The organism is Streptomyces sp. NPDC028907, from assembly GCF_055564995.1.
This window is the reverse complement of record NZ_JBVHVE010000010.1, coordinates 168,864-280,479: the sequence shown is the minus strand read 5'-3', so window position 1 is coordinate 280,479 and position 111,616 is coordinate 168,864. Positions and strand designations below refer to the sequence as shown.

General features: G+C 71.7%; 104 protein-coding genes and 6 pseudogenes (2 of these 110 only partly in view). 54 read left to right on the top strand and 56 right to left on the bottom strand.

Going from position 1 to position 111,616, the window contains the following annotated elements:
• The 4 genes from ACZ4UU_RS29600 to ACZ4UU_RS29585 all read right to left on the bottom strand — a co-directional run.
• Positions 1-264 carry the beginning of an SDR family oxidoreductase gene (locus tag ACZ4UU_RS29600; protein ID WP_471906421.1) on the bottom strand. Its footprint begins 618 nt before the window's first position, so 264 of the gene's 882 nt are visible here — the first part of the coding sequence; it begins with the start codon at positions 262-264; its stop codon lies beyond the left edge, outside the window.
• Positions 265-343: 79 nt separating this feature from the next.
• Complete coding sequence (locus ACZ4UU_RS29595) at positions 344-1,963, bottom strand: phytoene desaturase family protein (protein ID WP_471906420.1); 1,620 nt, start codon at positions 1,961-1,963, stop codon at positions 344-346.
• Positions 1,956-2,465, bottom strand: a complete 510-nt coding sequence (locus tag ACZ4UU_RS29590; RefSeq protein WP_471906419.1) for an SRPBCC family protein — start codon at positions 2,463-2,465, stop codon at positions 1,956-1,958. Before ACZ4UU_RS29590 ends, ACZ4UU_RS29595 begins: the two co-directional genes overlap by 8 nt.
• Positions 2,466-2,614: 149 nt before the next feature.
• The gene (locus ACZ4UU_RS29585; protein ID WP_471906516.1) at positions 2,615-3,322 is read right to left on the bottom strand and encodes an FAD binding domain-containing protein; all 708 of its coding nucleotides are present in this window, start codon (positions 3,320-3,322) and stop codon (positions 2,615-2,617) included.
• Positions 3,323-3,541: 219 nt separating this feature from the next.
• On the opposite strand from ACZ4UU_RS29585, the gene ACZ4UU_RS29580 reads away from it, so the two are divergent.
• Together ACZ4UU_RS29580 and ACZ4UU_RS29575 are read left to right on the top strand one after the other, a co-directional pair.
• Positions 3,542-3,898, top strand: a complete 357-nt coding sequence (locus tag ACZ4UU_RS29580) for an ArsR/SmtB family transcription factor (protein ID WP_471906418.1) — start codon at positions 3,542-3,544, stop codon at positions 3,896-3,898.
• A complete protein-coding gene (locus ACZ4UU_RS29575; protein WP_471906417.1) occupies positions 3,895-4,287 on the top strand; it encodes a VOC family protein in 393 nt (130 codons plus the stop codon). Before ACZ4UU_RS29580 ends, ACZ4UU_RS29575 begins: the two co-directional genes overlap by 4 nt.
• Positions 4,288-4,337: 50 nt before the next feature.
• Here the strand turns inward: ACZ4UU_RS29575 and ACZ4UU_RS29570 are convergent, their stop codons facing one another.
• The 5 genes from ACZ4UU_RS29570 to ACZ4UU_RS29550 form a co-directional block, all read right to left on the bottom strand.
• The gene (locus ACZ4UU_RS29570) at positions 4,338-5,438 is read right to left on the bottom strand and encodes an AI-2E family transporter (protein WP_471906416.1); all 1,101 of its coding nucleotides are present in this window, start codon (positions 5,436-5,438) and stop codon (positions 4,338-4,340) included.
• A gap of 103 nt (positions 5,439-5,541) precedes the next feature.
• Positions 5,542-6,636, bottom strand: a complete 1,095-nt coding sequence (locus ACZ4UU_RS29565; RefSeq protein WP_471906415.1) for a carboxylate-amine ligase — start codon at positions 6,634-6,636, stop codon at positions 5,542-5,544.
• Between the two features lie 108 nt (positions 6,637-6,744).
• Positions 6,745-7,539, bottom strand: coding sequence for an SDR family NAD(P)-dependent oxidoreductase (locus tag ACZ4UU_RS29560; protein WP_471906414.1), 795 nt, complete (start codon positions 7,537-7,539; stop codon positions 6,745-6,747).
• Between the two features lie 123 nt (positions 7,540-7,662).
• Entirely contained in the window at positions 7,663-8,331 is a 669-nt protein-coding gene (locus tag ACZ4UU_RS29555) for a hypothetical protein (RefSeq protein WP_471906413.1), read from the bottom strand.
• Between the two features lie 177 nt (positions 8,332-8,508).
• On the bottom strand, positions 8,509-8,673 hold the full coding sequence (locus tag ACZ4UU_RS29550) for a hypothetical protein (RefSeq protein WP_471906412.1): 165 nt from the start codon (positions 8,671-8,673) through the stop codon (positions 8,509-8,511).
• A gap of 111 nt (positions 8,674-8,784) precedes the next feature.
• Between ACZ4UU_RS29550 and ACZ4UU_RS29545 the strand changes: the two genes are divergently transcribed.
• The 3 genes from ACZ4UU_RS29545 (at position 8,785) to ACZ4UU_RS29535 (ending at position 12,153) form a co-directional block, all read left to right on the top strand.
• Positions 8,785-9,402 carry a TOPRIM nucleotidyl transferase/hydrolase domain-containing protein gene (locus ACZ4UU_RS29545; RefSeq protein ID WP_471906411.1) on the top strand — a complete coding sequence of 206 codons (618 nt, stop codon included), beginning with the start codon at positions 8,785-8,787 and terminating at the stop codon, positions 9,400-9,402.
• A 188-nt stretch (positions 9,403-9,590) separates the two neighbouring features.
• Positions 9,591-11,585, top strand: coding sequence for a spermidine synthase (locus ACZ4UU_RS29540; RefSeq protein WP_471906410.1), 1,995 nt, complete (start codon positions 9,591-9,593; stop codon positions 11,583-11,585).
• Between the two features lie 118 nt (positions 11,586-11,703).
• Positions 11,704-12,153: a hypothetical protein gene (locus ACZ4UU_RS29535; RefSeq protein WP_471906409.1), complete on the top strand. Its 450-nt coding sequence runs from the start codon at positions 11,704-11,706 to the stop codon at positions 12,151-12,153.
• A gap of 49 nt (positions 12,154-12,202) precedes the next feature.
• Here ACZ4UU_RS29535 and ACZ4UU_RS29530 read toward each other — a convergent pair whose 3' ends face one another.
• Positions 12,203-13,525: a DUF418 domain-containing protein gene (locus tag ACZ4UU_RS29530; protein WP_471906408.1), complete on the bottom strand. Its 1,323-nt coding sequence runs from the start codon at positions 13,523-13,525 to the stop codon at positions 12,203-12,205.
• 144 nt (positions 13,526-13,669) lie between these two features.
• On the opposite strand from ACZ4UU_RS29530, the gene ACZ4UU_RS29525 reads away from it, so the two are divergent.
• Both ACZ4UU_RS29525 and ACZ4UU_RS29520 read left to right on the top strand, forming a co-directional pair.
• Entirely contained in the window at positions 13,670-14,497 is an 828-nt protein-coding gene (locus ACZ4UU_RS29525; protein ID WP_471906407.1) for a helix-turn-helix domain-containing protein, read from the top strand.
• A gap of 49 nt (positions 14,498-14,546) precedes the next feature.
• Positions 14,547-15,614, top strand: coding sequence for a methyltransferase (locus tag ACZ4UU_RS29520; protein WP_471906406.1), 1,068 nt, complete (start codon positions 14,547-14,549; stop codon positions 15,612-15,614).
• 38 nt (positions 15,615-15,652) lie between these two features.
• Here the strand turns inward: ACZ4UU_RS29520 and ACZ4UU_RS29515 are convergent, their stop codons facing one another.
• Positions 15,653-16,033, bottom strand: a complete 381-nt coding sequence (locus ACZ4UU_RS29515; RefSeq protein ID WP_471906405.1) for a SpoIIE family protein phosphatase — start codon at positions 16,031-16,033, stop codon at positions 15,653-15,655.
• A gap of 107 nt (positions 16,034-16,140) precedes the next feature.
• On the opposite strand from ACZ4UU_RS29515, the gene ACZ4UU_RS29510 reads away from it, so the two are divergent.
• On the top strand, positions 16,141-16,734 hold the full coding sequence (locus tag ACZ4UU_RS29510; RefSeq protein WP_471906404.1) for a DUF4291 domain-containing protein: 594 nt from the start codon (positions 16,141-16,143) through the stop codon (positions 16,732-16,734).
• 136 nt (positions 16,735-16,870) lie between these two features.
• Positions 16,871-17,329: a nuclear transport factor 2 family protein gene (locus tag ACZ4UU_RS29505; protein WP_471906403.1), complete on the top strand. Its 459-nt coding sequence runs from the start codon at positions 16,871-16,873 to the stop codon at positions 17,327-17,329.
• A gap of 82 nt (positions 17,330-17,411) precedes the next feature.
• Here the strand turns inward: ACZ4UU_RS29505 and ACZ4UU_RS29500 are convergent, their stop codons facing one another.
• On the bottom strand, positions 17,412-18,101 hold the full coding sequence (locus tag ACZ4UU_RS29500; RefSeq protein WP_471906402.1) for an FUSC family protein: 690 nt from the start codon (positions 18,099-18,101) through the stop codon (positions 17,412-17,414).
• A gap of 143 nt (positions 18,102-18,244) precedes the next feature.
• On the opposite strand from ACZ4UU_RS29500, the gene ACZ4UU_RS29495 reads away from it, so the two are divergent.
• The 4 genes from ACZ4UU_RS29495 to ACZ4UU_RS29480 all read left to right on the top strand — a co-directional run bounded on the left by ACZ4UU_RS29495 (position 18,245) and on the right by ACZ4UU_RS29480 (position 23,873).
• Positions 18,245-19,132, top strand: coding sequence for a DMT family transporter (locus tag ACZ4UU_RS29495; RefSeq protein ID WP_471906515.1), 888 nt, complete (start codon positions 18,245-18,247; stop codon positions 19,130-19,132).
• Positions 19,133-19,296: 164 nt separating this feature from the next.
• On the top strand, positions 19,297-20,763 hold the full coding sequence (locus ACZ4UU_RS29490; RefSeq protein WP_471906401.1) for an aldehyde dehydrogenase family protein: 1,467 nt from the start codon (positions 19,297-19,299) through the stop codon (positions 20,761-20,763).
• A 75-nt stretch (positions 20,764-20,838) separates the two neighbouring features.
• Positions 20,839-22,410 carry a GMC family oxidoreductase gene (locus tag ACZ4UU_RS29485; RefSeq protein ID WP_471906400.1) on the top strand — a complete coding sequence of 524 codons (1,572 nt, stop codon included), beginning with the start codon at positions 20,839-20,841 and terminating at the stop codon, positions 22,408-22,410.
• Positions 22,407-23,873 (top strand): APC family permease, encoded by a 1,467-nt coding sequence (locus tag ACZ4UU_RS29480; protein ID WP_471906399.1) that lies wholly within the window; start codon positions 22,407-22,409, stop codon positions 23,871-23,873. The genes ACZ4UU_RS29485 and ACZ4UU_RS29480 overlap by 4 nt, the downstream gene beginning before the upstream one ends.
• 12 nt (positions 23,874-23,885) lie before the next feature.
• Here the strand turns inward: ACZ4UU_RS29480 and ACZ4UU_RS29475 are convergent, their stop codons facing one another.
• Positions 23,886-25,382: a HEAT repeat domain-containing protein gene (locus ACZ4UU_RS29475; RefSeq protein WP_471906398.1), complete on the bottom strand. Its 1,497-nt coding sequence runs from the start codon at positions 25,380-25,382 to the stop codon at positions 23,886-23,888.
• 231 nt (positions 25,383-25,613) lie between these two features.
• Between ACZ4UU_RS29475 and ACZ4UU_RS29470 the strand changes: the two genes are divergently transcribed.
• A complete protein-coding gene (locus tag ACZ4UU_RS29470; protein ID WP_471906397.1) occupies positions 25,614-26,300 on the top strand; it encodes an HAD family hydrolase in 687 nt (228 codons plus the stop codon).
• Between the two features lie 50 nt (positions 26,301-26,350).
• Positions 26,351-27,040 carry a GAF and ANTAR domain-containing protein gene (locus tag ACZ4UU_RS29465; protein ID WP_471906396.1) on the top strand — a complete coding sequence of 230 codons (690 nt, stop codon included), beginning with the start codon at positions 26,351-26,353 and terminating at the stop codon, positions 27,038-27,040.
• 177 nt (positions 27,041-27,217) lie between these two features.
• On the opposite strand, the gene ACZ4UU_RS29460 is transcribed toward ACZ4UU_RS29465, so the two are convergent.
• Positions 27,218-27,781: a P-loop nucleotide/nucleoside kinase family protein gene (locus ACZ4UU_RS29460; RefSeq protein WP_471906395.1), complete on the bottom strand. Its 564-nt coding sequence runs from the start codon at positions 27,779-27,781 to the stop codon at positions 27,218-27,220.
• A 121-nt stretch (positions 27,782-27,902) separates the two neighbouring features.
• On the opposite strand from ACZ4UU_RS29460, the gene ACZ4UU_RS29455 reads away from it, so the two are divergent.
• From ACZ4UU_RS29455 to ACZ4UU_RS29445, 3 genes are all read left to right on the top strand, one after another.
• Positions 27,903-28,361: a VOC family protein gene (locus ACZ4UU_RS29455; RefSeq protein ID WP_471906394.1), complete on the top strand. Its 459-nt coding sequence runs from the start codon at positions 27,903-27,905 to the stop codon at positions 28,359-28,361.
• A gap of 135 nt (positions 28,362-28,496) precedes the next feature.
• Complete coding sequence (locus ACZ4UU_RS29450; RefSeq protein WP_471906393.1) at positions 28,497-29,486, top strand: esterase/lipase family protein; 990 nt, start codon at positions 28,497-28,499, stop codon at positions 29,484-29,486.
• Between the two features lie 82 nt (positions 29,487-29,568).
• On the top strand, positions 29,569-30,063 hold the full coding sequence (locus tag ACZ4UU_RS29445) for a peptidylprolyl isomerase (RefSeq protein WP_471906392.1): 495 nt from the start codon (positions 29,569-29,571) through the stop codon (positions 30,061-30,063).
• Positions 30,064-30,166: 103 nt separating this feature from the next.
• Here the strand turns inward: ACZ4UU_RS29445 and ACZ4UU_RS29440 are convergent, their stop codons facing one another.
• On the bottom strand, positions 30,167-31,882 hold the full coding sequence (locus ACZ4UU_RS29440) for an IlvD/Edd family dehydratase (protein WP_471906391.1): 1,716 nt from the start codon (positions 31,880-31,882) through the stop codon (positions 30,167-30,169).
• A gap of 47 nt (positions 31,883-31,929) precedes the next feature.
• Here ACZ4UU_RS29440 and ACZ4UU_RS29435 point away from each other — a divergent pair.
• The 5 genes and pseudogenes from ACZ4UU_RS29435 (at position 31,930) to ACZ4UU_RS29415 (ending at position 37,904) form a co-directional block, all read left to right on the top strand.
• Positions 31,930-32,507 (top strand): annotated as a pseudogene (locus ACZ4UU_RS29435) (IclR family transcriptional regulator domain-containing protein).
• Positions 32,508-32,560: 53 nt separating this feature from the next.
• Positions 32,561-33,586: a zinc-dependent alcohol dehydrogenase gene (locus ACZ4UU_RS29430; RefSeq protein ID WP_471906390.1), complete on the top strand. Its 1,026-nt coding sequence runs from the start codon at positions 32,561-32,563 to the stop codon at positions 33,584-33,586.
• Between the two features lie 226 nt (positions 33,587-33,812).
• On the top strand, positions 33,813-35,786 hold the full coding sequence (locus ACZ4UU_RS29425; protein WP_471906389.1) for a glycoside hydrolase family 97 protein: 1,974 nt from the start codon (positions 33,813-33,815) through the stop codon (positions 35,784-35,786).
• A gap of 146 nt (positions 35,787-35,932) precedes the next feature.
• Positions 35,933-36,898 carry an alpha/beta fold hydrolase gene (locus ACZ4UU_RS29420; RefSeq protein ID WP_471906388.1) on the top strand — a complete coding sequence of 322 codons (966 nt, stop codon included), beginning with the start codon at positions 35,933-35,935 and terminating at the stop codon, positions 36,896-36,898.
• A 235-nt stretch (positions 36,899-37,133) separates the two neighbouring features.
• Positions 37,134-37,904: a DUF4328 domain-containing protein gene (locus ACZ4UU_RS29415; RefSeq protein ID WP_471906387.1), complete on the top strand. Its 771-nt coding sequence runs from the start codon at positions 37,134-37,136 to the stop codon at positions 37,902-37,904.
• 195 nt (positions 37,905-38,099) lie between these two features.
• On the opposite strand, the gene ACZ4UU_RS29410 is transcribed toward ACZ4UU_RS29415, so the two are convergent.
• The 5 genes from ACZ4UU_RS29410 to ACZ4UU_RS29390 form a co-directional block, all read right to left on the bottom strand.
• Positions 38,100-38,237: a hypothetical protein gene (locus tag ACZ4UU_RS29410; protein ID WP_471906386.1), complete on the bottom strand. Its 138-nt coding sequence runs from the start codon at positions 38,235-38,237 to the stop codon at positions 38,100-38,102.
• Between the two features lie 9 nt (positions 38,238-38,246).
• On the bottom strand, positions 38,247-38,885 hold the full coding sequence (locus ACZ4UU_RS29405; RefSeq protein WP_471906385.1) for a hypothetical protein: 639 nt from the start codon (positions 38,883-38,885) through the stop codon (positions 38,247-38,249).
• A gap of 357 nt (positions 38,886-39,242) precedes the next feature.
• Entirely contained in the window at positions 39,243-39,653 is a 411-nt protein-coding gene (locus ACZ4UU_RS29400) for a hypothetical protein (protein ID WP_471906384.1), read from the bottom strand.
• 69 nt (positions 39,654-39,722) lie between these two features.
• Positions 39,723-40,841, bottom strand: coding sequence for a sensor histidine kinase (locus ACZ4UU_RS29395; RefSeq protein WP_471906383.1), 1,119 nt, complete (start codon positions 40,839-40,841; stop codon positions 39,723-39,725).
• 10 nt (positions 40,842-40,851) lie between these two features.
• Positions 40,852-41,547 (bottom strand): response regulator transcription factor, encoded by a 696-nt coding sequence (locus ACZ4UU_RS29390; RefSeq protein WP_471906382.1) that lies wholly within the window; start codon positions 41,545-41,547, stop codon positions 40,852-40,854.
• A gap of 420 nt (positions 41,548-41,967) precedes the next feature.
• On the opposite strand from ACZ4UU_RS29390, the gene ACZ4UU_RS29385 reads away from it, so the two are divergent.
• Entirely contained in the window at positions 41,968-43,047 is a 1,080-nt protein-coding gene (locus tag ACZ4UU_RS29385) for an endonuclease/exonuclease/phosphatase family protein (protein WP_471906381.1), read from the top strand.
• A 153-nt stretch (positions 43,048-43,200) separates the two neighbouring features.
• Positions 43,201-43,776 carry a dihydrofolate reductase family protein gene (locus ACZ4UU_RS29380; RefSeq protein WP_471906380.1) on the top strand — a complete coding sequence of 192 codons (576 nt, stop codon included), beginning with the start codon at positions 43,201-43,203 and terminating at the stop codon, positions 43,774-43,776.
• Between the two features lie 58 nt (positions 43,777-43,834).
• Here ACZ4UU_RS29380 and ACZ4UU_RS29375 read toward each other — a convergent pair whose 3' ends face one another.
• Positions 43,835-44,170: a glycosyltransferase gene (locus ACZ4UU_RS29375; RefSeq protein WP_471906379.1), complete on the bottom strand. Its 336-nt coding sequence runs from the start codon at positions 44,168-44,170 to the stop codon at positions 43,835-43,837.
• A gap of 34 nt (positions 44,171-44,204) precedes the next feature.
• Here ACZ4UU_RS29375 and ACZ4UU_RS29370 point away from each other — a divergent pair, with 34 nt between their 5' ends.
• Positions 44,205-45,017, top strand: coding sequence for a CHAT domain-containing protein (locus ACZ4UU_RS29370; protein WP_471906378.1), 813 nt, complete (start codon positions 44,205-44,207; stop codon positions 45,015-45,017).
• A gap of 7 nt (positions 45,018-45,024) precedes the next feature.
• Here ACZ4UU_RS29370 and ACZ4UU_RS29365 read toward each other — a convergent pair whose 3' ends face one another.
• Positions 45,025-45,726, bottom strand: a complete 702-nt coding sequence (locus tag ACZ4UU_RS29365) for a hypothetical protein (protein WP_471906377.1) — start codon at positions 45,724-45,726, stop codon at positions 45,025-45,027.
• Between the two features lie 297 nt (positions 45,727-46,023).
• Between ACZ4UU_RS29365 and ACZ4UU_RS29360 the strand changes: the two genes are divergently transcribed.
• Entirely contained in the window at positions 46,024-46,746 is a 723-nt protein-coding gene (locus ACZ4UU_RS29360) for a dienelactone hydrolase family protein (protein WP_471906376.1), read from the top strand.
• Between the two features lie 108 nt (positions 46,747-46,854).
• Here the strand turns inward: ACZ4UU_RS29360 and ACZ4UU_RS29355 are convergent, their stop codons facing one another.
• The 3 genes from ACZ4UU_RS29355 to ACZ4UU_RS29345 all read right to left on the bottom strand — a co-directional run bounded on the left by ACZ4UU_RS29355 (position 46,855) and on the right by ACZ4UU_RS29345 (position 49,381).
• Positions 46,855-47,859, bottom strand: coding sequence for a MerR family transcriptional regulator (locus tag ACZ4UU_RS29355; RefSeq protein ID WP_471906375.1), 1,005 nt, complete (start codon positions 47,857-47,859; stop codon positions 46,855-46,857).
• 3 nt (positions 47,860-47,862) lie between these two features.
• On the bottom strand, positions 47,863-48,561 hold the full coding sequence (locus ACZ4UU_RS29350) for a HEAT repeat domain-containing protein (protein ID WP_471906374.1): 699 nt from the start codon (positions 48,559-48,561) through the stop codon (positions 47,863-47,865).
• Between the two features lie 88 nt (positions 48,562-48,649).
• Complete coding sequence (locus ACZ4UU_RS29345; RefSeq protein WP_471906373.1) at positions 48,650-49,381, bottom strand: flavodoxin family protein; 732 nt, start codon at positions 49,379-49,381, stop codon at positions 48,650-48,652.
• 124 nt (positions 49,382-49,505) lie between these two features.
• Here ACZ4UU_RS29345 and ACZ4UU_RS29340 point away from each other — a divergent pair, with 124 nt between their 5' ends.
• On the top strand, positions 49,506-50,507 hold the full coding sequence (locus tag ACZ4UU_RS29340; RefSeq protein ID WP_471906372.1) for an NAD-dependent epimerase/dehydratase family protein: 1,002 nt from the start codon (positions 49,506-49,508) through the stop codon (positions 50,505-50,507).
• 31 nt (positions 50,508-50,538) lie between these two features.
• Here ACZ4UU_RS29340 and ACZ4UU_RS29335 read toward each other — a convergent pair whose 3' ends face one another.
• A complete protein-coding gene (locus ACZ4UU_RS29335; protein WP_471906371.1) occupies positions 50,539-51,651 on the bottom strand; it encodes a sensor histidine kinase in 1,113 nt (370 codons plus the stop codon).
• Positions 51,644-52,390: a response regulator transcription factor gene (locus tag ACZ4UU_RS29330; RefSeq protein ID WP_471906370.1), complete on the bottom strand. Its 747-nt coding sequence runs from the start codon at positions 52,388-52,390 to the stop codon at positions 51,644-51,646. The genes ACZ4UU_RS29335 and ACZ4UU_RS29330 overlap by 8 nt, the downstream gene beginning before the upstream one ends.
• 123 nt (positions 52,391-52,513) lie before the next feature.
• Between ACZ4UU_RS29330 and ACZ4UU_RS29325 the strand changes: the two genes are divergently transcribed.
• From ACZ4UU_RS29325 to ACZ4UU_RS29315, 3 genes are read left to right on the top strand one after another with little or no spacing between them, the layout of a single operon-like run.
• Positions 52,514-53,209, top strand: coding sequence for a glycosyltransferase family 2 protein (locus tag ACZ4UU_RS29325; RefSeq protein WP_471906369.1), 696 nt, complete (start codon positions 52,514-52,516; stop codon positions 53,207-53,209).
• A complete protein-coding gene (locus ACZ4UU_RS29320) occupies positions 53,206-53,892 on the top strand; it encodes a TIGR04282 family arsenosugar biosynthesis glycosyltransferase (protein WP_471906368.1) in 687 nt (228 codons plus the stop codon). Before ACZ4UU_RS29325 ends, ACZ4UU_RS29320 begins: the two co-directional genes overlap by 4 nt.
• Positions 53,889-54,653, top strand: coding sequence for a class I SAM-dependent methyltransferase (locus ACZ4UU_RS29315; RefSeq protein ID WP_471906367.1), 765 nt, complete (start codon positions 53,889-53,891; stop codon positions 54,651-54,653). The genes ACZ4UU_RS29320 and ACZ4UU_RS29315 overlap by 4 nt, the downstream gene beginning before the upstream one ends.
• 316 nt (positions 54,654-54,969) lie before the next feature.
• On the opposite strand, the gene ACZ4UU_RS29310 is transcribed toward ACZ4UU_RS29315, so the two are convergent.
• Positions 54,970-56,208, bottom strand: coding sequence for a molybdopterin-dependent oxidoreductase (locus tag ACZ4UU_RS29310; protein WP_471906366.1), 1,239 nt, complete (start codon positions 56,206-56,208; stop codon positions 54,970-54,972).
• Between the two features lie 114 nt (positions 56,209-56,322).
• On the opposite strand from ACZ4UU_RS29310, the gene ACZ4UU_RS29305 reads away from it, so the two are divergent.
• Positions 56,323-57,663 (top strand): hypothetical protein, encoded by a 1,341-nt coding sequence (locus ACZ4UU_RS29305; protein WP_471906365.1) that lies wholly within the window; start codon positions 56,323-56,325, stop codon positions 57,661-57,663.
• Between the two features lie 18 nt (positions 57,664-57,681).
• Here ACZ4UU_RS29305 and ACZ4UU_RS29300 read toward each other — a convergent pair.
• Positions 57,682-57,912, bottom strand: a pseudogene (locus ACZ4UU_RS29300) (universal stress protein); the annotation flags it as partial.
• A 99-nt stretch (positions 57,913-58,011) separates the two neighbouring features.
• Positions 58,012-59,739: a sensor histidine kinase gene (locus ACZ4UU_RS29295; RefSeq protein WP_471906364.1), complete on the bottom strand. Its 1,728-nt coding sequence runs from the start codon at positions 59,737-59,739 to the stop codon at positions 58,012-58,014.
• Between the two features lie 290 nt (positions 59,740-60,029).
• Here ACZ4UU_RS29295 and ACZ4UU_RS29290 point away from each other — a divergent pair, with 290 nt between their 5' ends.
• The gene (locus ACZ4UU_RS29290) at positions 60,030-60,476 is read left to right on the top strand and encodes a pyridoxamine 5'-phosphate oxidase family protein (protein WP_471906363.1); all 447 of its coding nucleotides are present in this window, start codon (positions 60,030-60,032) and stop codon (positions 60,474-60,476) included.
• Between the two features lie 112 nt (positions 60,477-60,588).
• Here the strand turns inward: ACZ4UU_RS29290 and ACZ4UU_RS29285 are convergent, their stop codons facing one another.
• The 4 genes from ACZ4UU_RS29285 to ACZ4UU_RS29270 all read right to left on the bottom strand — a co-directional run bounded on the left by ACZ4UU_RS29285 (position 60,589) and on the right by ACZ4UU_RS29270 (position 65,768).
• Positions 60,589-61,659 (bottom strand): zinc-dependent alcohol dehydrogenase family protein, encoded by a 1,071-nt coding sequence (locus ACZ4UU_RS29285; protein WP_471906362.1) that lies wholly within the window; start codon positions 61,657-61,659, stop codon positions 60,589-60,591.
• A gap of 154 nt (positions 61,660-61,813) precedes the next feature.
• Positions 61,814-64,195 (bottom strand): phosphoketolase family protein, encoded by a 2,382-nt coding sequence (locus ACZ4UU_RS29280; protein ID WP_471906361.1) that lies wholly within the window; start codon positions 64,193-64,195, stop codon positions 61,814-61,816.
• Positions 64,196-64,651: 456 nt separating this feature from the next.
• Positions 64,652-64,786 (bottom strand): hypothetical protein, encoded by a 135-nt coding sequence (locus tag ACZ4UU_RS29275; protein WP_471906360.1) that lies wholly within the window; start codon positions 64,784-64,786, stop codon positions 64,652-64,654.
• 25 nt (positions 64,787-64,811) lie between these two features.
• On the bottom strand, positions 64,812-65,768 hold the full coding sequence (locus ACZ4UU_RS29270) for a universal stress protein (protein WP_471906359.1): 957 nt from the start codon (positions 65,766-65,768) through the stop codon (positions 64,812-64,814).
• A 458-nt stretch (positions 65,769-66,226) separates the two neighbouring features.
• On the opposite strand from ACZ4UU_RS29270, the gene ACZ4UU_RS29265 reads away from it, so the two are divergent.
• The 4 genes and pseudogenes from ACZ4UU_RS29265 (at position 66,227) to ACZ4UU_RS29250 (ending at position 68,587) form a co-directional block, all read left to right on the top strand.
• Positions 66,227-66,691, top strand: a complete 465-nt coding sequence (locus tag ACZ4UU_RS29265) for a cyclic nucleotide-binding domain-containing protein (RefSeq protein WP_471906358.1) — start codon at positions 66,227-66,229, stop codon at positions 66,689-66,691.
• A 71-nt stretch (positions 66,692-66,762) separates the two neighbouring features.
• Positions 66,763-66,989, top strand: a pseudogene (locus ACZ4UU_RS29260) (CBS domain-containing protein); the annotation flags it as partial.
• A 226-nt stretch (positions 66,990-67,215) separates the two neighbouring features.
• Entirely contained in the window at positions 67,216-67,917 is a 702-nt protein-coding gene (locus ACZ4UU_RS29255; protein WP_471906357.1) for a response regulator, read from the top strand.
• Positions 67,918-67,921: 4 nt separating this feature from the next.
• Positions 67,922-68,587: a class I SAM-dependent methyltransferase gene (locus ACZ4UU_RS29250; protein ID WP_471906356.1), complete on the top strand. Its 666-nt coding sequence runs from the start codon at positions 67,922-67,924 to the stop codon at positions 68,585-68,587.
• Positions 68,588-68,602: 15 nt separating this feature from the next.
• Here ACZ4UU_RS29250 and ACZ4UU_RS29245 read toward each other — a convergent pair whose 3' ends face one another.
• The gene (locus ACZ4UU_RS29245; protein ID WP_471906355.1) at positions 68,603-69,730 is read right to left on the bottom strand and encodes a PP2C family protein-serine/threonine phosphatase; all 1,128 of its coding nucleotides are present in this window, start codon (positions 69,728-69,730) and stop codon (positions 68,603-68,605) included.
• A 128-nt stretch (positions 69,731-69,858) separates the two neighbouring features.
• Here ACZ4UU_RS29245 and ACZ4UU_RS29240 point away from each other — a divergent pair, with 128 nt between their 5' ends.
• The 4 genes and pseudogenes from ACZ4UU_RS29240 (at position 69,859) to ACZ4UU_RS29225 (ending at position 74,926) form a co-directional block, all read left to right on the top strand.
• Entirely contained in the window at positions 69,859-72,591 is a 2,733-nt protein-coding gene (locus ACZ4UU_RS29240; RefSeq protein ID WP_471906354.1) for a SpoIIE family protein phosphatase, read from the top strand.
• A 107-nt stretch (positions 72,592-72,698) separates the two neighbouring features.
• On the top strand, positions 72,699-73,550 hold the full coding sequence (locus tag ACZ4UU_RS29235; protein ID WP_471906353.1) for a phosphotransferase enzyme family protein: 852 nt from the start codon (positions 72,699-72,701) through the stop codon (positions 73,548-73,550).
• Between the two features lie 60 nt (positions 73,551-73,610).
• Positions 73,611-74,147 carry a VOC family protein gene (locus ACZ4UU_RS29230; protein ID WP_471906352.1) on the top strand — a complete coding sequence of 179 codons (537 nt, stop codon included), beginning with the start codon at positions 73,611-73,613 and terminating at the stop codon, positions 74,145-74,147.
• Positions 74,140-74,926: pseudogene (locus tag ACZ4UU_RS29225) on the top strand (MerR family transcriptional regulator). The gene ACZ4UU_RS29230 and the pseudogene ACZ4UU_RS29225 overlap by 8 nt, the downstream one beginning before the upstream one ends.
• 18 nt (positions 74,927-74,944) lie before the next feature.
• On the opposite strand, the gene ACZ4UU_RS29220 reads toward ACZ4UU_RS29225, so the two are convergent.
• The 8 genes from ACZ4UU_RS29220 to ACZ4UU_RS29185 all read right to left on the bottom strand — a co-directional run bounded on the left by ACZ4UU_RS29220 (position 74,945) and on the right by ACZ4UU_RS29185 (position 84,310).
• A complete protein-coding gene (locus ACZ4UU_RS29220) occupies positions 74,945-75,751 on the bottom strand; it encodes an endo alpha-1,4 polygalactosaminidase (protein WP_471906351.1) in 807 nt (268 codons plus the stop codon).
• Complete coding sequence (locus ACZ4UU_RS29215; protein ID WP_471906350.1) at positions 75,748-76,410, bottom strand: spherulation-specific family 4 protein; 663 nt, start codon at positions 76,408-76,410, stop codon at positions 75,748-75,750. Before ACZ4UU_RS29215 ends, ACZ4UU_RS29220 begins: the two co-directional genes overlap by 4 nt.
• Positions 76,407-77,345 (bottom strand): NAD-dependent epimerase/dehydratase family protein, encoded by a 939-nt coding sequence (locus ACZ4UU_RS29210; RefSeq protein WP_471906349.1) that lies wholly within the window; start codon positions 77,343-77,345, stop codon positions 76,407-76,409. Before ACZ4UU_RS29210 ends, ACZ4UU_RS29215 begins: the two co-directional genes overlap by 4 nt.
• A gap of 6 nt (positions 77,346-77,351) precedes the next feature.
• Positions 77,352-78,065, bottom strand: coding sequence for a nucleotidyltransferase family protein (locus ACZ4UU_RS29205; RefSeq protein ID WP_471906348.1), 714 nt, complete (start codon positions 78,063-78,065; stop codon positions 77,352-77,354).
• A 31-nt stretch (positions 78,066-78,096) separates the two neighbouring features.
• The gene (locus ACZ4UU_RS29200) at positions 78,097-79,098 is read right to left on the bottom strand and encodes a GDP-mannose 4,6-dehydratase (RefSeq protein WP_471906347.1); all 1,002 of its coding nucleotides are present in this window, start codon (positions 79,096-79,098) and stop codon (positions 78,097-78,099) included.
• 101 nt (positions 79,099-79,199) lie between these two features.
• Positions 79,200-80,615, bottom strand: a complete 1,416-nt coding sequence (locus tag ACZ4UU_RS29195) for a hypothetical protein (protein WP_471906346.1) — start codon at positions 80,613-80,615, stop codon at positions 79,200-79,202.
• On the bottom strand, positions 80,612-82,138 hold the full coding sequence (pelF, locus tag ACZ4UU_RS29190) for a GT4 family glycosyltransferase PelF (RefSeq protein WP_471906345.1): 1,527 nt from the start codon (positions 82,136-82,138) through the stop codon (positions 80,612-80,614). The genes ACZ4UU_RS29195 and pelF overlap by 4 nt, the downstream gene beginning before the upstream one ends.
• 48 nt (positions 82,139-82,186) lie before the next feature.
• Positions 82,187-84,310: a hypothetical protein gene (locus ACZ4UU_RS29185; RefSeq protein WP_471906344.1), complete on the bottom strand. Its 2,124-nt coding sequence runs from the start codon at positions 84,308-84,310 to the stop codon at positions 82,187-82,189.
• Between the two features lie 448 nt (positions 84,311-84,758).
• Here ACZ4UU_RS29185 and ACZ4UU_RS29180 point away from each other — a divergent pair, with 448 nt between their 5' ends.
• Positions 84,759-86,123, top strand: coding sequence for an APC family permease (locus ACZ4UU_RS29180; protein ID WP_471906343.1), 1,365 nt, complete (start codon positions 84,759-84,761; stop codon positions 86,121-86,123).
• A gap of 22 nt (positions 86,124-86,145) precedes the next feature.
• On the opposite strand, the gene sigJ is transcribed toward ACZ4UU_RS29180, so the two are convergent.
• Positions 86,146-87,087, bottom strand: a complete 942-nt coding sequence (sigJ, locus tag ACZ4UU_RS29175) for an RNA polymerase sigma factor SigJ (protein ID WP_471906342.1) — start codon at positions 87,085-87,087, stop codon at positions 86,146-86,148.
• 170 nt (positions 87,088-87,257) lie between these two features.
• Here sigJ and ACZ4UU_RS29170 point away from each other — a divergent pair, with 170 nt between their 5' ends.
• On the top strand, positions 87,258-87,797 hold the full coding sequence (locus ACZ4UU_RS29170; RefSeq protein ID WP_471906341.1) for a YceI family protein: 540 nt from the start codon (positions 87,258-87,260) through the stop codon (positions 87,795-87,797).
• 36 nt (positions 87,798-87,833) lie between these two features.
• Here the strand turns inward: ACZ4UU_RS29170 and ACZ4UU_RS29165 are convergent, their stop codons facing one another.
• The 3 genes from ACZ4UU_RS29165 to ACZ4UU_RS29155 all read right to left on the bottom strand — a co-directional run bounded on the left by ACZ4UU_RS29165 (position 87,834) and on the right by ACZ4UU_RS29155 (position 90,971).
• On the bottom strand, positions 87,834-88,247 hold the full coding sequence (locus tag ACZ4UU_RS29165) for a cytidine/deoxycytidylate deaminase family protein (RefSeq protein ID WP_471906340.1): 414 nt from the start codon (positions 88,245-88,247) through the stop codon (positions 87,834-87,836).
• An 85-nt stretch (positions 88,248-88,332) separates the two neighbouring features.
• Complete coding sequence (locus tag ACZ4UU_RS29160; protein WP_471906339.1) at positions 88,333-89,580, bottom strand: FAD-dependent monooxygenase; 1,248 nt, start codon at positions 89,578-89,580, stop codon at positions 88,333-88,335.
• Positions 89,577-90,971, bottom strand: coding sequence for an MFS transporter (locus ACZ4UU_RS29155; RefSeq protein ID WP_471906338.1), 1,395 nt, complete (start codon positions 90,969-90,971; stop codon positions 89,577-89,579). Before ACZ4UU_RS29155 ends, ACZ4UU_RS29160 begins: the two co-directional genes overlap by 4 nt.
• A gap of 124 nt (positions 90,972-91,095) precedes the next feature.
• On the opposite strand from ACZ4UU_RS29155, the gene ACZ4UU_RS29150 reads away from it, so the two are divergent.
• On the top strand, positions 91,096-91,734 hold the full coding sequence (locus ACZ4UU_RS29150) for a TetR/AcrR family transcriptional regulator (protein WP_471906337.1): 639 nt from the start codon (positions 91,096-91,098) through the stop codon (positions 91,732-91,734).
• A 12-nt stretch (positions 91,735-91,746) separates the two neighbouring features.
• Here ACZ4UU_RS29150 and ACZ4UU_RS29145 read toward each other — a convergent pair whose 3' ends face one another.
• On the bottom strand, positions 91,747-92,973 hold the full coding sequence (locus ACZ4UU_RS29145; protein ID WP_471906336.1) for an NlpC/P60 family protein: 1,227 nt from the start codon (positions 92,971-92,973) through the stop codon (positions 91,747-91,749).
• 289 nt (positions 92,974-93,262) lie between these two features.
• Between ACZ4UU_RS29145 and ACZ4UU_RS29140 the strand changes: the two genes are divergently transcribed.
• The 3 genes from ACZ4UU_RS29140 (at position 93,263) to ACZ4UU_RS29130 (ending at position 97,999) form a co-directional block, all read left to right on the top strand.
• Entirely contained in the window at positions 93,263-94,177 is a 915-nt protein-coding gene (locus ACZ4UU_RS29140) for an amidohydrolase family protein (RefSeq protein ID WP_471906335.1), read from the top strand.
• A 121-nt stretch (positions 94,178-94,298) separates the two neighbouring features.
• Complete coding sequence (locus ACZ4UU_RS29135; protein WP_471906334.1) at positions 94,299-97,250, top strand: type 1 periplasmic-binding domain-containing protein; 2,952 nt, start codon at positions 94,299-94,301, stop codon at positions 97,248-97,250.
• A gap of 242 nt (positions 97,251-97,492) precedes the next feature.
• A complete protein-coding gene (locus ACZ4UU_RS29130; RefSeq protein WP_471906333.1) occupies positions 97,493-97,999 on the top strand; it encodes a GNAT family N-acetyltransferase in 507 nt (168 codons plus the stop codon).
• A gap of 43 nt (positions 98,000-98,042) precedes the next feature.
• Here the strand turns inward: ACZ4UU_RS29130 and ACZ4UU_RS29125 are convergent, their stop codons facing one another.
• Genes ACZ4UU_RS29125 through ACZ4UU_RS29110 form a run of 4 tightly spaced genes read right to left on the bottom strand, consistent with a single transcriptional unit; the run spans position 98,043 to position 101,975 of the window.
• On the bottom strand, positions 98,043-99,257 hold the full coding sequence (locus tag ACZ4UU_RS29125) for a beta-ketoacyl-[acyl-carrier-protein] synthase family protein (RefSeq protein ID WP_471906332.1): 1,215 nt from the start codon (positions 99,255-99,257) through the stop codon (positions 98,043-98,045).
• Positions 99,254-99,544, bottom strand: coding sequence for an acyl carrier protein (locus tag ACZ4UU_RS29120; protein WP_471906331.1), 291 nt, complete (start codon positions 99,542-99,544; stop codon positions 99,254-99,256). Before ACZ4UU_RS29120 ends, ACZ4UU_RS29125 begins: the two co-directional genes overlap by 4 nt.
• Positions 99,545-99,585: 41 nt before the next feature.
• Entirely contained in the window at positions 99,586-101,175 is a 1,590-nt protein-coding gene (locus ACZ4UU_RS29115) for an MFS transporter (protein WP_471906330.1), read from the bottom strand.
• The gene (locus ACZ4UU_RS29110) at positions 101,172-101,975 is read right to left on the bottom strand and encodes a thioesterase II family protein (protein ID WP_471906329.1); all 804 of its coding nucleotides are present in this window, start codon (positions 101,973-101,975) and stop codon (positions 101,172-101,174) included. Before ACZ4UU_RS29110 ends, ACZ4UU_RS29115 begins: the two co-directional genes overlap by 4 nt.
• Before the next feature lie 335 nt (positions 101,976-102,310).
• On the opposite strand from ACZ4UU_RS29110, the gene ACZ4UU_RS29105 reads away from it, so the two are divergent.
• The 4 genes from ACZ4UU_RS29105 (at position 102,311) to ACZ4UU_RS29090 (ending at position 105,952) form a co-directional block, all read left to right on the top strand.
• Positions 102,311-103,735, top strand: a complete 1,425-nt coding sequence (locus ACZ4UU_RS29105; protein WP_471906328.1) for a Gfo/Idh/MocA family protein — start codon at positions 102,311-102,313, stop codon at positions 103,733-103,735.
• 73 nt (positions 103,736-103,808) lie between these two features.
• Complete coding sequence (locus ACZ4UU_RS29100; RefSeq protein ID WP_471906327.1) at positions 103,809-104,648, top strand: DUF1206 domain-containing protein; 840 nt, start codon at positions 103,809-103,811, stop codon at positions 104,646-104,648.
• Between the two features lie 28 nt (positions 104,649-104,676).
• Positions 104,677-105,129: a hypothetical protein gene (locus ACZ4UU_RS29095; protein ID WP_471906326.1), complete on the top strand. Its 453-nt coding sequence runs from the start codon at positions 104,677-104,679 to the stop codon at positions 105,127-105,129.
• A 379-nt stretch (positions 105,130-105,508) separates the two neighbouring features.
• On the top strand, positions 105,509-105,952 hold the full coding sequence (locus tag ACZ4UU_RS29090; protein ID WP_471906325.1) for a subtilase-type protease inhibitor: 444 nt from the start codon (positions 105,509-105,511) through the stop codon (positions 105,950-105,952).
• A gap of 50 nt (positions 105,953-106,002) precedes the next feature.
• Here the strand turns inward: ACZ4UU_RS29090 and ACZ4UU_RS29085 are convergent.
• Both ACZ4UU_RS29085 and ACZ4UU_RS29080 read right to left on the bottom strand, forming a co-directional pair.
• Positions 106,003-106,212 (bottom strand): annotated as a pseudogene (locus ACZ4UU_RS29085) (response regulator transcription factor); the annotation flags it as partial.
• Positions 106,139-106,642: pseudogene (locus ACZ4UU_RS29080) on the bottom strand (sensor histidine kinase); the annotation flags it as partial. The pseudogenes ACZ4UU_RS29085 and ACZ4UU_RS29080, both read right to left, overlap by 74 nt.
• A 227-nt stretch (positions 106,643-106,869) precedes the next feature.
• Here ACZ4UU_RS29080 and ACZ4UU_RS29075 point away from each other — a divergent pair.
• Positions 106,870-107,439 carry a GlcG/HbpS family heme-binding protein gene (locus tag ACZ4UU_RS29075; RefSeq protein WP_471906324.1) on the top strand — a complete coding sequence of 190 codons (570 nt, stop codon included), beginning with the start codon at positions 106,870-106,872 and terminating at the stop codon, positions 107,437-107,439.
• A gap of 10 nt (positions 107,440-107,449) precedes the next feature.
• Here the strand turns inward: ACZ4UU_RS29075 and ACZ4UU_RS29070 are convergent, their stop codons facing one another.
• Positions 107,450-108,046: a TetR/AcrR family transcriptional regulator gene (locus ACZ4UU_RS29070; protein ID WP_471906323.1), complete on the bottom strand. Its 597-nt coding sequence runs from the start codon at positions 108,044-108,046 to the stop codon at positions 107,450-107,452.
• Positions 108,047-108,143: 97 nt separating this feature from the next.
• Here ACZ4UU_RS29070 and ACZ4UU_RS29065 point away from each other — a divergent pair, with 97 nt between their 5' ends.
• Both ACZ4UU_RS29065 and ACZ4UU_RS29060 read left to right on the top strand, forming a co-directional pair.
• Positions 108,144-109,733 carry an FAD-binding oxidoreductase gene (locus ACZ4UU_RS29065; protein ID WP_471906322.1) on the top strand — a complete coding sequence of 530 codons (1,590 nt, stop codon included), beginning with the start codon at positions 108,144-108,146 and terminating at the stop codon, positions 109,731-109,733.
• A 140-nt stretch (positions 109,734-109,873) separates the two neighbouring features.
• On the top strand, positions 109,874-110,395 hold the full coding sequence (locus ACZ4UU_RS29060) for a hypothetical protein (RefSeq protein ID WP_471906321.1): 522 nt from the start codon (positions 109,874-109,876) through the stop codon (positions 110,393-110,395).
• Between the two features lie 34 nt (positions 110,396-110,429).
• On the opposite strand, the gene ACZ4UU_RS29055 is transcribed toward ACZ4UU_RS29060, so the two are convergent.
• A protein-coding gene (locus ACZ4UU_RS29055) for a phospholipase D family protein (protein ID WP_471906320.1) crosses the window boundary here: on the bottom strand, positions 110,430-111,616 show its 3' portion. Its footprint extends 430 nt past the window's final position; 1,187 of the gene's 1,617 nt are visible here — the last part of the coding sequence; the start codon falls outside the window, past its right edge — the gene reads right to left on this strand; the stop codon is at positions 110,430-110,432.

The window sequence follows — 111,616 nt, the reverse complement described above, 5'->3', positions numbered from 1 at the left end:
CGCCACCACGGCCGAAGGGCGGCCGAGGACGGAGCGTACGGTGTGGGCCGCGGCGGTCAGCGCCGGGAGGTCGGTGACGTCGGCCTCGACGGCCAGGGCCGGGCCCGGCAGGGATGCGGCGACCGCCTCCAGGGAGGTCTTCTCGTGGCCGAGGACGGCCACCCGGGCGCCGCGCCGGGCGAGTTCGTGGGCCAGTGCCGCGCCCACGCCGCGGGCGGCTCCGGTGACGACGACCGTACGGTCGGCGAGCGGGCTGCTGCGCACGGGCTGCCCCTCCTCTCCGGTGGAGGCGGTGCTCGGACGACGGATGCGGGTCCCGTCTGTCAGCTCGGTGTCTGCGGGGTCAGTGCCTGGCTCCCGTTCGGTCCCGCCGGGCCAGGAGCCGTTGGGCGCGGGCGAGACCGGGCGGCCGGTGGCGGTGCAGTGCGGCGCGGGCGGCGTTGGCTCCCGGTGCGCCGTGTACGCCGCCGCCCGGGTGCGCCCCCGCGGAGGCGAGGAAGAGGCCGGGGAGCGGGGTCTCCGGGCGGCCGGTGCCGGGTACGGGGCGGAAGACGAGTTGCTGGTGGATGGCGGTCGTGCCGCCGTTGATGGCTCCGCCGCTCAGGTTGCTGTCGAGCGCTTCGAGGGTGGGCGGTGCCAGGATGCGGCGGGCGCGGATCAGGGAGCGGAAGCCGGGCGCGAAGCGTTCGACCTGGCGTTCGACGCGGTCGGCCATGAGTTCCTGGTCCTTGGTGTCCCAGCTGCCGGTCACGCCCTCGTCGGCGGCGTCGGCGGTGATCTCGCGGGGAACATGGGTGTAGGCCCAGGCCGATTCGGTGCCCAGCGGGGAGCGGGAGGCGTCGGCGGTGGTCATCTGGCCGAACAGCAGGAAGGGCCGGTCGGGGACCTGCCGCATGGCTATCTGCGCGGCGAAGCGGGTGAGTTCGTCCATGCCGTCGGCGAGGTGGACGGTGCCGGCCCGGGAGGCCTGCTCGGCCTCCCATGCCACCGGGCCGTCGAGCGCCCAGTCGACCTTGAACGTTGCGAAGTCCCACTGGAAGCGGTGCAGGTCGTCCAGGAGCTGCGCGGGCACGTGCTCGGCGTCGAGGAGTTCGCCGTACAGGGCGGGCACCGACACGTCCGCCAGCACCGCCCGGCGGGCCGGTACCCCGTCGCCGGCGGCCGTGCGCACTCCGACGGCCCGTCCGCCCTGAACGACGATCCGCTCGACGCGCTGCCCGCAGCGCACCTGGCCGCCCCGGGTCTTCAGGCGGTGGGTCAGCGCCTGGGTCAGGGCGCCGGAGCCGCCGACGGGGACGGGGAAGCCGTACGTCTGTCCGAGCATGGCCATCAGCCAGCCGAAGCCGCCGCTGCCGGCCGACTCCGGGGCGAGGTCGGCGTGCAGGGCGTTGCCGGCCAGGAGCAGGCGTCCGCCCTGGCCGCGGAACTCCTCCTCCCCCAGCCGGCGCACCGGCAGGACCAGGGAGCGTGCGATGCGCAGGCCGCCCGCGGCCCTCAGGCGCAGCGCCAGCCGCGCCGTCGCCCGGACGGGCGGGAAGGGGGTGAACAGGGCGTCCAGGAGGTCGGGGTACACGCGCTGCCACAGGCCGTGCAGGTGCCGCCAGGCGGCCCCGTCGCCCGGTGCGAAGGCGTCGAGGGACGCGGCGGTGACAGCGATGTCGCGGTCGAGTACGGCGCAGCGGCCGTCGGTGAGGGGGTGGGCCAGCACGCTGGGCGCGTGACTCCAGCGCAGGCCGTGGTCCTCCAGACGCAGGGCGGCAAGGACCGGGGAGGCTGCTGCCAGCGGGTAGAAGGAGCTGAACACGTCGTTGACGAAGGCGGGGTCGACGCCGCGGTCGTGGCGCACCGCGCCGCCCGGTTCCGGCTGTTCCTCCAGGACCTCGACGCTCCAGCCGGCGTCCGCCAGGACGTTGGCGGCCACCAGGCCGTTGGGGCCCGCGCCGATCACCACGGCGTCAGGCATGGCCCGCTCCGTCCTCACCGGGCGCCACCGCAGTGGCCGGCGCCCACGCGGGGCCACCGACCGCGTCTCGGGCCTCGCTCTCGCACAGTCGGGCGAGCCGGGCGAGCATGGCGCGGTGGCGCAGCTGGATCAGCGCCTCGAAGCCCATGTTGTGCAGTCGGCCGCCCGCTCCCTGGAGCGGATGCTCGTCCACGATCACCAGGCAGTGCTCGCCCCAGGGCCGCAGCTCGATCGCGATGCGTGCCGTGCCCAGCACCCCGGCGTGCGCCTCCAGCTCCAGGCACACGCCTTCCTCGCAGTGGCGGACGACCGTCTCGTTGACCAGATGGAGGGGGCCGAGCCGGACCTCGTAGCGGATCACGGCGCCCGTGCGGGGCCACTGCCCGTCGAGCGGGGACGACCGTGAGGTGCCCACCACCCATTCCGCGTACCGTTCTCCGTCGGCGAGGACGGTCCATACGGCGTCCGGGCTGACCTGGATCAGACGATGGCGTACGGCCATGGAGACCTCCGGCGGGACCCGGCCGGGTTTGCCCGGCAGCCACGCCCGAGTGCCCGTCTGCCGCAGGACGAACCGGGATGAACTTCGCCGCCGGTGATCTCCTCAAGTGATCTCCTCAGGTGGTCACCACAGGTGGTCACCTCAGGTGGTCACCTCAACATGGCGGCGACCTTCGTGCTAACGACGTCCCAGGCGGCGGACGAAAGGTCGATGAGTTCTGTGCCGCGCAGCGCGTGCAGGGTCTGCTCGGCGTCGGCGGCGCATGCCGTGCGTCCGCTGAGCACGTCGTAGCCGTCACGGACGGCGACTCGCAGGCGGCGGCGACCGTCGTCGTCGGCGTGCAGCGCGGCGGCGACCACCAGGGGCGGCGGGCCTCCCGCCTCGCCGTCCAGTTTGCTGAACGAGCTGGCGATCGGTTCGCGCCAGCGGAGGCTGAGCAGGACGGGACGCTTGGCCGTCACCTCACTCAGGTCGGTCTCGCGGACGCCGTCGGCCTCCAGCACCCTCGCCCTGGCGTCCAGCACGATGGCCGCGGGCAGCAGGCAGCGCAGCGTGCTGCCGACGAGGTTGCCGCCGACCGTCGCGCTCCTGCGTACGGCGCCGGTGCCCACCTGGGCGGCGGCCAGGCGCAGGACGTCCGGGACCCGGTCGTCTATTCGATGCAGCACCACCGCGCCGCCCACGGCGCCGCGTTCCAGGACATTGGCCTCGGGCAGCTCACGCAGCGACATGGCGACCTTGGGGAAACCGTCCCGCTGCCAAGTGGCCCAGAGGAGCGTCGCCCCGCCGATCGGCACAGCCCCCTCGGCCAGACACTCCTGCGCATCGGACACAGACGTGGGCAGACGCAACAGCACGCTCACCACCCTGCCTTCCTCATGAGTCGGATAGAGGCGACAGACGGCGCGTTTCGGCCACCTGCCCCGCGGTAAGACAATCTCTCCGCCGGGGGGCGCGTACAGGGCTCACACAAGCACGCACTCGCGCTCCGCTCGCGTTCACGCAGGAACGGCGCCCGCCGACGCGAACGCATCCCTCACTTGATAGGCAAGTGTTCACTTGCCTATGCTGTGGGTGTGGCCGATGAACTCTTCAAAGCCTTGGCCGACTCCACCCGCCGGACCATCCTCGACGAGCTCACGCAGAAATCCGGGCAGACACTGTTCGAGATCTGCGCGCGGCTGAGCATGAAGCACCGGCTCGGCATCTCGCGCCAGGCGGTCTCCCAGCATCTGGCCGTGCTGGAAGCCGCCGGGCTCGTCGAGACCAGGCGGGAAGGCCGGTACAAGTTCCACGATCTGAACACGGCGCCGCTGCGGCAGATCACCGAGCGATGGCTCGTGCCCGAAGGGTCCGACCCGTCCGACCCGTCCGACCCGTCCGACCCGTCCGACCCGTCCGACCCGTCCGACCAGGAGGAGAGCACCCCATGAGGATCCATCTGACCAGCGTCTTCGTCGAGGACCAGGCCAAGGCCCTGCACTTCTACACCGAGATCCTCGGCTTCGTGAAGAAGCATGACGTCCCCGTGGGCGAGAAGGACCGGTGGCTGACCGTCGTCTCGCCCGAGGAGCCGGGCGGCACCGAACTCCTGCTGGAGCCCATGGGCCACCCGGCGGCCAGGACCTACCGCGACGCGCTCACCGAGGACGGCATCCCGCTCGCCCAGTTCGCCGTCGACGACGTGCACGCGGAGTACGAGCGCCTGCTCGGCCTCGGCGTCCGCTTCACCCAGGAGCCCCTGGAGATGGGCCCCGTGACCACCGCCGTGTTCGACGACACCTGCGGCAACCTGATCCAGATCGCGACACAGCCGAAGTAGAGAGGACAGCCACCGCCGGGAGCCGCGCCCTGCTCGGCCTCGGCCCCGGCTCACGCCACGTCAGCGGCAGGTCTCCGCAGCGCCTGGTACACCGACCACGCCACGGCCACCAGAGGTACGGCCACCACGGCTCCGACGGCCCCCGCCGCGACCGCTCCGCCGACGACGGCCAGTGCGACCACCACCGGGTGCAGCCGAACGGCCCAGCTCATCACGATGGGGTGCAGGAGGTGGCCCTCGATCTGGCCGATGACCACGACCAGGGCCACGACCAGCAGAGCGATCAGCGGTCCCTTCGTCGCCAGTGCGACGACGGCCGCGACGGCGAGGGCGATCGGCGAACCGATCAACGGGATGAAGGCCGCCACGAACTCCAGCAGCGCGAGCGGCACGGCCAGGGGCACCCCGAGAGCGAACAGCGCGATGCCCACGAGGACCGCGTTGGTGCCCGCCACCAGCAGGATGCCGTGCGTGTACCCCGTGAAGGTCCGCCAGGCGGCCGCACCGCCGACCGTGCACCGTTGCCGCGCGGCCACGGGGAGCTGGTCGCACAGCCACCGCCACTGCCGGTCGCCGGAGTGCGTGAAGAAGACCGCGCAGAACAGGGCCAGCGCGAGCACGGTCAGCACCTCCAGCAGCCGGCTCGCACCGCTGAGTGCCGTACTGATGAGGGTGGAGCGGTGGCTCGACAGGAGCTTGCCGATCCGGGACTGGAGATCGTCGAAGGCGTCCGGCGGCAGCCGGAACGGCGGCTCCTCCAGCCGACGCTCGATCCGGTCGATGCCCGCCACGAACTCGTTCTCCAGGCCCCTGCGCTGATCCGCCACGATCTCCCCCACCAGGGCGAGCCCTCCGAGGACCAGGACGATGCCGCCGATGAGCGCGGCGGCGACCGCGAGCGGCCGGGGCATGAAACGCGCCAGGAGTCCGGCCACGGGACGGAGCACGGCCGTGATGACGAGTCCGAGGAACACGGCGACCGCGATCCGGTGGAACTGCCCGAGCACCGAGAAGACCACGCGGACGACGACACCTACGGCGATGATCCGCCATGCGTAGGCGGCGGCGGTCCGCAGCGCGCCCGGCACGCGCGCTTCCCCGCCGCTGGAACGTCCGGACGGCGAAGCGGGCGGATCAGGCGGCGTGGACATCTCATGCCGGTACCACGCCCCGGCCGTCCGGCCACGCGCCCGGCCCGCGATTCCCTCGAAGGCCGGTACCGTCCGCTGACCGACCTGGAATCGGCGGGTGAGGTCACGGCACGGTACTTCGGACGCTGATCAGGTCGGTGACCGCCCGCAGGCCGCCGTCGGCGAGGGCGGCGCGCTGGCGTTCCGCGCCGGTCCCGTTGCGCAGGAGGCGGTCCGTCAGGGCCGTCACCTGCCGGGTGTCGCCGGATGCTTCGAGTGCGGGGACGATGTGGCGCAGGAGTTGGTGCAGCACGTCGCCGGCGCACCGGGACGCCCCGCCGGGGTCGACCAGGGTGGCGCCGAGACCGTGGCGGGCGGCGTGCCACATGGCGGCTCGCAACAGTTCGGGGGCGTGGTCGGGCACGGGGGCGTCGGCGGCCGTCTCCGCCAGGGCGGTCTTCACCAGAGCCCGGATGATCCCGGCGAGCATGACCGCTTCGTCCGCGCCCAGTTGGACGTCGGAGCACCGCACCTCCACGGTGGGATAGCGGTTCGACAGGCGGGCCTGCCAGTACACCTGACCGATGTCGGCGAGCAGACCCGCGTCCAGCAGTCGCTCAATACGCCGGTCGTAGTCCGCGGCGTCCTGGAAGAGCGGGGGCATGCCGCTGACCGGCCAGCGGCCGAAGATGACCGTGCGCCAGCTCGCGAAGCCGGTGTCCTGGCCGTCCCACAGGGGGGAGTTCGCGGACATGGCCGTCAGCGCGGGCAGCCACGCCCGGATGCGGTTCAGGACCTGCACGCCCTCCTCGCGGCCGGGCACGGCGACGTGCACGTGCATGCCGTTGACCAACTGCTCCGCCACCAGCTGGGGCGCCTTCGTGACCATGGCCCGATAGCGTGCCTCGTCGGTGACGGCCACGGGACGACCGCGGCGCAGGGGCGAAGCCCCGCAGGCCGCGATCCGGCAGCCGTGCTCCTCGGCGGCCACCGCGACGGCCTGCCGCAGACGCAGCAGATGTCCTGCGGCCTCCTCCAGCGTCTCGCACACCGGGGTGGCCACCTCGACCTGCGCCTGGAGCAGCTCGTGCTGCACCTCCCGGTCCGCCGCGAGGCGCCCGAGCCCCGCCGCTTCCCGCACCTTCTCCCCCCGGGGGACCGGCAGACCCGTGTCCGGGTCGAGCAGCAGGTACTCCTCTTCCACACCGATCGTCGTCATCGACCGCCCTTTGCTCCGCCCGTCCTCCACCGGGACGACGCGGAGTCCGAGTGCCGCGGCCGCGGGAGGACAAACCATGCGACAGTCGCTCCTGCCGGGACCGGCCGGTCACGGCAGGATGGAGTCGACGTACCCGCCGTCCACGCGCAGTGCGCCGCCGGTCGTGGCCGAGGCCTGGTCGGAACTGAGGTAGACCACCATGTGGGCGATCTCCTCCGGTTCGATCAGCCGCTGCAGCAGGCTCTGGGGGCGGTGCTCACGCATGAAGACGCGCTGGGCCTCTTCCCAGGGCAGGTCGCTCTCCACCAGTTCGCGCACGAAGTCCTCGACCCCGCCCGTGTGGGTGGGCCCGGCGATGACGGAGTTCACCGTCACGCCCGTGCCGGCCGCCTGCTTGGCGAACCCCCGGCTCACCGCGAGCAGCGCCGTCTTGGACATGCCGTAGTGGATCATCTCGGCCGGCGTGACGAGCGCCGAGTCGCTCGCGATGTACTGCACGCGGCCCCAGCCGCGTTCGGTCATGCCGGGCAGGAACAGCCGGGTCAGGCGCACGGCCGACAGGACGTTCACCTCGAAGTAGCGCCGCCACTCCTCGTCACTGATCTCCAGGGGGTCGACGGCACCGAAGATGCCGAGGTTGTTGACGAGGACGTCCACGTCCGGCACGGTCTCGGCCACCTTGTCCGCGCCCTCCTGCGTGGTCACGTCCGCAGGCACCGGCACCCAGGCCGCTCCAGGCACCTCCTGGGCCAGCTCGGCGACGCCGCGCTCCACCCGCTCCGGGCTTCGGCCGTTGACACCCACTCGGGCCCCGGCACGGGCCAGCCCGGCGGCGATCGCCGCGCCGATGCCCTGGGTGGAACCGGTGACGAGGGCGGTTCGGCCCTTGAGATCGATCTGCATGCCGCCCGGGTACCCCAGGGATTGAGTTGCGCACGCGCACTACGGGCATTCGCGCTGGTTGAACGTACGCAACGACTGGGGCGGCCCGCGTGGGGGCCGCCCCTGCCCGCCGAGCGGACCGGATCAGCCGCTGCGGGTGAACACGCTGTCCTGATTGGCGCCGCTGGAGCAGAGCTTCTTCTCTTCGGCAGTCATCTTGCGGGACTTGACCACGACCGCGTTGTGCTTGCCGTCCGTGCCGTTCGGGGCGGGGCCGGTGACCACGTCGGGCACGAACCAGTAGTAGTGGCCCCACTTGGGGTCGTCGTAGTGGGTCTGCCAGGTGCCGGATATCCGCTGCATGACCTGGGCGCGGGAGATCCAGCCGACTTCTCCGGGCTGCACGGTCACGGTGAAGGTGCTGGTCTCGGTGTGCGAGCTCTGCCAGGTGTAGTTGTACGTCGCGGTCACACTGGCGGTGATGATGCCCTCGATGCCTCCGCCGACGGTGACGGAGCCTCCCACCGAGTGGGAGGAGCCCACGGTGTCGGCCCAGGCCATCGACTGGGAGGCGGGCGAGGCCGTGCAGTTGTAGAGCAGTTCGGAGGCCTGGCGGGGTTCGCCGAGGTAGGCCTGGCCGATTTCCGGGGAGTTGAAGCTGCACTTGCCCTGCCCGGAGGCGCAGTCGGCCATGATCTGCTCCGCGGTGGGCTGCTCATCGGCCACCGCGGGCACGGCGGCCACCGCGATCGTCCCGAGGGCGGACGCCGTCAGCGCCAGCGTGCGGCCGCCGTACCGCAGTGCGCGGCTCATCGTCATCGTTGTTGCCTCTCACGTACGTGGGGGGTTCGGCGACCGCGCGCTGCCCGCTGTTGCGGAAGGGGTCGCAGTCGCCTGGTGATGCCCACGAGGCTCACGTAATCGACGACAGAGCTACACCAAGAACTCGCAAAGTTGTATTTGATTTTCAAAAATGATGCACGGTCAATTTCATTGTGCGTAAGGCGACTTCGGGACCAGGGAGAGGGCGAGGACGGCACGGTCGTCGTCGGACTGCGCGGACCAGCGCTCCGCGTCGGTCCGTACGAAGGGCACGACCGTCTCGGGGCGGGGTGCGCGCTCACCGGACGGCTGGACATGCCATCCGTTGCCCATTGTCGGCCGAGGCCTGAGGACCGCAGCCCGACGGTTTCGCGGCGCGTCGAAGGCACGTCGCCCGCGAAAACTCTGTGCGGCGTCCGCTCGCGCTGGAGCAGAATCGGCTCCATGGCGGACATGGGAGCGTTCCGGGACGCGGTCACCAGGTGGGCGGCGGGCAGTCCGGGCGGGCCGGCCACCGAGCTGGCCGCGCGGCTGCGCGTGCGCACCGCGGTGCTGCTGGAAGGCCCGAGCGACCTCGCGGCCGTCGAGACGCTGGCCGCCCGCCAGGGCCGGGACCTTCCCGCCGAGGGGATCTGCGCCCTGCCCATGGGCGGAGCCATGAGCGTCGGCCGCTACGCCGGCCTCCTCGGGCCGCCCGGGCTGGGGCTGCGCCTGGCCGGTCTGTGCGACGAGCGCGAGCGGCCCTTCTACGACCGCGGCCTCGAACGGGCCCGCGCGCCCCGCCAAGGGGTCTTCGTGTGTGTCACGGACCTGGAGGACGAACTCATCCGTGCGCTGGGCGTGCCCCGCATCGAGAGGATCGTCCAGGCCGAGGGCGACCTCCAGGCCTGGCGGATCTTCGAACGCCAACCCGCACAGCAGGGCCGGCCCCCGCACCAGCAGATGCGGCGCTTCCTCGGCACGAAGAGAGGCCGCAAGATCCGCTACGGCCGTCTCCTCGTCGAGGCCCTCGAACCGGAGCAGGTACCCGCTCCCCTCGACCATCTGCTGGCGAGCCTGTGACCACACCGCGGGAACGCGGCGGCTGCTGACGGACCGTCGGCCCCGCCGGCGACCGTGACCATCCGGCACCAATGTCCGCGGTGCACACCGGCAAGGCATCTCGACTAGCCGACCCGAAACTGGCACCGTAAATCGGCATGAATATGACCAAATCGGGGCAATCAGCGTTCTCGCTTCGCTGGAGGCTCGTGCTGGCCAGCACCACCATGCTCTTCGTCGAGCTGGCGCTGATCAGATGGGCGGGCGCCAACGTCGTCCACCTCAGCTACTTCTCGAACTTCATCCTGCTGGGATCGTTCCTCGGCATCGGCATCGGGTTCCTGATCCCGGCCGGGCGCGGGCAGTGGCTCAAACGCTGGACACCGATTCCGCTCGCCCTGCTCGTCGTCTTCGTACGGGCGTACCCGGTGCAGGTGCGTCAGAGCAGCAGCGAGGTCATCTACTTCACCGCCGTGAAGACCACCGGCCTGCCCCAGTGGGTGACGCTACCGGCCATCTTCCTGCTGACCGCGGTGATCATGGCCGGGATCGGGAAGATCACCGCCGACCTCTTCCGTCAGCTGCCCTCGCTCGACGCCTACCGCTACGACCTGATCGGCAGCATCACCGGTTCGGTGTCGTTCGCCGTGCTGTCCTGGCTGCGTGCCCCGTCGGTCGTGTGGGGCGTCCTCGCCGCCGTGGCCCTGCTGGTCCTGGGCGGGCGCCGCAACAAGCTGTTGTACGGCATTCCGCTCACCGCGATGGTCGCCGCGCTGTTCCTGGAGTCGACGGCGGCCGGCGTGTCCTGGTCGCCGTACTACAAGATCGAGCTCAAGGCGTCGCCGACCGCCACCCGGACGTACTACATCTCCGCCAACGGCGTCCCGCACCAGAGCACCGCGCCGCTGCCGGTGCTGATGCGGGAGAACTCGCCGTATCGACAGGCCTACGAGCAGACGCCCCGCAACCCGCACAAGCGCGTGCTGGTCATCGGAGCCGGGAACGGCAACGACGTCGCGGTCGCGCTGGCGCACGGTGCGGAGCGGGTGGACGCGGTCGAGATCGATCCCCGCCTCCAGGAGATCGGCGCGCAGTTGCATCCCGCCCGGCCGTACGACGATCCCAGGGTGCACGTCCACATCGACGACGGACGGGCGTTCCTGGAGCGGACGAACGCCAAGTACGACCTCATCATCCTGGCGCTTCCGGACTCCCTGACGCTGGTGTCGGGCGCGAGCAATCTGCGGCTGGAGAGCTATCTCTTCACGCGGGAGGCGTTCGAGGCGGCCCGGGATCATCTGACGCCGGACGGCGCGTTCGCGATGTACAACTACTACCGCAAGGCCTGGCTGGTCGACCGCTTCGCCGGTGATCTGGCCGACCTCTACGGCCACGCCCCCTGTATGACGACGTTCAAACGGAACGCGGCCGTCCTGGTGGCCGGGATGACGCCCGCCGACCAGTCCTGCCAGCAGATCTGGGAGCCCAGCGGCCCGGTTCCGGCGGCCGCGACCGACGACCACCCCTTCCCGTATCTGCTGCACCGGAGCATTCCCACGCTCTATGTGGGTGCCCTGGGTGCGATCCTGCTGGTGACACTGCTGGCGGTGCGCCTGACCGGGGTCCGGATCCGCAATACGTTCCGCTACACCGACATGTTCCTGCTGGGTGCGGCCTTCATGCTGCTCGAGACGAAGAACGTGATCGGGTTCGCGCTGTACTTCGGTACGACCTGGCTGGTCAACGCCCTGGTCTTCTTCGGCGTGCTGCTCTCCGTCCTCGCCGCGGTCGAGGTCCGGCGCAGGCTGCGACGGGTCAACCAACTGCTCCTGCAACTTCTGCTCTTCGGCTCGCTCGCCGTGGCCTGGCTCGTTCCGACCCAGGCCGTGCTCTCGCTGCCGCCCGCCGGCCGGCTCGCGGCCGCCATCGCCCTGGCCTTCGCCCCCATCTTCTGCGCCAACCTCATCTTCTCCGACCGCCTGGCGCTGGCACCCGACCCGACGTCCGCGTTCGGCGCGAACCTGCTGGGCGCGCTGACCGGGGGTGCGCTCGAGTACCTGGCGTTGCTGACGGGTTATCAGGCGCTGTTGTTGGTCGTCGCCTTGCTGTATCTGGGGGCGTGCGTCGCCATGCGCTTCGCCGGGCGCGGGCCGGACGGGCAGACCGCACGCCAGCCGGACGAGACGGTGGCCGTCAAGAGCTAACGACGAGCCGGAGGCGCCCGACGATCCGCCGTACAACCCCCGCTCCGTGTCACGTGTCCTCACCAGTGACCGGCACTCGTCGAAGTGCCCTTCCCAACTCGTTCCAACGGGGGAACACATGAGCTTGGCCAGCACTCGTAAGCGTCGCGGCACGGCCGCACTTCTCACCGTCTTGATGGCGGCAGGTCTCGGTGCCGCGGGCGCCGGAGCGTCCAGCGCCGGGACCGCCGCGCCGCAGACCCGGCAGATCGCCTCGTCCCAGCTCGGTACCGACTACAAGGTCACGCTGACCGCGCTGCGTTCGACGCAGGACGAGTACGCGGCCTCGGTGCGGCTGCAGGTCTACACGCAGTCGAACGGCGCCTGGAAGGAGTCGGACCGCGTCACCCTGGGCGAGGTGGACGGCTGGTTCTGGTACCCGCTCACCGGCACGGGGGCCGTCTGCGAGTTCTCCACCGCGAGCACCGAACCTGCGCCCCTGACGGTGAGTCTGCTGCTCACGCCGTCCCTCGGCTGCTCCGACCCGACGCACCTCGTCGTCAAGGACGGCCGGGTGTACGCGGGCTGAGCCGCCCAGGCCTCCGTGGACGCTGATACGTCAGGTATCCGCGTCCGGGTCAGGCGCGGCGGTACACCAGCCGTCGCAGAACCGTCTCCATCGGCCCCTGCCGCCCGGCGCGTTCCAGTGCGTACGCGCCGACGACCGTCACCAGCCAGACGCCGCCCGCGAAGAGCACCATGGTGGCGCTGGTCAGGTGCTCACCGAGACCGAGGCCCCAGGCCGCGAGCAGTGGGGAGAACATCAGCGAGTGGGCGAGGTAGCAGGACAGCGACCGCTTGCCCACCGCTGAGACCGCCACGACCGTCTTCCCGAGCCGTCCATCGCCCTTGCCGGGGCGTCGGCCGGCCCACCAGTGGGCGAAGAGCGCGACGGCGGCGACGTAGCCGATCCCGGCGGCGTTCCCGGTCACGTCGCGAAGAATGGTGAGCACCCCTTCCTCGCTCTGTGCGTCGTCCGGCACGTCCAGCGCTCCGACGTGGGCGAGCGCGGCCGGCAGCGCGCCCAGCCAGCCGATCGCGATCCCGCCGACCGCGGTGCGGCGCAGCAGGCGCAGATGCCGCCCGGGCTCCTCGAGGACGCGTCGGCGGGCCGCCCAGAAGCCGAGGAGGAACACCAGGTAGCCCCCGCCGACGAGTGCCAAGGGGGCGGCGACGAAGGTGACGAACAGGCCGGTCGTAAGTCGGGTGCCCATCGCCGCGAGGAAGCTCTCCTCGCCCGACGCGTACGCCACGAGGCCCGGCTCAGCCGACGCGTCCCCCAGGGATCCCAACTCGCCCCGCAGCAGGGCCGTGACGACGGGCAACGCCGATATGAGCAGCAGTTGTACGGCCGCGATGCCGATCCACCATTTCAGCGCGCGTTCGCTGCGCCTGACGAAGAGCAGCCCCAGGACGAGGCTCAGCACGCCGTAGTAGCCGACGATGTCACCGGCCATCAGCAGCGTGGCGTGCGACAGCCCGATGACGATCAGCCAGAGGCTGCGGCGGCGCAGGATGCCGACGGCGGCGCGCCCGGTGGCCCCGGCCTCGACCTGACGCAGGTAGAGCTGCGTCATGCCGTAGCCGAAGAGGAACGCGAAGAGCGGGTACACCCGCAGGTCCAGCGCGGTGATCATGGTGAACTGCGCCGCCCGGTCCGCCCAGGAACCGTCGACCGGCTGCCACCCCGAGGGGCCGTGGCGAGCCGCCCAGAGGTGGAACGCGGTGTTGGACACGACGATCAGCAAGAGCATGATGCCTCGTGCCAGATCGGGTGCGAGCGCCCGTTCCCCACTGCGCACGGCGCCGCGCGGCGGCCGTGCCTTCGTGGCGCTGTCGGCGGCTCCTGCGCTGTCGGATACTCCTGCGCTGTCTGCGGTGTCGGCGTCGGTTGTCGTCACACCGCCACGCTAGGAAGGCATCCGGTACCGGGACATCCGCCTTCGGTCTCGGCGCGACCGACCAAAGTATGGAGCCCGCCGTCAAAGGCGGGCGGGGAACATTCGTCCAAGACAGGGCGCCCCGACGTCGGCGACCGTGGAGGCATGCGCAGCTACGACGTGGCGCCCGCGCCCACGGATCTTGATGCCGCGAGCGGCTGGGAAGTCGCCCACCCGCTCGGCGGTACGTCACTGGACGGCGTCCGGATGGCCGGATTCCGCGACCGGATCGCCGCCGGACTGGATCTGCACGTACTTCCCCAGCCCGCGGTGATCGTCGTCGTCGGGCTCGGGGACGAGCCGCTCCGCGTGGACAGTGCCACGGGGCGGCAACCGGTGAACAGCCTGGTCGCCGGGTTGGCGCCCGGTCAGGCCCGTATTCGTGGCCGGGGTGTCGAGTGTGTCGAGATCCGTCTCTCGCCGCCGGCCGCCTACCGGGTGCTCGGGGTCTCCCCGCGCGAACTCGTCGGGTCCGTCACCGGTCTCGCGGACCTGTGGGGGTGTCAGGAGCGGCGTCTGCGGGAGCGGCTGGCCGAGGCCTCGACCTGGCAGGAACGCCTCGCGCTGACCGACGAGTTCCTCGCCGGGCGGGCCGCCCGGGCGCCGTCGGTGGCGGTCGAGGTCGCCGCCGCCTGGGAGACCATCGTCGCCCGCCGGGGCCGGGTCCGCGTCGACGACCTCGCCGCGTCCTGCGGATGGAGCCGAAAGCGGCTGTGGGCCAGGTTCACGGACCAGGTCGGCCTCACCCCGAAGCGCGCCGCCATGCTGGTCCGCTTCGACCGTGCCGCGCGGGCGCTGAGTTCGGGTCACAGCGCCGCCGATGTCGCCCTCGCCTGCGGTTACACCGACCAGTCCCACCTCCACCGCGACGTGTTCACGCACGCCGGACGCACACCGGGCGCCCTCGTCGGCAGCACGACGACCGCCCGCTGAGACCCGCCCGAACCGAAACGGGACCCCATCGAAGGAAGGGAAGAAATCCGTGGCGAACACCGACGCCCCGGCAGTGAGCACAGCCGACCGTGACCGGATCGTGCGACTCGTCTTCGGCACCATGGCCGCGCAGACCCTGCGTGCGGCCGTCCGGCTGAGGGTGGTCGAGCGCATCGGCGACACACCGCGCACCGCGGCCGATGTCGCCGCCGAGGCCGGAGCCGGGCAGCAGCCCATGACCCGGCTGCTGCGCGCGCTCACCGGTCTCGGCATGCTGAACGAACACACCCCCGGCACCTACTCCGTGACCGGCGCGGGTGCTCTCCTCCACCGGCACCGCCCCGGTTCCCTCTCCTCGTTCGTGCGGGTGTTCACCGAACCGGCCGTCGTGCGTGCCTGGGAACATCTGGACGACAGCATCCGCACCGGCCGGCCCGCCTTCGACACCGTCTTCGGCACCGACTTCTTCTCCCACCTCGGCCAAAGCCCCGAACTTTCCGGCGAGTTCAACGCGGCCATGAGCCAGGCCGTGTCCGAGACCGCCGCGGCGCTCCCCCACGCCTACGACTTCAGCCGTTTCACCTCCGTCACCGATGTCGGCGGGGGCGACGCGACCCTGCTGGCCGGCGTACTCACCGCGTATCCGCACCTCACCGGCGTGGTCCTCGACACCGCCGAGGGCCTGGCGCAGGCACCTTCCACACTGGAACGGCACGGGCTGAAGGAACGCTGCTCCCTGGTCGCCGGGGACTTCTTCACCTCCGTGCCCGAGGGGTCCGACCTCTGTCTGATGAAGAGCGTCCTGCACGACTGGACCGACGACCAAGCAGTCACCGTCCTCAGCCACTGCCGGGCCGCCCTGCCGCCCGACGGCCTCCTTCTCATCGTGGAACCCCTGCTCCCCGAAGTCGCCGACACCCACACCGGGGCCGGCCTCGCCGAGGACGCGATCACCTACCTGAGCGACCTCAACATGCTCGTCAACCTCGGCGGCCGGGAACGTACCCGCGAGGACTTCCAGAACCTGTGCCGTCGGGCCGGCCTGACGCTCACGTCGAGCACCCCGCTCGCCGACGCCGAGCCCTTCTCCCTCCTCGAAGCGAGGCCCGCTTCGTAGGAGTCCTCGCCGGGAGAAGGCCGGCCGGGGTCCCGCGGTCACCGGGTCGGCGGCCGCCACTCGAACAGCAGCAGCGTCGCGTCGTCGCGAAGACGCCCGGGCTGGGCGTCCAGGATCGAGTGGATCAGCCGCCGCAGGGTTTCCGGCGCCAGTTCGCCCGCGGCGGTGGCGCGGATGATGTAGTCGGCGTAGTGCTCCAACCCGAACAGGCCGCCGTCGCGGGTACGGGACTCGGTGACGCCGTCGGTGTACAGCAGCACCCGTCGCCGGGTTGGAGGGCGACCTCGTGCGTCCCGCGAGGAGTCGGTCAACAGGGACGGCAGTCCCATCGGCGGGCCGGGCTCCCGCTCCAAAGCGTCGACGAGCAGTCGTCGGTCGCGGGCGGGCGGGAGAGCAGCGGGGGGAGCGGGGATGCCCACCCTGGAGCCTGACGACGGGCAGGCATCTCGGCGTCGCGGTCATGCGGTCACTTCCCGGCTCGGTCAATCCGCTGGCGCATGTCAAACCGAAGTCCCAGGCTGTGCCTGTGCCAGAACTCAAGTACCGGATCCGCGCCCGCCACACCGACTCCACGATCACCGTCTACCAGGCCTACGCTCCGCAGATCGGCCTGCCGGCAGCCGCTGAAGGCCGGTTCCCGGCGGCCTGGAAGCGTGACCGGATGACGTGGATCAAGCCGTCGTTCCTCTGGATGATGTACCGCTGCGGGTGGGCCACCAAGGAGGGCCAGCAGACCGTCCTCGCGGTCGAGATCGCCCGCGAGGGCTTCGAGTGGGCGTTGGAGCACGCCTGCCTGTCCCACTACGAGCGCGGACTGCACTCCGACCAAGCCGACTGGAAGCGGCAGATGAGGAAGGCCCCGGCGCGTGTCCAATGGGACCCTGAGCGCGACATGCGTCTGCGGCCCCTTCCCCACCGCTCCCTGCAGCTCGGGCTCTCCGGCGAGACCGCGCACCGCTACGCGGACGAGTGGACGCTCTCCATCACCGACATCACGCCCCTCGCGCACGAGATCCACCGGCACGTGCGGGCCGGAGACCTGGACGCCGCCCAGCGGCTCCTCCCCCAGGAATCCGCCTACCCCACGCCCGACGGGCTCCTGGACCACCTGCGCCCATGAGTCCCCCGATGCCATGACGTCAGAGGTAATCGACGGCTCTGACCTCCCCCGGCAGGATTCGAGCACACCGACACGGGACCGGTGCCGACGCGCACGGGAGCCCGCGGAATCCGCCCGCAGCCGCGAGGAGAGCGCCATGTCCGTCAAGTCCACCCCGTCCACGGCAGGTTCGGCGTCGGCCACGGCGTCCGTCGCCGACGTCACCCGGTCCGTAGTGCAGGAGTTCGTCGCCGCCCGTCTGGCCGGTGACACCGGGCGGCTCGTCGCGCTCTTCGCCGAGGACGTCGACTGGCTGCTCGCCGAGAACCCCGGTGTCCCGTGGATCCGGCCACGGTCCACGGCCGCCGAGTGCGCCGCCCAGTTCACGGAGTTGACGGAGCACACCGTCCCCGAGGACGCGCGTGCCTGCGTCGACACCTTTCTCGTCGACGGCACCGACGCCGTGCTCATGGGGCACTTGTCCGGGACGGTACGGGCCACGGGCAAGAGCTTCGAGGGGCCGTTCGCGCTGCACCTGACCGTCGAGGACGGCCGGATCACCCGGCATCACCTGTACGAGAACAGCCTGTCGATCGCCCAGGCCTGCGCCCCGTGACGGCACGCGCCTCGGGGTGGCGTTCCGTCGTTCATCGCTTGCAGGTCCGCCCGCAGGGTGACGAGCCAGTTCTCGACGGCCGTCAGGGCCGGCAACAGCGGTAGGACCTGGGCGTCCGGGGCGATGGCGGACGTATACGGGATGTGCGGCGGCGGCATCCGGATGCCGCCGGGCGGGAAGCAGGCCGCCCGGTGGCCGCGGTGGCCGTCGACTCGGCCGCCTCGCGGGCCCACCTCGCCACGGCGTCGGGCACTTCGCGGTCGAGGGCGCGCGCCGCGATGCTCGGCAGCCAGTTGGCGCCGACCAGGGTGTGGATGGCGAAGTTGAGGGCGGCGGGCCAGTCGGGGGCGTCGTCGTGGTGGCTCGCGGGTTCGCTGCGGTACTGGGCGTAGGCCGCCTCGGCGAGCCGCAACCGGTGCCGTGTTTCCCGACGGGTGCGCTCGCTGTCCTCAGGGCCTTCCCGGTGCGCCGATGACACCTGTGGCGCAGAAGTGGGCAGTGTGGCCGCCACCGTGGCCGGGATGAGGGGCGCGGCCTCCCGGAGCAGCGTGGTCATGCCGCGCCGGACCTCGGTGGCCGCTCCGGCCGGCCAGGCCAGGACCCCGCAGAGCAGGCCGATGCAGGAGCCGGTGAGGACGTCCACGACCCGGACCTCGCCGATCCGCCAGGTGACCGGCGCGAACTGGGCGAAGGCGGTGGAGACGACGAGTGTGAACAGCCCTTGGGCCCAGGCGACGCCGGCGATCGGTCCCACGGTGAAGGCCAGCAACATGACGGGGACCAGCGGCGCTGCGTAGACGTCGGTGGCCTCGCCCGCCCAGAATGCGCGGGCCGTACCGTGACAGGGAACGCCGCCCGGCTCCCCCTCGCATCCGCGTCCCTTCGCACCCTCCGCCGATCCGGGAGGTGGCCCCGCTGCACACCCCGCTCTCCGTCGTCTTCGCGCTCTGCGCGGCCCTCAGCAACGCCGTCGCGACAGTGCTCCAGCGCAAGGCGGCGCTCACCGTGCCGCGCTCCGAAGGGCTGCGGGCCGGGCTGATGCTCGACCTGCTGCGACGGCCCGTCTGGCTGGCCGGCATCCTCGCGGTGATCGCCGCCGCCGTCTGCCAGGCGCTGGCGCTCGCCACCGGGCCGCTGACGATCGTGCAGCCGTTGTTCGTGCTGGAGCTGCCGCTCACCCTCGTCGTGGCCTCACTGCTGATGCACCGGCATCTGCCGGGCAAGGGCTGGCTGGCCGTGACGGTGGTGGTGGCGGGGCTGGCGGTCGCGCTCTTCGCCGCGTCCCCCACCGGCAACCGCACCCATGTGGCGCTGGACCGCTGGGTCCCCGCGCTCGCCGTGTGCATGGGGCTGGTCGTCGCCCTCGCTCTGGCCGCCCTGCGGCGCCCGGAAGGCCGCGCCCGGGCGGCGTGTCTGGGTGCCGCGACGGCGATCAGCTACGCGATGACCGCGGCGCTGATGAAGGCGGCCACGCACATCCTCGAGGAGCGGGGAGCAGCGGGATTCTTCTCCGCCTGGCAGACGTACGCGTTCGCCGCGACCGGGGTCTGCGCGCTGTTCCTGCTGGAGCACGCGATGCAGGCCGGCCCGCTGGTCGCCTCGCAGCCCGCGCTCACCCTCGGCGACGCACTGGTGAGCCTCACCCTCGGCATCACCCTGTACGAGGAGGAGATCCGCTCGGGGTGGTGGCTGCTGCCCCAGTTGTTCGGTGTCGCTCTGATCGCCGCCGGGGTGCTCGCCCTGTCGCGGATCCCGCTGACTCGGGCGCTGGTGGCGCCGGAGGAGGAGCCCCGGAGGGGGTAGCGGGTGCCGGTGTGACGTGACGCGATGTCCCTAGCCCACCCGGGTCCTCTGCACCGTCAGGACGCCCGGGTGGCGGTGCGTCCCGTGGCCGCCGCCCGTTCGATGGGCCATGTTGCTGACCGTCGAGGCGATCGGCACCGGGCGGATGCGAAGGAGGCCCCGCGGTGGGTGAGCTGTACATCGACGGCGAGTGGACACAGGCGGCTGCGGGTGGGCGGCGGGAGGTGGTCAACCCGTACGACGCCTCGGTGGTCACCAGCGTCGACGAGGCCGACGCCGCCGACGTGGATCGCGCGGTGCGTGCCGCGCGGCGTGCGTTCGTCGAGGAGGACTGGGCGCACGCTCCCTCCCGTCACCGTGCCGACCTTCTGCTGCGTGTCCGGGACCTGCTGCTGCGCGACAGGGAGGACATCGCCCGCACCGAGACCCTCGACACCGGCAAGACGCTGACCGAGGCCCGTATCGACGTGGAGGACGTGGCGAACGCCTTCCGCTACTTCGCCGAGCTCGCGGGCAAGGACGGCGGCCGGGTCGTGGACGTCGGGCCGGACGTCCTGAGCCGTGTCGTCTACCAGCCGGTCGGCGTCTGCGCGCTCATCGCGCCCTGGAACTACCCCCTGTTGCAGGCCTCCTGGAAGGTCGCCCCGGCGCTCGCGGCCGGCAACACCTTCGTCCTCAAGCCGAGCGAGACCACCCCGCTCACCACGATCGCCATGATCCGGCTGATCGAGGAGGCCGGCGCACCGCCCGGCGTCGCCAACCTGGTGCTGGGCTCCGGGGCGAGGGTCGGCGCGGCCCTGACCAGCCATCCCGAGGTCGACCTGGTGTCCTTCACGGGCGGCCTGAACACCGGACGCGCCATCATGGCCAGCGCCTCCGAGGGGCCGCGGAACATCGCCCTCGAACTCGGCGGCAAGAACCCCAACATCGTGTTCGCGGACGCCGACTTCGACGCCGCCGTGGACCACGCGCTGGACGCCGCCTTCCTGCACTCGGGGCAGGTCTGCTCGGCCGGTTCGCGGCTGCTCGTCGAGGACTCGCTGCACGACCGGTTCGTCGAGGCCTACGCCGGCCGTGCCCGGGCGATCCGGCTCGGCAACGGCCTGGAGGAGGGCACGGAGAGCGGTCCGCTCAGCTCCGCCGAGCACCGCGAGAAGGTCGAGCGGTACATCGCCATCGGTCAGGAGGAGGGCGCCCGGCTCGTCGCCGGCGGTGCCCGGCCCGACGACCCGGCGCTGAGCCGCGGCTTCTTCCTGCTGCCGACGATCTTCGCCGACTGCGACCGGTCCATGCGCATCGTCCAGGAGGAGGTCTTCGGCCCGGTGGTCACCGTCGAGCGATTCCGCTCCGAGGACGAGGCGGTGGAACTGGCCAACGACACCCGCTACGGCCTGGCCGGCGGCGTGTGGACGTCCGACGCGAGCCGCGCCCAGCGGGTCGCCCAGCGGCTGAGGCACGGCACCGTGTGGATCAACGACTTCCACCCCTACGTACCGCAGGCCGAGTGGGGCGGCTTCGGCCGCTCCGGCGTCGGGCGCGAGCTCGGTCCCACGGGGCTGCGCGAGTACCAGGAGGCCAAGCACATCTACCAGAACCTCTCCCCCGCCCCCTCCGGCTGGTTCAAGGGCTGACCGGACAACCCCGCCGTCCGCCGGGGCCGGCCCGGATCAACCCGTGGCGCACCGGCCATCGAAGAAAGGCACCGCATGGCCACCACTCCCGCGCACGGCGCCGAGTCCGCCTACGACTACGTCGTCGTCGGCGGCGGCACCGCCGGCTGTGTGCTCGCCGCCCGGCTGAGCGAGAACCCCGACTGCCGCGTCTGTGTCATCGAGGGCGGCCCCAGCGATGTCGGCGACGAGCGCATCCTGCGTCTGCGCAACTGGATCAATCTGCTCGGCTCGGAGTTCGACTACGGCTACACCACCGTCGAGCAGCCGCGCGGCAACTCCCACATCCTGCACTCACGGGCCCGCGTGCTGGGCGGCTGCTCCTCGCACAACACGCTGATCAGCTTCATGCCGCTGCCGCAGGACCTGGACGACTGGGTGAGCCGGGGCTGCTCCGGCTGGGACCCGGCGACGATCCTGCCCTACCGCGACCGGCTGCTCACCGAGATCGTCCCGGTCGCCGAGGCGGACCGTAACCCCATCGCCAAGGACTTCGTCACCGCGGCCGCCCGCGCGCTCGGCGTCCCCGTCGTCGACGACTTCAACGCCGAACCCTTCGCCGACGGAGTCGGCTTCTTCTCGCTGGCCTACCAGCCGGAGGGCAACCTGCGTTCCTCCGCTTCGGTCGCCTACCTCCACCCCGTCCTGGACCGGCCCAACCTGGCCCTGCTCCTGGAGACCTGGGCCCATCGGTTGCTCACGGACGAGGCGGGGCGGCTGACCAGGGTCGCCGTCCGCGACGCCGACGGCCGGCCTGCCACGGTGCGGGCGGAGCGTGAACTCCTGCTGTGCGCGGGCGCCGTCGACACCCCGCGCCTGCTGCTGCTCTCCGGCATCGGTCCGGCCGACGACCTGCGCGACCTGGGCATCGACGTACGGGCCGACCTGCCCGGCGTGGGCGAGAACCTGCTGGACCACCCCGAGTCCGTGATCGTCTGGGAGACCGCGGGTCCGCTGCCGCCCAACTCCGCGATGGACTCGGACGCCGGCTTGTTCCTGCGCCGCGACAAGGGCAGGTCACGGCCGGACCTGATGTTCCACTTCTACCAGGTGCCGTTCACCGTCAACACCGAACGGCTGGGCTACCCCGTGCCGCGGTACGGAGTGTGCATGACGCCGAACGTGCCGCGGGCCCGCTCGACGGGCCGGATGTGGCTGCGCAGCGCCGACCCGGCCGAGCAACCCGCCCTGGACTTCCGGTACTTCACCGACCCCGAGGGCCACGATGAGCGCACGATCGTGGACGGGCTGAGAGTAGCCCGCGAGGTGGCCGCGACCGACCCGTTGCGCGACTGGCTGGTCCGTGAGGTCGCGCCCGGCCCGGACATCGTCTCCGACGCCGACCTGTCGGAGTACGGGCGGCGCGCCGCGCACACCGTCTACCATCCGGCGGGCACGTGCCGTATGGGTGCCCCGGACGACCGCATGGCCGTCTGCGACCCGGAGTTGAGACTGCGCGGCTTCGAGGGCGTACGCATCGTGGACGCGTCGGTGTTCCCGACGATGCCCACCATCAACCCGATGGTGACGGTCCTGCTCGCCGCGGAACGCGCCGCCGACCTGATCACCGGCCGCGCCGGACCGGCGGCACGGGAGGCCGGGCGGTGACCGGCCCGCAGCGGCCGTCCGCCCCCGCGTCCGCCGCCCCCGGCGGGGAGCCCGGCTCGGAGTTCCGCAAGGACATGGGACCGTGGGCGAACTTCGCCCTCGGCTTCACCTACCTCTCCCCGGTGGTGAGCACCTACACGCTCTTCGGCACCGCGCTCGCCGCGGGCGGACCACCGATGATCTGGGCGTTCGTACTCGCGGGCTGCGGTCAGTTCCTGGTCGCGCTGATCTTCGGCGAGGTCGTCGCGCAGTACCCCATCGCCGGCGGTGTGTACCCGTGGGCGCGGCGGCTGTGGGGCAAACGCTGGGCGTGGATGACGGGTTGGGTGTACATGTGGGCGCTGCTGGTGACCATCACCTCGGTCGCCTACGGTGCCGGCCCCTACATCGCCATCCTCTTCGGCTTCAAGACCTCCGTGCACAACACCGTGCTGTGCACAGCGGTGCTCATCGTCGTCGCCGTCCTCATCAACTACATGGGCACCAAGGCGCTGTCGGCGGCGGCCGTGATCGGCTTCGCCGGCGAGCTCATCGGCGCCCTGATCGTCGGCATCTACCTGCTGTCCACCCACCGCCACCACGGCCTCGGCGTCGTCTTCGACACCTACGGCACCGAAGGGGACGGCTCCTACCTGCCGGTGTTCCTCGCCGCGGCCATCATCGGCTTCTACCAGTACTACGGCTTCGAGGCGTGCGGCGACACCGCCGAGGAGGTCGCCCACCCGGGCCGTGTCATCCCGAGGGCGATGCGCCGCACCATCTACATCGGCGGCGCGGCGGCCACGTTCACCTGTATGTCGCTGCTGCTGTCGGTCACGGACTACGGCGCGGTCATCTCGGGCGAGCAGGCCGACCCGGTGGTGGACGTGCTGTACGACGCCATGGGCGAGACCGGGGCCCGGCTGGTGATGGCGGTGGTGCTGATCTCTTTCCTGTCCTGCACGATCAGCCTCCAGGCGGCGGCAGGGCGGCTCATCTACTCGTACGCCCGGGACGAGATGATCGTCGGGCACCAGTTGCTGCGGCGGTTCGCGCACGCCCGCGCGGTGCCTGGCTACGCCCTGCTGGTGGCCGCCGCGGTGCCGCTGCTCATCGCGTTCGCCTCGCTGTTCTCCGAGGACGCCCTCACCAACATCGTGTCGTTCGCGATCCTCGGCATCTACGCCTCGTTCCAGATGGTGGTCCTGGCCGCGCTGCGGGCCCGGCTCAAGGGCTGGCGTCCGGCAGGGGAGTTCACGCTGGGCCGCTGGGGCCTCGCGGTGAACATCGGGGCACTGGCCTACGGCGTCTTCGCGATCGTCAACATCTGCTGGGCCCGTACGCCGGAGAAGCCGTGGTGGGAGAACTGGATCGTCCTGCTCTGCGGCGCTGTGGTGCTGGGCACGGGTCTGCTCTACATGTTCACCACGCACCACTACGGCCGTGGCAACGCGCCTTCGGGCGACGCCGTGCCGGACAGCTGAGTTGGTCCGCCGTCAGGGCTGGCACTCGTCCAGCGCTCGGAGCGCGTCGGCGGCGGCCGCGCGGGTGGCGGTCGATTCCGAGTCGTCCGAGGCGAGCGCGGTGAGCCGGGCGCGCAGCCGCGCATCGGCCTGGGGCCGTGTCCCGGTGTCCGCCAGCCAGTGGGCCAGTCCTTCCGTGGCGTGGAAGCGGACCGTCGCGACCGGGTCGTCCAGGGCGTGCACGAACCGGGCCAGGTCGGTTCCGGTGTCGTCGTCGGTGGCGTTGTGCGTGTCGAGGAGCGAGAGCGCGGCGGCCCGGACGTCGGCCGAAGGGGTCCGGTCCGCTGTCCGGCGCAGGCCGGGCAGCGCTTCCGCGAGGCCGATCAGCGCGTTGTGCGTCTCCCAGACCGTGTCGGGGTCGGCGGCGAGGTGGGCGACCAACGCCCGGGCCACGGACCGGCGTTCCCAAAGGCGCAGTCCGTCGTCCACCAGCGTGTCCAGACCGTCCACCGCGCCCGCGCGCACCTCGCCGTCGGGGTCGTCCAGCAGTGGAAGCAGCAGCCAGACGGCGTCCCATCGGCCCGCCCGCCCGATGGCTTTCGCGACCGCCGCACGCGTACGGCCGGGCAGCGCGGGGTCTTTGACGGCGGTGCGCAGTACCCCGGCGGCGGCCCATGTCCCGGCGGCTCCCAGGGCATACGCGGCCGAGGGACCGGCGGCGGCATCGCCGAGCCATCGTGCCGCGGGCCCGCTCACGCGTTCCTCGCCACGCCGACCGAGCCCGCGCAGCAGGGCGGCCGCGACATTCGCGTCCCGTTCCGTCTCCAGCGCCTGAACCAGGGCGTCCCGCGTCTGTGCGGCCTCGACGTCCGACAACCGGGCGGCCACCGCGATCCGCACTGGGGCGGACGCATCGCGGAGCCCCGTGATCAGCGCATCGTGGAGGCGCTCGGTCCACTCCCCGGGAAGCAGTTCGAGAGCCCGTACACGAGCGTCGTCCGCGCCCTGCTGGGCCGTACGCACCACCTCGGCGCCGACGCCCGGGGCGTCCCGTAGGCGGTGCAGCAGGACGCGGGCGCGTCCCCGCACGGCGGAGTCCGGGTCGCCCAGGAGGGCCACCAGCGCGGGAACGTGCCCAGGCAGGCCCAAGGCGCCCAAACCATCGAGGGCGTTGATCCTCAAGTGCCGGTCAGGGTCGCGGAGCAGGCGCGAGTAGGCGTCCACGATCGCCGGGCCGTCGAGTCCGAGCCGGATCGCGGCGCGTGCGGCCCGGCGCCGTACCCACGGGTCCTCGTCGCCCATCAGTTCAGGCAGCACCCTGCGGCCCGCCTCCGCGACCCCGAGTCGGCCGAGTCCCGCGGCCACGGCCTCACGCACCTCGGGCGCACGGTCGTCGGCCGATGCGACGAGCACCCACGCGTGCTCGTCCCGACCGACCCTGCCCAGCCCTTTCGCCGCGGCCGCTCGCCGCCAGGTGTCGCCGGCCTTCAACTCCCGCAGGAAGAAGGCGATCTGCTGTTCCGATCCCATGAACACCCCGGTGAGTTGGACAGGTGAGTGGGCCAGAGGTTGTACCGGCGCAGAGGCGTGGCACGTCGATGTAAAAATGGGCCGCAAGGTCGAAAATCCTGCCCGATTTCGGGCAGAAACGTGGAGTTTCCATGCCGTGGAGACCTAGGGTGATCGCTCGTGATCATCCTGCTCCGGCGTCCGTCGTCCGAGCGGGCCGCTTCAGCATCACCCGGGCGAAAGGGGCAACACATGCGCTCGCTTCCCACCGACGCGGAGGCCGTGGTCTTCGACTGCGACGGGCTCCTGGTCAACACCGAAGACTGCTGGACCGTGGCGGAAACCGCGATCTTCGCCGCACACGGCCTGCCCTTCGGCCCCGCACAGAAAGCCCTGGTCATCGGCCGCACCTTGGAAGCCGCGGGGCAGGCCATGGCCGACCACTTCGGGCGGCCCGGAGCCGCTGCGGAAATCTGTGCCGAACTCGTCGAAAGGGTCCGCGGCGAGCTTGCCCGGGGCGCCACGGCCCTCCCCGGAGCGGTGGAGTTGGTGCGCGCCTGCCGGGCGCGCGTCCCCATCGCGGTGGCCAGCAACAGCCCACGCGAGCTGCTGGACATCGCCCTCGAATCGGCCGGGCTCAGCGACTGCTTCACCCGCACGTTCGCCGCCGACGAGGTGCGCTCCCCCAAGCCCGCACCGGACCTCTACCTCACGGCGTGCGCAGCGATCGGCGCCGCCCCGAACCGCACCGTCGCCTTCGAGGACTCGGCCACCGGCATCACCTCCGCCCGTTCCGCCGGCCTCCACGTGGCCGTCGTCCCGTCCCTCCCCGGGACGGACCTCGACCACGACTGGCTGGGCACCAGCCTGACCGAGCCCGAGCTGCTGGGCTGGGCGAGGGAGCTGGGCCGCCGGCCGCTCGTACCAAGGCGTACGTGACATGCTGAGTAGACGACTGGCCCCGGGCGCACCCGGAGGTGGAGGACGCGATGGACTGGGCTCGGTTCGCGCAGGACATGGCGGCGATGGCGCGGGATCTTCTCGCCCAGGAGTCCGTCGATGCGACCCTGGAACGGATCACCGGCTCGGCGACCGAGCTGGTGGAGGGCTGTGACGCGGCCGGCATCCTGGTCCTGAGCGGCGGGGAGGTCCATACGCTGGCACCCACGGACGAGCTGGTCACGGCGAGTGACCGGCTGCAGGAGCGGTTGGGCGAGGGGCCGTGCTTCGACGCCGCCCGCATCAAGGAGGGCGAGCGGGTCTTCCGTATTCCGGACTTCACCCAAGAACAGCCGAGCTGGCCGGATTTCGCCCCTCAGGCCAACCAGCTCGGAGTGGGCAGCATGATGGGCTTCCTGCTGTACACCGAGGACGAGGAGTTCGGCGCGCTGAACGTCTACTCGCGCAAGCCGGGCGCGTTCACCGAGGTCAGCGAGCTGGCCGGCTGGCTGCTGGCCTCCCACGCCGCCGTCGCCTTCTCCAGCGCCCGCACGCACTCCCAGATGGAACGGGCGGTCGCCACCCGTCACATGATCGGCGAGGCCATGGGCATCCTCATGGGCAGCCACCAGCTCACCGAGAAACAGGCATTCGACACGCTGCGCCGGTACTCGCAGGAGAACAACGTCAAACTCCGCGAGGTCGCCCGGCAGATCTGTGAGTACGGCAGCCTCTCATGACCCGCGGGCGGCTCCCCCAGCTCGTGGTCTGAACCAGAGGAGCCTGGCCGGGCCGGCCCCCAAGGGGAACGCAGCTCAGCCCGACCTAACCGCCAAGTCCCCAGCCTCACGGGTTTCACGCGGTCCGACCGCAGGCATTGTCAGCTCCCGGACTGTGCCTCATCCGTGAGGTGGCAGTCAGCGACGGCTCACCAGGGCACGCCGGCCGGCTTCCCGGAGGACGACGTCGGCGGTCTCCTCGGCGGTGAGGGCCGCGCTGTCCAGCCACCATCCGGCGTCGCCGAGCTCGCGCCGCATCCGGGCTTCGAGATCCTCGTAGCCGTCGAAGGCGAACTGTTCCCGTGGATCACGGATGGAGTTGCGGTACCGGCACATCTCGATGCCCGGCGCGAGAACGACGAACAGCACGCGTCGAGCCGGGAGGAGCGACAGGAAGAAGTCCAGCTGCGCTCGGTCGGGGACAACCCAGTCGATCACGGGGGTGAAGCCCGCGTCGGAGAAGTTGTTCGCCAGGGTGCACAGGTTGCGGTTGCAGAGCTCCACCTGCCGCGCCGCCTCCTCGGCGGGTTCGCAGAGGGCTCCCACGCGACCGCTGACGATCAGCCTGCCGACGAAGTCGCCGTCGAGCCGGGCCGAGCGCGGCAGGCGTGCGGCGATGAGCCGGGTCACCGTCGACTTCCCCGCCCCCGGCATCCCCGTGACGATCACACAGTCCCGCGTCCCCGTCCCAGTAGTGATCACGCCCGCGATCGTGCCAGCGCGACCGGTGACCGGCAATGTGTTTTTTCCTGGCGACCCAGCCGAACGCGGACCACCCGAACAGCCCCGCGGAGGCGGCGCCCGGCACCTTCGACCAGCGAAGATGTCCGAAGCACGCTCGGTCGCCCGCGGCGCGGGCCTGTGCCCGCTGTCTTCCGTGAAGGAGTGGTTCCTCTTGAAGGCTCCCGCCATCTCACCGTGCCTGGGTGTGCCCGACACCCAGGCGACCTGCGACTACTACGAGCAGTTGGGCTTCACCGCCCTGCCCGGCGGCGACGACCCGGACGACGACCTCCGCATCCTGCTCTTCGAGGGCGAGTTCGCGCTGATGGTCTACCGCGCCGAGCACCTGCGCGGCTGGCTCCCGGTCCTCCAGGACACGCCCGTCGGCGCCTTCGGCATGTTCTACCTGGCCGTCGACGACTTCGACACCTACGTCGAGAAGATCCGCCCGCTGGTCACCGTCCAGAAGGACGTCATGGAGCGCCAGGGGCAGAAGCTCTTCTATTTCACCGACCCCAACGGATACGTCATCGGTGTCACACAGAAGCAGACCTGGTAGCCCGCGGCAGAGCCGCAAGAATGAAAGCCGCTACTCGGACGGGGGTCTTGGGTGCGGTTCGGCCACGGCCCCGGCTGTCGCTCCCCGAGGATCTTGGTCGTCCGTTCGTGACCGACCCTGACGAGGAGCGGAAGTATGTCCCATCGCCCTGCCCGGCCTGCGCCGCGTTCCCGCCTGTTCACCTGGTGGGCGACGATCGGCGCTGTCACGGCTCTGGCCCTCGGTCTCCCGGGCACCGCGGGCGCGGCCGACGGCCCGACCCCGCCCGAGGGAGCCGTCGCCGCCCCCGCGGCCCTCATCCGGGGGACCCTCCAGCCGGACGCCCCGCCGCCGGGCGCCAACGACTGGAAGTGCCGGCCGACCGCAGCGCACCCCCGCCCCGTCGTCCTGCTGCACGCGACCCTGACGAACGCCCACATGAACTGGGGCATGCTGTCACCGCAGCTGAAGGACGAGGGGTACTGCGTCTTCGCGCCGAACTACGGCGGGAAGCCGGGAGTTCCGTTCAAGGCCACGGGCCATGTCCCCGACTCGGCCCGCGAGATCGCCCGCTTCGTCGACCGGGTGCTCGACGCGACCGGTGCCCGGCAGGTCGACCTGGTGGGGCACTCCCAGGGCGGCGGTGTACTACCCCGCTGGTATCTGCGCTTCGAAGGGGGTACGAACCCGGCGAAGCCGTCGCGCAACAAGGTGCGCAGACTCGTCGGACTGGCTCCGTCCAACCACGGCGCCTCCGTGTCCGGCCTGGGCACCCTCACCACCGCGCTCGGCCTCAACGAGACCGTGTCCGCCCTGGCAGGACAGGCGTACGCGGACCAGATGGTGGGGTCCGAGGTGAACAGGAAACTGGATCGGGGCGGCGACACACAGCCGGGCGTCGACTACACGGTCATCGCGACCCGGTACGACGAGGTGGTCACGCCGTACTCCAACCAGTTCCTCACGGCGGGGAAGGGTGCGAAGGTGCGCAACATCACGATCCAGGACGTCTGTCCTCTGGACCTCTCCGAGCACATCTCGATCGCCTACGACTCCAACGCCATGCAGCTCGTCCTCAACGCCCTCGACCCCGCGCACGCCGAGCCCGTGGACTGCCGTCTCTCGGCGCCGCTGCTCGGCGGCTGAAACGTCGGCCGGTGGCCCGCCTCGCGGCGCGCGACACCCCGCCGGTTCGACCTGGGCCCCCCTCTTGTGGAGAATCAAGGTCATGAGCGAGAACGTGTTCTTCAAGGTTTCGGCTGGTGGCAAGGATCTCGGCCGCATTGTCTTCCGGCTGTTCGACGACGTGGTGCCCAAGACGGCACGCAACTTCCGCGAGCTGGCGACCGGTCAGCACGGCTTCGGGTACAAGGGTGCCCCCTTCCACCGGGTCATCCCCGAGTTCATGCTCCAGGGCGGTGACTTCACCAACGGCAACGGCACCGGTGGCAAGAGCATCTACGGTGAGACGTTCGCCGACGAGAACTTCCAGCTGAAGCACGACCGGCCGTTCCTGCTCAGCATGGCCAACGCGGGCCCGGGCACCAACGGCTCGCAGTTCTTCATCACCACCGTGGTCACGCCGTGGCTGGACGGCAAGCACGTCGTCTTCGGCGAGGTCGTCGAGGGCGAGGACGTGGTCAAGGCCGTCGAGGCGCTGGGCAGCCGCTCCGGCTCGACGAGCGAGAAGATCGTCATCGACGACTGCGGCGTCGTCGCCTGACCCAGCCGTAACCGCATATCCGGTTTCCACCCAGGTCCATCAGGCCCGCACCACGGGCCTGATGGACCTGTTCCCATTCCGGCCGTTGGCGGGCCGTCCGCGGTCAGTGCGACTCGCGGCTCACCTGCGAACCGCTGGATCCGAGCAGGAAGTCGAGGTCGGCGCCGGTGTCGGCCTGCAGGACGTGGTCGACGTAGAGGCGCTCCCAGCCGCGCCGCGGGTGGGCGTAGGCCTCGACCGTGGCCGCGCTCGGGCTTCTGCGGGCGAGTTCGTCGGCGGGTACGTCGACGTCGATACGGCGGGCCGCGACGTCCAGGACGACGAAGTCCCCGGTGCGGACGAGGGCCAGCGGCCCGCCCGCCGCCGCTTCCGGCGTCACGTGCAGGACGACCGTGCCGTACGCCGTGCCGCTCATCCGGCCGTCGCAGACGCGGACCATGTCACGGACGCCCTGTTCGAGGATTTTCTTCGGCAGGGGCATGTTGGAGACCTCGGGCATGCCCGGGTAGCCCTTGGGTCCGCAGCCGCGCAGGACGAGGACGGAGTCGGCGTCGACGTCCAGGTCCGGATCGTCGATGCGGGCGTGGAAGTCCTCGATGGAGTCGAAGACGACGGCCCGGCCGCGGTGGCGCAGCAGGTGCGGGGAGGCGGCGGCCGGTTTGACGATGGCGCCGTCGGGGGCGAGGTTGCCGCGCAGGACGGCGATACCGCCTTCGGCGACCAGGGGTTCGGCTCGCCTGCGGATGACGTCGGTGTCCCAGATCGGGGCGTCGTCGAGCGCGTCGACCAAGGGTTTGCCGGTGACGGTGAGGGCGTCGGGGTCGAGCAGGTCGCGGACCTCGCGCAGGACGGCGAGCAGGCCGCCGGCGCGGTGGAAGTCCTCCATGAGGAAGCGGCCGGCCGGCTGGAGGTCGACCAGGACCGGGACGCGGGAGCCGATGCGGTCGAAGTCGTCGAGGGAGAGGTCGACGCCCAGTCGGCCGGCGATGGCCAGGAGGTGGACGACGGCGTTGGTGGAGCCGCCTACGGCGGCCAGGGCGACGATCGCGTTGTGGAAGGAGGCCTTGGTGAGGAAGGAGCCGGGCCGCCGGTCGGCGCCCACCATGTCGACGGCCAGACGGCCGGTGTGGTGCGCGGCCTCCAGCAGTCGGCTGTCGGGCGCCGGGGTCCCGGCCACACCGGGGACGACCGTGCCGAGGGCCTCGGCGACCAGCGCCATGGTGGAGGCGGTGCCCATGGTGTTGCAGTGGCCGCGGCTGCGGATCATCGCCGACTCGGAGCGGGTGAACTGCTCCTGCGAGAGCGCCCCGGCGCGCACCTCCTCCGACAGCCGCCACACGTCGGTGCCGCAGCCGAGCGGGGTGCCCCGGAAGGTTCCGGTGAGCATCGGACCGCCGGGCACGACGACGGCGGGCAGGTCCACCGAGGTCGCGGCCATCAGCAGCGACGGGATGGTCTTGTCGCAGCCGCCCAGCAGGACGACGCCATCGACGGGGTTGGCCCGCAGCATCTCCTCCGTGGCCATCGCGGCCATGTTGCGCCAGAGCATGGCGGTGGGGCGCACGTTGGTCTCGCCGAGCGACACCACGGGCAGGTCCAGCGGGATGCCGCCCGCCTCGTACACGCCGTCGCGGACCGAGGAGGCGACCTCGTCGAGATGGGTGTTGCACGGGGTCAGGTCCGAGGCCGTGTTGGCGATGGCGATCTGCGGCCGGCCGGTGAAAGCGTCACCGGGCACGCCTCTGCGCATCCACGCACGGTGGATGTAGGCGTTGCGGTCTGGCCCCTCGTACCAGTGTGCGCTGCGCAGGCTCACCATGGGACCTCTTCCGGCAGTCGGTACGGAGGTCTACAGTCTGGAACGCCATGGAGCATACGCAGCCGTACGGCGGATCGACAGACCCCGGCGCCGACCCGCCAACCGCCGTCGGCGGCAACCGTCTTGTGGGTGCGGACCGCGTGCTGGGCAGGACGACCGTGGCCGCTACGTACGGGGGGACATGTTCCTGCGGCTGGCGTTCGCCCACCACGAGGCGCGACCCGAGCAGGTCCGGCTGCGACCCGTGCTCGACGCGCTGGCGCGACGGTTCGGCGAGGCCGCGCACTACGCGGTGCTCGACGGCCGCGAGGTCGTCCACCGCTCCAAGGTCGACCCGCCCACCGGCGCCGTGCGGCTGACGTCGACGATCGGCGGGCGCGACCCCGAGCACACCACCGCCGTCGAACTGACGGCCACGCGCGAGAGGGGTTACGGCGTCGACGACCAGGAGAACCAGACCGGCGTCAACTGTCTCGCGCTCGCCGTCTGTCCGAACTCGCCCACGGTCCCCGCCGGGGCGGTGAGCGTCAACGCGCCGGCCTACCGGACCCCGCTGGGCTCCCTCGTCGACGCCCGTGACGAGATACGCGCCGTGCTCGGCCCGCTCGCCGAACCCGACTCCTGACCTTGGAGAGCGACCATCGTGTACTTCTTCCGCCGCACCGCACCGGTCGTCTCATGCGCGCGTTCGTCCTGACCGCCCCCGGCACGTACGAGGTCCAGGAAGTCCCGGAGCCCGTGGCCGTGCCCGGCGAGGTCGTCGTCGACGTCGAGCGGGTCGGCGTGTGCGGCACCGACATGGAGTTCTTCACCGGTGCCATGGCCTACCTCCGTCAAGGGCACTCCCACTACCCGATGCGGCCGGGCCACGAGTGGGCGGGGCGGGTGGCGGCGGTCGGTGACGGCGTCGACCCCGGCTGGATCGGACGCCGTGTCATGGGTGACACGATGCTCGGCTGCGGCGGTTGCCGACGCTGTGTCCGGGGCCGTCAGCACGTGTGCGAGCAGCGCCAGGAGGTCGGGATCCGCGGGGCGCGGGCCGGTGCTCTCGCGGAGCGACTCGCGGTACCGGCATCGTCGTTGCACGCCCTGCCCGACTCGGTCGACGCCGTGCTCGGGGCGCTGGTGGAGCCGGGCGGCAACGCCCTGCGCGCGGCCCGGGCGGCCACCACCAGGGCCGGGGACCGTGCCCTCGTCCTGGGGCCCGGGACCATCGGCCTCCTGGTCGCGATGTTCCTGCGGGCCACGGGAGTGGAGGTACACCTCCTGGACCGTGCCGACGCCTCCCCCGCGTTCGCCCGGGAACTGGGCTTCGAGTACGTGTGGGACGAGCGCTCCCTTCCGGATCTTCCCTTCGACGCGGTCGTCGATGCCTCGAACGCGGCCCATCTGCCGGAGAAGGCACTGGAGTTGGTCGAGCCGTCCGGCCGCCTCGTCTACATCGGGCTGGCCGGCCTGCCGAGCCGCATCGACACCCGGACGCTCGCGCTGAAGGACGTGACGGCGGTGGGCATCCTCTCCGCCTCCCCCGGCCTGGACGCCACCATCCGGGCCTACGCCTCCGGCACGGTCGACCCCCGCCCCCTCGTCGCGGCCACCGTCGGCCTCGACGCGGTCGGCCCGGTCCTCGCGGGCGCACGACCACGGGGCGCCGGCCCCGGCCCCAAGATCCATGTGGACCCCCGAAGCTTGGTTGACCAGTGACACGAACGTGCAGCACGGGTTCGTAGCGCCGGCCCCGTCAGGCTTCCGCCGGCCGTACGCCGCACACGGCCGCAGACCGAAGCAACACCTTTTGAAGCTCGGCGTATTGACCTCACCTCGCAACGGCGCGTACAACATCCCCCAGCAGAAAGCGTTTACTACATGATGTCTTCGCCCTGATCGAGCCGCGCACCGCCGCGGCCCTCAACGGAGAGGCCCCAGCACGATGAGAACCTCACAGACCCGGGACGAGTCCACGGCCGACAGAGCGGGCGACTCGGCGGCGCTGTCGCGGCGGAGGATGCTCCAGGGCACGGCCGTCGGCGTCGGGATGGCGGCGGTGGGGATCGGTGCGGCCGGTCAGGCCCACGCGGTGGAAGCGCGGCGCTCCTGCGAGGCCACCGCCCGCATGGCCGGAAACTCCATCACGCTCTCCCTGGTCGACGGAACTCTGCACTGGTCGGCCGAGCACCACGGCAGGACGGTCGTCGACACCTCCGCGCTCGGCCTCAGGCTGAGCGACGGGACCGCTCTCGGCGAAGACGTGACGGTGACGGCGAGCCGGAGGGAGAACGTTCACCGTGTCTGGGCGCCCGCGTACGGGCGCAACGCGCGGGTCGTCGACCATTACCAGGAGCAGCGCTGGGACCTGCGGGACAGGCTCTCGGGGATCCGGTTCGGGGTCCGGGTCCGGGCGTACCGGACCGGCGTCGCCCTGCGTTACGTACTGCTGGACCAGGGCACGGCGACCATCGCGGACGAGCTGACGACGTTCGTCTTCCCGGACGGCACCACCGTCTACAGCGCCCGCGACGAGAACGCCTACGAACCGGTGGCGCCCGACGCGATACCCGTCACGGGAACGTCCACGACGGACAACGGCCCTCTGACCGACCTCCCGCTCACCGCCGCCCTCGCCGACGGGCTCATCGCCTGCGTCTGCGAATCGGCGCGGGTGAACTTCCCCCGGCTGATGCTCAGTTCGCTCCCGGGGCAGCCCAACACCCTGTCGGCCTTCCTCATGGAGCACACCGCCCGCGGTACCGGCCCCGTCGAGCCGACCACGACCGTCACCACACCGTTCGCCACGCCCTGGCGCGCGGTCGTCATCGGCTCCACCGACGCCGAACTCGTCGACAACGCCGAGCTGGTGCTCAACCTGGCCCCGGCGAGCGTCCTCGAGGACACCTCGTGGATCAAGCCGGGCAAGGTCTTCCGCTGTGAGCTCAGCACCGCCGCCGGTATGGCGGGCGTCGACTTCGCGGTGGCCCGCGGCCTTCAGTACATCGAGTACGACGCCGGGTGGTACGGCCCGGAGTTCTCCACCGTCGACGCGACGAAGCCCATCGCCGCCATCGATCTGCCGTCGGTCATCTCGTACGCGACGAGCCAGAACATCGGAGTCTTCCTCTACGTCAACCGGCTCGCCCTGACCGACGCGGACGCGCTGTTCGGCCTCTACAAGAGCTGGGGCGTCGCGGGGATCAAGCTCGGCTTCATCAACGACGGTACGCGGTCGATGACCGACCAGATCGTCGACTGGGCCGCGGCGGCCGCCAAGTACGAGCTGCTGATCGACATGCACGACGACGTCCGGCCGTTCGGCTTCGAGCGGACGTATCCGAACTACGTCAGTCTGGAAGGCGTCCGGGGCAACGAGCAGTTCCCGACCGCCACGCACAATGTGACACTGCCCTTCGCCCGCAACGTCGGCGGGCCGATGGACTACACGATCTGCTACGGCCAGTCGCGCAACAAGACGACCAACGCCCACCAGATGGCGATGGCCGCGGTGTACTACCAGCCCCTCAACTTCCTCTTCTGGTACGACAAACCGTCCAAGTACAACAACCCCGCGAACTGGCCCGGGCTGCCCTGGTTCGACGCCGTCCCCACGACCTGGGACGAGAGCCGGACCCTGGCCGGGTCGATCGGCGAGTACGTGGCCGTGGCCCGGCGCGACGGCGCCACCTGGTACCTCGGGGCGATGACCGACGAGACGTCCAGGACCCTGTCGCTTCCGCTGTCCTTCCTGGGCGGCGGTACGTACACGGCGACGATCTACTCCGACGGGACCCCTGGCACCAACCCGTACCGGACGCCGGTCGTCGTCAGCACCCGAAGTGTCACCTCGGAGACCACACTGGACGTGGCCATGGCCCCGGCCGGCGGCCAGGCGATCATCTTCAGGCCGAGCTGAGCCGTCCGGTGCGCGGACCGGACGGGCTTGTGCCGGACTGCCACGGCACTGGGGAAGATGTGTTGTGTAACCGTTTGCTGAGAGGCCGTGAGACGGCTCGCCTCCCGGAACCGGGGTGCGCTGCGACGACCCGTACGCTCGTGTCCATGGTTGAGCACCGGACAGTTGACGTGAACGGCATTCGGCTGCACATCGCCGAGCAGGGCAGCGGACCCCTCGTGGTGCTGCTGCACGGCTTTCCCGAGTCGTGGCACTCCTGGCATCACCAGTTCGGTCCGCTGGCCGACGCGGGGTTCCGGGTGGTCGCCCCGGACCAGCGCGGATACGGACGAAGCGACCATCCCGAGGACGTGGCCGCGTACACCATCCTCCACCTGGTCGGCGACGTCGTCGGACTGATCCAGGCCCTGGGCGAGGAGAAGGCGTACGTGGTCGGGCACGACTGGGGTGCGCCGGTCGCCTGGCACACCGCGCTGCTGCGCCCGGACGTGGTGCTCGGGGTGGCCGGGCTGAGCGTGCCGCCGCCGTTCCGGGGGACGCATCCTCCGTTGGCGGCCATGGAGGAGCGGTTCGGCGGCCGGTTCTACTGGAACTACTTCAACCGTCCCGGGGTCGCCGACGCCGAGTTCGCGAGGGACACCCGTCTCACCCTGCGGAAGTTCTTCTACTCCGCGTCCGGCGACGCCCCCGGCACCGCCGAGGGCAGGCAGCCGCTGGTCGACCCCGAGCGCGGCTGGCTCGCCGAGATGCCGGATCCCGAAGTACTGCCGGCATGGCTCACCGAGGACGACCTCGACGCGCTCACCGAAAGCTTCTCGCAGGGCTTCACCGGAGCCCTGAACTGGTACCGCAACCTCGACCGCAACTGGGAACTCACCGCCGCTTGGCACGGCGCCGTCGTCACCTCGCCCGCCCTGTACATCTACGGCGACCGCGACCTGGTGCCCGCCTTCCCCGGCACCCCCGAACTCATCGAGAAGCTCCCCGACCTCATGCCCGACCTCCGGCGCACGCCCCTCGAACTGGCGGGCTGCGGGCACTGGACCCAGCAGGAACGCCCGGACGAGGTGAACGCGGCGCTCATCGAATTCCTCAAGGGTTGTTCTGAGTGATGGGAGAACTGGGGGGAACATCGCCGCACCAGGGACGGGACGGCTGCTGCGTGTTGCGTTCCGCGTGCCGGAGGAAGGCGACGCCGGGGCCCTTGGCGACGACGGTGGAAGACCGCAGCTGAAAGCGGTGGACGTACCGGCGTGGTGACCCGTATCTTCCGCATACCGTGCGTGAGGTTCTGGGGAGGACCGTGCACGGTTCTGCTGGATACCTGACACGGGGGGCTACTCCACCATGCTGTGCACGCGATGCCGCCGTTTCGAGGCGGCACCGGACGGGGTCGTCTGCGCCCACTGTGCCGCGGCCGGGACACCGCTCATGGCGCCGCCGGCCGGCCACAACGCCTGGCTGAGCTCGCCCGTGGGCCTCGGTCGGGCCGTCGCCGTGCTGCTCGGCCTGGTCATCGTCACCGACCTGTTCGCGGTCTGGGCGGACGTCATGTCGTACGACGTGCTGGGCACCCTCATGGACGGCGACTACAGCGAGGCCGTGCAAAGCAGGGCCGACCGGGCGGACTCGCTCTACGCCGCGGCCGGTGTCGCACAGACGGCCGCGCTGCTCTCCACAGCGGTCGTCTTCCTGGTCTGGTTCCATCGAGTGCGGGTCAACGCCGAGGTGTTCGATCCGTTCGGGCACCGCAAGAAGCGTGGCTGGGCCGTGGGCGGCTGGTTCGTGCCGGTCGTGAATCTGTGGTTCCCCCGCCGCGTCGCGGTGGACATCTGGGATGCCAGCGGCCCCTGGGACAGGGCACGGCCGCACGGTCTCCTCAACGCCTGGTGGACGGCCTGGGTGATCAGCCTGCTCGTCGGCCGGTTCTCCGCCACCTCGTACCGCAACGCCGAGACGGCTCCAGAGATTCGGCGGGCCCTGGGGCAGGTGCTGTTCGCGGACGCGGTCGACATCGTCGCCGCCGTCCTCGCCATCCTCTTCGTGCTCGCGCTGACCAGAATGCAGGACGAGAAGGCCCGCAGCGGGCCGGGCGCGTCCGTGCCCGTCTCCGCCTGAGTTCGGGTTCGCGTCTGCGGACGACCGGGAGAGATTGCCGGGTATGGCGACTTGAAGAGCACAGACCGGGCGTCAGCGCTGGATCAAGGCCGGGACGTGGACCACGCTCACGCCCACCATGGACGGAGACCGACGAGCGGGGCACTGACGAGGTGCTCGACGGGGCTGTGCTCAGCGCCGCTCGCCGGATGGTGCTCAGAGACTCCGGACATGAAGCGCCTGCTCGGTCCGGGACACGGTGTACCAGGTCCCGTCGCCGGGTGCGTGTGGCAGGCCGGACACCTCGAAGGGGTAGGCGACCTGGTCGGTCAGCCGCATGGAGGCCGCGTCCACGAGCCAGTGTCAGCCGGAGCCGAACTCCTCGTCGCTCTCGACCGTTCCCACGACGACGGTGTGCTCGTCGAGGAACCCTCCTTCGTAGTCGAAGAACGCCTGCATCTTGTCGTCCTCGTACGTCTCGCCCTGTTCCGACTCGGCCGCGGGGTGTCTGGGGACATCGTCCGCGCTCAGTTCGGCTTCCAGTGTGCCGTCGGTGGCTCGGTGAAGGGCGACGGCGGCCTGGTCGTGGGTGACGGTGAGCAGGCGGTCGCCGCTGGGGCTCACCGCCAGTAGGACACGGTCCTCGTCGCCGAGACCGTCGACGTCCAGAGTCTGTCCGTCCCAACGGCCCCATCTCAGCGGAGCGCCGTCCTGCCCTTCGCCGATCGACAACCCCATCTGGGCGGGGTCCGGGTGCGGCACGTGGTGGGAGCCTTCGGCGGCCGTATCTGTCCGGGCACGTGCGAGCACCGTGCCGTCCGCGGAGGCGATGACCGGCCACTGGTCCGCCCCGCGGCCGTGATCGGACGCCAGCGGGCCGCGGGTGTGCGCCCACACGAGTGTCCCGTCCGAGGAGAAGCCGACCGAGCCGCTGCCCGTGTATCGGTGATCACGCTCGTTCGCGTACTCGGCGAAGGCGTCGTGTCCCGCACAGCCTGCCAAGGGGCTGGAAAGCGGACGGACGAAGCCGACGTCGCGGCCGAGGCCGCCGACGGATCGACGTCCTGCACGATCAGCTCCGTGTCTCCGCGTTGTACGAGCCGTCGCGTCGCGGACCGGGAGACCAGGAACGGGGCGGCGTCGGCCGCCGCGAAGGGCACAGGGGCGGCGATCGTGGTCACGAGGCGGGCAGGCCGAGGCATGAGGGCTCCGAAAAACGCGGGACTGTTTTCGGACCTTATGGCACGCCGCTGACAGCAGAGGCGAGGTCCAGCCCTGGCCGCCGGCCGGGGTGGACCTCGCCTGTCCGTCTCGTACGACGATCGGCTCAAGTCATCGGTCGTGAGTGGCCGTTGGGGTTCAGCAGGAGCCGACCCATTCGATCTTCTCGACGTGACGCTCGATGAAGCTGGCGCTCTCACCGGGCTCTACGACCGGGCTGTCCGTCTTGTGGTAGGTCCGGCAGTCGGTGCGCTTCGTGTTCGGGGACGAGGGATAGTGGAAGGTGTACCGGACATGGTCGGCGCCGGGGTAGCGCTTGCCGTTGTTGAAGACCGCCTGGGTCGCGAACTCGCCTCCGTACCAGTTGCCGGCCGTCTTGAAGACGATGTCCGAGTTGACGCTCGTCGTCCGGTAGAAGCAGACGTAGCCGGACGGGCAGCCGTAGAGCGTCGCGGACGGGCTTGCCTGCGCGGAGCCGGTTCCGGCCAGGCCTGCAGCCATGGCGAGCGCGCCTGCTGCGGCGAGGACGCCGAACGTGCGTTTGGACATGAGTTCCCCCTCATGGCGGTGGCTGAGTTCGGCCATCGTCCATGGGCGGCGGGCGCGGGGTGAACCTCCTTATTCAGAGGTTCCGGTGCGCAGACGCTGGTGGTAGCGCTGAAGGGAGTCGGGCTCGCCCGCGCCGGCACCGGCTGTCGCCGCGAGTTCCACAGTGATGCGGACCCCGCCCTCGGAGCGTGCGGTGAGAGTGAGGGTTCCGTCGTGTGCGTGGGTGATGGTCTTGACGATCGCCAGGCCGAGGCCGACGCCCGCATGGTCGGTGTGTATGCGTTCGGTGCCTCGCTGGAACGGTTCGGTGAGGGTCGAGGCCAGCTCTGGGGTCAGCTTCTCGCCGGTGTTCTCGACCGTGAGCGTCACGCTGTCCGGCCGGGCACGGGTGGTGACCCATACGGTGCCCCGTGCGGGGAGGTTGTGGACGATGGCGTTGTGCACGAGGTTCGTCGTCAGCTGAAGCAGGAGCGTCGGCGAACCGGTGGTGGCGGCGATGTCGCCACAGGTCTCGATGGTGACGCCGTGCTTCTCGGCGAGAGGCAGAAGGGTTTCGGTGGCCTCTTCCGCCAGGAGGGACAGGTCGACGGGTTCTCGGCCGAAGTTCCGCCGCTCGGCCCGGCTGAGCAGGAGCAGCGCCTCGGTGAGGTCGATCGCCCGGGTGTTGACGGCGTGCAGGCGGTCGACGAGTTCGCGGGTGTCGTGGTCCGGGTCGGTGCGGGCAACGTCGAGGAGTGCCTTGGAGATCGCGAGCGGGGTGCGTAGCTCGTGAGAGGCGTTGGCCGCGAATCGCTGCTGTTCGGCGACGTGCGCTTGGAGCCGCGCGAGCATCGTGTCGAAGGCGTCGGCCAGTTCGCGGAACTCGTCCTCGCGGCCCGGCAGCCGGATGCGGTGGGAGAGCGTTCCGTTCGCGGCCATGCGGGTGGCGTAGGTGATGCGGGTCAGCGGGGCGAGCATCCGGCCGGCGAGGAACCAGCCGCCCAGGAGGCCGAACACCAGCAGGAACGCCAGCACGGCCGCCGCGATCGGAGCGAACTGGCGCACGACCGCGAAGCGGTAGTCGGGCATGAAGATGAGCCCCGGGTGGGCCACACGGTCCAGGAACACCCACCCGGCCGCCAGCACCAGAACACCGGCCAGCATCAGGAATCCGGCGTAGCTGAGGGTGAGTTTGAGGCGAACGCTCATGCCGGGCTCTCTAGGCACGGTCTCCTCCCCCGCCGCCGGCCGAGGGGTGCGCGTCGATCCGGTAGCCGACGCCAGGCACGGTGGCGATGATCCAGGGCTCGCCGAGGCGCTTGCGCAGTGCCGAGACGGTGATGCGTACGGCGTTGGTGAACGGGTCCGCGTTCTCGTCCCAGGCCCGCTGCAGGAGTTGCTCGGCACTGACGACACCTCCTTCGGCGGCGACGAGGACTTCGAGCACTGCGAACTGCTTCCTGGTCAGCGCCACGTAGCGGCCGTCCCGGTAGACCTCTCTGCGGAACGGGTCGAGTCGCAGACCCGCGATCTCTCGCACCGGCGGCCTGTTGTGGGCGCGCCTGCGGTCGAGTGCTCTGAGCCTGAGCGCGAGTTCCCGGAGTTCAAAGGGTTTCGTGAGGTAGTCGTCGGCGCCGAGTTCGAACCCCGAGGCCTTGTCGTCGAGACGGTCGGCCGCGGTGAGCATGAGGATCGGCATGCCGCTGCCGGAGGCGACGATGCGTCTGGCGATCTCGTCACCGGAGGGCCCGGGGATGTCGCGGTCGAGTACGGCGATGTCGTACGTGTTGATGCCGAGGAGTTCCAGAGCGGCTTCGCCGTCGGCGGCGATGTCTCCCGCGATGGCCTCCAGGCGCAGGCCGTCGCGAATGGCTTCCGCCATATAGGGCTCGTCCTCGACGATCAACACGCGCATGCGTTGATGCTACGAGTCGGCCCATATGGTCGGCGTATCGAAAACCGCATACGTGCCGGCAACGCCGTGCTGCCTTGACTGGCGGTATGAATCGATCCCCATCGTCCGCACGAACGACGGCATGCCGGATTCGCCGACTCGTGGCCGTCCGCCTGTCGGTCGGTCGGTCCAGCGGTGATCACCGCAGTGCTCGGCCGCCAATCGCAGAATTCCTCTCCTTCGTCGTCGATGGCAACGGCGACGGCGTGACTGTCTTCGACGACGCGATGCCGGCCGGCGTTTCCCCGGACCACCAGAATCAGCTTCTTCGTGAGGCTGCCGACGCACCGAGGCGACCGAGCGAGGTTGCCCGCGTATGTAGCCCGACCCCACCCATGACCCGAGGATGCAGTAGTGACCGGCGGTGAGCGAGGACAGACGATGGTGCAGGTCGACGCGGCGGAGCGGGCCGGGCGACGGGACGTCGGCCGCCGGGACACCGGCCTCGGTCTTTGGCGGGCGCGCATTCGTCGAACTGTCCGCAGCTGCTTCGGGCTGGGACCCTGGAAGCGCGGGCCGGTGCTCGCCGCGCTGGCGCTGCTGCTCGGCCTGCTGATGCTTCTGCACGCGCAGATCACGGACCGCGGGGGCCTCGGCAGCCTGGTGGAGACCTTCCTGCCCTGGTTCGGGCTGTTCATCCCGGTACTGCTTGCCGCCGCGCTGTGGCGCCGCTCCGCCTCCGCGGTGGTCACGCTGCTGCTGCCGGTCATGGTGTGGCTGAACCTCTTCGGCGGGCTTCTCGGTGACAAGTCGCACTCCGGCAGCGACCTCACCGTCGTCAGCCACAACGTCGGCGCCGACAACCCCGACCCGGCCGGCACCGCCCGCGACCTGGCCGCCTCCGGGGCGGACGTGCTGGCCCTGGAGGAGGTGACCGAGGACGCCAGGGGCACGTACGAGAAGGTGCTGGCGAAGGCGTACCCGTATCACACGGTGCAGGGCACGGTCGGGCTGTGGAGCAGGCTGCCGTTGTCGGACACCCTGGCGGTCGACATCGAGATGGACTACGGGCCGCTGGCGGACACCAAGCCGGACGACGTCAAGCTGGCCTACGCCCGGGCGCTGCGCACCACGGTGGCCACGGAGCGGGGCCAGCTGGCGGTGTACGTGGCCCACCTGGGGTCCGTACGGGTGTTTCCCCGGAACGGGTTCTGGACGGACAGCCGGGACCGTGGCGCGGACGCGCTCGCCAAAGCCGTCGCCGCCGAGCGGAACGAGCGGGTGGTGCTCCTCGGCGACCTGAACGGCACCACGGACGACCGGGCGTTCGACGGGCTCACCTCACAGCTGCGCTCGGCCCAGGAGGAGGCCGGGGACGGCTTCGGCTTCAGCTGGCCGGCGACGTTTCCGGTGGCGCGGATCGACCAGATCCTGGTCCGCGGCGTGGAGCCGCGGAGCTCGTGGGTGCTGCCGGCCACCGGGAGCGACCATCTGCCGGTGGCGGCCGGAATCAGCTGGTGAATCTCGATCAACCCGATCAACTAGATCAACTAGATCAACCCGACCATGCAGACGTGCCATTCGAGTGGCAGCACCGCTTGTGGCCCGTGCAGCGATGAGTCTCGGCAGCACGCTGGGTCTACGCAGCGATGAACCGCCCCCGAGGAGGACGACATGACCGCCACCTACACCTTCGACGTGTTCTCCAGCCTCGACGGCTACGGCGCCGCCGGCGGCGACTGGACCGGCTACTGGGGTAAACAAGGCCCCGAGTTGCTCGACCACCGCCTTGCCGTGTACGGCGAGGAGCAGCGGATGGTGTTCGGGGCCAACACCTATCGGGCCTTCGCGCAGATGCTGGCCGAGAGCACCGAGGACTCCGACGTGCGTGACCCATGGGTCACGCGGATGAGGAACCTGCCGACGACGGTCGTGTCGACGACCCTGGAAGGGCCCCTCGACTGGCCGGACGCGACCCTCGTGAGCGGTGACGCCGTGGATGTCGTCGCCCGGCTCAAGGAGGAGTCCGAAGTGCCGTTGCGCTCGCACGGCAGCCTGTCGTTGAACCGGGCGCTGATGGCCGCCGGACTGGTCGACCGCCTGCAGGTGACGCTCTTCCCTGTCGTCACCGGTCGGACCGGGTTGGACCCGGTCTTCCAGGGTGCGGCCGACTTCGACCTGGAGCTGCTCGAGCACCGGACACTCGACGGTCGCATCCAGGAGCTCGTCTACCGGCCCGTCCTCCATTGACGTCCCGGCTCACAGCCTGTAGTCGATCTCCTTTCCCACCGCGCAGGTCACGCCGCTGTCAGCGCTTGAGCTCTTCCAGCAGCCGGGTGGCCGCCATGACCCAGGTCCGCTTCTCGGCCAGGGCCGAGCGTACGGTGGCCGCGTCGGCGAACGCGGCGTCCAGATCGCCGAGGGCCACCGTGATCGCGTTGCGCCAGTCGTCGACGTTGGCGTCCTCGTGCCGCCTTCCGTTGCGCACGGGCACCACGAGCCGGTTGATCATCTCGGGCATGTCCTGGGACAGCGGTCTGTCCAGCAGGAGGCCCAGACCGCTGGCGCCGCTGATCAGGACGGGCGTGCCTGAGGTGATCGCCTCCGGGCCGGCCAGGCCGAACCCCTCGACCCGGGAGGGCATCAGGACCAGGCTGGAGGTGCGCAGGTCGTCGCGGATGGCCTCCGGTACGCCGTTGCCGCCGCGAGGCGTGGCACGGGCCGTGTGGCGGGCGCTGGGCGAGCTGCTGCTGCCCGCCCCGGAGATCTGGCAGGGGGCGCCCGAGGCTCCGAGGTCGGTCGTGATCTGCCCGGATCCCCGCCTGCGGCATGTGCCGTACGGTGCCCTGCTGCGCGGCGACACGGCACTGGTGGACGTGGCCGAGGCGACGCTGACGCCGAGCCTGCGCACTCTGTGCCTGGTCCGTGGCCGGGCCCGGCAGGCCGCTCCGACGGGGCGTGATGCGGGGGTGGCGGGCAGCCTTCTGGACGACGCGCTGCCCGCGCACTCTCGGGAGCGGGCGGCGTTGGACGCTTGGCCCGGCGGGCACCGGCCGCTCCGCGGCCTGTCCCACGTGGCTCAGCTCCCGGACCCGGCCCTGCTCTACGTCAGCGGTCACGGCGCCGCCCCGGGCGACACGGCACTGGGCCCGTCCGGGGTCACCCCGGACTCGCTGGCCACCCTGCCGCTGCCCGAACTGCTGCTGCTCGTGGGCTGCTGGAGCGCCACAGCGGCCAGCCGCTACGGCCGGGACCCGCTGAGTCTCACCGTCGTCGGCCTTCTCGGGGGCGCGCGGACCGTCGTGCCCGGTGTGGGCCGGGTCGGTGAGCGGGCCGCCGCCCGTATCGCCGCGGAGACCCTGCGGTACGTCGCCGAGGGACTGCCGGCGCGGTCGGCACTGCGGACAGCCGCGCGGACCCTGCGCGACCGGCATCCCGAGCTCGGCCGGTACGACTGGGCCGGCATGTGTGTGATGGGGGCCGGAGACTGATCCCGGGTCAGCCGGTCGCCGCGGCGGGGCGCAGGCCCGGCCGGGGTTCGAAGGCCGACGCCGAGACATCCCTGGCGAGCGTGGTCCCCTGCACGCCGTACGTGGCGATCGCGTCGACCCGCAGGATGAGGCAGAAACGCTCGGTGCTCGCGAGCCGGGCGGACAGTTCCCGGTGGGAGCTGCGCAGGAAGACCATCGCCGCGTGGTTGGTGACGGCGCTCTGGCCGCAGACGACGAACACGGGCCGCGTCGCGGACAGCGGCCGGAACTTGGCGACGAGTACGTGCTCGCACCGCCCGCGGTCCCACGCGAAGGTCTCCTCACCCACCACGAAGGCCATGGAGTCCGGCCGGTCGCTGAAGGGCCGCACCTCGATGCCGGGAAGGTTGTGCTCCAGATGCCCGGCGGTTCGCACGTTGGAGCCGTGCTCCGGGCCGCCGATGCAGAACTCCGTGCACGGTCCGTTGCTGTCGCGGAAGTCGCCGCTGACGCGCATCGACACCTCGCAGCCCAGTTCGCGGGCGAGGACGACCGCCTCGACCATGGCCTGCACGTCGTGGTGCGCGGCCACTCCCGGCCGGTCCCACTTGTGGTTCATGACGACGATGCACGTCTCGCCCGGCCGCATGCCGAAGAACCGTGTCTTCCGGTGCAGGGCCCGCGTGTTCCGCCCCCGCTGCCACAGCCAGACGAACGCCGCGCTGAGCATGCAGCACTCTGGAAGACTCTGGACATCCGAGGGGTGCCGGGTTCGTGGCGTGGTCGTCCGCGCATGTCGGCGAGTATTCCCGGATGTTTCGCCTTCCGCGGTCGAAGGTGCCGAGGACGTGGCGAAAACCCGTTGACGGGCCGGCGGCGACGGTTGCTAGTCTCCTGGAGGCCGTGCGAGAGAACGAGGAGGTGGTACCCGTGAACGCAGTATCGACATGGGTGCTCCCCTCCGGGGTCACGGTCGGGCGATAGGTCGTCCGGGAGCGCCGTTCAGCGCATCCCGAAAGGCACGACCGTGCGATTCACTTCCGAAAAGCGCCTCGACGACGGCGTCCTCGAACGCGAATTCACCCTCGGTGAGATCCCCGGCACCCTTTGGACGCCCGGCTCCGCACCGGCCCCACTGGTCCTGATGGCTCACAACAACGGCCTGCCCAAGGCGGACCCCCGGCTGAGGGCCCGGGCCCGGTACACGGCGGCGCGCGGCTACGCGGTGGCGACCATCGACGCCGCCGGGTGCGGTGACCGTCCCCGTTCCGCCGCCGACGAACGGGCCCGCGCCGACCTGCGCCGGGCGATGCAGTCCGGCGAGCCGGTCGACGAGATCCTGGAGTCGTTCGTCGGCCCCCTGGTCGAGAACGCGGTCCCGGAATGGCGGACCACTCTGGACGCCCTCCTCGAGCTGCCCGAGATCGGCGGCCCCGTCGGGTACTCCGGGGGGTGGACCGCCCTCGGCATCCGGCTGGCGGTGGTCGAACCGCGTATCGCGGCGGCGGGCTTCTTCGCCGGCGGGTACGTGCCCCGCGCCCAGCGCGAGGAGGCCCGGCAGGTCACCGTTCCGCTGCTGTTCCTGCTCCAGTGGGACGACGAAGGAAACCCCCGGCAACGGGCCCTTGACCTGTTCGACGCCTTCGGCAGCAAGGAGAAGACGCTGCACGCCAACCTGGGAGGGCACACCGGCACCCCGTGGTTCGAGTTGGAGGACGGGTGCCGGTTCCTGGACCGACACCTGAAGTGAGGTCCGACCGTTTGGCATCCCCGCTCCTGATGACCTTCCCGACGTGGGCGGTTGCCGACGCCGCCGAGACGGTGGCTCTCCCGGCTGGTGCGCCCGGTGACGACAGCGTCATCGTGCGTCCCGCAGCTGAAGAAGGTACGTCGCGGTCAACGCGACAGCACGGTCCCCGTCGTGCGACAGCTCCACAAGGGCACTTGAGGCCCTCGCCCCCGGGATGCCCGCCAGGGCCTGGGTCAGCCGTCCGCGGGCGGGCGCATCGGTCGCGTCGTCGGCGAGGCGGTCGACGAGGCGGCTCGCGAGCCGATCCGCTGCCTCGGGGTCGCTCGCGAGCACGCTGAGTGCGTCGGCTGCGTCGGTGTCGTTCCTTCCCGCCACGATCATGTCGAGGAGGGTAGGGACGGCATCGGCCACGCCACGCGTCCCGAGTGCCACGGCCGCGTAGCCGCGGACCACGGCGTCGGGGTGCGCGAGGGCGTTCTGCAGGTGCGTGTGCGCCTCCCCGTCCGGCATCTCGACGAGTGCCTGTACGGCGCGTTCGCGCACCGCGGGCAGCGGTGAGCCGAGGCCCTCCGCCAGCAACGCCGTGCCGGCGTCGTCCGATCGCGCCAGAGCCCATCGAAGCGCTCCGGCGACGTTCGGCTCGGTCTCGCTCAGTGCCGCCTCGACCAGGGCCTCGACCGGCACCGGAACATCGTCGGCCGCGGAAAGGGCGGCGCGCTGGCGCGCGTCGGCGCTCTTGGACTGAAGAGCCTGGAGGAGTGCGACGACCTGAAGGACGTCCTCCCAGGCGGCGGGGTCCGCGGCATCGATCCGGCGTAGCCGGGTGAGGAGTTCGGTCTCCGCCGCGATGCGTTCGCGGGTCTGCTCGATGAGGTCGCCGACGAGTGCGGCGGGAGTGAAGCAGGGGTCGTCGAGTGCGCGGCCGATCTCGCGCAGCGACAGACCCAGCGACCGCAGGCTCTCGATATGGAAAATCCGCTGGATGTCCTTTGCGGAGTACTCCCGATAGCCGGAGCCGGTGCGGCCCGAAGGGCGCACCAGCCCCAGCGACTCGTAATGCCGGAGCATGCGGGCACTGACCCCGGACCGCCGCGCCATCTCACCGATCAACACGTCCTATTGTCCCTCGTGGCCGGACCCGCCCAGGGCCACGACGCGCTTCGCCTCCTCGATCGCGTACTCGAATCCGGTGTCCGGGTCGCTCAGCAGCCGTTGTGTGGCGAGCGCGTGTGCGCGTGCGCGTGGGTCGGGTGCCGTCGTCGTCGCGGTGCGCAGGACCGGCGCGATCACTTCGCCCAGGGCGATCAGCGCCCGGCTGAGGCTCAGCTGGGTCTCCCGGCCACCGCGTCCGAGCTGGGACGCCAGGATCGTGGCCAACGCGGGCTCCTCCCCTTCCGGTGCGAGGACGACCGCCGCCCGCCAGGCGCTGCGCGCGACCTCCTCGTCGGCGTCGGACAGGACCGCCGGTGTGATCGCCGGCCACGCCCGCCGGTCCCCGATCTTGGACAGCGTGTGCAACGCCTGGCTGCGTGCCTGCGCGCGCTCCGAGCCGACCTCGCGGAGCAGCACGGGAAGCGTCATGGACAGCGGGTGGCGGGTGAGCGCCCAGGTCAGCATGTCGCGGACGAAGAACTCGGGCTCGACCGCGCAACGCTCGACGAGCTTGTCGACGAAGCGCGGGTGTGGTTTCGTGCCGGCCGCGAGTGCGGCCCGTAGCCGTACGGACGAGCGGCCGTCCTCCAACCCCCGGAGTGCGCGTACCGCGTTCGCGTCCGTGTCCGTGTCCGTGTCCGTGTCCTGTCTCGTGATCGTCATCGCGACCACCTCCTCGGCGGGCCAGTGAAGTCCTTGTCACCGTGTCAAGGTCAAACAGGCCTGTTGCGCGCCGCCGGGAGTGGAGCGGTCAGCGGTGCTCGGGGTTGTCCGCGCCCGGGCGGCACCCGGCGTCCCACTGCGAGCGCTGGTTGCCGTACGCGGGGATGCCGCCGGCGTGTTTGAGCAGGGCGGCGATGTGCATCAGGTTCCAGGTCATGAAGCTGGTGTTGCGGTTGGTGAAGTCGTTCTCCGGGCCTCCCGACCCGGGGTCGAGGTACGACGGTCCGGGGCCGGCCGCCCCGATCCAGCCGGCGTCCGCCTGGGGCGGGATCGTGTAGCCGAGGTGCTGGAGGCTGTAGAGGACGTTCATCGCGCAGTGCTTGACGCCGTCCTCGTTGCCGGTGATCAGGCAGCCGCCGACGCGGCCGTAGTAGGCGTACTGTCCCTGGGAGTTGAGCAGCGACGAGCAGGCGTAGAGCCGCTCGATGACCTGCTTGGTGACCGAGCTGTTGTCGCCCAGCCAGATCGGTCCGGCGAGCACCAGGATGTCCGCGGCCATCACCTTCTCGTGCAGGCCCGGCCAGGCGTCGGTGGCGAAGCCGTGTTCCGTCATGTCCGGGTAGACGCCGGGTGCGATGTCGTGGTCGACGGCGCGGATCAGGTCCGTTCGCACGCCGGCGGCGTCCATGACGGCCCGGCTCTTGTCGATCAGGCCCCGGGTGTGGCTGAGCTGCGGGGACGGTTTGAGTGTGCAGTTGATGTACAGGGCTGTCAGGTCGTCGTAGCGGTACGGGGTGTCGGTGGAGGGTGAGCTCGTCATGCGGGCAGCGTCTCGCGAGACTTCCGGTTTGTCCCGGTCCGACGCACCCTCGCATGCCTTACGGAGTCATGACGTTCCAGCGTGGAAGCGGGGTGCGATGCCCACGCCGACCTAGCTTGGGCGTATGCGTGTACTGGTCACCGGCGGTGCCGGGTTCATCGGGTCCCATGTGGTCGAGACGCTCGCGCTGCGCGGGCACGAGCCGGTCGTGTTCGACGTGCGGGACGATCCCGGCGCGGACGTGCGGGACCCGGTGGCCGTCGGTCGCGCTCTGCGCGGTGTGGACGCGGTGTGCCATCAGGCCGCGATGGTGGGGCTCGGCGACGGGGTCGCCGACGCGGCCGAGTACGTCTCGCGCAACGACCTGGGGACCGCTGTGCTGCTCGCCGCCATGGCGCAGGCGGGCGTACGGCATCTCGTGCTGGCCGGGTCGATGGTCGTCTACGGGGAGGGCCGGTACGAGTGTCCGCGGCACGGTGTCGTACGGCCCGGACCGCGTGCCGTCGCCGACCTCGACGCGGGCCGGTTCGAGCCGACGTGCCCGGTGTGCGGGGACGACCTCTCCCCCGGCCTGGTCGGCGAGGACGCCCCGGCCGATCCGCGGAACGTGTACGCGACGACCAAGCTCACCCAGGAACACCTGGCCGCCGCCTGGGCCCGCTGTACCGATGGATCGGCGGTGTCGCTGCGCTACCACAACGTGTACGGCCCCGGCATGCCCCGAGACACCCCGTACGCCGGTGTCGCCTCCTTCTTCCGCTCGGCGCTCGCCCGGGGGGAGGCGCCGCGGGTGTTCGAGGACGGGCGGCAGCGGCGGGACTTCGTGCACGTGCGGGACGTGGCGGCGGCGGGCGCGGTGGCGTTGGAGGCGGCGGCCGCCCGGGGAGCGCTCACGGCGTACAACACCGGCAGCGGCGACCCGCACACCGTCGGCGAGATGGCGCGGGCGCTGGCCGCCGCCCACGGCGGGCCCGAGCCGGTCGTCACCGGTGAGTACCGGCTCGGGGACGTACGGCACATCACGGCGGACTCGTCGCGGCTGCGGGAGGAGCTGGGGTGGAAGCCTGAGGTCGGGTTCGAGGAGGGCATGACGGAGTTCGCCCGGGCCGGGATGCGCGGGGCGTAGGCCCCTGACGGACCGGTGGTGCTGCCCGTGTTCAGGAAGCGGCGGCGGGCAGCACCACCTCGAAGCGGCAGCCGCCGGGGATGTTGTGTACGGTGGCCCGGCCCCGGTGCGCCTCCACGATCCCCCGGACGATCGCGAGGCCCAGCCCCGCGCCGGCCGGGGGCGTCCGGGCGTGGGTGCCGCGCCAGCCGGTGTCGAAGACGCGCGGCAGGTCGCCCTCGGGGATGCCGCCGCAGCCGTCCGTCACCGACAGCACCACGCCCTCGGTGCAACGCTCCACCGCGATGGCGACCGTGCCGTCGGCCGGGGTCCGGCGGATGGCGTTGACCAGCAGGTTGCCCAGCACCCGGCTCATCTCCTTGCCGTCCACCTCCACCGGTACCGGCTCGATACGGCCGCCCACCAGCCGCACCCCCTGCTCCCGGGCGAGCGGGTCGGCTCCCGCCAGCGCGTCGCCCACCAGGTCGTACAGGGAGATCCGGGCGAGGGAGAGGGGGAGCGTGCCGGCGTGGATGCGGGAGAGTTCGAAGAGGTCGCCGACCATGCCGTTGAGGCGTTCGACCTCGGTGCGTATCTGCTTCAGATAGCGGTCGGGGTCGGCGGCGACGCCGTCCTCCAGGGCCTCGGACATGGCGCGCAGGCCGGCGAGTGGGGTGCGCAGGTCGTGCGAGATCCAGGCGACGAGTTCACGCCGGGAGGTCTCCAGGGCGCGTTCCCGCTCCCGGGACTCGGCGAGCCTGGCGCTGGTGGCGGCCAGTTCGCGGCTGAGCGCGTCCAGTTCGGCGGTGGCCGGCTCGACGGGGGCCGTGAACGCGCCGCCGTCGCCGAAGGAGCGTGCGGCTATGGCGAGTTCATGGCTGCGGGCGACGACCCAACGGCCCAGCAGCAGGGCCGTGGCCAGGGAGACGACGGCCGCCATGGCGACGACGGTCGTGACGACGGTCAGGTCGTGCGGGGAGAGGAACATCGCCCAGGCGACGGCGAGTGTGCCCGCGAGCATCGCGACGACTCCGACCGCCGCGATCACGGTGAGCGAGGCGGTGAGCGAGCGGCGCCGGGTCAGCCGCAGCACACCCGCTCCGGTCAGACCGGTGACGGCCGCGCCGGCGAAGGCGTACAGGGCGATCAGCAGGGTGTCACGCATGATCGGCCTCCGCTCCGGTGGGCTCGAAGCGGTAGCCCACGCCCCACACGGTCTGGATCAGCCGGGGCCGGGCGGGATCGTCCTCGACCTTGCCGCGCAGTCGGCGGACGTGGACCGTGACGGTCGACAGGTCGCCGAAGTCCCAGCCCCACACCTCGCGCATCAGGTCCTCTCGGCCGAACGCCCGCCCCGGATGCCGCAGAAAGAAGGAGAGCAGGTCGAACTCCCTGAGGGTGAGGGCGAGTTCGACGCCGTGCTTGGTGGCCCGGCGGGCCGCCGGGTCGAGGGTCAGGCCTGCCGCGCCCAGCCGGTGCCCGGTGTCGGAGGCCGGCCGGCTGCGGCGGAGCACCGACTCCACCCGCAGCACCAGCTCACGCGGACTGAAGGGTTTGGTGACGTAGTCGTCGGCGCCGACCTCCAGGCCCAGGATGCGGTCGTCCTCGTCGCCGCGGGCGGTGAGCATGATGACCGGCACGGGGCCGTGACCGCGGATGCGGCGGCACACCTCCAGGCCGTCCATGCCGGGCAGCATCAGGTCGAGGACGACCAGGTCCGGCCAGTGCGCGGCGGCACGGGTGAGCGCGGCCGGACCGTCGTCGGCCCGGTCGACGGTGTAACCGGCGCGGTCCAGATACCCGGCGACGACTTCGGCGACGGTCGGATCGTCGTCGACGACCAGGATCCGGGGGGCCTCTTCGCGGGCTCGCGCCCCCGTGGGCTCGTACGGCTGTTGCTGCATGCCCCCAGCCTCGCACCGCGCCGCCCCGGATGCCGCGCCCGAGCTTCGTCCGTGACTTCGACGTCCGCGTTTCGTAAGGAGCGGGAGTCCGGTATGTCCCCTTCGCGTTCGTAGGGTGAAACCGTGACGACGACACCTTCCGACGTCGATGTGGTGTTGCCCTGCCTGAACGAGGCCGAGGCCCTTCCCTGGGTGCTCGAGCGGATCCCGCCGGGCTGGCGCGCACTCGTCGTCGACAACGGTTCCACCGACGGCTCGGCCTCCCTCGCCCACGCGCTCGGCGCGACCGTCGTGCACGAGCCGCGCCGGGGCTTCGGCGCCGCCTGCGACGCCGGGCTGCGGGCCGCCACCGCCGACGTGGTGTGCTTCTGCGACTGCGACGCCTCCCTCGACCCCTCGCTGCTCGTCCCCTTCGTGCGCGAAGTGCGGGACGGCGACGCCGATCTGGTGCTGGGCCGGCGGCGCCCGCAGGGACGGGGCGCGTGGCCCGCGCACGCCCGGGTGGGCAACCTCGCGCTCGCGCGGATGCTGCGTCGCCGCACCGGACTGCGCCTGCACGACCTCGGTCCGTTGCGCGCCGCCCGCCGGGATCCGCTGCTCGCCCTCCAGCTCACCGACCGGCGCAGCGGCTATCCGCTCCAGATGGTCGTGCGTGCGGCCGACGCGGGCTGGCGGATCGCGGAGCACGACGTGCCGTATCTGCCGCGCTCCGGGGCCTCGAAGGTGACGGGCACCTGGCGGGGCACCTGGCAGGCCGTACGGGACATGAGTCGCGTCCTGGGCGAGACACCCGCGCATGGAGGAGGAACCGTCCGTTGAGTGCGTCGACCACGCTGCTCGTCATCGCCAAGGAGCCGCGACCGGGCCGGGTCAAGACCCGGCTCACGCCGCCGTTCACGCCCGAGGAGGCGGCCGGGCTGGCCGAGGCGGCCCTCGCCGACACGCTGCACGCGGTGTCGGCCGTGCCCGCCGCCCGGCGAGTCCTCGTCCTCGACGGGACCGCCGGTGCCTGGCTGCCGCCCCGCTTCGACGTCGTACCGCAGTGCGCGGGCGGCCTGGACGAGCGCCTGGCGGACGCCTTCGCCCGCTGCGACGGTCCGGCGCTGCTCATCGGGATGGACACCCCGCAGGTGACACCCGAGCTGCTCGACGTCGACTTCGCCGACTGCGACGCCTGGTTCGGCCCGGCCGAGGACGGCGGATTCTGGGCCCTCGGACTGGCCGATCCCGACCCCGCTCTGCTGCGGGGCGTGCCCATGTCGACCGCCGTGACGGGCGCGCTGCAACGCGAACGCCTCGTCCGCGCGGGGCTGCGGGTGCGCGACCTGCCGCGGCTGCGCGACGTCGACACCGCCGCCGACGCCCGCGCCGTGGCCGCGCTGGCCCCGCACAGCCGGTTCGCCGTACGACTGGCCCGGTGCATGGCGGTCGTGGCACCCGACACCTCTCGCAGTTCCGGGCCGGCCACGCGGCCTGCCACTCCCCCGGCCGGCCCCCGATGAGCACCGTGCCTGCCACCGCCGCCGCCTGGGCGACCGCCGACCCCTATGCGGCAGCCCTGCTCTCCGGCCGGGGCCCGCTGTTCCTGCGCCGTGCCGACGGCTGGCTGCTGCCGCTGGAGGTGGAGCGCTGGTGCGCCACGGCCGACGCGGTCGACCGGGAGGTGCTGGACCGGTGCGAGTCAACCGTGCTGGACGTGGGGTGCGGGCCGGGGCGGCTGGTCGTGGAACTGGCCGCCCGGGGCCAGGCCGCTCTGGGCATCGACGTCAGTGCGGCCGCCGTCGACCGCACCGTGCGCCTCGGGGGTCCGGCGCTGCGGCGCTCGGTCTTCGAGCCACTGCCCGGCGAGGGCCGCTGGGGCACGGTCCTGCTCATGGACGGCAACGTCGGCATCGGCGGCGACCCGCGCGCCCTGCTGGACCGGGTGGCCGCGCTCCTGCGCCCCGGCGGACTGCTGATCACCGAGACCGCCCCGGTGGACGTCGACGAACGCGCCCAGGTGCAGGTCGTCGGCCCCACCGCCACCGGTGGGGCCGACGCCCACTTCCCCTGGGCGCGGCTCGGCAGCCGGGCGCTGCTGCGGTACGCGCGGGGCTGGGAGCCGGCCGGTCAGTGGACGACCGGCGGACGCTGCTTCGTCGCCCTGCGCAGCCGCCGCAGTCGCACCGCCAGCAGCAGTGCCGAACCGCCGAAGAGGACGGCGGTGATCAGCAGCCAGCGGGTGAGGAACCCGTCCTCCGGCAGCCCCGTGGCGGACCGGTAGCGCCGCTCCACCATCCCGCTGATCAGCGGGAACCACACGAGAAGGAGCAGCCCGGACAGGGCCGCCGGTACGCGCACGTACAGCGCCCAGTCCCGGCGCCGGACCGCGCCGAGCCCTCGTACGGCGGCCCGGTCCAGGGCCGCGTACAGCGGCAGGAGCACGAGGTCGTGCAGCACGGCCGCGCCCACGATCCACAGGGCCACGCCGAACCAGTCGTCCGCGAGCAGCCGCACCCCGGCGTAGGCGGCGAGGGCGAACGAGCAGGCGAGCAGCACGATCTGAAAGGGGCTTCCGAGAGGGATCGGTGCGCGGCGCATCACAGGTCTCCGAACGTCATGCGGGTCACCCACTTGGTGTTGAGCACACCGGGTGCGGCGGGCACGATGATGCGCGCCGGGTAGCCGTGGTCGATGGACAGCTCCTCGCCGTTGACGTACAGGGCGAGCAGGGAGCGCGGGTCGGCCACCTGGTTGGCGCGCAGTGCGGCCTTCCGGAAGGCGCCGCGCCGCTGAAGGGACTCGACGAACACGTCGGGCGGGTCGTCGTGGCCGACGAGCGCCGCGAGGTCGCGCAGCCGCACCCCGCGCCACCACTGGTCCGACGTCGACCAGCCCTCGACGCACGCGATGGGCAACGCCGAGCTGTGCAGGGGAAGTTCGAGGAGCTGGGAGCGGCTCAGGCGTACTGTTCCCGTGCGCCCCGTCACCACGAGCCGCCATGTGTCGGCGCCCGTCTCCGCCTTGTCGATGCCGGCGTACGCGGCGGTCTTGTTGATCTGGAAGCCGTTCGGTCCGTTGCCGGGTTCGGACCCGCCGTGCGGTGCGAGGAGCGCGGTGCGTCGTAGCGGGCCGTCGAAGTTCTGCCCCACCGTGGTGGCGAACAGCAGCAGCGAGCCGCCCCCGACGAACCACAGGGCGCCGCGTCGGGAGACGGTCGGGTCGGCGGGGCGCGGTGACACCAGGTCGTTCCTCTCCTCCCGCAGCTGCCGCAGATTGCGCAGCGCGATGGGCATCTTCAGCAGCGCGTGGGCGACGAAGGCGGCGAAGAACACCCAGGCGCCGTAGAAGTGCAGGGGGTAGAAGGAGCCGGGGAAGACGTAGTCGAGCTGGACGTTGAGCACACCGGTCACGAACTCGAACAGTCCGCCGCCGACCAGGAGCAGCAGGGAGATCCGCTCCAGGGCGTGCGCGAGCGAGCGGGCCGGGGGCAGTGCGAACAGCCTCGGTACGACGGACCACAGCTTGGCGAGCAGGACGGGGATCAGAGTGATGCCGAGGGTGACGTGGACGCCCTGGTTGAGCCGGTACAGCCAGTGCGGGTTCGTCGGCCAGGCGAAGAGGTAGAAGCCGAGGATCCCCTTGTCCGGGGTCTGGTCGTTCACCGGCGACAGGTCCGGGTTGTAGGCGGCGTACGAGACCAGGCCCGTCACGAACAGCACGGTGATGCCGACGAGCAGGACCAGGCCCAGCACCGAGGTGAGCCAGGGGCCGCGCAGCGGGCTGCGCCAGAAGCCGGGTGAGGAGGGGAACCGGGGATCGCGTGGATCGTCTCGCATGGCCCGACCGTAGGCCCCGACCACCCCGGGAACGGGTGCGCGAACGATGACGAAACGCTGACGTCCGGCCCGGACAGCGGTCAGCGCCCGCTCTGTCGGCCTAGCGTTCCGGGCGTGAACCGATCCCTCCGCCGTGACCTGTACGCCTCCCTGGCCGCCGCACTGCTCGTGACGGCAGCCGTGCTGCTCGGACACCGCATTCAGGCGACCAGCCACACCCTCTTCGTCAACTGGCCCCCGCTGGTGGGAGATTGGGACCCTCACCTGGGCCCGGGCACTCCGGCGGCGGTCGCCGTGGCGATCGGCACCGTGGCGTACGGGCCCACCCTCGCGGCCCGGCTCCCCTGGCGGAGCCTGCTCCCGCTCACCTGGGCCACGGCCCTGGCATGGATCTTCTCCCTCGCCCTGATCGACGGCTGGCAGCGCGGCATCGCCGACCGGCTCACCACCCGCCACGAGTACCTCCAGGTCATCGACCGCTTCGACGACATCCCGGCCGCTCTGCGCGGCTTCACCGACCACATCCTTATCGGCTCCCCCGACAACTGGCCCGCCCACGTCGCCGGTCACCCGCCCGCCGCCCCGCTCACCTTCGTCCTGCTCGACCGGATCGGGCTGGGCGGCGGGGGCTGGGCCGGGGTGTGGTGCATCGTCGTCGGGGCGACGGCCTGTGTGGCCGTGCTGGTCACGCTGCGCGCCCTGGCCGACGAGGCGCTCGCTCGCAGGTCGGCACCCTTCCTCGTGCTGGCGCCGGCCGCCGTGTGGATGGGGGCCTCGGCCGACGCGTACTTCGCGGCGGTGGCGGCGTGGGCGGTGGCGCTGCTGGCACTTGCGGTGACCGGCCGGTCCCTGTGGTGGGCGGGGGCGTCAGGTCTGCTGTTCGGCCTGACCTGCTATCTGTCGTACGGCCTCACACTCGTCGCACTGATCGGCGCGGCGGTGCTGTGGCTCGGCCGGCAGGGGATCCGGGAGCGGCCCGGCCTGCTGGTGCCGCTGCTCGCCGGACTGGCGGTGGTCCCGGCGCTGTTCACGCTCGCCGGGTTCGACTGGTGGGAGGCGTACCGCATCCTGGTGACGCGCTACTACCAGGGCGCGGGCGGTGTCCGTCCCTACGGCTACTGGGTGTGGGCCAACCTGGCCTGCACCGTGCTCGTCACGGGCCTGGCGACGGCGGCGGGACTGCGGCGAACCGGTGCGGTCCTCGTCCGCCGACGTGACGGCGCCCCCGGCCGGACCGCCGCGGGCCGCCTCGCTCTCCTCGTGTCCGCCGCTCTGCTCGCCCTGCTGGTCGCCGATCTGTCCGGCATGAGCAAGGCGGAGACGGAACGGATCTGGCTGCCCTTCGCGGTGTGGCTGCTCCCGGCGTGCGCGTTCCTCACCCGGCACCGCGCATGGCTCGCCGCCCAGGCAGTGCTCGCGCTGCTCCTCAACCATCTGCTGCTGACCGGATGGTGACGACGGTCGAAGGCGGCGTCACCGGCGACGACTTCGTGGTCGCGCCGGCTGGGGAACGACCGCCACCGGGCACTGCGCGTGGTGCAACACGGTGTGACCGACTCTGCCGAGTCGCAGGCCGAAGCGACCGTGCCTGTGGCGCGCCCCGGTGATCACGAGGTCGGTGTCGGCCGAGCGGGGCACCAGGACCGGGGCGGCCGGGCCCTCGGCAGTGGTACGGCGTACCCGGACGAGCGGATCCTCCTCGGCGTGCAGGCCCGCCAGGCTGCTTCGTCTCCTCGGACCCCGATCACCGGACAGTGCGCGCGGGCGGCCGCGCCGGGGCGGGTGATACGAGAGCGTACGTCCCTAATCTGCCGTCACCGGCGCCCACCACACCAACCTGGTGCCCCCGTCGTCCGGCCTGCTCAGTTCCAGCTCCCCGCCCGACTGCCGCGCCCTCTCCGCCATGTTGCGCAGCCCGCTGCGGTCGCCGCCGGCCGGGATCCCGACGCCGTTGTCGGTGACCGTGAGGCGGACCTGGTCCGAATCCGCGGTGAGGGTGACGTCGGCGCGGTCGGCGTGGGCGTGGCGGGCGATGTTGGTGAGGGCTTCGGAGAGTACGGCGACCACGTGGTCGGCCACCTCGCGCGGCACCTGGGTGTCCACCAGGCCCTCCATTCGCACGCTGGGCGCGAAGCCCAGCACCGGGGCCGCCCCGCCCGCGATCCGCACCACACGCGCCCGCAGCCCGGATCCGCCCCTGCCCTCGCGCGAGCGCAGGCCGAAGATCGTGGACCTGATGATCTTGATGGTCTCGTCCAGGTCGTCCACCGCGCGCGCGACGCGCTCGGCGGCTTCGGGGTGTTCGACGAAGCGGCCGGCGCTCTGGAGGGTCATGCCGGTGGCGAAGAGCCGCTGGATCGCCAGGTCGTGCAGGTCGCGGGCGATGCGGTCGCGGTCCTTGAGCACGGCGACCTCCTCGGCGTCCTGCCGGCGCTCCGCGAGCTCCATGGCGACGGCGGCCTGCGCGGCGAAGCCTTGCAGGGGTTCGATCTCCTTGCCGGTGAACACCGTCCGGCCGGCTTCGCGGATGAGCAGGACGACGCCGCGTACACCGCCCTGTGCCGTCCCGACGGGCACCGCGACCGCCGGGCCGAGGCCGGTGAAGCGCGGCGGAAGTGCCGCGACACGTTCGTCATGGGAGACGTCCGGGCTGGTGACGGGAGCGACCTCCGAGAACGCCTCGCCGATCAGGCTTCCCTGGACGGGCAGCACCAGCCCGCGCAACGCCTCCGCCGCCGGTCCGATGGCGAGCTCCAGACTGAGCGAGTCGGTGTCCTCCATGGGCACCGCGACCATGGCGAGCGCCGCGCCCGTGATCTCCCGGGCGCGGTCGGCGATCAGTCCGAGCACCTCGCCGCGCTCGCCGCCGGACATCAGGCTGTGGGTGATCTCCGCGGTGGCCCGCAGCCAGCGCTCCCGCAGCCGGGACTCCTCGTAGAGGCGGGCGTTGTCGATCGCGACGCCCGCCGCGACGGCCAGGGTCGAAAGGACCGACTCGTCGTCCTCGTCGAACTGGGCGCCGCCGCGCTTCTCGGTCAGGTACAGGTTGCCGAAGACCTGGTCGCGGACCCGGATAGGGACGCCGAGGAAGGTGTCCATCGGCGGATGGTTGGGCGGGAAGCCGTACGACGACGCGTGCTCGGAGATCTTCGCCAGGCGCAGCGGCTCGGGGTGGCGGATGAGCTCCCCGAGGATGCCGTGGCCCTCCGGGTAGTGGCCGATTCGCGCGATCTGGTCCTCGCTGACCCCGACCGTGTGGAAGGCCGACAGCCGCTTGCCGTCCGGGCCGATCACCCCGAGGGCCGCGTACTCGGCGTCGACCAGCACCGCGGCGGCCTCGACGATGCTGTGCAGCGCCTGCTCCAGGTCCAGCTCCCGGCCGACGGACAGCACCGCCTCCAGCAGACTGTGCACCCGGTCGCGCGTGCCGCGGGCCGCGTCCAGCCGGGCCTGGAGCTCCTCCAGCAGTTCGTCCAGCCGCAGCTGCGGCAGCCGTACGCGGGGTTCCCGAGGCTCCTCGGCGCTTCCCACCTGCGTCTCCTCCGGTCCCGTGGGCGGTCCGACACCGGCCGCTCCGGTCATGGGTCACGCTACCGCCCGGTGAGAGGTGACAGCACGGGACGGGAGGCGGGCGGGGTGCGTCAGTGGCCTGCTCGTCGATCGTGCGCCGGGGCGGTTCCGACCGTTCGCCTGTCCCCGCCCACCTCGTCAACGGCGTCCGGATTGAGGCCGTGTGCGGGCCCGGACCAGGGACCATAGGCCCTTGGCGCCGACCACCGCGCGCAGGACAGTGGAGGCAGGAGCGGCACCGATCCCCCGCGGTGTCGCTCCGTCCACCCGAGGACCGCCCCATCGAGCTGAGCGGTGCCGAGGCGCTGCGGCTGCTGGGCAGCGTGTCCCTGGGGAGGGTCGTCTTCACCCGGCACGCCCTGCCGACCGTGCGTCCGGTCAACCACGCCCTGGACGGCGGGGACATCGTCCTCCGCACCCACGAAGGCGCCGCCCTCGCGTCGCACACCGGGCGAGCGGATGACCAGGGTGTCGTCGTCGCCTATGAAGCGGACGCCTTCGCCCCGCGGACGCACCTCGGCTGGCGCGTGGTGGTGACCGGGTACGCCCGGCTGGTGACCGACCCCGAGGACCTGGTCCGCTGCCGGGCGTTGGTGCAGCCGTGGGTGGAGCAGGCCATGGACCAGGCGATTCGTATCCGGCCCGACCTGGTCACGGGCATCCTGCTCACCGCGGACGGCCGCTCGGGCGGGGCCTGATCCGGGCAAGGGCCACTGGACCGGCGCCCGTTCGGGGCGGTCGGGCGGTCGGGCGGTCGTGGTCAGTCGGTCGGGGCCCGCTCGGCCGTTACCGGCACCGCCCACCCCTTCGTCAGGCGGCGTGCACGGCGACGACCTCGTGCTGCTCCCCGCCGAGCACGACCTTGAGGGCACCGGTGTCGGCGGCCCCGGCGAAGACGTCGTACGCCTCCTCCATGCGGTCCAGCGGGAAGGTGTGGGTGACCAGCCGCGAGGTGGGCAGGCGGCCGGCGGCCGTCATCCGCAGCAGGGTCGGGGTCGAGTAGGTGTCGACCAGGCCGGTGGTGATGGTGATGTTCTTGATCCAGAGGTCTTCGAGGTGCAGGGTCGCGGGAGCGCCGTGCACGCCGACGTTGGCGACATGCCCGCCGGGCCGGACCATGCGGGTGCACAGCTCGAAGCTCTCGGGCACGCCGACCGCCTCGATGACGGCATCCGCCCCGAGGCCGTCGGTGAGGTCGGCGACGAGCTGTTCCGGACCTTCCCGGGCGTCGGCCACCGCGTCGGCACCCAGGTTGCGGGCGGCCTCCAGCCGGGCGGGCGCCAGGTCGACGGCCACGATCCGTTCGGGGGAGAACAAACCGGCCGTGGCGATGGCCGCGAGCCCGATGGGGCCGGCACCGACCACGACGACGGTGTCTCCGGGGCGGACATGGCCGTTCAGCACGCCCACCTCGTAGGAGGTCGGGAAGATATCGGCCAGCAGGACGGCGTCCCTGCTGTCCATGGCCCCGGGCAGCGGGTGCACGGAGAGATCCGCGTACGGCACCCGGACGTACTCGGCCTGCGTTCCGTCGATCAGGTGGCCGAGGATCCAGCCACCACCGCCCCGGCACTGGCCGTACGCGGTCTGACGGCAGTAGGAGCAACGTCCGCACGCGGTGACGCAGGACACCAGGACGCGGTCGCCGGGGCGCACGGTATGGACGTCGCTGCCGACCTCGACGATCTCTCCGACGGCCTCGTGGCCCAGGACGGTGCCGGGTCGCACCTCGGGCACGTCGCCCTTGAGGATGTGCAGATCCGTGCCGCAGATGGTGACTGCTCCGACGCGCACGATCGCGTCGGTGGGGTCTTTGACGGCCGGGTCCGGGACTTCCTCCCACGCGGACTGTCCGGCACCGTGGAACACGTAGCCTTTCATGGCACTTCTCACCCCACTCGATGATGTTGCGGAGCCCGGAACCGGCGGTGAGGTTCGGCGACCGTACGAGCCTGGCGGTGCCCGCGCCGGAACTCGCCCCACGCTTCCAGGTTGGCTCGGATACGGCAGGACCGCTTGGGCCGCTCGGGGGCCCTCAGGCGGTCCAGGTCCAGTCCGCGACTTCGGGCAGGTCGGTGCCGTGCTCGCGGATCCAGGCGTGGTGGCGGGCGCGGGCGTCGGCCATCGACTGCCGTACGGCGGCGGCGCGCACCGTGAGGCCGGGGACGCGGTCGATGACGTCCATGACCAGGCGGTAGCGGTCGAGGTCGTTGCGGACGACCATGTCGAACGGGGTGGTCGTGGTGCCGGACTCCTTGTAGCCGCGCACGTGCAGGTTCGGGTGGCCGGTGCGGCGGTAGGCGAGGCGGTGGATCAGCCACGGGTAGCCGTGGTACGCGAAGATCACCGGCTTGTCCCCGGTGAACAGGCCGTCGTACTCGAAGTCGGTCATGCCGTGGGGGTGTTCCTCGCGCGGCATGAGGCGCGTCATGTCGACGACGTTGACGACTCGCACGGCGAGTTGGGGGAGGTGGCGGCGCAGGAGCTGGGCGGCGGCCAGGACCTCCTGGGTGGGTACGTCGCCGGCGCAGGCGAGGACGACGTCCGGTTCGCCGCCGTTCTCCGTGCCGGCCCAGTCCCAGATGCCGGCTCCGCGCGCGCAGTGAGCGCGGGCCGCCTCCAGGGACAGCCAGTCGAAGCAGGGCTGCTTGCCGGCCACGATCACGTTGACGTAGTCGCGGGTGCGCAGTGCGTGGTCGGCGACGGAGAGGAGCGTGTTGGCGTCCGGCGGCAGGTAGACCCGTACGACTTCGGGGCTCTTGTTGAGGACGTGGTCGACGAAGCCGGGGTCCTGGTGGGAGAAGCCGTTGTGGTCCTGGCGCCAGACGTGCGAGGTCAGCAGATAGTTGAGGGATGCGATGGGGGCACGCCACGACAGCTCACGCGATGTCTTGAGCCACTTGATGTGCTGGTTGACCATCGAGTCGACGATGTGGACGAAGGCCTCGTAGCAGGAGAACAGTCCGTGCCGGCCGGTGAGGAGGTAGCCCTCCAGCCAGCCCTGGCAGGTGTGCTCGGAGAGGATCTCCATGACGCGGCCGTGCCGGTCCAGGTGCTCGTCGACGGGGAGGGTTTCCGCCTGCCAGGCCTTGCCGCTGGCGTCGAAGACGGCCTGGAGCCGGTTGGAGGCGGTCTCGTCCGGCCCGACGACCCGGAAGTCCCGGCGGGCGCGGGTGTCCTTCATGACCTGTTCGAGGAGGCCGCCGAGGACCCGGGTCGGCTCGTGCAGGGTCGTGCCCGGCTTCTCGACCGGTACGGCGAAGGAGTCCAGGGACCGGATGGGCAGCTCGCGCACGAGCAGGCCGCCGTTGGCGTGCGGGGTGGCGCCCAGACGCCTGGAGCCGTCGGGGACGCAGGCGAGGACGTCGGCGACGGGCCGGCCGTCGGCGTCGAACAGTTCCTCGGGGCGGTACGAACGCAGCCAGGCCTCCAACTGCCGCAGATGCTCCGGTTTCTCCCGTACGCCGGCGAGCGGGACCTGGTGGGCGCGCCAGGTGCCTTCGACGGGCACGCCGTCGACCTCGGCCGGGCCGGTCCAGCCCTTGGGGGTGCGCAGGACGATCATGGGCCAGTGCGCGCGCTGGCCGATTCCCTCCTCGCGGGCCGTGCGCTGCAGCAGCGCGATCCGGTCGAGCGCGTCGTCGAGGGCGGCTGCCATGGCGCGGTGGACGGTGGCCGGGTCGTCGCCCGTGACGTGGATCGGCTCGTGGCCGTATCCGCGGAGCAGTTGGTCGAGCTCGGCCTCGGGGAGGCGGGCCAGCACGGTCGGGTTGGCGATCTTGTAGCCGTTGAGGTGCAGGATCGGCAGCACGGCACCGTCGTGCACCGGGTCGAGGAACTTGTCGGAGTGCCAGGACGCGGCCAGCGGCCCGGTCTCGGCCTCGCCGTCGCCGATCACACACGTGACGAGCAGGTCCGGGTTGTCGAAGGCGGCGCCGTAGGCGTGGGCGAGCGAGTAGCCGAGCTCGCCGCCCTCATGGATGGACCCCGGGACCTCCGGCGCCACATGGCTGGGCACCCCGCCCGGGAAGGAGAACTGCCGGAACAGCCGTTCCATCCCCGGTGCGTCGCGCGACACGTCCGGATACGTCTCGCTGTAGCTGCCGTCCAGCCAGGAACCCGCGAGCACGGACGGGCCACCGTGCCCCGGGCCCCACACGCACAGGGCGTCCAGACCACGCGTCTTGATGACGCGGTTGAGGTGGGTGTAGACGAGGTTCAGCCCCGGCGAGGTACCCCAGTGGCCGAGCAGCCGCGGCTTGATGTGCTCGGGGGTGAGCGGCTCGGTCAGCAGCGGGTTGGCCAGCAGATAGATCTGTCCGGCGGCCAGATAGTTGGCGGCCCGCCAGTGGGCGTCGAGCGTGCGCAGTTCGTCGTCGGAGAGTGCGGTGGCGTTCTGGTGTTCCACCTTGGACATGGGAGGGCTCCGGAAGTCGTCGGTTCAGGTCGCGTGGCAGGTGTCCGTACTCGCATACTCACCAGGAGGTCGGCATCGCGCGAGGCGTCCGCGAGGACGTTGCGGGCGATGCCCTCGACCGCACGGCGGTGGCCTCGACGTCCTCGGGGACATCGTGCAGCGCCTTGTCCAGTACCTCCACCGCGTGCTTCCCATGCGTCCGTGCGGGTCCCCCGGCGAGCGGAGGTTGGTCCATGGCCTCGCGCGCGGGACACCGCCAGGCCCGCACCGCCTCCAGGACCGCGCCTCGGCGACGCCGCTGTGGCCGCCACTGCCCGTCACCAGCAGGGAGCCCCCGCGGCTCTCCCGCAGGAGCGCGCGTACTCGGACTCCTCGGGCAACGTGAGGGTGGAGACCGGCACGGCGGCCTGCCGGTGCCGGGCGCCACGCCGACGACGATCGGCAGTTCCATCGCCCTCACCGTCCCGTACCGAGGTCGAAGACGATCCGGGCCTTGAGAGGCTGGACGCGGCCGACGCCCTCGTGGCCGGGTACGAAGGGCGGGCTGGGCTTGACCGGCCAGCCAAAAGGCCCGTACGACGGCTGCTTCATGGTTGCTGCTCCTCGGGTTCTTCCGTCAGGGGTGCGGAACGACCGCGACGGGGGCGCCGGCGTGATGCAGGACGGCGTGGGTGACGGGGCCTGTGTGCGTGCCGATCGGGGTGCGGCGAACGCGCTTGCCGACGACGATCAGGGACGCCTCGCGGGAGACGTCGATCAGGTGGCCCGCGGGACTTCCGTAGTGGGACTCCTCGGTGACCTCGACGTCCGGGAACTTCGCGCGCCACGGGCGCAGGGCCCCGGTCAGGGCGTCCGCCTCGGCCCGTGCCAGGGAGCGGTGGAGTTCGAGGTCCGAGGACAGGCCGTAGGCGTAGTACGGAGGCACGTTCCAGCCGTGCACCACCCGCAGGGAGGTACGGCGGCGGGTGGCTGCCGCGAACGCGAACCCGATCAGCTCCTCGTTCGGGCTCTCGATGTCCAGGCCGAGGACGACGGGCCGGAAGGCGGTGGCGGCCGACGGGATGCCCGCCGGGTCCTTCTCGTGTTCGTCGGCGGCCTGCTCGCCGCCTCGGACCAGCACGACGGGCCGCTCGGCGAGTGCCACGACGGCGAGTCCGACGGAGCCGACCATGAAGCCGCCGATGCCGCTCAGTCCGCGGGAGCCGAGGACGAGCAGCTCCGCGTCCTGCGCCTCGCCGGCCAGCACTTCGGCGGCCCGGCCGGAGAGCTGCTCTGTCCTCACGTCGAGGCCGGGGTGGCGCAGTCGGACGCCCTCGGCCGTGTCGCGGGGGATGCCGCCCCGGCCGTCGGCCGGTGACACCCCCGTCTCGCTTCGCTCGGCCCAGTGCTGCTGGGTCTCGGCGCCCAGGAACGGTGCCCGCGCCAGCGGCGGCGGCACCGGCTCCCGGACGTGGACCAGCTTCAGCGGCAGCCCCAGCAACTGTGCCTCGCGGGCCGCCCATTCGGCTGCCGCACGGCTCTCACGTGAGCCGTCGAGGGCGACGGTGACGCTGAGGGTGACGGTGCGGGTCATGATTCCACCTCCTGAATCGGTGGTCCCGATTCGAGCCTCGTCTTCGGATACGGCTCCCGGCATGGGCCGCGGGTCCCCGCGAGGGGCCGATCGGCCCCGGCCCGGTCCTGCGTGCCCCATGTGGTCCGGTGCGGTGCGGTGGGCCCAGAGCGTGCCGGTGGTACTCCGCCAACGAGTTCGTCGACCTGCTCGGTGTGCCGTCCCACCCGGTCGGGGCCCGCCTCCGCTCACTCTCATGGCGGCTGGCCGGTGACCGCCGGATGCCGAAGGTCCGTGCCCGTAGGGCCGAACGGCCCTGCCCAGTGGACCCGTTGGGGTGCATGGCCGAACGGGCACGAACACGGGCGTGTTCCCGGAGCCGGAGGGCCCGCCCGAAGGGGCCGGATGGCCCATGGGCCGGCGCCGTCGGCGGGGACACGCTGGTCCTGGAAGTCCCTGCAGCCGTCGGGAGGCACGCCATGATCACCACGTCCACGCCCAGCATGCTGCGCGCCTTGCCGGCCGAGCACCGGGAACGACTCATGCGCGTCGCCCGTGAGGTGTCCATCCCGCAAGGGACGCGTCTGTTCGAGGAAGGCGGCAAGGCCGACCGGTTCTGGATCATCCGGACCGGCACCGTCGAGCTCGACATGCACGTGCCCGGGCGTCCGGCCGCCGTCATCGAAACCCTCCGGCACAACGAACTCGTCGGCTGGTCCTGGCTCTTCACCCCGCACGCCTGGCACCTGGGCGCCGAGGCCACGACGCCCGTGCGGGCGTACGAGTTCGACGCCGCGGCCGTCCGCACGATGTGCCAGGAGGACCCGGCCATGGGCCACGCCGTCGCCCAATGGGTCGGTGACGTCCTCGCCCACCGTCTGCGCTCCTCCCGGACCCGGCTGCTGGACCTGTACGCCCCGTACGGCTCAGGCAGCTACGCCTGAACCGTTCCCGCGACGAGCCGAAACGAGGAAGAGCCACCATGTACGGCGCCGGCGCCGGCACCGGCGCCACGCACGTCGTCGTCTCCGAGGCCGACCTGCTGCCCAAGGAGGAGTTCCGCGACAGCGACCCCGACCGGTGCACCCAGCTGCGCCGCCTCCCCGACCTGGCCGAGGCGGGCGCGCTCACCGCGGAGGAGCTGATGACCTCCCCGGCGCTCACCACCCGCCCGGACGCGAGCTCGCCCAGGCCGCCCGCACCATGGCACGGGCCAAGGTCGAGCGGCTGCCGGTGGTCGACGGGCTGGAGTGGTCAGGCTCGCGGGACGCGTCCATGATTTCCGTGGCCGCACGCCTGGTGCGTGCTGTCGAGCGGCCGCCGGACACGGCCGTGGGCCGGTGAGGCGCGTCTCAAGCCCGACCAGGGCCGGTCGGCCCTGGTACATCCGGCTTCGGCGAGCAATGATCGGCACCATGAGCAGTGCGTGGTCCACAGACCGTGAGCCACCGGGGAACGAGGGATCGTCATGACCGAGACAGGCCCTTTCACGGAGCAGAACCCGATCCGCGTGTTCCTGCTGGACGACCACGAGGTGGTACGACGGGGCATCACCGACCTGCTCGACGCAGAGCCGGACATCTCCGTGGTCGGCGACGCGGACACCGTCGAGCACGCCCTCGCCCGCGGCCCGGCGCTGCGCCCCCACGTCGCCGTGCTCGACGTTCGTCTCCCGGACGGCGACGGCATCACGGTCTGTCGCGAGCTGCGCAGCGGGATGCCGGAGCTGGCCTGTCTGATGCTGACCTCGTTCGACGACGAGGACGCGCTGCTCGATGCCATCATGGCCGGCGCCTCGGGCTACGTCCTGAAGCAGATCAGGGGCTCCGACCTGGTATCGGCCGTCCGCACGGTCGCGTCGGGCCAGTCCATGCTGGATCCCGCGACCACGGCCCGCCTGATGCGCTCACTACGCGCCGAACCCTCCGGGACGCCGTCCGTCGCACCCGAGCTGGCCGGCCTGTCCCCCCGCGAACGGGACATCCTCGCCCTGATCGGCGACGGCCTGACCAACCGCGAGATCGGCAAGAGGCTCTACCTCTCGGAGAAGACCATCAAGAACCACATCTCCCGGCTGCTGGCCAAGCTCGGCGTCCAGCGCCGCGTCCAGGCCGCGGTCCTCGCCTCCCATCTGGAGCGGCCGGACACCGCCGACCGCCCCACGGGGTGAGCGCATGTCGGAGTCCGAGCAGGAACTGGCCGACGTCCAGCGTGAGCACTGGCAGCGGACGTACGGCGAACATCCGGGCATGTACGGCGAGAAGCCGTCCGAACCCGCCGTCCACGCCGCCGCGGTCTTTCGGGCCGCCGGGGCAGGAGAACTCCTCGAGCTGGGTGCCGGGCACGGTCGTGACGCGCTGTCCTTCGCACGCGAGGGCTTCACCGTGCTGGCCACCGACTTCAGCCCGGTGGGCCTGGAGCAGTTGCGCGAGGCCGCTGAAGTCCAAGGACTGGCCGATCGGGTCACGACGGCAGTCCACGACGTCCGCGAGCCGCTGCCGTCGGCGGACGCCTCGGTGGACGGCGTGTTCGCGCACATGCTGCTCTGCATGGCGCTGTCCACGAACGAGATCCACGCCCTGGTCGCCGAGGTGCGCCGCGTCCTGAGACCGGGCGGCGTCTTCGTGTACACCGTCCGCCACACCGCAGACGCGCACTACAGGGTGGGGACGGGACACGGGGACGACATCTGGGAGCACGGTGGCTTCGCCGTCCACTTCTTCTCCCGTGAACTGGTCGACGCCCTCGCGGAGGGCTGGATCCTTCGGGAGGTCCACGCCTTCGAGGAGGGTGGCCTGCCACGGCGCCTGTGGCGCGTCACCCAGATCCTGCCCGGGTGAGCAAGGCACCCGGGCTCACGCCGTGCCCTCGGTCTCCACCGCTCCCCGGTCCTGCGCGCCCGAGCACCTCAGCGCGAGCGCGGCGATGTCGTCGTCGAGTCTTCCGCCGCTGTGCTGGAGCAGATCCCGGTGCAGGCGGTCGAGGAGTTCGCGGGGCTGTTCCACGCCCTGTCGGCGCATCCAGTCCGGCAGGGGGAAGAACTGGCCCGTGTGGTCGCGGGTCTCCGAGACACCGTCCGTGTAGAGCAGCAGCTGGTCACCCGGCGTGAAGGAGACCATGTCGACCCAGTAGCGGTCGCCGATGAGTGCCGCGAGGTTGAGGGGCGGGGAAGGGAGGGTGGGCTCCAGGAGCCGGACCTTCCCGCAATGGGCGATCAGTGGCGGGGGATGCCCGCAGTTGAGGATCCGTATCCGGCCGCCGCCGGGCGGGATCTCGGCGAGGAGGGCGGTGGCGAAGTGCTCGCGCTGGTCCTGGGTGGGGAACGCGTCGCTGTGGCGCGTGATGGTGGTCTCCAGGCGGTGGATGATGCCTTGCAGGTCCGGTTCGTCGTACGCGGCCTCCCGGAAGCAGCTGATCACCGCGGAGGCCGCCCCGACCGCGGACAGGCCTTTGCCCCGTACGTCGCCTATGAGCAGCCGGACGCCGTGCGGCGTGCCGATCGCCTCGTAGAAGTCGCCGCCGATCCGGGCCTGTTCCTGGGCCGCCAGATACAGGGACTCGATCTCGACGTCCTCGATGCGGCGCGGCAGCGGCCGTAGCAGTACCTTCTGGGCCGTGTCGGCGACGAGTCGGACCTGGAAGAGGATCTCCTCCCGCTGAAGTCGGACATGGCTGCCGTATGCGGCCGCCAAGGTGACCGCGATGATCGCGGCGGACGTGTACTGCGTCCCGAGATCGGTGTGGAAGAGGCTGAGGACGATCATGAACAGGAAGCAGAACGCCCCGAGCAGGATCGTGGGGAGCACGGGCCACATCGCGGCGGCCAGGGCGGGCGCGGCGGGCAGCAGGCGGCTGAAGGCGATCTCCCTGGGGGTCGAGGACGCCAGGGCGACGATGAGGACCGTCAGGACCACGGGTGCCAGCCGGGCAGCGTCCCATCGGCCGCCATAGGCAGGACGACGGCGCCACAGCCACCCAGGCATGATCACAAAATGTATCATATCGACCTGAGCGGACATCGGGCGCGGGGAAATCACGCACCGGCCGTCGGAGCCGGGGCCGTGCGTGCGGGCACCTGGCCACTTGGGATCACCGGTGTTAGAAAGGTCGCATGGCGAACCGTTTCGCCCGTTTTCCGCACCTCTCGGTGAAGCGCCTGATCAGCAAGGGCACGCGAAGCGTCGCCGGGCAGGTGTTGATCTTCCAGGTGGCCCTGGTCGTGTTGCTCGTCGCCTGTGGCGTCTTCGCTCTCATCCTCCAGTCGGAGCGGGACAACAACGCCGAGGCCAGGCGCCGCTCCACGGCCGTGGCACAGACCTTCGCGCACGCACCGGGCGTCCTGGCGGCACTGCAGGCCCCCGATCCGAGCAAGATCCTCCAGCCGCTCACGGAGGCGGCACGCAGGGCCTCCGGCGTCGACTTCATCGTGGTCATGGACACCGAGGGCATCCGTTACACGCACCCCTTGCCGGACCGGATCGGCAAGCGGTTCGTGGGCGAGATCGGGCCGTCGCTGGAGGGCAGGACGTACGTGGAGAGCGTCGACGGCCCGCTCGGTCGCGAGGTGCAGGCCACGGTCCCGATCGAGAACGCCGACAGCGAGGTGGTGGGCCTCGTCTCGGCCGGGATGAAGGTCAAGAACGTCGAGAGCCAGCTGGCCCGGCAACTGCCGATCATCCTGGGCGCCGGTGCGGGAGCGCTCGCGTTGTCCACCGGCGTGACGGCCCTGGTGGGCAGGAGGCTGCGACGGCAGACGCACAGCCTGGCCCCGGCCGAGATGAGCCTGATGTACGAGCACCACGACACGGTGCTCCACTCCGTCCGGGAAGGGGTGCTGATCGTGGCCGCCGACGGGCGGCTGATCCTGGCGAACGACGAGGCCAGACGGCTGCTGGAGCTGCCCCCGGACGTCGAGGGACGGCTCGCCTCGGAACTGCCGGGCCTCGATCCCGGCACGAAGGAGCTGCTCGTTTCCGGGCGCGAGGCCACCGACGAGGTCCATCTCGCGGGAGAGCGGCTGCTCGCGATCAACCAGCGGCCCACGGATCGCGAGGGCGACCCCAGGGGAACGGTGGTGACGCTGCGCGACTCCACCGAGCTCCAGGCGGTGACCGGCAGGGCGGAGGTGGCACGGGAGCGGCTCAGGCTGCTGTACGACGCGGGGCTGCGCATCGGTACGACCCTGGACGTGCTGCGCACCGCCGGCGAGCTGGCGCGGGTCCCCGTTCCCCGCTTCGCGGACTTCGTCACCGTGGACCTGGCCGACGCCGTCCTGCACGGCGAGGAGCCGGCCCCCACGGCGACGGACATGCGCCGCGCGGCCGTGTACGGCATCCACGACGACCATCCGCTGTCCGAACAGGGCCGGCTCTTCGACTATCTGCCCTCCACACCCCAGGCACGCGGCTACGGCAGCGGCAGCTCCCAGCTGGTGAGCGACCTGCCGAGCGCCACGAGCTGGCGCGTGCAGGACCCGGAGCGCGCCAGGGCGATCATCGACTACGGCATCCACTCCCTGATCACCGCCCCCATCCAGGCCCGGGGCGTCGTGCTGGGCATGGCCAACTTCTGGCGCGCCCGACAGCACGAGCGTTTCAACGAGGAGGATCTGTCGCTGGCGGAGGAGCTGGTGGCCCGGGCCGCGATCAGCATCGACAACGCCCGCCGCTACACCCGCGAGCACACCCTGGCGGTCACCCTCCAGCGCAGCCTGCTGCCGCAGGCCATGCCCGAGCAGAACGCCCTGGACATCGCCTACCGGTACCTGCCCGCCCAGTCGGGTGTGGGCGGTGACTGGTTCGATGTGATCCCGCTGCCGGGGAGCCGGGTGGCGCTGGCCGTCGGCGATGTGGTCGGCCACGGTCTGCACGCCGCCGCCACGATGGGACGGCTGCGGACCGCGGTGCACAACTTCTCCGCCCTCGATCTGCCGCCCGACGAACTGCTGAGCCATCTGGACGACCTGGTCGGCAGCATCGACCAGAAGGAGGCGGCGGAGAGCGCGGCGGGCGTCGTGGGCGCCACCTGCCTGTACGGGATCTACGACCCCGTGACGCGCCGCTACGTCGTGGCGCGTGCCGGACATCTGGCACCCGCGCTGGTCCGGCCGGACGGATCCGTCACCTTCCCGGAGGTGCCGGCCGGTCCGCCGCTGGGTCTGGGCGGCATGCCGTTCCAGACCGCGGAGGTGTGCCTCGCGGAGGGAACCCAGCTCGTGCTGTACACCGACGGTCTCATCGAGGACCGCAGGCGCGACCTGGACGTGGGAATGGAACTGCTGCGTGAGGCGCTCACCGGCCATCCCGGCCGGCCGCCCGAGGAGACCTGTCAGGACGTGCTGGACAGTCTGCTCCCCCGGCGTCCCAAGGACGACGTCGCCCTGCTCGTCGCCCGCACGCGGGGGCTCCCGCCGGACCGGATCGCCGAATGGGACGTACCACCGGACCCGGCCGCCGTCTCGGGTATGCGCGACGCCGTGTCCCAACGCCTCGAAGCCTGGGGCCTTGCGGAGTTCGGCTTCACCATGGAGCTCATCCTCAGCGAACTCATCACCAACGCCATCCGCTACGGAACCGCCCCGATCCACGTACGGCTGATCCGCGACCGCACCCTGATCTGCGAGGTGGCCGACGGCAGCAGCACCTCACCACATCTGCGGTACGCCGCGACGACGGACGAGGGCGGCCGGGGCCTGTTCCTGGTGTCGCAGATGGCCGAGCGCTGGGGCACCCGCTACACCCCCCAGGGCAAGGTCATCTGGGCCGAACAGGCCCTCCCCGAGCCGCTCCGGCAGCCCGTCCCCACGCCGGGCGAAAGGGCAGCGGACCCGAGTTCCCCGACGTGACGGCGAAGACGATCAGGGCGGTGGCCCGCCGTGGCGACCTTGGTACGGTGCCGAGGTTGCACCGCAGGGGAGTTGTGGCAGCGCTCGAAGGAGAGGGGCCCGGCACGATGCAGGTGTCAGAGGTGCCCCGGGCGGTGGCTGCGGCCATGTCGGCCGCGTCGTCGGCCGGCCTGACGGCCGACGACGCGATCGTGCTTCACGACTCGAACAAGCTCACTCTGCGTCTGCTGCCCTGTGACGTCCTGGCCCGCGTGGCGCCCGTCGGGGATCAGGTCGCCCGGTTCGAAGTCGACCTTGCTCAACGGCTGGTCGAGTCCGGGTGCCCCGTGGCCGCTCTCGATCCTCGGGTGGAACCAGGTGTCCATGAGCGTGATGGCTTCGTGGTCACGCTGTGGACCTACTACGAGCCTGCGGCTCCCGGAGAGATCTCACCGGCCGACTACGCCGACGCGCTTGCGCAGTTGCACGCCGGGATGCGCGAACTCGATGTCCCGGCACGGCACTTCACGGATCGCGTCGAGCAGGCGCGGCAGCTGGTGGCCGACCGCGAGCAGACTCCCGCGCTCGCCGAGGCGGACCGGGAACTGCTCGGCGACACGTTGCACAGCATGAAACGAGCTGTCGCCGGACGCGGCGGCACCGAGCAACTGCTGCACGGCGAGCCGCACCCGGGCAACCTCGTCCACACGAGGAACGGGCTCCTGTTCATCGACCTCGAGACATGTTGCCGAGGGCCCGTCGAATTCGACCTCGCCCATGCGCCCGAGGAAATCGGCGCGCGCTATCCCGGTGCCGACCAAGTCCTGCTGCGCGAGTGCCGACTCCTCGTGCTGGCGATGATCACGACGTGGCGCTGGGACCGAGGCGACCAGCTCCCGAACGGGCGCCGACTGGCCGCGGAATGGCTCGGCCGGATCCGGGCAGCGCTCGATCGCGACGGCTCGGGCACCCATGGCTGATCGCCGGCCCCTGTGACCCGACTTGACCCTCACCCTGCGTGAGGCTGAATCGTGGGGCGCATGAGCGACTACTACAACGCGTTCGAGATGAGCCCCGTGCCCGCCCCCGGTCCGGATGCGGTTCCGCCGGAGCCGTTCCGTGGCATCTACGGAATGCCGGCGTTCGCGACGATCCCGACGAGTGATCTGGCCGCGTCGGTGGACTTCTGGACTCGGGGGCTCGGGTTCTTCGAGCTGTTCGCCATCCCCGGCACGGTGGTGCATCTGCGCCGGTGGGCGTTCCAGGACGTGCTCCTCGTCAAGGCGGAGAGAGTTCCGGAGCAGGCACCGGCGCTGAGCCTGGCGTTCGCGTGCGTGCTGGGCGAGATCGAGTCCGTTGCCGAGGCCTGTCGCGCGGTGCGACCGGGCTCGGTCGACGGCCCACGGGACACGCCCTGGACCACCCGTGACGTGGAAGTGATCACCCCCGAGAACGCACGGATCGTCTTCACCGCGGCGAAGCCCTTCGATCCGGACAGCGAGGAGGCACGGAACCTCGCGGCCGTAGGGATCACGCCGCCGGGTGCCGGTGGCGGCGACAATGAGGATCATGTCTGACACCACCGACAGCGACGGCCTGACCGTCGGTCAGGTCTCGGCGCGTCTGGGCGTGACGGTCCGCGCGCTGCACCACTGGGACGAGATCGATCTGGCGCGGCCGTCGCTGCGCACGGCCGCCGGATACCGTCTCTACACCGCCGGTGATCTGGAACGTCTGCACCGCATCGTCGTCTACCGCGAGGTCGGTCTCGGCCTGGACAGGATCGGGGCCCTCCTGGACGACTCGACCGCGGACGTGACCGGTGCGCTGCGCGCGCAGCGCGCCCAGGTCGCCGAACGGATCGAGCGCCTCCAGCAGCTCGATGATCGACGCCCACGAGCGCGGCCTGCTGCTGACCGCCGAACAGCAGGCCGCGATCTTCGGCCCCCAGTGGAACCCGGAGTGGCCCGCCGAGGCCCGTGAGCGCTACGGAGACACCAAGCAATGGCAGCAGTACGCCGAACTCTCGGCCGCTCGCGGCCCGGAGGAATGGCAGGCCGTCGCCGACTCCGCGGCCGCCCTCGACCGCGCCCTCGCGGACGCGATGGACGCCGGCGTCACACCTGGCAGCCCGCAAGCCGGTCAACTCGTCGAGCGGCACCGCGAGGTGTTCGCCTCGTACTTTCCCCTGACCCGGCAGATGCAGGTCTGTCTCGGCCGTATGTACGAGGCCGATCCGGGCTTCGCCGCCCACTACGACGGCATCCGCCCCGGCCTCGCCACATGGTTCCGTCGCATCGTCGACGCCAGTGCCCGCGCCCACGGCATCGACCCCGACACCGCGACCTGGCAGTGAGGCGTCGAGGACCGCTCCTCAGCATGGCCTGCGCCAGGTGTCCAGTTCCGGCTTCTTCCGCATCGACGACAGACGCAGCTCGCGGGCCGTCGGGCAGAACCGGGCCGTGGGCTGCGCGTACTCCACGTGGAAGACCGCCTTGCCCGCCGAGATGAACGGTTCGAGCAGTCCGCACTCGTCGTACTGGGCGCACTCCTCGTTGACCGCGAAGTCGAAGTCGTCGAGCAGGTGCGGGATCTGGGCCAGGTCGTTCTTGAGGCCGACGGCGAGGCCGCGTTCGTGGGCGACGGCAGCGATCATGCGGTTGTAGCGGAGCTGGTCGCGCGCCGTGAGCGGGAAGCCGGTGTCGTTGCCGTAGCCCTCGACCAGGTCCGGTTCCACCGCGTCGAAGCCCTTGTCCCGGCACATGTCGAACCGGCGTTCCATCAGGGGCCGCAGGAGCGCGAGCCGGCGGATGTCCAGCCAGCGTTCGCCGTGCCAGCCGTTGGGCTTGCCGAGGACCGAGCGTGGGAAGGCGCGTCGGTCGGGGCGGAAGTCCTCCCAGGCGCCGACGTTGACGTAGCAGATGACCTTGCGGCCGTCGCGGTGCAGGCGTGCCACGTCGTCGGCGGTGTTCTCGAATCCGTCGATGTCGTAGACGGGTACGTCGACGGACGGGTCGACCTTGCCGTCGAGCTGCCACTGCCAGGCCAGACCGGGGCGCGGCTGCCACCGCGCGCCGGGGGCGGGAACCGTGGCCGGGGCCGGGGTGGGAGTTTGGCCGCCGGAGCACCCCGCCAAGGTGATCAGGGCGGCCACGACGGCGGCCGGCACCGCCCGCCTCACCGGTCCGCCTCCGCCAGCGCGGGCGTCAGCCGGGACCAGGGGTTCGGGGGTTCGCCCGTCACCGGTCCGCATACGCCCGCGCCCCTCTCCTTCGCGGTGCGCAGGGCGAGCGGCACGAGCGGTTCAGGTACGCCGTAGACGAGGTGGCACAGTCGTTCGGCGGGCACTCGTGTGGTCCAGGCGGGGCGGCTGAAGTCCGAGACGTACCGGGACCAGGGGCCTTCGAAGGTGACCGTCAGGTCGGCGAGCCGGGCGTAGCCCGGCGCGGGATGGACGCCCGGGTTGAGGACGACGGTGGAGGCGCCGAGCCGGCGCGCGGAGCGGACCAGTCGGCGGCAGTCGGGCAGTGCGTGCGGTGCCGCCGGCGCCTGGTCCAGGAAGCAGCCGTCGACGGCGTACCACTCCTGGTGCCGGCGCAGATCGGCGGTGATGTCGTCGGGGTCGCGGGCGCCGTAGTCCGTGTCCAGGTAGCCGAGCAGCCGGGCTCCCGCCGTGCGCAGCGCCTCCGCGGCCGCGACGAACGCCGGATCCGGGACCCGGCCGGGTCCGTTCGCGGGGTTCAGTACGACGGCGTAGGTGCGGGCGGCGCAGTTGATGAGCCGGTGCCAGGCGGCCGGGTCCTCGGCCGGGTGCACATACAGCGGGATCAGCAGGCTCACCGCGCCGCGACCCCCTCGGCGGGGCGGGCCCGTCGGCCGGTGGCCGCCCACAGGGCCGCCACAGACGCGTCGAGCGGGTGGGCGGGCTTCCAGCCGAGCGCCTCACCCGCCGCCGTGATGTCCGAGCACTGCCACGACACCTGCGCGGACCGGGCGGATCCGCCGCTCTCCTCCTCGACGATCCGGCCCCGGAACCCGGCCGCGTGCGCCAGCGCCCGCACCAACTCGCGCACCGGACGGGCCTCCCCGCCGCCGACGTTGAGCACGGGCGGCAGCGGCCCCCCGGCGGTCACCGCCAGCCGGGCCGCCCGGGCCACGTCGCGTACGTCCACGAAGTCGCGGTACGCGGACAGGTCGCCCAGGCGCAGGGCCGACTCGGGGTCGGCCCCGGCGTCCGCGAGCGAGGCGGCGAGCACTGCGGCGACCCGGCCGGGCAGTCCGGTGGGCGGGGCGCCCGGACCGACCGGGTTCCCCACCCGCAGCACCACCGCGTCCAGCCCGGAGGCGGTCACCGCCACCGTGCCCGCCAGCTTGGTCGCGCCGTACGGGCCGGTGGGCCGGGTCGGCGCCGACTCCGTCACCCGCACTCCGGGTTCGGTGGGCCCGTACTCGGCGGCCGAACCCAGATGGACCAGGCGGGCCGCGGGCGCCGCCTCCCGCAGCGCCGCGCACAGCACGGCGGGGCCGCGGGCGTTGACCTCCGCGAGGGTGACGGCGTCGCCGCCGGTCGCGCCCGCGCAGTTGACGACGGCGTCGGGCGCGGCCTCGGCGAGCGCCGCCGCCAGGTCCCGCGGGCGGTCGGCGGCGAGGTCCACGGTGACGTCGGCGGCGGGCGAGCGGCCGGCGACGAGGACCCGCGTGTCCGGCTGGGCGCGCAGGTCCTCGACGACATGCGTGCCCAGGTAGCCGGTGGCGCCGAGTACGAGGATGCGCATGGCCGCTCAGGCCCCCTTGAGCAGCAGCGACTTGCGGCTGGTGAACTCGGCGTTGGCCCGGTCGTAGTCGTCGGGGCGGCCGATGTCGAGCCAGTAGCCGTCGAACTCGTAGGCGTGCGGGGGGCGTTCGGCGGCGAGCAGGTCCATCACCAGTTCGTCGAAGCCGAGCGGCAGCCCCGGCGTGTAGTCGTCGAGGGTGGTCCGGGAGACGCCGTAGACGCCCATGGACACCCGGTAGTCGATGCTGGGCTTCTCGGTGAAGGCGACCACCCGGCTGGCGTCGGTGGTGAGCACGCCGAAGTCGATGTGGACCTTGCGGGCGTAGGTGGCGATGGTCAGGGGTGTGCCCGACGCCTCGTGCGTGCGCAGGACGTCGGCGTAGTCGAGGTCGGTGAGGACGTCGCCGTTCATGACGAGGAAGTGTTCGGGCAGCCGGTCGCGCAGGGTGAGCAGCGGGCCCATGGTGCCGAGCGGGCTCTCCTCGGTGGCGTAGTCGACCTTCAGGCCCCACTGGGTGCCGTCGCCCACGTAGGCGCGGATGATCTCGCCCAGGTGGCCGATGGCGATGGTGCAGTGGGTGAAGCCGGCCGTGGACAGCTGGCGCAGCACGATCTCCAGGATCGCGTGCTGGTCGCCGATGGGGACGAGCGGCTTGGGCAGCGCGGTGGTGTACGGCCGTAGCCGGACGCCCTTTCCACCGGCCAGGATCACTGCGTGCATGGCATACCTCCTGCGATACGTGCCGGTCGGGTCAGATGTTGTAGATGCCGGTCTTGTAGCGGGCCAGGTTGGCGGGGTCGGTGAACCACCGCGCGGTGCGCGCGAGTCCTTCCTCCAGCGTGCTCGCGGGCCGCCAGCCGGTCGCCGTGGTCAGCCGGGTGGCGTCGGCGACGAGCCGCATCACCTCGGAGGCCGCGGGCCGCAGGCGCGCGGAGTCCTCCTGGACGTCGAGCGGGGCGTCCATCACCTTGCCGATCAGCGCGACCAGGTCGCCGACGGAGATCTCCCCGCCGGTCCCGGCGTTGAAGGTGCGGCCCACGACCCGCTCGGCCGCGGCCGTGCCGACCGCGAGGAACGCCTGCGCCGTGTCCTCGACGAAGGTGAAGTCCCGGGTGGGGCGCAGATCGCCGAGGGTGATGGTGCGCTGCCCGGCCGCCACCTGGCCGATGACGGTGGGGATGACGGCCCGCATCGACTGGCGCGGACCGAAGGTGTTGAACGGCCGCAAGGTCACCACCGGCGTGCCGAAACTGGCGTGGTAGCTGTCGGCCAGCCGGTCGCCGCCCGCCTTCGAAGCGGCGTACGGCGACTGGGTGTTGATGGGGTGGTCCTCGGTGATCGGCACGGTCCGCGCGGTGCCGTACGTCTCGCTGGTCGAGGTGTGCACCAACCGCGGGGTCCCCAGCGCGCGCACCGCCTCCAGCACGTTGAGCGTGCCGGTGACGTTGGTGTCCACGTAGCTGTGCGGGGCCTGGTAGGAGTACGGGATCGCGATGAGCGCGGCCAGGTGGTAGGCGCAGTCGGCGCCGTCGAGCAGGCCGCGCACCGAGCCGGGGTCGCGTACGTCCCCGAGGACGATCTCCACCTGGTCCAGGACGTCGGCGGGCAGCGTCTCCAGCCAGCCGTAGGAGGAGAAGGAGTTGTACTGGGCCATGGCCCTGACGCGGTGGCCGGAGGCGACGAGCGCCTCGGTGAGGTGCGAGCCGATGAAGCCTTCGGCTCCGGTGACGGCGGCGAGCGGTGCGGAGGTCAACTCTTGGTCCCTTCGTCGTGGTCGTCGGACGCCGGACCCGGCGCGGCGCGGACGGGGCGCGGGTCTGCGGTCCGATGGGGTCGTGCGGGTGGTTCGCGTGGTCAGGAGTGCGGGGAGGGCCGGCCGAGCAGGCGTATCGCGCAGGCCGCGAGACAGCCGGCGGCCACGCCGCAGGCCCAGGGCAGTAGGGGCGGTCCTGGCGGCAGGTCCACGAGGAGCACCGCCGCGGCCGGGCCGGCCGCGGCCAGGCAGAGCACGGCCGGCGGCCAGGCCACCCCGAACGCCTGCAGCAGCAGAGCGGTCCACAAGGCGGCCGCGAGCAGGAGCAGCGTGGCCGGTTCGGCGCCCGTGAGCAGTGCCGCGGGCAGCAGCAGGGACAGATAGCCGGTCAGGCACAGGCCGAGGACGGCGGTCGAACGCAGCAGGAATCCGGTGGGAGTCGCGCTCACCCGCAGCGCGGCGACCGACCAGCCGCGGTAGCGGTACAGCAGCCACTCGGCCGGGCCCATGCTGAGCGTCAGGGCGATCACCGCGTACGGCTGCCGTCGACCTTCCAGCATGACGAGCACGGCGGCGGCGAGCCCGAACAGTCCGTACGGCAGGGACGCGCGAAGCGGCGGGCGGGCGGCGTCGGAGGCGGCCGGGCCGGCGCGCCCCGCCCACAGGACCCGACCGGCGGCACTCAGCGTGGCCAGCAGCGCCAACAACGGTAGTCCGACCCGCAGTTCGGGTCCGGGCTCCCACCACGGCAGTGCCGCGGCGCCCACGATCAGCGGGCTCAGCGCGGCCAGCAGCAGCCGTTCCCGGGCCAGGACCAGCAGCACGCTCGCACCGGCCAGGTACAGCGACTGGGCGGCCGCCACCGCGAGAGCCAGTGCGCCGGCCGCGGGGAGCGCCGCGAGCGCCGTGGCCGCGGCGGCACCCAGCAGGGACCCGGTCAGGAGCGTGCCGGATGCCTCCCGGCGTCCGGTCACCAGGCGCAGATGGGCGCGGTGGCCGAGCGCCTGCCCCCATGCCCAGGAGGCGATGCCCGCGACGATCAGCACGGGGGCGTGCCGGTCGACGGCCCACAGGGGAGCGGTGAGCAGGTAGGCCAGGGCCGGCAGCGCGAAGAGCACGCCGCGCAGGAGGCAGCGCAGGGTGTCGGGGCGCCACGGGTCGGCCGCGCGGGGCGGTTCGGGGAACGTCCGGGGCACCCGCTCGTACAGGGCGGTCGCCAGGGAGAAGAGGTTCGGGTGGCCGTACCGCTCCTTGATCACCGTGGCGGACAGGCCCTCGGCCTCCAGCAGGGCCGCCACCTCGTAGGGATGGACGGCGGGCCCGATGGCGTCGGCGAGTTCGGCGGCGAGTGTGCTGACCGCCTCCTCGTCGGGGCCGTGTCCGGGCAGCCGGATCGCGAGCGTGGCGTCGTCCAGGGCCCAGCGCGGGCGGCGGCGCGGCCGGTGGGGTGCGGCCAGCCGCAGGGCGAGGGTGTCCTGCCCCGCGTCGCCGGGTTCGAGGGATATCGGACCGCTCATCCGGTCAGACTCCCCGTGCCGGTGACCGCCGGGCCGGTGACCGCCGGCGCGGGCAGCACGACTCTGGCGGGCGACTCCGCCTTCCCCGTGGCCAGTTCGTGGTAGATGGAGCGGAAGGTGTCGATGGTCTGGCGCAGCGTGAACTGTTCGATGACCCGCAGCCGGGCTGCCTCGCCCATCGCCCGGCGCCGGACGGGATCGCCCAGGAGCTCCAGCGCGGCGGCGGCCATCGCGGCCGGGTCGCGCGGCGGCACCACGAGACCGGTGTCGCCGACGGCCTCGCGTACGCCGCCTACGTCGGTGGAGACGGTCGCCCGGCCGCACGACATGGCCTCGATCAGCGTGAACGGGAAGCCTTCGCTGATGCTGGAGAGCATCACCACGTTCCCGGCGGCGTAGGCGTCCTTGATGTCGTCGACGCGGCCCTCGAAGGTGACCGCGTCGCCGTGCCCGAGCTCGGCGGCCAGGGCCTCGCAGCGTTCCCGGTACGCCTCGCCGCCCCGGGGTGTGCCGCCGAACAACCGCAGGCGTACGTCCGGCAGTCGGTCCCGGACGAGGGCGAAGGCGCGGATCAGGGTCTCCAGGTCCTTGATCGGGTCGACCCGCCCGGCCCAGCTCAGGGTGAGGCTCTCCGGCTCCGGTCCGGCCGGCGGGAAGGCGGCGGGGTCGACGCCGTTGTAGACGGTGCGGATCGACCCGGGGTCGGCGCCGCCCTGCTCCTCCCACAGCCGGTTGTAGCGGTTGCCCGGGGTGATCAGCGCCGCCTGGCGGTAGCTCTCCTCCGCCAGCAGCCGGAAGAAGCCCAGGATGACCGCCTTGACCGGCCAGCGGTACGGCGCGGTGCGATAGCCGAGGTAGCGCTCGCGCAGGTAGACGCCGTGCTCGGTGAGCAGCAGCGGAACTCCGTGCCGTTCGCGTGCGGCCAGCCCCGGCAGGACGGCGACGCCTCCGCTGACGGCGTGTGCGACGCCGTGCTGCGGGGGCGGCGCGGCCAGCGGGCGCAGCGCGTGTTCGAGCAGGGCGGTGGCGGTGAGCGCGTCGTGCAGGGTGGGCCGCGCCTCGCGCACGGCCAGCCCGGGACGGGTCCATACGGCGGTCAGGATGCTGATCGCGGTGTCGCCCCGGAGGAACGCGCTGAGTTCGCCGCTCCCGGCGGCCCGCGCCAGGGTGTGCAGGGCGGGTGCGAAGCCGTTCTCGGCGCCGGGGTCGACGAGCGCGGTCAGGAACCGCTCGTAGGCGTCGGCGAGCCGCCTGCGGGACCGGCCCCGGGGCGGGCGGCCCTCGGGCGCGGCGCCCCACATGGGGACGGACCGGACGCCGCGGACATGGTCGGGCAGGTCCCACACGATCGGCTCCCGTCCGGTGCCGGTGACGGCGATGACGTCGAACTCGATGTCGGGCATGCCGGTGACGAGTTGGTCGCACCAGACGCTCACACCGCCGTGGCTGTGCGGGTAGGTGCCTTCGGTGAGCAGGGTGACGCGCGCGGTGTCGTTGCGTCGCGCGCCGTGGTGAACGTGCATGGATGTGCTCCACGGCCGAGGTGTGGGCGGGGGTGCCGGTCGCGCCGGTCAGCTCCCCGTGGGAGAGACGGGCTCGGCCACGCCCTCGGGCACCCGGGCGTCCGGTGCCGGGGCGGTGACCGGCGCGGAGCCGTCCGTGGCGGTGGCCGTGGAGGGGGCCGCGGACTGCGGCAGGGTGAGGGCGAGCGGCGTGGCGGTCGCGGCGGTCCATGCGGACCGTTCACCGGCGTACGCCTCGCCGAAGGCGGCGCCGTCCCGTGTGGTGCCCTCGGGCATCGTGGCGGGGACGTCGACGCCCGTGGGGGTCTCGACGGTGACGGTGTCGCCGATCCGGTAGGCGGTGACGTGTCCGTCGGCCACCGCGGTCCGCCAAGAGGCGCGCCGCTTCAGCTCGTTGCCGATGTCCTTCATTCTCAGGTTGACCAGTGGTGTGTTCGGCGCGAACAGCGTGCCGTAGGTGTCGAGGACGCCGTCCAGGACCGGGTAGGCGATGCGGTCCTCGGCCAGGTTGGACTGGTGGATGAAGTGCGGCTTGGGGTCGTTGCCGAGGACGTGACCGAGGGCGATCTGCCGTTCCAGGGGCACGATGTGCCGGTCGTAGCCGGTCGCGGTGTCGAGCGGCTCGGGCAGGCAGGTCGTGGTGTCCGGGTTGTCCTCGCAGATGCCGCTGCCGCCCTGGGCGCGGCTGGTGTAGATCCAGTTGTACTCGTCGACCTGTTCGGCGGCGCGGCCCGCGTTGTAGAAGACGTTCATCGGGTAGCGGGGCACCGTCGTGGCGGGGCCGACCTGCCGCTGACCGGGCTCGCGGGAGTTGTCCGAGGCGAGCCAGGCGATGCCGGTGTCGGCGAGGGCGAGCGCCAGGTTGGGATTGTCCGTGGGCTGCTGCGGCAGCACCCTGAGCCCGGAGTGCTCGCCGGTCACCAACTCGTCGTCGTCCAACGGGAGTCCGGCCGACCGGCCCCAGGCGCTGTTGTGGGCGATCTCGTCGGCGACGTCGGCGCGGCTGACCCACTTGGTTCGGCCGTCCGCGTCGGTGGCGCACCGCCAGGGCACGACCGAGGTGTCCTGTTCGCAGCCGAGGAAGGCGTGCGTGTAGGTGTGGTTGATCCAGCGGAACTCGGCGCGTTCGGCGACGAGCCGGTCGGCCAGCGGGTCGGCGCCACCGTTGTCCTCGCGGTGGTCGACGCTGCCTGCGCCGTTGTAGGCGAGGTCGAGGGTGAAGCCGCGCTCGCGCTGCCAGGTGACGGCGTGGCCGACGTCGGCGGGCGTCATCCTGATCGGGTCGGGTGTGGCGTTCGGGTCCGTGCAGTCCACGTCGCCGGGTGTGCAGTTGAGCGTGGAGTTCCAGCGGTCGTCGGCGGCGAACACGTCGTCGACGTGGACGGCGAAGTAGTTGCGGGAGGCGCCCAGGCGCACCCCGCCGGTCATCCAGTCGACGATGCCGCGGGCCAGCAGCCGGAACTGCTGCTGGTACTCGTTGTAGACGAAGGTGACGACGAGTTCACGCCGCCCGTCGTGCCGGTACTCCCCCACCAGCGAGCCCTGCTTGGCGGTGCCCGGGATCGGCGCCTGCACATACGGGGTGAAGTCGGCGCCTGCCATGGGCGTCGACAGATAGGCGTAACTCTCGCCGACGGACGGCGAGTTGTCCTCGAACGGCACCGGCCCGTCGAGGTAGCCGAACACCCCCGCCCGGCCGGCGTCCGTCACCTGGGCCTGCACCCCGTCGACGCTGCCCGAGTAGCCGCCGTACACCGGGTACTGCAGCCCGGTCTCGGGGCGGGCGTAGGTGTAGGCGTCGACCTGCGGGATGTCGTAGGCCTGCTCGTACGCCGCGAGGGCGGCCATCTCCGGCGAGTTCGCCGGGAACGGGTTGTCGTTGGGCAGCACGACCGCCTGGAACTTGGCGCGGTCCCGGCCGTCCACGGTGTCCGCGAGGTAGCCGGCGTCGATCACCGGGCGGTCGGACCGCGTGAGGTCGATCTCCGTGTACGGCGTTCCCGCGGTGTCCAGTTCGGCGGCTATGGCGTCGGTGGCCGGGCCGCCGTCGCTGACGACGAGCACCCGCAGATCGATGCGGGGCGGCGGATCCGCCGCGTGTGCGGCCGGTGCGCCGAGCGCCGCCATGAGCGCGCACGTCGTGAGCAAGGTGGTGCCTAAGGTCCGCTTCATGCGGTGCTGTCCCCTCCCAGGGCAGGGGTGAGTACTGCTCCGCTGAGCGGACGCACCCCCGCGCGTGACGCCGGCTTCCCCCTCAGTCCGCCGGTCGTCGACCCATCCGTCGCGTCAAATAGTGAGGTATCTGTGGAGCTTTCGTGCTCTTGCTGCGGAACCTGACGGAAAAACGCAGGTGCGGGACAGGGGGTCGTTTCGCCCGGACCGTGTGCTCGAACGGGGGTCACCGCCGCCCGCGGGTGCGGCTTCGGCCTCTGCGGCGCAGGTGGGAGGGGGAGTCACCGTATCCGTGGACGGTCGGCGAACGCCGGTGCGACTGCCACTGGTGTGGACCGGTGTGCCGGTCGGCCCCGCGCCGGTTTCAGGTCACCCGCATCACTCACGGTCTGCCGGGCAGATGAGACGTTGTCCTGTCCCGTGGTCGACGCTTCATGGGGGAGCCTTCGTGTCCGCAACCGGAAGTGATGCCGCCGCCGCACCGGAGAGCCAGGACGACACCCCGCTGCGGCGGACCATCGGCCCCAGGCTGCTGGTCCTCTTCGTGATCGGGGACATCCTCGGCACCGGCATCTACGCCACCACCGGTCAGGTCGCCGGCAAGGTCGGCGGCGCGCTGTGGCTGCCGTTCGTCATCGGCTTCGTCGTGGCCGTCCTGACGGCGGCCTCGTACGTGGAACTCGTCGGCAAGTACCCGAAGGCGGCGGGCGCGGCGCTCTACACCCAGAAGGCGTTCCGGGTCCCGTTCCTCACCTTCATCGTCGCCTTCATGGTCATGTGCTCGGGCCTGTCCTCGGCGAGCGCCGCGGCCCGCGCCTTCAGCGGCGACTACCTCGCCGAGTTCACCGACTTCTTCCCGCCCACGCTCATCGCCGTCCTGTTCGTCCTCGCCCTGGCCGCGCTGAACCTGCGCGGTGTGTCGGAGTCCGTGAAGACCAACGTGGTCCTCACCGTGGTCGAACTGACGGGCCTCCTCATCATCCTCGCGATCGGCGCCTGGGCGGTCCTGTCCGGCGACGGCGAACCCTCGCGGCTCGGTGAGTTCCAGGCGGAGGGCACCGGGTTCGCGCTGATGACCAGCGTGCTGGGGGCGACGGCGCTCGGGTTCTTCGCGTTCGTGGGCTTCGAGGACTCCGTCAACATGGCCGAGGAGACCAAGGATCCGGTCCGTACGTTCCCGCGCGCCATCTTCACCGGTGTCGTCGTCACCGGCACCATCTACATCCTGGTCGCCCTGGTCTCCTCGCTGCTCGTCGATCACCGCGTGCTGGAGGACTCCAGCGGGCCGCTGCTGGAGGTCGTCAAGGCCGGCGGACTCGACTTCCCGCCCAAGCTGTTCGCGCTGATCGCCCTGTTCGCGGTCACCAACTCGGCTCTGATCAACATCATGATGGCCTCCCGCCTGTGCTACGGCATGGCGAACGAACGCATCCTGCCGCGCGCCCTGGGCCGGGTCCTCCCCCGGCGCCGCACCCCCGTCGTCGGCATCGTCTTCGTGTCCCTCCTCGCCATCGGGCTGGTCTCCACCGGGGAGATCGAGGGCCTCGGCGACACCACGGCCTTCCTGCTCCTGTGCGTCTTCGCCGTCGTCAACATCGCCGTCCTCGTGCTGCGCCGGGACCGGGTCGAGCACCGGCACTTCCGCACACCGACCGTCCTGCCGGTGCTCGGCGCGATCACCTCGCTGATCCTGGCGAGCCCGCTGTCCGACCGGCCCGCGAACGTCTACATCCGGGCGGGCGTGCTGCTGGCGCTCGGCATCGGGCTGTGGGGGCTGAACAAGCTGGTGCTGCGGGTGCGCGGCGAGGAGTGACAGCCTCGCCGCGTCGGCCTGGTCAGCCCGTCGTCCAGGGCCGGAGCTTCTCGGGGTTGAGCACCGCCCAGATCCGTTGGACGCGGTCGCCGGCGAAGTCGAACGCCAGCACCGACACGGCGACGCCGTCCAGCTGAGCCACCAGGCCGGGCTGGCCGTTGACGGTGCACTCCAGGATCACCACGTCGGGCACGGCCCTGGCCCGTTCCGCGAAGAACCCTGCGACCTGCTCGGCCCCCTGGACCGGATGCAGAGCCGCCGGGACGACGCCGCCGCCGTCACCGGTCGCCGTGGCGTCCGGGGCCAGCAGACCGACGAGCGCGTCGATGTCGCGCGCTTCCCACGCCTGCTTGAAGGCCCTGACGACACCGGCACGCCGGGCGGCCGCTGCCGGGGCCGCGGCAGGCTGCGCCGCACGGATGCGGCGCCGGGCCGACGAGGCCAGCTGACGGCACGCCGCGGGCGTACGGCCGACGATCTCGGCTACCTCGGCGAACGAGTAGCGGAAGACGTCGTGCAGGACGAACGCGACCCGCTCGGCCGGCGTCATCGATTCGAGCACGACGAGGAAGGCCATGTTGACCGACTCGTCGAGGGTGACGCGGTCAGCGGGGTCGACGGGGGCACCGCCCGGCCTCCCGCCGACCCACTCCGTTCCGTTCGGCAGCGGCTCCGGGATCCACTCCCCCACGTACCGTTCCCGTCTGGCCCGTGCCGAGCCGAGAAGGTCGAGACAGATGCGACTGGTGACGGTCGTCAGCCAGCCACCGGGGGATTCGATGTCCTGCCGCTGTCGCGGAGACATGGCGTACCAGCGGGCGTAGGCCTCCTGCACGACGTCCTCGGCCTCGGCCAGTGAACCGAGCAGCCGGTAGGCGACATTGATCAGCCGGCGCCGCTCGCGCATGATCACGCTCAGGTCGGGGTCGGGTTCGCCGTCGTCCGGCGCAGATGGGCTGGTCATGGGCCGTCGGCTCCCTCGGTCACATCGTCTCTCCCCCCTACGACGAGACAGCCCGGCGAGATGTGAGGTGCGGTCGCGCCTGACATTCCGAAGGGCTGTGTCGTCGTACCTGCGAGACCGAAACCATCCCGCAGGCGGCGACCGTCCGCATCTTCCTGGAGCGATCAACCATGACCACCACCACAACCCAGCTCAGCGCACTGACCGGCGACTACGACCTCGACACGGCCCACACGCGGATCGGCTTCACCGCCCGGGCGGCGATGATCTCCAAGGTGTGCGGGCAGTTCGACGCGTTCGAGGGCAGCGCGCGCCTGGACGGCGACGTCCCGTCGAGGTCCTCCGTCCGGCTCACGATCCGGTCCACGAGCGTCCAGACCCGCAACCGCAAGCGCGACGACCACCTGCGCGGCGCGGACTTCCTGGCCGCCGCCGACCACCCGACGATCACCTTCGCCTCGACCCACGTGGAGCAGATCGAGGGGGCCGCCTTCAAGGTCACCGGAGACCTGACCATCCGCGGCACGACCCGGCCGGTCACCGTGACCTTCCGCCTGACCGACGCCGACCAAGGCCCCCGGGCCGCCCGTCGCGTCCGCTTCACCGGCACGGCGGCCGTCAGCCGCAAGGACTGGGGAGTGAGCGGGGCCGCGGGTCTGGTCGGCGACAAGGTGACGCTGACGTTCGACGTCACCGCGATCCGGCGGTAGTGAAGGGTCGGACGCACATGCCGCGGCGTGGGCGGCCTATTCGGCGTCGATCTGGTGGTCGGCCCAGACATAGCTCGCGGGCAGCAGGTCGGTGATGAGGACGGCCCGGACCCGGTCGCCCTCGCCGACGATCACCTTGAGGTCGGGGAAGTAGTCGAGAAGAGCCTGGCGGCACCGGCCGCACGGGGGAACGACGCCGCGGTCGCGGTCGCCCACGGCGACGATGGTGTCCAGGTCGTAGACGCCCTGGGCGGCCGCCGCACCGATGAGGACCAGTTCGGCGCACGGCCCTCCGGTGAAGTGGTAGGCGTTCACGGCGGTGACGATGCGCCCGTCCCCGGCGCGGGCCGCGGCCGCCATGGTGTGGTTGTCGCCCCGGCACCGCGTGCGCGCGACGTGGGCCGCGGCCTGGATGAGCTCGTGGTCGAGGTCCTGGATCTGCGTGGTCATGTTCTCCGCCTTCGTCCGTCGTCAGGCGACGTTGACCCGCCTGCCGATGCTGCGCAAGCGGATATCCGCGGTGCCTGCTCGCTGGTCATCGCAGTTGGCCCCGCGTCGGTGGTGGCAAGGTGAGGGCGTAGTGGGCGGGTCGTCCCTCCGTGGCGGGCACGGTTCCGGTGCTGAGGCCGCGCAGCATGTCGTTGCGCTGCTCCAGGCCCCGGGCGGTGGTGGGGAAGAGCGTGGCGCCGCCCTCGCCGATCTGGTCCTGGTTCCGGGTCACGAACTCACGGGTGCCGTGTTCGTAGGCGGCGAGGCCCGCGGCGGCGTCCCGGTCGGCCAGGGAAGCGGCGAGCATGTACGCGCCGACGAGCGCGAGGCTGGAGCCCTGCCCGGTCAGGAAGGAGGGTGCGTACGCGGCGTCGCCCACCAGCCCGACCCTGCCACTGGACCAGCGAGGCATACGGATCTGGCTGACCACGTCGGTGAACAGGTCCGTCGCGTCGCGCAGGGCGGCGAGCATGCCCGGGACCTCCCATCCCGCGCCGGCGAACGTCGCGGCGAACAGGTCCCGTTGGGCTTCGGGGTCACGGAACGCGCCGAACGAGGTGGGGGCCTGCGGTCGGGCGAAGGTCAGGAGGGCGTGCACCTCGTCGCTGTCCCCCACGGCGTAGAGAGCCGCGGCTCTGCCCGGGGTGTTCCACATCATGACCTCGTGGGAGAGGCCGAAGGTGTTGCGCATGGTGAACCCGGCGAAGCAGTACCCGAGGTAGTGGTGGAACCGCTCTTCGGGGCCGAACAGCAGCTCCCGGGTACGTGAGTGCAGACCGTCCGCACCGACCACCATGTCGAACGTACGCCGGCCGCCCCCGCGGAAGGTGACATCGACCCCGTGGTCGGACTGGTGGAAGGAGTCCACGCAGTCGTCGAACAGGAACTCCACATCGTCACGGACCGCCCCGTACAGAGCCTTCGTCAGATCCCCGCGCCGCACCTCCAGGTCCCGTCCCGCGACGCTGCCGGCGACGGCGTGCGCGTCGACCGAGGCCACCGTGCCGCCGTCCGCGTCGAGGAAGGTCAACCGGCGCAAGTCGACGTGCGCGTCCCGCAGTCGGGGCAGGATCCCCATCCTGCGAACGACCTCCAGCGCGGTGCCGCGTATGTCGACGGGGTAGCCACCGCCGCGTACTGTGCCCGCCTTCTCCACCACCGTGACGGCGTATCCGTGGCGGTTCAGCCAGAAGGCGAGGGCGGGGCCAGCGATGCCGCCGCCCGATATCAGGACCTCGCGCCTCCGGGGCGGAGTACGGAAAGGCGTCGACGGCTCGGGGTCGGTGCGGGTCATTGCTTGACTCCTTTGCTCATGGTGCGGACGGCGAGCAGGGACAGCGCCGTGACGGCTCCGGCGATGACGAATCCGGTGACGAAGGCCGACTCGGCCGGGTCGTCCGCCCCGGGACGGGTTCCGGCGGCGAGGAAGGCACCGCTGACCTGTGCGCCCGCGGCGAAGCCGATCACCCGTGTCACCAGGACCAGGCTGGTGGCGGTGCCGGTGTTGCCGTGCTCGACGGAGGTGGCGGCCTTGACGACCATCGCCGTGATGCAGACACCGCTGGCGAGGGCGACCAGCGCCTTGCCGACGACCAGGTGCCAGACCTCCGTGTGCAGGAACGCCAGGGCGAGCAGCGTGGCCGTCATGGTGCCGACTCCGGTGGTGACCACGGCAGTCGAGCCGAAACGCCGCGCCGCGGCCCCGCCGAGCGGCCCGCTGACCGCCCCCGCGACGGCCCCGGGCAACAGGTACCGGCCGATGTCGGTGGAACTGGCGCCGAAGCCGTATCCGTCGGCGGACGCCGCGAACAGCTGCGGAACGAGGAACATCGACACCGCCGTACCCACACACACGGCGAAGGTGATCGCGTACGAGCTCCAGATCGCCTGCTTCGCCACCATGCGCAGATCGACCATCGGCGAGGGCGACCGGCGTTCGACGGAGATCCATCCGGTCACCAGTAGGGCCAGGAGCGCGAGGAGGGCACCGAGTACGAGTGGGCGGCCGCCGAGTTCGGGTGCCATCGAGAGGCCGAGCATGAGCGTCAGCAGGATGCCGCTCAGGAGAACCAGGCCGGGCCAGTCGATCCCGGCGTCCGACCGGGTCGGCGGATCGTCCGGCATCAGCCGGTGGACGAACAGGGTCGCCACGACGATCGCCATCGTGGGTATCGCGAACATCCAGTGCCGGGACAGCCCTTCCGCGACGGGCCCGGCCATCAGCGTGCCGAGCATGCCGCCGCCCACGAACAACCCGCTGACCACCCCGATGGCCACCTGCGACTGCCCCGTCGACAGGTGCTTGCGTACCAGGATGAACGACAGGGGCATCGCGCCCACCATCGCGCCCTCCAGTACCTGGCCGAGCAGCAGCACCGGCAGGTTCGGAGCCAGCGCGGACACCAGGCCACCGGCCGAGACCACCGCCATCAGCCGGAGCATGACCCGTTTCCCGCCGTAGCGGTCACCGAGGTTGCCCGCGACGGGCGTGACGAGGGCTCCGGTGATGAGCATCGTGATGCTGAGTAACGCCCCTTGGGCAGGGCTGATCGACAACTCGCGTTGCAGCAGCGGGAGCGTCGGTGTCACCACCGACTCCAGGGCCCCCGTGGCGACCGCCAGCATGCCGAGAGCACCGACAGCGGCCTTCCCGACGCGGACCGGGCGAGCCAAGGTCGTGGTCATGAACGTCCCTTCCTTCGTTGCCGGATGAGTGTCGTTGCCGTTCCCTGCGCGTGCGCGGCGGCCGTTCACGCAGGGCATGCCAACTACACTACACTGTGCAGTAAAGTCGGGTTAGGATACGGCCATGCCGACCACGAAGACACTGCGCGAGGGCTCCACGCTCAAGCGGGCCGCCATCCTCACCGCGGCCCGGGAACTGTTCCTCGCCGACGGCTTCGACCGGACCAGCGTCGACGCGGTCGCCGCACGGGCGGGGGTGTCCAAGCGGACGGTCTACGACTACTTCGGCGACAAGCGGACGCTGCTGCAATCAGTCGTCGACGGCGTCGGCCAGTCACTGATCACCACGATCCGGCGCATCCTCGACGACACCCTCGCCGACCCCGCCGAAGCCGCCGATGCCGCCGACCTCGAGGACGTCCTGGTCACGTTCTCGATGCGGATCGCGACCGACATGCTCGGCTCGGCGGAGTACGCGACGCTGCAGCGTCTGGTCCGCGCGCAGTCCGGACTCGGCGAAGGCGGCGAGAACTCCATGGCCGACGCCCCGGACGAGGCGCTGGCCGAGCGTTTCGCCGCCTTCGCCGAGGCCGGACTGCTCGACGTCCCCGACCCCCGGCTCGCGGCCGACCAGTTCATCGCGCTGACCTTCAGCGTCGCGCTCAACAGGTTCGGCTCCGCGAACGCCGCGGAGGACGACCGCGTCCGGCCGCTCCTCGTGGAGGGCGTGCGGACCTTCCTGCGGGCGTATCGGGCCAAGTAGGGCCGGGGGCGGTCAGAACCAGGCGGTGCATTCGATGGCGCCGCCCGGACCGTTGGTTCCGCAGGCCCGCATGACGAGGCCGGCGTCGTTCCACTGGGTGGTGTACGCGTCGCTGCCGGAGGTGATGGTCGTGAAGCCGAGCATCGGGTGCCAGGTCGCGCCCCCGTCGGCGCTGCGGTCGACCCAGATCTCGTCGCCGACCGTGCCGCCGATGATGCGGCCCCAGGCACACTGGGTGGTGCTGTTGTAGCGGAGTTCCACCGTGCGGCCGAAGACGGTGGTGGACTTGGCCGTCCAGGCGCCCGCGGAGTCGGGTTGCGTACCGTCGCCGCAGGACGTGTTGTTCTCCGCGCCGGCCAAGGTGCCGCCGATCTCCGGATAGTTGCCGCAGGACGGCACGTCCTTGAGGAGGGCCGGGCCCTGGACGAAGAGGTTGCTGATCCAGCTGTGGTAGTCCGGCAGGAACGACCACACGTTGTTCACCATGCCGTCGACCGTGGCCCGCTCGCCCACCCGCTGGCACAGCACCCGGACCTTGACGGAAATGCCGTTGCCGTTGGTGAAGTTGATGCGGCTGGTCGTGTTCGAGTCCTGCCGCAGGTTGGGCCGGCCCCAGGTCTTCTGGTAGGAGCCGCGGCCGTCCCAGGACCAGACCCCGGGTGTGACGTCGGCGTGCGGACGGAAGGCGCCCTGGTAGCGCTCCCAGCGCGCGCTGATGTAGTTGACCTGGATCTTCTTGCCCGACTCCGGTGCCTCGACCATCATGCCGTTGCCGAGGTAGAGCGCGACGTGCGTCGGGCCGAAGCCCTCACGGCCGAAGTACATGATGTCGCCGGGCAGCAGGACACCCGACCCCTGTGCCTTCACGAACTTCGTGTGCGCGTACCCCGGTGCCGCGAAGGTCGCCTGTGTCGTGCGCTCGGTGATGAGGTCCCGGCCGGTCGCCTTGTACCAGGCCCAGCGCACCAGCCCGATGCAGTCGAAGCTCCAGTAGGTCGGATCCGCGGCCGATGCGGGGTCCGTGCGGTCGACCATGCCCTGACTGGGGCCCGGCACCCCCTGTGCGTGACCGCCTCCCCAGGCGTACTGCTCACCGACGTACCGGCACGCGACCTCGACGGCCGCCTCCGCCGCCGCACTCGCACCGCCCTGGAGCGGCGCGCACCCCGCGGCGGCGGCCGCCGGAGCGGCCGGGAATGCCGGCAGCCCCAGACTCACCACCGTCACGAGCGCGGCCACGAGAAGCCGCACCCGCCGAACCCACGACGGCCCGCCCCACCCCGTTCCTCCGTCCCCCGTTGCGCCGGCCCCTCTCCCTCCGGCCCCTCTTCCTCTGGCGTCTCTGATTCCGCGCACTCTGTTGATCACGGCACTCCCCCTGGTCTCTACGGTCTCCCCGCGAACGTACGGAATCCGCCCGCCCGCCGGTCCCTGTCATGTGTCAGGAGCGCCCGCCGAGAGTGATCCCTGGCGCATCCGCGAGCAGAGGAATGGACCCGCCGCCCTACCAGGGGCGATCGTGAACGGCATGAACGATCACCGCACGGAGTCCCTCGCCCCCGACCCGCACCCCGGGTCCGCCGCGATCCGTCTCTTCTGGGAGCGGCTCGGTCTTCCCGGGCTGGTCGACGTCCACACGCACTTCATGCCGGAGCGCGTGCTGCGCAAGGTCTGGGGCTATTTCGATGCGCTCGGACCGCTGACCGGTGGGCTGGAGTGGCCGATCACCTACCGCGCGGAGGAGTCGGAACGGACCGCGCTGCTGCGGGAGTTCGGTGTACGGGCCTTCACCTCGATGCTGTACCCCCACAAGCCCGGCATGGCGCCCTGGCTGAACGGCTGGGCCGCCGACTTCGCCCGCCGCACCCCGGACTGCCTGCACACCGCCACCCTCTACCCGGAGCCCGGCGTCGAGGCGTACGTCCGGGAGGCCGTCGAGGCGGGCGCGCGGGTCTTCAAGGCACATGTGCAGGTGGGGGCCTACGACCCGGCCGATGAACTCCTCGACGGGGCCTGGGGTTTGCTGGCCGAGGCGGGGATCCCCGTGGTGATCCACTGCGGCTCCGGGCCGGCGCCCGGCAAGCACACCGGCCCCGAGCCGATCGCGCATGTGCTGGCACGGCACCCCCGGCTGCGACTGGCCGTCGCGCATCTCGGCATGCCCGAGTACGAGGAGTTCCTGGGGCTCGCCGAGCGGTACCGGGAGGTGCGGCTGGACACGACGATGGCGTTCACGGACTTCACCGAGCGGTTCATGCCGTTCCCCGCCAGGGCCCTGCCCCGGCTGGCCGACCTCGGCGACCGCGTCCTGCTCGGCTCCGACTTCCCCAACATCCCCTATCCGTACGTCCATCAGCTGCACGCCCTGGAACGGCTCGGGCTCGGGGACGAGTGGCTGCGGGCGGTGTGCCACGACAACGCCGTAGAACTGTTCGGGCTGTGACGCCCACCCCCTATCACGTTCAGGAGAATCCGACGTCTGTGCGGTGCAGCGTGTTTCGGTGTGGGTATCAGCATCGGATCCGGCGGTGCCGGTTCGGGCGGATGCGACGGGGGCGGAGCGAGTGGCGAGAGAGGTATGGAGCGGCAGCGCCGGGATAGAGGCGGCGGACGCGGTGTTCGAGTTGATGAGGCGGCTCATCGACAACTTCCGGGACAACCCGCCGGTGACGCCGCTGGTGGTCCTTCAGGCCGCTGAGGAGGACACCACCGCAACCCTGGACCGACGGGTCGCGCAGGTCGTGGAGTTCGTCCGGCAGGGCCATCAGCCGCGGGGGCTGATCGCCAAGCGGCTGGACGGCGGAGGCGGCGCGGACGCGTACTCCTCGGCGATCGACATGGTGCGCCAGTTGTGCGAGCACCACTGGGACAACCAGAACCAGTCGCAGTACAAGGGTTTCGGCTTTCCGCGCTCGCGGCTGCTGCGGGCCATCGAGCAGGCCGCGCCGGAGGTCGGCGGGGATGTGAGCACGGTGTGGTCCGCCGCCCAGCGTCGCGAACGGCTGATGCGGCGGCTGGCCGAGTTGCGCTGGCGTCCGGAGCGCGATCCGGACGGCGTCGACGAGGAGAGGCGTGTCTCGGCGCTGTCGGACACCGTCGGTGCGGTGGTGAACCCGTCGGGCTTCGTGGGCGCGATGTTCATCGCCTGTCTGAGCGTGCTGCTGGGCGAGGGCGGGTGGCAGACGGCCGTGTGGGGCGGTGCCCTGGCGCTGGCGGCGTTCGGAGTGGTGCACCTGCTGGCGCGCAGCGCGCCGCCGCTGCTGTGGCTGCGCCGGGCCAGCCGGTGGTTCGCGACCACCACGTTCCTGGCGCCTTCGAGTGACCGGCCGGCGGCCGCCGAATGGTCCCGGTGGCGGCCGACGAAGTCCTGGGAGACCATCCGCGGCCGGGCGTTCGCCGTCGCCCAGCAGGTGGTGGCCGCCCAGGCCGGGGATGCGACGGCTCGTCAGTTCCATTTGGAGCTGCGGGTGCTGGCGTTGCTGGAGGATCTCCGCGAGAACTTCCGGCCGCGGACCCTGGACCTGCGCCGCCGCAAGCGCACGGTGCCGCCGGTGGTGTATCTGCCGTGTGCCACCGAGGACGACGGCGGCCTGCTGTTGCTGCGGGCGATCAGCAATGTGCGCACCCGCCGCAGCGAGGTCGACCCGCTGCTGGTGCTGGCCGCGATCCCGGCGGCGGAGCGGCTGCGACCGCCGGGATCCGAGGATCTGGGACGGCTCGCCGTACCGCGGCCCGACGGGCCCGAGCCGGATGATCCGGAGCGTGCCTTCGCGGCGGACGCCCGGTACCAGGAGTGGGTGACCGGCCTCAACGTCGGCCAGTCCCCCGGGCGTTCGGCGGCACTGCCGTGGATCCTGTGGATACCGCTGTCCGCCGAAGAGCTGCGCCGCCGGCACTCCGCGCAGCACTCCACCACCCGGATCCGCCGTACCGCCGCCTGGCTGCTGTGGTCCCGGCCCTGCCTCGCGGTGGTCCTCGCCATCGCCCTGGGTCTGGGCTTCCTGGGCAACCGGTGGATGGCCCAGCGCTACTGCCAGGGCCGGCTGGTCGGCTCCAACACGGACTCGGTTCTGGTGGGCGGCGAGTGTGTGGGCGTCGCGACCGGGGACGTACGGCTGGCCGCGGGCAACGGGCTGGAACTGTACGGGGCCGGCAAGGGCGTGACCTTCGACGCCGTCGAGGAGGCGATCAGGGCCGAGAACGCGAAGATCGGCCCCGCGGACAAGTACGTGACGATCGTCTACGCCGGTCCGGTCACGGCGGCGGACGAGTCGGACACCCGCAAGGGCCTGGAGGAGATCACGGGTGTCTACCTCTACCAGCACTACGCCAACGTCAGCACCCATCAGCCGACGAAGATAAGGGTCCTGCTCGCCAACGCCGGCGAGAACATGCTCCAGGTGCTGCCCATGGCCCGGCACATAGCGGAGCTCGCCCGGCGCGACCGGTCTGTCGTCGGTGTCGTGGGACTGGGACGTGACACCACGGAGAGCGACGACGCCGTGGCGATCCTCAAGGGCGCGGGTCTGCCCGTGGTGAGCACCACCAACTCCGGCAGCCATCTGGCGCGGAAGCTGTCGAACTGGTTCGGGTTGGCCGCCACCGACGAGGAGGAGGCCGACGCACTGCTCGTCGTCGCCCAGCAACTCGCCCGGCGCGCGGAGGGCACCCGGGCCGTGGTGCTGGCCCGCAAGGTCGGCAGCGAGAAGGACTTCTACACGACCGAGCAGGCCAGAGTGGGCAAGGGGATGCTGGACCGGGCCGGCTTCGAGCCGCTGCCCTCCCGCTCCTACGAGTTGAGCCCCAACGGCGAACCGGAACTGACCGCCCCGGTGGAGGACATCTGCGCCGGCGACCCGGCGCCCAGGGCCCTGTACTTCGCGGGCCGGGTGGAGGACGTGCCCAACCTGATGTCGCAGCTGGGCTCGACGCCCGGCTGCTCCGGCCGGCACATCACCGTGTTCACCGGCGACGACCTGGCCAAGAGCAACTATGACGAGGGCGAAAGCCTGCGCATCCCGCCGGAGGTCACTCTCTACCACTTCGCGCTGGCACCGATGGACCTCGTCGGCGCGGCCGGCTTCTACGAGGACGCCCACCGCGTGCTCGGCGACCTGCTCCCCACCGGCACCTCGGCGACCCCCCTCGCCGATCCCGCCAGACCCTGGGGCGACGCGCTCTTCTCCAGCGGCCAGGCGGTACTGGCTTACAGCGCCACCGCGGTGCTGTACCGCGCCTCGAAGAACGGCGACGCCCCGCAGACGGCTCCGGAGACCTGGGCCGACCTGCGCTGGCGCCCCAACCCGAACCTGCCGGTCGGCACGGTCAGCTTCGCCGGCAGTCAGCCCTACGCCGACCAGCGGGGCCACGCGTACAAAATCGTGCGGGTGACCTACCGAGGCCACAAGGTACGGTCGGTCACCGTGTGCGGTCGGCCCGCCGGCAGCGACGAACCGCTGTCCGCCCCGCCGGGCCGCAAGGGCGCCGACCCGGACACGGTGTGCCGCGAGGAGTGACACCACCCGATCCCGCCGTCCTCCGGGAGCCGTGTGTATGCTCGTGCCCTGTTCGTGTCGACGGAAGATCAGGGAAGCAGGGAGGTGAGGTTGATGACCGCGCTGAAGGCCACCGTGCGCAGCGTCCGGGTCTCCCTCACGTCCCGGGCCGTGGCCTGACCTCGTCCTGTCCGCCCTCACCGGGAACGTGAGCCCGCGGGGCGTCCACACGAACACCACTTGGGAACGGATCCTCATCCATCATGCGCAACTGGACCACGCGCGCTGAGACCAGCGCCGACATCCCCGCCATCCGTGACATCGTTCTGTCCGCGTTCGAGACCTCCTTGGAGGCCGACCTCGTCGACGCGCTGCGGGCCGACCCCTGCTGGATCGAGGGTCTGTCCCTCGTCTCCACGGACGAGAACGACCGACCCGTCGGGTACGCCCTGCTGACCCGCTGCCACATCGGCGACACGCCGGCCCTGTGCCTGGCCCCGTGCGCCGTCCGGCCCGAGCGGCAGAACAGCGGCGCCGGCTCCGCGGCCGTCCGCGCCGCCCTGGCGGCCGCCCAGGACATGGGCGAACGCCACGTCGTCGTCCTGGGACATCCGGCCTACTACCCCCGGTTCGGCTTCACCCGCGCCTCCGCCCACGGCATCGGCCTGACCATCGACGTACCCGACGAGGCCCTGATGGCCCTCGCCCTGGACGCCGGACACCCGCTGCCCAGCGGGACCGTCCGCTACGCCGCACCGTTCGGTATCTGACCCACCCGGACGCGGGCGCGCCACAGCTCCGTCGAGCCGTCGCTCAGCAGGTCGTGAGGACCAGGGCGGCGTTCTGGCCTCCGAAGCCGTAGGAGGTGCTGACGGCGGCTGTGGCGCGCGTGGTGCGGGGGGCCTTGGCGACGACGTCGAGGTCGATGTCGAGGGCGGTGTCCTCGTGGTTGGCCGTCGGCGGGATCAGGCCGTGCTGGAGGGTCAGGACGGTGACGGCCGCCTCGATCGCGCCCGCGGCGCCGATCGCGTGGCCCATCGCCCCTTTGAGCGATGTGACGGGTGGCGGCGCGGCGAACACGGTGGTGAGGGCGCGGGCTTCGGCGAGGTCGTTGAGACGGGTGGCGGTGCCGTGGGCGTTGACGTGTCCGATGTCGGCGGGTTCCAGGCCGGCGTCGGCGAGTGCGGCGGTGAGCGCCTCGGCCGCGCCCCGGCCCTGGGGGTGGGGGGCCGCGTAGTGGTGGGCGTCGCAGGTGGCCGCGTATCCGGCCAGGCAGGCGCGTGGCCGGCGGCCGCGGGCACGGGCGTGGTCGGCGCGTTCGAGGACGAGGACGGCCGCGCCCTCGGACAGGACGAACCCGTCGCGGGCGGAATCGAAGGGGCGGCTGGCCCGGGCCGGGTCGTCGGTGCGCCGGGAGAGCGCGCCCATGCGGTGGAAGCATGCGGCGGGGATGGGGTGACGCACGGACTCGGCGCCGCCCGCGAGCACGATGTCGCAGGTCCCGGCGCGCAGCAGGTCGCGGGCGATGCCGATCGCGGTGGCCCCGGACGCGCAGGCGGTGGACACGGTGAGGTTCGGTCCACGGGCGCCCGTGTCGAGGCCGATCTCGGCGGCGGACATGTTGGGCACGCTGCGCGGAATGGCGAGCGGGGAGATGTCCAGGGGCCGGTTGTCGGCGAGTTTGGCGAACTCGTGGTCGTAGCGTTCCATGCTGGCGGTGCCCGATCCGATCACGACGCCGACCCGGGGCGGTTCCCACGTCCGTGGGTCCAGGTGGGCGTCGGCGAGGGCCTCGCGGGCGGCGAGGAGGCCCATGGCCGTGAAGCGGTCCAGCCGCCAGGCGGACGGGCCGACCAGCCGACGGGCGTCGAAGCCGGGTACCTGGCAGGAGATGTCGACGGGCAGTCCGGCCAGTTGTTCGTCCCGCTGCGCGGTCGAGGTGCCTTGGAGGAGGGTCTGCCAGGTGCTCTCCGCGTCGAGGCCGGCCGGACTGACGATGCCCAGGCCGGTGATCGCGACACGGGTCATGCGCTGTTGTCCGTGGCGGCAAGGGCCGGGTCGGCTGGTGCGGTGTCGGCCTGCGCGATGTCGGGGCGTGCGGTGTCCAGCAGGGCGACCAGTTGACCGACCGTCTTCGGCAGTTCCGTGTCGTTGAGTGTGATGCCGGTGCTCTCCTGGACCGCGAGGCCCATCTCCAGCAGCGCCAGCGAGTCGAGGCCGAGGTCCTCGAAGGTGCGTTCGGGGGTGATGTCGGCGGCGTCGATCGGGAAGGTCTCCGTGAGCACCTGGGTGATGGTGTCCAGGGTCGTCGCCATGGGTGCCTCCAGAACTGTGGGCGGGTCAGCGGTGTGGGTGGTCAGTCGGAAAGGGGCGTCCCCGCTTCCGGCAGCGGTCCTGGTCGGATGTGCGGTGACGGCAGGGGTGCGGTGCGTGGGGCGAGCCAGCGGGCCGCTGCCGCCGCGGTGAGCAGCACCACGGCGGCAGCGGTCGTCGCGGTGAGCGTCATGGCGTCGATGAACGCGTCACGGGCGGCCGACAGCACGGCGATCCGCTCGGCCGGCGGCAGGAGGCCGGCCTGGTCGGGTACGGACAGAAGGCTGTGCCGTGCGGCGTCGGCCACCTCGGGCCCGGTGGCCGTCACGGCGGGTGCCTCTACGAAGCGGGCGGTGAACACGGCCGTCAGCAGGGAGCCCTGCACCGCGACGCCGAGCGCGGAACCGACCTGGCGTGTCGCGTCGTTGATGGCGGAGCCCAGACCGGCCTGCTCCGTGGGCACCGACTCCATCACCGATTCGGTGCCCGCCGCCGCCACGAGCCCGGCCCCCACGCCCGCGATCGTCTGGAACAGCGCGCAGTGCCCGTAGCCGGACTGGACCGTGGTGGTGGCCCAGACGCCGAGTGAGACGGCGACCACGAGCAGCCCGCTCACCACGGTTGCCCTGATGCCCAGGTGGCGCTGGACGGCGACGGCCGCCGCCGCGCCCACGGCCAGCCCGGCCGGCAGCGGCAGGGTGCGCACCCCTGCCTCGACGGGGCTGTAGCCGAGGACTCCCTGCAGGTACAGGGTGAGGACGAACAGGGCACCGAACAGGGCGAAGGACATCAGTGCCAGGGCCGCGGCGGCGACACCGATGCCGGGCCGGGCCAGCAGGCGCAACGGCAGCATCGGCGCCCGCACATGGCGCTCCCAGGCGAGGAACGCGGCCAGGATCAGCCCGGCGAGCGCGAAGCCGGTGACGACCTGCGCGCTGGTCCAGCCTTGGTGCGGGCCTTCGATGATCGCCCAGACCAGGGCCAGCAGGCCGGCGGTGGACAGCAGTGCCCCTACGGCGTCGAAGGCGGCCGACCGTGGTGCGCGCGACTCGGGGACGAGCAGGCAGGAGGCCGTGATGATCACCAGGGTCAGCGGCAGGTTGATCCAGAACGCGGCCCGCCACGAGGCGTGCTCGACCAGCCAGCCGCCGATCACCGGCCCGCTCAGCCCGCCGAGTCCCCCGACCGCCGCCCACACGGCGATGGCGCGACGCCGCAACTCCGGCTCGGGGAACATGTGGTGCAGGGATCCCAGGGTCGCCGGCATCAGCAGCGCCGCCCCGGCTCCCATGCCGCACCGCGACGCGATCACCTGCCAGGGCTCGCCGGCCAGCGCCCCGCCGACCGACGACGCGCCGCACACGGCCACCCCCAGGACGAAGCAGCGTCGTCGCCCCCACCGGTCGGTCACCGCTCCGACCGCCAGGACGCTGCCGCCCAGCATCAGCGCGTAGCCGTCGACGATCCACTGCACCTGGGCCGTTGTGGCGTCCAGGGCTTCGCGCAGCTGCGGCACGGCCACGTTGAGGACGGTCAGGTCCATGCCGAGCATGAACAGCCCGAGGCACACCACCCCGGCCGCCCAACCCCGTCGGATCCCGGCATCCGCCTCTCCACCGGGGTGCGCCGTCATACGGCGAGCACCGCCTCGTGCACCACCGTGCCGAGGTCGGCCGCCACTCGCCGTACCACGTGCTCCGTCTGTCCGTGCATGTACATGTGGCCGCCTTCGAACAGCCGCGGCTGGGCCGCCGCGCTGAACAGCTCGTTCCACTCGAGCAGTTGCCGCACGCTGGTGGTCGGGTCCTGCGCGCCTCCGTACAGCGCCAGCGGTACCTGAAGGGCAGGCTCGTCGCGGTGGCGATGGTGCAACAGCAACAGGCAGTCGGCCAGCAGCGGCGTGCACGCCACGGCCATCAACACCGGATCCTTCAGCAGCCGTTGCGGGATCGGCCCGCCCACCAGCTGGCCCACCCCTTCCAGTCCTCCCATCAGCAGCGGCAGAAGACCTCTCGCGTACGCGGCGTCCTGCGGCCCGCGCAGCGACGACAAGCCCGCCCACAACGGCAAACGACCACCCGAGTTCCGCAGGGTTCGTACCGCCTCGAAGGCCACGAGAGCGCCCACGCTGTGCCCGAACACGGCGAACGGCCGCGGATCGGCGGCGTCATCCACGATCTCCGCGACCTGAGCGGCCACGGCAGCCGTGTCCGTGAGCGACGGCTCCTCCGCGCGGCTCCCCCGGCCCGGCAGGCTCACCGAGCACATCTCCGCCCACGCCGGCATCAAGTCCGCCCACGGCGCGAAGAACCCCGCTCCGGCGCCGGCCGGCGGCAGGCAGTACAACCGCACCGCCGCCTCGGGGCGCTCCTGCAGTACAACCCGTGTCAGTCCGCCAGTCACGCAAACCGCCCACATCCGCTCGCCGTGCACGCGTGGTCTCCAGGCAGCCCCCGGCGCCGCGGCTGGGGGTCGGGAGTCGGGGTTCATCGTTCCGCCTGCCGCCTGCTGAGGGGAGATCAGCACGCCGCAGGCCGAGCGACATTCACTGAAATGAGTCATCGACGGGCGTCAAGCCGGTGCGGCGGCCGACTCCTGACAAGCGGTCAGCCCACCGCACCAATGCTCGATCCTGCTCGTAACTGCTTTCTATCGAGCACATATTGACATGCCCTCGCGAAGCCCGCAGAGTCATGCCCCGACAGACCCCACCGTCCCGACAGTGCACCGGCAGTGATGCAAGCCACCTCACGAGGAGTGTTGTCGTCATGTCCGAAACCCCCGCTGTCTCACGCCGACTGCTCCTGGGCGGAGCCGTCGCCACCGGCGCGCTCGCGGCCGGGATGACCACCGCGGCACCGGCCGCGTCCGCCGCGACCGGACCGGCGCCCGGCCGGCGTCCCGGGCAGAGGTCGATGATCGGCGTGCCGTTCGAGGTCCACAGAACCGTCCGCGTCGGCGTCATCGGCCTGGGCAACCGCGGCGGCGGCATGATCACGGGTTGGGCGGCCGTACCCGGCTGCACCGTGACCGCCGTCTGCGACATCCGCGCCGACCGCGCTCGAAGCGCCGCAGACCGACTGCAGAGCAAGGGCGAGCCCCGCCCCGCCGAGTACGGCGGATCAGCCGACTCCTACGCCCGGATGCTCAGGCGCGACGACATCGACCTGGTGTACGTCGCCACGCCCTGGGAGTTCCACCACGAGCACGGCCGGGCCGCGCTGCTGAGCGGCAGACACGCCGTGGTGGAGCTGCCCGTCGCCACCGAACTGCGCCAGCTCTGGGACCTCGTCGACACCTCCGAGCGCACCCGAAAGCACCTGTTCCTCTCCGAGAACTGCAGCTACGGCCGCAACGAGCTGGCCATGCTGCGGATGGCGCACGCCGGCCTGTTCGGGGACATCACCAACGGGCACGGCGGCTACTGCCACGACCTGCGGGAACTCCTCTTCTCCGACACGTACTACACCGACTCCTGGCGGCGGCTGTGGCACACCCGCAGCACCGCGTCCCTGTACCCGATGCACGGCCTGGCCCCGATCGCGGCGGCCATGGACATCAACCGCGGCGACCGGATGACCACCCTGCGCGCCACCGCGACCGCGCCGAGGGGCCTGGCCGACTACCGCGAGCGCTTCATGCCCCGGGACCATCCGTCCTGGCAGGAGACGTACATCAACGGCGACCTGGTCACCTGCCTCATAGAGACGGAGCGGGGCAGGGTCATCCGGGCCGAGCACGAGGTGAGTTCGCCCCGGCCGTACAGCAGGATCAACACGCTCGCCGGCAGCCGCGGCATCGTCGAGGACTACGCCGGGCCCTCCCCGACCGGCGCGCGCGTCTATCTCGAACCGGACCACGCCGGCCACACCTGGCGCGACTTCGCCGACTACCGCAAGGAGTACGACCACTGGCTGTGGCGGAAGGTCGGGGACGACGCCGCGAACAACGGCGGGCACGGCGGCATGGACTACGTCCTGCAGTGGCGGACCGTCCAGCTGATGCGTGCCGGGCTGGTGCCCGACATCGACGTGTACGACTCGGCCGCCTGGTGCGCGGCGGTCCCGCTCAGCGCCGCGTCCCTGGCGCGGGACGGCCGCCCGGTGGAGATCCCCGACTTCACCCGCGGCGCGTGGGCCGCCGAGCGCCCCGGACTCGACTCCAGCCCCACGGACATGCCGCCCGTCGGCTGAGTGGCACCGCGCCCGAGCAGGGCCGGTGTGTGTGGCGGTCCAGTCGGGGCATCCGGATTCCCGGGAGGTCGCGATGGACACGAGTGCGTTGGCACGGACCGGACGTCTTCGGGCGCGGCGGGTGGCGCGGGGTTCGGTCGTCGAGGGGGCGGCCAGGGCCGGTCTCGCCGCCCGGGGTGTGATCTATCTGCTGGTGGGTGCGCTGGCGCTGCAGGTCGCCTTCGGCGACACGAGTCGGCAGGCCGACCGTGGCGGGGCACTGGAGGAACTGGCGCAGAAGCCGTTCGGCGCGGTGCTGCTGTGGGCGCTGGGCATCGGGCTGGTCGGCATGGCCCTGTGGCGGTTGTCCGAGGCGGTCTTCGGCTCCGTCGGACAGGACGGCCGCAGTGCCCGCAAGCGGCTGCTGGCGGTGGTCCGGTTCGCGTTCTACGTCGTCGTCGCCTTCTCCGTGCTGTCGTTCGCGGCGAGCCGGAACCGCGGCGGCGGTGGGTCCAGCGACCAGCAGTCCCGGGATGCCACCGCCAGGGCTCTGGAGATCCCCGCCGGGCAGTGGCTGGTCGGCGCGGCGGGGATCGCCGTCGTCGTGACCGGCGGCTGGATCGCCGTACGGGCGGTCCTGCGCAAGTACCACGACGAGCTACGGCTCGGGCAGATGCGCCGCCGGGCCCGGCGGCTGGTGGACGTCACCGGCGTGGTCGGCGGCGCCGCCCGCGGGCTGGTGTTCGCCGTGGCCGGCGTCTTCGCCGTCCGTGCGGCCGTCGACTACGAACCCGAACGGGCCAAGGGGCTGGACGACACCCTGCGGACCTTCGCCGACACGCCCCTCGGCCCCTGGCTGCTGGTCTGCGTCGCGGTCGGGCTGGTGCTGTTCGGGGTGTTCTCCTTCGCCATGGCGCGCTGGCGGCGCGTCTGAGTCGCGGCTGATGGGGAACACGAAGCGGATGAGCGATTCCGAGATTCCGCATGGCGACGGCCGGGCGCATGGTGACGGCCGGGCCGTGGACGCGTACCTGGACCTCCTGCGCATCCGGATGGACACGGAGGATTACCGCCTCCTGCTGCGCGCCGTGGAACCGGTCCTGAAGGCGATCGAAGAGGAACGCCTCTCCAGTCACGACCTCGCGCTGGACGCGGGGGCGGCCGACGAGCTGCCCCAGGAGGTCCGTGACGAGGCCGCCCTCGTCATCGCCACCGCCGTCACCGGCCGCCTGGACAACGAAGTGATCGAGATCGACGTCGAGGAGACCGGTCCGGTCAGGATCGTCACCGACGCGACCACCGCCTCCGACCCCGCCCGCCTCGGCGAGATCGCCGACTACATCAGAGAACGGCACAGGCTGACGGAGGAGCTCCGGGGCATCGCCGAGGTGAGCGGACTACCCACCGACTTCTGACCGCCGGCGCCCTACCTCCGTACGGCCTCTCGTACGACACCGAGCCCGAGGCCGCCAGGACGAGCATCGCCTGGCGGCCCGTCGGCGTGTCCGCGCGACGCGTCTGCCCCACCCCCTTCGGGGCCGAAAACTCACTCACAGCTTTCCGGCCATTTCATAGCACAGGCACATCAGCCACTCCTTGAGCCGACGACCCGAATGAAATTCCCGTCACCACCTCGACCTCAGGAACCGGCCGACCGATCACGCCACTGATTGAATAGGCAATAGGGTCCGAATTCCTGCGACGGGACAGAATTCAGCTCCAGCCTCCTGAGACGACAGTGACAGGGTGGGTACTTCGAGGCATCGAACACCGCAGACAGAAGGGAGTTGCACCATGCGTCCCATGACGCGCTGGGCAATGACAGGAGCGCTGCTGAGCACGGCACTCGCGGGGCCCCTGAGCGTGCCAGCTCACAGCGCACCCGCCGCCCCCGCCTCGCTGTACGCTCCGTCGGCGCTGGTCATGACCACAGGTCACGGGGAGAAGGCCGCCACCACGACACCGGAGCGCGCCGTGACGGTGAACTGTGCGTACACCACCTCGGGAACGCATCCCGACCCGCGGCAGGCCTGTGCGGACCTGGACCGTGTGAACGGGGATCTCGACCGCTTGGCCACCCTCCGCGGAAATGACACCGGGCAGCCCTGCACCAGGGAATACCGCCCCATTGTCGTGACGGTTCAAGGGGTATGGCGTGGTACACGGATAAACTACGAGCACACCTTCGCCAATCCTTGCATCAAGGAAACTCAGGGGGCGGCGGCATTCGCCTTCTGAGCGACGACGCGGGCGGGACGCACCCTTGTGGGCGGCCCGCCCCTTCATGGTCACGGCAGCAGCCGTCGCTCTTTGGCGACCGCCACGGCGCCCGCGCGCGTGTCGACGCCGAGCTTGTCGTAGATGCGCCTCAGGTGGGTCTTGACCGTGGCCTCGCTGATGTACAGCGCGCGGGCGATGCCGCGGTTGCCGATGCCCCTGGCGAGCTGGGCGAGGATGTCGCGCTCGCGGTCGGTGAGGGTGGGCCGGGGTCGGCGCAGGAAGATTGGGGTCGAAACGGCCGGCGAGCTGCACCTGGGCGGCGACGACGAACAAGGTCAGGAGCGCCACGAGGGCGAGGGCCGCGCGCGGCTGCAGTGTGCGCAGGCCGGTGTAGAACAGGGGCACCGCGCACCAGGCGAAGCTGGGAGCCAGCACGACCAGGACCATCCACACCACGACGACCAGCGCCAGCCACGCCGTGCGGCGCCGAGTGGGTCGGGGGCCCGCGTCGCCGGGCCTGGGGCCGAGCAGGTGCAGGAAGGTGAGGACGGCGCACAACGCGATGATCCACGGCGTACGCGGTTCGCCGGGGTGGCGCAGCAGGAATCGGGCGAGCGCTCCGCCGAGCAGCAGGAAGAACGCCGCGTGCATCACGGCGCCGAGCCACCGGGTGTCCACGGTGTCCGGCTCGTACGACCGGTCTTCCATGCGGGTCCCCCTTCCACTCGTGGGCGCTGAACTGGGCAAACACCTCCATTGTGGCCCGGCCGGGGGCCTGGGAGGTCAACCGATCGGATGACCCGGGTGTCGTCCGTCGCGCGAGCGGGAGCCAGCCGGAACGCCGACCGGCGGGGCCCGGTTCCGGGCCGAGGGTGGAGAGCGACGAAGCGGGGCGGCAACCGGGCCGCCCGCCCACCGAAGGAGTCGACCGACCCATGAACCGAGTGCACCAGAACCTCTCCCGCCGTGCCCGCGTCGCCACCGGCGGTGCCGTACTCGCCGTCGTCGCCCTCGCGGGCTTCGGCGCGGTGTCCGCGAACGCCTCGGCCCCCGCCACGACGTCCGCCGCCGCCACGTCGGCCGTCGCCCCGGACCGGGCCACCACCACCTCCACCCACCTGACGATCGACGCCGCCACCAAGGCCGCGCAGGCCGCCCTCGACGCGGCCGAGAAGGAGAACCAGCGCGTCACGGTCGCCGTCGTCGACCGCAACGGCAACACTGTGGTCACCCTGCGCGGCGACGGCGCCGGCCCGCAGTCCTACGAGTCCGCCGAGCGCAAGGCGTTCACCGCGGTCGCCTGGAACGCCCCCACCTCCCAGCTGGCCGAGCGCCTGGAGCAGGCCCCGAACCTCAAGGACATCCCCGGCACCCTGTTCCTGGCGGGCGGCGTGCCCGTCACCGCCGGCGAGGCACCGATCGCCGGTGTCGGCGTCGCGGGTGCCCCGTCCGGCGCGCTGGACGAGAAGTTCGCGCGGGCGGGTGCCGACGCGATCACTCGCTAGTCACCCGGATTCAGCCGGTGCCCAGGGCCGCGAGGAGGCGGGCGCAACGGGCCGTCATCTCGGCCGTGCTCTGCTCCGGGTGCTCGAACCACCAGCGCATGACGGCCGTGACGGCGTGCTGCCACACGTGGTTGAGCAGGTCGTGGTCGAGCGGGTCGTCGTCTCCGGCGCCGGCGAGCAGCCGCGCGGCACCGGCGGCTCCCATGGCGGCCAGCCGCTCGCGGTAGAGGTTCACGACGTCGCGCATCTCGCCGGCCGGGGGGAGAGCGGGGTCGTAGAGGACGGACCAGGCGTACCGGCAGTGCTCGACCGCGGCGAAGAGCGCCGTGAGGGTGTCGACGGCGTGAGCGGTCGATCCGCCGCGGGACCGGGCGGCGGCCACCGAGTCCACCAGCAGGCCGCCGACATGGTGGACACAGGCGACGTACAGACCGTCCTTGGACTCGAAGTAGCTGTAGATCAGCGGCTTGGAGATGCCGGCGCGAGCGGCGACGGCGGCGACGGACACGCCCGCGTAGCCGTGTCTGCCGAACTCCTCCACGGCCACGTCGATGATCTGCCGCTCCCGGTCGACGCGGGAGACGCCCTTGGTTCCGGCCTTGCCCATGCGACGCATCCTAGCCAACCATCTGACCCGCAGGTAATTTACCCATCGGTCAATTCAACGGGTGCGAGCCCGGCGGACGGCAAGGGAAGCGGGCGGCATGACGCGATCGTGGTGGGGATGGGGCAACGTCGAGGACGCGGTGGGCGGTGCGGAGCTGGACGCGCTGCTGGGGCGGGTACGGGCGGTGATGCCGGGCGAGCTGATGGATCACGAGCCGCCGAGCATCGCGTCGCTCGGTCTGCCCGGCCCGCGGGTCACTCCCCCGGCCTCCCTCGCCGAGCTGTGCTCCGCCGCCCCGGCCGACCGGGCCGCGCACGCGCACGGCAAGGCGTTCCGGGACGTCGTGCGCAATCTGCAGGGGGACCTGCGCCACGTACCGGACCTGGTCGCCCGGCCCCGCGACGAGCGTGACGTGACCGACCTGCTCGACTGGTGCACCCGCGAGGGCATCGCGGTGGTCCCGTTCGGCGGCGGCAGTTCGGTGGTCGGCGGTGTCGAGGCGCGGTGCGAGGACCACCCCGCAGTGGTCACCGTCGACCTGGAGCGCCTGAACCGGGTCCTGGAGATCGACACCACCAGCCGGGCCGCGCGGATCCAGGCGGGCGTGTACGGCCCGCACCTGGAGGACCAGCTGCGGCCGCACGGCCTCACCTTGCGCCACTTCCCGCAGTCCTTCGAGTTCTCCACGCTGGGCGGCTGGCTCGCCACCCGGGCGGGCGGGCACTACGCGACGCTCTACACGCACATCGACGACCTGCTCGAATCGATGCGCGTGGTGACGCCCGTCGGGATCAGCGAGTCACGGCGGCTGCCGGGCTCGGGCGCCGGTCCGTCGCCGGACCGGCTCTTCCTGGGCAGTGAGGGGACGCTGGGGATCATCACCGAGGCGTGGATGCGAGTGCGCGAGCGCCCGCGGCAGCGCGCCGGCACCTCCGTGCGGTTCAGCGACTACGCGTCGGCGGTGGCCGCCACCCGGGCCGTCGCGCAGAGCGGGCTCAACCCGGCGAACTGCCGTCTGCTCGACGCGACCGAGGCGCTGATCAACGCGGGTGTGAGCGTCGGCGGCGGGCTCCTCGTCCTCGCCTTCGAGTCGGCGGACCACCCGGTGCGGGCGAGCCTGGAGCACGCGGTGGAACTCTGCCGGGACCACGGCGGCGAGCCGTCCGACGCCGGCACCGCCGACGGGTCCGGCGGTGCCGCGCGAGGCGAGTCCGTCGCCGGGACATGGCGTTCGTCGTTTCTGCGGATGCCGTACCAGCGGGACGCCCTGGCCCGCCACTCGGTGATCGCCGAGACCTTCGAGACGGCCTGCACCTGGGACGGCTTCGGCGCCCTGCACCAGGCGGTCACGGAGGCGGCACGGCGGGCCGTCGACGAGGTGGCCGGGGCGGGGGTGATCGCTTGCCGGTTCACCCACGTCTACCCGGACGGCCCGGCGCCGTACTTCAGCGTGTACGCGCCCGGCCGCTGGGGCAGCCTCGTCGGCCAGTGGGACCACATCAAGGCCGCGGTGTCCGAGGCGATCTTGGCGAACGGCGGCACGATCACCCACCATCACGCGGTCGGCCGAGACCACCGGCCCTGGTACGACCGTCAGCGCCCCGCGCCCTTCGCCGCCGCGCTCACCGCCGCCAAGTCCGCCCTCGATCCGGCCGGCGTCCTCAATCCGGGGGTGCTGCTGCCGTAGCCACTCCACTGCCGTGGACACCCCCCTGCCGTAGCCACTGCACGCGCGCCTCGGATGCCGCATATGTCGCACGTCAGGGGAAACCCGGGCGAGAGTCGATGACGTACGGGGTCGTTGACGGAGCGCGGAGGGAGTGCGCAGTGAGTCAGGTCAGGACGACGCGTTCCTCGGATCTACCTCAGCCGTTGCGGATGCTCGGCTCCGGGCTGCGCCGCCTGCCCGGAGCCGGGCAGGTGGGCAGGGTCGCCGACGGGGCGCTGGATCGGATCGGAGCGGTCTCGCCGCGTGGACGGCGGATCGCGGTGTACACCGGAGCCGGGGTGCTCGGCGTGGCCGGCGTGGTGGAGTGGCCCGTGGCCCTCACCGGCGCGGCCGTCGCCTGGCTGACCCAGCCGCGCCCGCGCCAGGGCGAGGAAGACGGGGCGACGCGGGACGGCGATCGTTCTACGGCCGTGCGCTCCGGCGACGTCCGTGCGGGAACCGCCGACGACGCCGTGCCGGAGCCCGAGGGTTCCGGCCCCGGCGCCAGGCTGGCCCCCTCCCACTTCCAGCACGACCGGCCGGAGGTCGGCCGGCACGAGCAACCCGCCAAGGTCGGTGACGCGGCCACGACGTCGGCGCTCAAGAAGGTGGCGGAGGCCTCACACCACGACGGGCCGTAGACGCGGAGGGGCTGTGGCCGGCGGTGGCCGTCCGTCAGTAGTCGTTGCGACGGCGCAGCCCGAAGGGTCGGCCGTCCGGGTCGACGAGCACTCGATGCAAGGGGGCGTACAGCGTCCTGGCCGTACGGGAGAGGCGCGGTCGGTGATACGTGCGCAGCCGCCCGGGGGGTCGCGGGCCGCGGCGGCCGTTGTCGTGCCAGGCGTCCAGGGCGGCGGCGCTCGCGGCGAAGGCCTCGAAGGCCTTCAGGGGGTCGCACAGGGGGTCGGATGCGGGCGGGGTCGAGGGAGGCATCAGGTCCAGGTGCTCGCGCGAGAGTTCCAGGCGCAGGTCCCTGGCGAAGCGGCGGGCGCCGTCCCCGAGGCCGCCCGGGTCGCGCGGCTCGCGTGGGTCCGTGGACTCGTCCAGGACGGCGCAGGTGAGTTCGGAGTCGTGGGTCCAGGAGCGGAGGTTGATGTTGTCCGATCCGACCGAGGCCCACACGTCGTCGATCACGCACACCTTGGCGTGTACGTACACCGGTGTCCCGGCGTGGTTCTCCAGCCCGTACACCGCCACGCGCCCACCACTGGCGCGGCGCAGCCGGTCCAGGGCCGTGATCCGGCCGATCAGGTTCATGGGCAGGGTGAACCGGCCGTCCTGTTCGGGGACGGACGGGATGACCGCGATCAGGCGCAGGCCGGGATGGGCGGACAGTGCCTCGGCGAAGGCCTCGATCACGTGCGGGGACCACAGGTACTGGTCCTCCAGATAGATCAGGGCCCGCGCCCGCCGCAGCGCCTTGCGGTAGCCGCGCGCGATGCTGCGCTCGCCGTCGGGGGCGAAGTCGTAGCCGCGCAGGAGACGGTTGGGGTAGGTGCGCAGGACCTGGAGGGTGTGCGTGCCGCAGGGCGCGGGGTCGGGTGCCTGGGGTGGGAGCGGGTCGGCATGGGTGTCCTCGCCGTGCGCCAGTTCCCGCAGGCGGACGAACGGGCTGCGGGTGAGCGGGGCGGGGTCGTTCCAGCGCTCGCGGAACCCGGCCTCGATGTCCCCGACGGCCGGTCCGCGTATCGCGAGCTGGATGTCGTGCCACGGTGGGTGCGGTCCGTACGCGGCGGCGATGGGCAGGGACTGCGGGTCTCCGCGGTGGGTCGCGTCGTCATGGCGGTTGTGGCACAGGTCGATCCCGCCGACGAACGCGACGTCGAGCTCGGGGCGGTCCGGGTGCCGGAGCACGACGAGTT

Bases quoted from the DNA above. Each gene is read 5' to 3' on its own strand.
- ACZ4UU_RS29595 (WP_471906420.1), bottom strand. From the start codon at position 1,963: ATGCCTGACGCCGTGGTGATCGGCGCGGGCCCCAACGGCCTGGTGGCC.
- ACZ4UU_RS29590 (WP_471906419.1), bottom strand. From the start codon at position 2,465: ATGGCCGTACGCCATCGTCTGATCCAGGTCAGCCCGGACGCCGTATGG.
- ACZ4UU_RS29575 (WP_471906417.1), top strand. From the start codon at position 3,895: ATGAGGATCCATCTGACCAGCGTCTTCGTCGAGGACCAGGCCAAGGCC.
- ACZ4UU_RS29570 (WP_471906416.1), bottom strand. From the start codon at position 5,438: ATGTCCACGCCGCCTGATCCGCCCGCTTCGCCGTCCGGACGTTCCAGC.
- ACZ4UU_RS29565 (WP_471906415.1), bottom strand. From the start codon at position 6,636: ATGACGACGATCGGTGTGGAAGAGGAGTACCTGCTGCTCGACCCGGAC.
- ACZ4UU_RS29560 (WP_471906414.1), bottom strand. From the start codon at position 7,539: ATGCAGATCGATCTCAAGGGCCGAACCGCCCTCGTCACCGGTTCCACC.
- ACZ4UU_RS29555 (WP_471906413.1), bottom strand. From the start codon at position 8,331: ATGAGCCGCGCACTGCGGTACGGCGGCCGCACGCTGGCGCTGACGGCG.
- ACZ4UU_RS29550 (WP_471906412.1), bottom strand. From the start codon at position 8,673: ATGGGCAACGGATGGCATGTCCAGCCGTCCGGTGAGCGCGCACCCCGC.
- ACZ4UU_RS29545 (WP_471906411.1), top strand. From the start codon at position 8,785: ATGGCGGACATGGGAGCGTTCCGGGACGCGGTCACCAGGTGGGCGGCG.
- ACZ4UU_RS29535 (WP_471906409.1), top strand. From the start codon at position 11,704: ATGAGCTTGGCCAGCACTCGTAAGCGTCGCGGCACGGCCGCACTTCTC.
- ACZ4UU_RS29525 (WP_471906407.1), top strand. From the start codon at position 13,670: ATGCGCAGCTACGACGTGGCGCCCGCGCCCACGGATCTTGATGCCGCG.
- ACZ4UU_RS29505 (WP_471906403.1), top strand. From the start codon at position 16,871: ATGTCCGTCAAGTCCACCCCGTCCACGGCAGGTTCGGCGTCGGCCACG.
- ACZ4UU_RS29500 (WP_471906402.1), bottom strand. From the start codon at position 18,101: ATGTTGCTGGCCTTCACCGTGGGACCGATCGCCGGCGTCGCCTGGGCC.
- ACZ4UU_RS29485 (WP_471906400.1), top strand. From the start codon at position 20,839: ATGGCCACCACTCCCGCGCACGGCGCCGAGTCCGCCTACGACTACGTC.
- ACZ4UU_RS29475 (WP_471906398.1), bottom strand. From the start codon at position 25,382: ATGGGATCGGAACAGCAGATCGCCTTCTTCCTGCGGGAGTTGAAGGCC.
- ACZ4UU_RS29470 (WP_471906397.1), top strand. From the start codon at position 25,614: ATGCGCTCGCTTCCCACCGACGCGGAGGCCGTGGTCTTCGACTGCGAC.
- ACZ4UU_RS29465 (WP_471906396.1), top strand. From the start codon at position 26,351: ATGGACTGGGCTCGGTTCGCGCAGGACATGGCGGCGATGGCGCGGGAT.
- ACZ4UU_RS29455 (WP_471906394.1), top strand. From the start codon at position 27,903: ATGTCCGAAGCACGCTCGGTCGCCCGCGGCGCGGGCCTGTGCCCGCTG.
- ACZ4UU_RS29450 (WP_471906393.1), top strand. From the start codon at position 28,497: ATGTCCCATCGCCCTGCCCGGCCTGCGCCGCGTTCCCGCCTGTTCACC.
- ACZ4UU_RS29445 (WP_471906392.1), top strand. From the start codon at position 29,569: ATGAGCGAGAACGTGTTCTTCAAGGTTTCGGCTGGTGGCAAGGATCTC.
- ACZ4UU_RS29440 (WP_471906391.1), bottom strand. From the start codon at position 31,882: ATGGTGAGCCTGCGCAGCGCACACTGGTACGAGGGGCCAGACCGCAAC.
- ACZ4UU_RS29430 (WP_471906390.1), top strand. From the start codon at position 32,561: ATGCGCGCGTTCGTCCTGACCGCCCCCGGCACGTACGAGGTCCAGGAA.
- ACZ4UU_RS29425 (WP_471906389.1), top strand. From the start codon at position 33,813: ATGAGAACCTCACAGACCCGGGACGAGTCCACGGCCGACAGAGCGGGC.
- ACZ4UU_RS29420 (WP_471906388.1), top strand. From the start codon at position 35,933: ATGGTTGAGCACCGGACAGTTGACGTGAACGGCATTCGGCTGCACATC.
- ACZ4UU_RS29415 (WP_471906387.1), top strand. From the start codon at position 37,134: ATGCTGTGCACGCGATGCCGCCGTTTCGAGGCGGCACCGGACGGGGTC.
- ACZ4UU_RS29400 (WP_471906384.1), bottom strand. From the start codon at position 39,653: ATGTCCAAACGCACGTTCGGCGTCCTCGCCGCAGCAGGCGCGCTCGCC.
- ACZ4UU_RS29395 (WP_471906383.1), bottom strand. From the start codon at position 40,841: ATGAGCGTTCGCCTCAAACTCACCCTCAGCTACGCCGGATTCCTGATG.
- ACZ4UU_RS29390 (WP_471906382.1), bottom strand. From the start codon at position 41,547: ATGCGCGTGTTGATCGTCGAGGACGAGCCCTATATGGCGGAAGCCATT.
- ACZ4UU_RS29385 (WP_471906381.1), top strand. From the start codon at position 41,968: ATGGTGCAGGTCGACGCGGCGGAGCGGGCCGGGCGACGGGACGTCGGC.
- ACZ4UU_RS29380 (WP_471906380.1), top strand. From the start codon at position 43,201: ATGACCGCCACCTACACCTTCGACGTGTTCTCCAGCCTCGACGGCTAC.
- ACZ4UU_RS29375 (WP_471906379.1), bottom strand. From the start codon at position 44,170: ATGCCCTCCCGGGTCGAGGGGTTCGGCCTGGCCGGCCCGGAGGCGATC.
- ACZ4UU_RS29370 (WP_471906378.1), top strand. From the start codon at position 44,205: ATGGCCTCCGGTACGCCGTTGCCGCCGCGAGGCGTGGCACGGGCCGTG.
- ACZ4UU_RS29365 (WP_471906377.1), bottom strand. From the start codon at position 45,726: ATGCTCAGCGCGGCGTTCGTCTGGCTGTGGCAGCGGGGGCGGAACACG.
- ACZ4UU_RS29350 (WP_471906374.1), bottom strand. From the start codon at position 48,561: ATGACGATCACGAGACAGGACACGGACACGGACACGGACACGGACGCG.
- ACZ4UU_RS29345 (WP_471906373.1), bottom strand. From the start codon at position 49,381: ATGACGAGCTCACCCTCCACCGACACCCCGTACCGCTACGACGACCTG.
- ACZ4UU_RS29340 (WP_471906372.1), top strand. From the start codon at position 49,506: ATGCGTGTACTGGTCACCGGCGGTGCCGGGTTCATCGGGTCCCATGTG.
- ACZ4UU_RS29335 (WP_471906371.1), bottom strand. From the start codon at position 51,651: ATGCGTGACACCCTGCTGATCGCCCTGTACGCCTTCGCCGGCGCGGCC.
- ACZ4UU_RS29330 (WP_471906370.1), bottom strand. From the start codon at position 52,390: ATGCAGCAACAGCCGTACGAGCCCACGGGGGCGCGAGCCCGCGAAGAG.
- ACZ4UU_RS29315 (WP_471906367.1), top strand. From the start codon at position 53,889: ATGAGCACCGTGCCTGCCACCGCCGCCGCCTGGGCGACCGCCGACCCC.
- ACZ4UU_RS29310 (WP_471906366.1), bottom strand. From the start codon at position 56,208: ATGCGAGACGATCCACGCGATCCCCGGTTCCCCTCCTCACCCGGCTTC.
- ACZ4UU_RS29285 (WP_471906362.1), bottom strand. From the start codon at position 61,659: ATGAAAGGCTACGTGTTCCACGGTGCCGGACAGTCCGCGTGGGAGGAA.
- ACZ4UU_RS29280 (WP_471906361.1), bottom strand. From the start codon at position 64,195: ATGTCCAAGGTGGAACACCAGAACGCCACCGCACTCTCCGACGACGAA.
- ACZ4UU_RS29275 (WP_471906360.1), bottom strand. From the start codon at position 64,786: ATGAAGCAGCCGTCGTACGGGCCTTTTGGCTGGCCGGTCAAGCCCAGC.
- ACZ4UU_RS29270 (WP_471906359.1), bottom strand. From the start codon at position 65,768: ATGACCCGCACCGTCACCCTCAGCGTCACCGTCGCCCTCGACGGCTCA.
- ACZ4UU_RS29265 (WP_471906358.1), top strand. From the start codon at position 66,227: ATGATCACCACGTCCACGCCCAGCATGCTGCGCGCCTTGCCGGCCGAG.
- ACZ4UU_RS29255 (WP_471906357.1), top strand. From the start codon at position 67,216: ATGACCGAGACAGGCCCTTTCACGGAGCAGAACCCGATCCGCGTGTTC.
- ACZ4UU_RS29250 (WP_471906356.1), top strand. From the start codon at position 67,922: ATGTCGGAGTCCGAGCAGGAACTGGCCGACGTCCAGCGTGAGCACTGG.
- ACZ4UU_RS29245 (WP_471906355.1), bottom strand. From the start codon at position 69,730: ATGCCTGGGTGGCTGTGGCGCCGTCGTCCTGCCTATGGCGGCCGATGG.
- ACZ4UU_RS29240 (WP_471906354.1), top strand. From the start codon at position 69,859: ATGGCGAACCGTTTCGCCCGTTTTCCGCACCTCTCGGTGAAGCGCCTG.
- ACZ4UU_RS29235 (WP_471906353.1), top strand. From the start codon at position 72,699: ATGCAGGTGTCAGAGGTGCCCCGGGCGGTGGCTGCGGCCATGTCGGCC.
- ACZ4UU_RS29230 (WP_471906352.1), top strand. From the start codon at position 73,611: ATGAGCGACTACTACAACGCGTTCGAGATGAGCCCCGTGCCCGCCCCC.
- ACZ4UU_RS29210 (WP_471906349.1), bottom strand. From the start codon at position 77,345: ATGCGCATCCTCGTACTCGGCGCCACCGGCTACCTGGGCACGCATGTC.
- ACZ4UU_RS29205 (WP_471906348.1), bottom strand. From the start codon at position 78,065: ATGCACGCAGTGATCCTGGCCGGTGGAAAGGGCGTCCGGCTACGGCCG.
- ACZ4UU_RS29195 (WP_471906346.1), bottom strand. From the start codon at position 80,615: ATGAGCGGTCCGATATCCCTCGAACCCGGCGACGCGGGGCAGGACACC.
- pelF (WP_471906345.1), bottom strand. From the start codon at position 82,138: ATGCACGTTCACCACGGCGCGCGACGCAACGACACCGCGCGCGTCACC.
- ACZ4UU_RS29185 (WP_471906344.1), bottom strand. From the start codon at position 84,310: ATGAAGCGGACCTTAGGCACCACCTTGCTCACGACGTGCGCGCTCATG.
- sigJ (WP_471906342.1), bottom strand. From the start codon at position 87,087: ATGACCAGCCCATCTGCGCCGGACGACGGCGAACCCGACCCCGACCTG.
- ACZ4UU_RS29170 (WP_471906341.1), top strand. From the start codon at position 87,258: ATGACCACCACCACAACCCAGCTCAGCGCACTGACCGGCGACTACGAC.
- ACZ4UU_RS29165 (WP_471906340.1), bottom strand. From the start codon at position 88,247: ATGACCACGCAGATCCAGGACCTCGACCACGAGCTCATCCAGGCCGCG.
- ACZ4UU_RS29160 (WP_471906339.1), bottom strand. From the start codon at position 89,580: ATGACCCGCACCGACCCCGAGCCGTCGACGCCTTTCCGTACTCCGCCC.
- ACZ4UU_RS29155 (WP_471906338.1), bottom strand. From the start codon at position 90,971: ATGACCACGACCTTGGCTCGCCCGGTCCGCGTCGGGAAGGCCGCTGTC.
- ACZ4UU_RS29150 (WP_471906337.1), top strand. From the start codon at position 91,096: ATGCCGACCACGAAGACACTGCGCGAGGGCTCCACGCTCAAGCGGGCC.
- ACZ4UU_RS29140 (WP_471906335.1), top strand. From the start codon at position 93,263: ATGAACGATCACCGCACGGAGTCCCTCGCCCCCGACCCGCACCCCGGG.
- ACZ4UU_RS29130 (WP_471906333.1), top strand. From the start codon at position 97,493: ATGCGCAACTGGACCACGCGCGCTGAGACCAGCGCCGACATCCCCGCC.
- ACZ4UU_RS29125 (WP_471906332.1), bottom strand. From the start codon at position 99,257: ATGACCCGTGTCGCGATCACCGGCCTGGGCATCGTCAGTCCGGCCGGC.
- ACZ4UU_RS29120 (WP_471906331.1), bottom strand. From the start codon at position 99,544: ATGGCGACGACCCTGGACACCATCACCCAGGTGCTCACGGAGACCTTC.
- ACZ4UU_RS29115 (WP_471906330.1), bottom strand. From the start codon at position 101,175: ATGACGGCGCACCCCGGTGGAGAGGCGGATGCCGGGATCCGACGGGGT.
- ACZ4UU_RS29105 (WP_471906328.1), top strand. From the start codon at position 102,311: ATGTCCGAAACCCCCGCTGTCTCACGCCGACTGCTCCTGGGCGGAGCC.
- ACZ4UU_RS29100 (WP_471906327.1), top strand. From the start codon at position 103,809: ATGGACACGAGTGCGTTGGCACGGACCGGACGTCTTCGGGCGCGGCGG.
- ACZ4UU_RS29095 (WP_471906326.1), top strand. From the start codon at position 104,677: ATGAGCGATTCCGAGATTCCGCATGGCGACGGCCGGGCGCATGGTGAC.
- ACZ4UU_RS29090 (WP_471906325.1), top strand. From the start codon at position 105,509: ATGCGTCCCATGACGCGCTGGGCAATGACAGGAGCGCTGCTGAGCACG.
- ACZ4UU_RS29075 (WP_471906324.1), top strand. From the start codon at position 106,870: ATGAACCGAGTGCACCAGAACCTCTCCCGCCGTGCCCGCGTCGCCACC.
- ACZ4UU_RS29070 (WP_471906323.1), bottom strand. From the start codon at position 108,046: ATGGGCAAGGCCGGAACCAAGGGCGTCTCCCGCGTCGACCGGGAGCGG.
- ACZ4UU_RS29065 (WP_471906322.1), top strand. From the start codon at position 108,144: ATGACGCGATCGTGGTGGGGATGGGGCAACGTCGAGGACGCGGTGGGC.